Source organism: Stenotrophomonas maltophilia, assembly GCF_003970865.1.
GTDB classification, from domain to species: domain Bacteria; phylum Pseudomonadota; class Gammaproteobacteria; order Xanthomonadales; family Xanthomonadaceae; genus Stenotrophomonas; species Stenotrophomonas maltophilia_AR.
The window spans coordinates 55,395-138,781 of the sequence record NZ_RXLZ01000002.1 but is presented as its reverse complement, the minus strand read 5'-3'; the positions used below and the strand labels follow the sequence as shown (position 1 = coordinate 138,781).

At 66.4% G+C, this 83,387-nt stretch carries 72 protein-coding genes and 1 pseudogene (1 of these 73 only partly in view); 37 read left to right on the top strand and 36 right to left on the bottom strand.

Features of this window, described 5'->3' with window-relative positions:
- A partial coding sequence (locus EKL94_RS22510; protein ID WP_126927672.1) for a hypothetical protein occupies positions 1-246 on the bottom strand: 246 nt, incomplete at its 3' end.
- Between the two features lie 368 nt (positions 247-614).
- On the opposite strand from EKL94_RS22510, the gene EKL94_RS01310 reads away from it, so the two are divergent.
- The 5 genes from EKL94_RS01310 (at position 615) to EKL94_RS01290 (ending at position 4,578) form a co-directional block, all read left to right on the top strand.
- On the top strand, positions 615-1,202 hold the full coding sequence (locus tag EKL94_RS01310; protein WP_126927671.1) for a glutathione peroxidase: 588 nt from the start codon (positions 615-617) through the stop codon (positions 1,200-1,202).
- Positions 1,203-1,298: 96 nt separating this feature from the next.
- Positions 1,299-2,276 (top strand): FKBP-type peptidyl-prolyl cis-trans isomerase, encoded by a 978-nt coding sequence (locus tag EKL94_RS01305; protein ID WP_126927670.1) that lies wholly within the window; start codon positions 1,299-1,301, stop codon positions 2,274-2,276.
- Positions 2,277-2,299: 23 nt separating this feature from the next.
- Complete coding sequence (locus EKL94_RS01300) at positions 2,300-3,649, top strand: UDP-glucose dehydrogenase family protein (protein ID WP_126927669.1); 1,350 nt, start codon at positions 2,300-2,302, stop codon at positions 3,647-3,649.
- Entirely contained in the window at positions 3,642-3,881 is a 240-nt protein-coding gene (locus EKL94_RS01295; RefSeq protein ID WP_019660397.1) for a SlyX family protein, read from the top strand. Before EKL94_RS01300 ends, EKL94_RS01295 begins: the two co-directional genes overlap by 8 nt.
- Before the next feature lie 10 nt (positions 3,882-3,891).
- Positions 3,892-4,578 carry a DUF2058 domain-containing protein gene (locus EKL94_RS01290; RefSeq protein ID WP_126927668.1) on the top strand — a complete coding sequence of 229 codons (687 nt, stop codon included), beginning with the start codon at positions 3,892-3,894 and terminating at the stop codon, positions 4,576-4,578.
- A gap of 115 nt (positions 4,579-4,693) precedes the next feature.
- Here EKL94_RS01290 and EKL94_RS22795 read toward each other — a convergent pair.
- The 4 genes and pseudogenes from EKL94_RS22795 to EKL94_RS01275 form a co-directional block, all read right to left on the bottom strand.
- Positions 4,694-4,783: pseudogene (locus EKL94_RS22795) on the bottom strand (hypothetical protein); the annotation flags it as partial.
- A gap of 86 nt (positions 4,784-4,869) precedes the next feature.
- Positions 4,870-7,554: a methionine synthase gene (gene metH / locus EKL94_RS01285; RefSeq protein ID WP_126927667.1), complete on the bottom strand. Its 2,685-nt coding sequence runs from the start codon at positions 7,552-7,554 to the stop codon at positions 4,870-4,872.
- On the bottom strand, positions 7,551-8,645 hold the full coding sequence (locus tag EKL94_RS01280) for a homocysteine S-methyltransferase family protein (RefSeq protein WP_126927666.1): 1,095 nt from the start codon (positions 8,643-8,645) through the stop codon (positions 7,551-7,553). The genes metH and EKL94_RS01280 overlap by 4 nt, the downstream gene beginning before the upstream one ends.
- Before the next feature lie 13 nt (positions 8,646-8,658).
- Positions 8,659-9,588 (bottom strand): ArsR/SmtB family transcription factor, encoded by a 930-nt coding sequence (locus EKL94_RS01275; protein WP_014037755.1) that lies wholly within the window; start codon positions 9,586-9,588, stop codon positions 8,659-8,661.
- Between the two features lie 154 nt (positions 9,589-9,742).
- Between EKL94_RS01275 and EKL94_RS01270 the strand changes: the two genes are divergently transcribed.
- Positions 9,743-10,891, top strand: coding sequence for an acyl-CoA dehydrogenase family protein (locus EKL94_RS01270; protein WP_099605148.1), 1,149 nt, complete (start codon positions 9,743-9,745; stop codon positions 10,889-10,891).
- 131 nt (positions 10,892-11,022) lie between these two features.
- Positions 11,023-11,310 (top strand): hypothetical protein, encoded by a 288-nt coding sequence (locus tag EKL94_RS01265; RefSeq protein WP_185829972.1) that lies wholly within the window; start codon positions 11,023-11,025, stop codon positions 11,308-11,310.
- A 186-nt stretch (positions 11,311-11,496) separates the two neighbouring features.
- Here the strand turns inward: EKL94_RS01265 and EKL94_RS01260 are convergent, their stop codons facing one another.
- From EKL94_RS01260 to EKL94_RS01250, 3 genes are read right to left on the bottom strand one after another with little or no spacing between them, the layout of a single operon-like run.
- The gene (locus tag EKL94_RS01260) at positions 11,497-14,670 is read right to left on the bottom strand and encodes a multidrug efflux RND transporter permease subunit (RefSeq protein ID WP_126927665.1); all 3,174 of its coding nucleotides are present in this window, start codon (positions 14,668-14,670) and stop codon (positions 11,497-11,499) included.
- Positions 14,671-14,685: 15 nt separating this feature from the next.
- Positions 14,686-15,954: an efflux RND transporter periplasmic adaptor subunit gene (locus tag EKL94_RS01255; RefSeq protein WP_126927664.1), complete on the bottom strand. Its 1,269-nt coding sequence runs from the start codon at positions 15,952-15,954 to the stop codon at positions 14,686-14,688.
- A complete protein-coding gene (locus tag EKL94_RS01250; protein WP_126927675.1) occupies positions 15,954-16,610 on the bottom strand; it encodes a TetR/AcrR family transcriptional regulator in 657 nt (218 codons plus the stop codon). The genes EKL94_RS01255 and EKL94_RS01250 overlap by 1 nt, the downstream gene beginning before the upstream one ends.
- 250 nt (positions 16,611-16,860) lie before the next feature.
- Here EKL94_RS01250 and EKL94_RS01245 point away from each other — a divergent pair, with 250 nt between their 5' ends.
- From EKL94_RS01245 to EKL94_RS01235, 3 genes are all read left to right on the top strand, one after another.
- On the top strand, positions 16,861-21,837 hold the full coding sequence (locus EKL94_RS01245; RefSeq protein WP_126927663.1) for an NAD-glutamate dehydrogenase: 4,977 nt from the start codon (positions 16,861-16,863) through the stop codon (positions 21,835-21,837).
- 190 nt (positions 21,838-22,027) lie between these two features.
- Positions 22,028-22,801, top strand: coding sequence for an NAD kinase (locus tag EKL94_RS01240; protein WP_126927662.1), 774 nt, complete (start codon positions 22,028-22,030; stop codon positions 22,799-22,801).
- 47 nt (positions 22,802-22,848) lie between these two features.
- Positions 22,849-23,793, top strand: coding sequence for a 5'-nucleotidase (locus EKL94_RS01235; RefSeq protein WP_005410242.1), 945 nt, complete (start codon positions 22,849-22,851; stop codon positions 23,791-23,793).
- A 52-nt stretch (positions 23,794-23,845) separates the two neighbouring features.
- Here the strand turns inward: EKL94_RS01235 and EKL94_RS01230 are convergent, their stop codons facing one another.
- From EKL94_RS01230 to asnS, 12 genes are all read right to left on the bottom strand, one after another.
- Positions 23,846-24,397: a DUF2939 domain-containing protein gene (locus EKL94_RS01230; RefSeq protein WP_126927661.1), complete on the bottom strand. Its 552-nt coding sequence runs from the start codon at positions 24,395-24,397 to the stop codon at positions 23,846-23,848.
- 42 nt (positions 24,398-24,439) lie between these two features.
- Entirely contained in the window at positions 24,440-25,420 is a 981-nt protein-coding gene (locus EKL94_RS01225) for an aldo/keto reductase (protein WP_126927660.1), read from the bottom strand.
- On the bottom strand, positions 25,420-26,106 hold the full coding sequence (locus tag EKL94_RS01220) for a DUF2461 domain-containing protein (protein WP_008265662.1): 687 nt from the start codon (positions 26,104-26,106) through the stop codon (positions 25,420-25,422). Before EKL94_RS01220 ends, EKL94_RS01225 begins: the two co-directional genes overlap by 1 nt.
- A complete protein-coding gene (sbcB, locus tag EKL94_RS01215; protein WP_126927659.1) occupies positions 26,103-27,542 on the bottom strand; it encodes an exodeoxyribonuclease I in 1,440 nt (479 codons plus the stop codon). Before sbcB ends, EKL94_RS01220 begins: the two co-directional genes overlap by 4 nt.
- Positions 27,542-28,909, bottom strand: a complete 1,368-nt coding sequence (locus EKL94_RS01210) for an FAD-dependent oxidoreductase (RefSeq protein ID WP_126927658.1) — start codon at positions 28,907-28,909, stop codon at positions 27,542-27,544. Before EKL94_RS01210 ends, sbcB begins: the two co-directional genes overlap by 1 nt.
- 31 nt (positions 28,910-28,940) lie before the next feature.
- Positions 28,941-30,215: a kynureninase gene (kynU, locus tag EKL94_RS01205; protein WP_126927657.1), complete on the bottom strand. Its 1,275-nt coding sequence runs from the start codon at positions 30,213-30,215 to the stop codon at positions 28,941-28,943.
- Positions 30,216-30,419: 204 nt separating this feature from the next.
- A complete protein-coding gene (locus EKL94_RS01200) occupies positions 30,420-30,941 on the bottom strand; it encodes a 3-hydroxyanthranilate 3,4-dioxygenase (RefSeq protein WP_126927656.1) in 522 nt (173 codons plus the stop codon).
- A 19-nt stretch (positions 30,942-30,960) separates the two neighbouring features.
- Complete coding sequence (can, locus tag EKL94_RS01195; RefSeq protein ID WP_126927655.1) at positions 30,961-31,623, bottom strand: carbonate dehydratase; 663 nt, start codon at positions 31,621-31,623, stop codon at positions 30,961-30,963.
- 72 nt (positions 31,624-31,695) lie between these two features.
- The gene (locus EKL94_RS01190; protein ID WP_126927654.1) at positions 31,696-32,334 is read right to left on the bottom strand and encodes an FMN-binding negative transcriptional regulator; all 639 of its coding nucleotides are present in this window, start codon (positions 32,332-32,334) and stop codon (positions 31,696-31,698) included.
- Between the two features lie 7 nt (positions 32,335-32,341).
- Entirely contained in the window at positions 32,342-32,656 is a 315-nt protein-coding gene (locus EKL94_RS01185; protein ID WP_006453002.1) for a hypothetical protein, read from the bottom strand.
- A gap of 5 nt (positions 32,657-32,661) precedes the next feature.
- Positions 32,662-32,961, bottom strand: coding sequence for a hypothetical protein (locus EKL94_RS01180; RefSeq protein WP_005417403.1), 300 nt, complete (start codon positions 32,959-32,961; stop codon positions 32,662-32,664).
- A 29-nt stretch (positions 32,962-32,990) separates the two neighbouring features.
- Positions 32,991-34,385, bottom strand: a complete 1,395-nt coding sequence (asnS, locus tag EKL94_RS01175) for an asparagine--tRNA ligase (protein ID WP_057500623.1) — start codon at positions 34,383-34,385, stop codon at positions 32,991-32,993.
- A gap of 128 nt (positions 34,386-34,513) precedes the next feature.
- Between asnS and EKL94_RS01170 the strand changes: the two genes are divergently transcribed.
- From EKL94_RS01170 to zipA, 7 genes are all read left to right on the top strand, one after another.
- A complete protein-coding gene (locus EKL94_RS01170) occupies positions 34,514-34,852 on the top strand; it encodes a HesB/IscA family protein (RefSeq protein ID WP_006376495.1) in 339 nt (112 codons plus the stop codon).
- A 93-nt stretch (positions 34,853-34,945) separates the two neighbouring features.
- Positions 34,946-35,488: a CbrC family protein gene (locus tag EKL94_RS01165; RefSeq protein WP_126927653.1), complete on the top strand. Its 543-nt coding sequence runs from the start codon at positions 34,946-34,948 to the stop codon at positions 35,486-35,488.
- A 226-nt stretch (positions 35,489-35,714) separates the two neighbouring features.
- The gene (gene rpsF / locus EKL94_RS01160) at positions 35,715-36,152 is read left to right on the top strand and encodes a 30S ribosomal protein S6 (protein WP_006452997.1); all 438 of its coding nucleotides are present in this window, start codon (positions 35,715-35,717) and stop codon (positions 36,150-36,152) included.
- Positions 36,153-36,163: 11 nt separating this feature from the next.
- A complete protein-coding gene (gene rpsR, locus EKL94_RS01155; protein WP_002804494.1) occupies positions 36,164-36,394 on the top strand; it encodes a 30S ribosomal protein S18 in 231 nt (76 codons plus the stop codon).
- A gap of 105 nt (positions 36,395-36,499) precedes the next feature.
- Positions 36,500-36,949, top strand: coding sequence for a 50S ribosomal protein L9 (gene rplI, locus EKL94_RS01150; protein WP_006452981.1), 450 nt, complete (start codon positions 36,500-36,502; stop codon positions 36,947-36,949).
- Positions 36,950-37,208: 259 nt separating this feature from the next.
- Positions 37,209-40,712 (top strand): chromosome segregation protein SMC, encoded by a 3,504-nt coding sequence (gene smc / locus EKL94_RS01145; protein WP_126927652.1) that lies wholly within the window; start codon positions 37,209-37,211, stop codon positions 40,710-40,712.
- A 46-nt stretch (positions 40,713-40,758) separates the two neighbouring features.
- The gene (gene zipA / locus EKL94_RS01140; RefSeq protein ID WP_126927651.1) at positions 40,759-41,496 is read left to right on the top strand and encodes a cell division protein ZipA; all 738 of its coding nucleotides are present in this window, start codon (positions 40,759-40,761) and stop codon (positions 41,494-41,496) included.
- A 95-nt stretch (positions 41,497-41,591) separates the two neighbouring features.
- On the opposite strand, the gene EKL94_RS01135 is transcribed toward zipA, so the two are convergent.
- Entirely contained in the window at positions 41,592-42,716 is a 1,125-nt protein-coding gene (locus tag EKL94_RS01135) for a pyridoxal phosphate-dependent aminotransferase (RefSeq protein ID WP_126927650.1), read from the bottom strand.
- Between the two features lie 334 nt (positions 42,717-43,050).
- Between EKL94_RS01135 and ligA the strand changes: the two genes are divergently transcribed.
- The 7 genes from ligA to EKL94_RS01100 all read left to right on the top strand — a co-directional run bounded on the left by ligA (position 43,051) and on the right by EKL94_RS01100 (position 54,580).
- Positions 43,051-45,516: an NAD-dependent DNA ligase LigA gene (gene ligA / locus EKL94_RS01130; RefSeq protein WP_126927649.1), complete on the top strand. Its 2,466-nt coding sequence runs from the start codon at positions 43,051-43,053 to the stop codon at positions 45,514-45,516.
- A gap of 49 nt (positions 45,517-45,565) precedes the next feature.
- The gene (locus tag EKL94_RS01125; protein ID WP_126927648.1) at positions 45,566-46,051 is read left to right on the top strand and encodes a GNAT family N-acetyltransferase; all 486 of its coding nucleotides are present in this window, start codon (positions 45,566-45,568) and stop codon (positions 46,049-46,051) included.
- Entirely contained in the window at positions 46,048-47,004 is a 957-nt protein-coding gene (gene epmA / locus EKL94_RS01120; protein ID WP_126927647.1) for an EF-P lysine aminoacylase EpmA, read from the top strand. Before EKL94_RS01125 ends, epmA begins: the two co-directional genes overlap by 4 nt.
- A 142-nt stretch (positions 47,005-47,146) precedes the next feature.
- Positions 47,147-47,875: a DUF3011 domain-containing protein gene (locus EKL94_RS01115; protein ID WP_126927646.1), complete on the top strand. Its 729-nt coding sequence runs from the start codon at positions 47,147-47,149 to the stop codon at positions 47,873-47,875.
- 47 nt (positions 47,876-47,922) lie between these two features.
- The gene (gene mtnA, locus EKL94_RS01110) at positions 47,923-48,987 is read left to right on the top strand and encodes an S-methyl-5-thioribose-1-phosphate isomerase (RefSeq protein ID WP_126927645.1); all 1,065 of its coding nucleotides are present in this window, start codon (positions 47,923-47,925) and stop codon (positions 48,985-48,987) included.
- A 218-nt stretch (positions 48,988-49,205) separates the two neighbouring features.
- Complete coding sequence (gene gyrA / locus EKL94_RS01105; RefSeq protein WP_126927644.1) at positions 49,206-51,920, top strand: DNA gyrase subunit A; 2,715 nt, start codon at positions 49,206-49,208, stop codon at positions 51,918-51,920.
- Positions 51,921-52,051: 131 nt separating this feature from the next.
- Entirely contained in the window at positions 52,052-54,580 is a 2,529-nt protein-coding gene (locus EKL94_RS01100) for a membrane-bound PQQ-dependent dehydrogenase, glucose/quinate/shikimate family (protein ID WP_126927643.1), read from the top strand.
- Between the two features lie 43 nt (positions 54,581-54,623).
- Here EKL94_RS01100 and EKL94_RS01095 read toward each other — a convergent pair whose 3' ends face one another.
- Complete coding sequence (locus tag EKL94_RS01095; protein ID WP_126927642.1) at positions 54,624-55,613, bottom strand: zinc-dependent alcohol dehydrogenase family protein; 990 nt, start codon at positions 55,611-55,613, stop codon at positions 54,624-54,626.
- A gap of 119 nt (positions 55,614-55,732) precedes the next feature.
- Between EKL94_RS01095 and EKL94_RS01090 the strand changes: the two genes are divergently transcribed.
- From EKL94_RS01090 to EKL94_RS01080, 3 genes are all read left to right on the top strand, one after another.
- A complete protein-coding gene (locus tag EKL94_RS01090) occupies positions 55,733-56,638 on the top strand; it encodes a LysR family transcriptional regulator (protein ID WP_126927641.1) in 906 nt (301 codons plus the stop codon).
- Positions 56,639-56,701: 63 nt separating this feature from the next.
- Positions 56,702-57,190 carry a DUF4952 domain-containing protein gene (locus EKL94_RS01085; RefSeq protein WP_260473347.1) on the top strand — a complete coding sequence of 163 codons (489 nt, stop codon included), beginning with the start codon at positions 56,702-56,704 and terminating at the stop codon, positions 57,188-57,190.
- A gap of 64 nt (positions 57,191-57,254) precedes the next feature.
- Positions 57,255-58,685, top strand: coding sequence for a serine hydrolase domain-containing protein (locus EKL94_RS01080; protein ID WP_126927640.1), 1,431 nt, complete (start codon positions 57,255-57,257; stop codon positions 58,683-58,685).
- A 114-nt stretch (positions 58,686-58,799) separates the two neighbouring features.
- Here the strand turns inward: EKL94_RS01080 and EKL94_RS01075 are convergent, their stop codons facing one another.
- From EKL94_RS01075 to EKL94_RS22325, 5 genes are all read right to left on the bottom strand, one after another.
- Positions 58,800-59,201, bottom strand: coding sequence for a DUF3037 domain-containing protein (locus tag EKL94_RS01075; RefSeq protein WP_126927639.1), 402 nt, complete (start codon positions 59,199-59,201; stop codon positions 58,800-58,802).
- Entirely contained in the window at positions 59,179-59,955 is a 777-nt protein-coding gene (locus tag EKL94_RS01070) for a HipA family kinase (RefSeq protein WP_126927638.1), read from the bottom strand. The genes EKL94_RS01075 and EKL94_RS01070 overlap by 23 nt, the downstream gene beginning before the upstream one ends.
- A gap of 70 nt (positions 59,956-60,025) precedes the next feature.
- Positions 60,026-61,453: an XVIPCD domain-containing protein gene (locus EKL94_RS01065; protein ID WP_126927637.1), complete on the bottom strand. Its 1,428-nt coding sequence runs from the start codon at positions 61,451-61,453 to the stop codon at positions 60,026-60,028.
- A 12-nt stretch (positions 61,454-61,465) separates the two neighbouring features.
- Positions 61,466-61,972 carry a hypothetical protein gene (locus EKL94_RS01060; RefSeq protein WP_260473346.1) on the bottom strand — a complete coding sequence of 169 codons (507 nt, stop codon included), beginning with the start codon at positions 61,970-61,972 and terminating at the stop codon, positions 61,466-61,468.
- Positions 61,973-62,265: 293 nt separating this feature from the next.
- Positions 62,266-62,418 (bottom strand): hypothetical protein, encoded by a 153-nt coding sequence (locus EKL94_RS22325; RefSeq protein WP_185829968.1) that lies wholly within the window; start codon positions 62,416-62,418, stop codon positions 62,266-62,268.
- A 95-nt stretch (positions 62,419-62,513) separates the two neighbouring features.
- Between EKL94_RS22325 and EKL94_RS01055 the strand changes: the two genes are divergently transcribed.
- From EKL94_RS01055 to EKL94_RS01045, 3 genes are all read left to right on the top strand, one after another.
- Complete coding sequence (locus EKL94_RS01055) at positions 62,514-62,843, top strand: hypothetical protein (RefSeq protein WP_088026476.1); 330 nt, start codon at positions 62,514-62,516, stop codon at positions 62,841-62,843.
- A 167-nt stretch (positions 62,844-63,010) separates the two neighbouring features.
- The gene (locus EKL94_RS01050) at positions 63,011-65,473 is read left to right on the top strand and encodes a S9 family peptidase (protein WP_126927635.1); all 2,463 of its coding nucleotides are present in this window, start codon (positions 63,011-63,013) and stop codon (positions 65,471-65,473) included.
- 216 nt (positions 65,474-65,689) lie between these two features.
- Positions 65,690-66,010 carry a hypothetical protein gene (locus tag EKL94_RS01045; RefSeq protein ID WP_126927634.1) on the top strand — a complete coding sequence of 107 codons (321 nt, stop codon included), beginning with the start codon at positions 65,690-65,692 and terminating at the stop codon, positions 66,008-66,010.
- 10 nt (positions 66,011-66,020) lie between these two features.
- Here EKL94_RS01045 and EKL94_RS01040 read toward each other — a convergent pair whose 3' ends face one another.
- Complete coding sequence (locus tag EKL94_RS01040; protein WP_126927633.1) at positions 66,021-67,004, bottom strand: hypothetical protein; 984 nt, start codon at positions 67,002-67,004, stop codon at positions 66,021-66,023.
- Between the two features lie 138 nt (positions 67,005-67,142).
- Between EKL94_RS01040 and EKL94_RS01035 the strand changes: the two genes are divergently transcribed.
- Together EKL94_RS01035 and EKL94_RS01030 are read left to right on the top strand one after the other, a co-directional pair.
- Complete coding sequence (locus tag EKL94_RS01035) at positions 67,143-68,108, top strand: DUF2268 domain-containing putative Zn-dependent protease (RefSeq protein ID WP_126927632.1); 966 nt, start codon at positions 67,143-67,145, stop codon at positions 68,106-68,108.
- A gap of 49 nt (positions 68,109-68,157) precedes the next feature.
- Complete coding sequence (locus tag EKL94_RS01030; protein ID WP_126927631.1) at positions 68,158-68,988, top strand: SGNH/GDSL hydrolase family protein; 831 nt, start codon at positions 68,158-68,160, stop codon at positions 68,986-68,988.
- Here the strand turns inward: EKL94_RS01030 and EKL94_RS01025 are convergent.
- A complete protein-coding gene (locus EKL94_RS01025; RefSeq protein WP_126927630.1) occupies positions 68,921-69,805 on the bottom strand; it encodes a LysR family transcriptional regulator in 885 nt (294 codons plus the stop codon). The two genes, EKL94_RS01030 and EKL94_RS01025, sit on opposite strands and share 68 nt — an antisense overlap.
- Positions 69,806-69,910: 105 nt before the next feature.
- On the opposite strand from EKL94_RS01025, the gene EKL94_RS01020 reads away from it, so the two are divergent.
- On the top strand, positions 69,911-71,044 hold the full coding sequence (locus tag EKL94_RS01020; RefSeq protein WP_126927629.1) for an agmatine deiminase family protein: 1,134 nt from the start codon (positions 69,911-69,913) through the stop codon (positions 71,042-71,044).
- Between the two features lie 6 nt (positions 71,045-71,050).
- Here the strand turns inward: EKL94_RS01020 and EKL94_RS01015 are convergent, their stop codons facing one another.
- The gene (locus EKL94_RS01015; protein ID WP_049397600.1) at positions 71,051-71,596 is read right to left on the bottom strand and encodes a thioesterase family protein; all 546 of its coding nucleotides are present in this window, start codon (positions 71,594-71,596) and stop codon (positions 71,051-71,053) included.
- 69 nt (positions 71,597-71,665) lie between these two features.
- Between EKL94_RS01015 and EKL94_RS01010 the strand changes: the two genes are divergently transcribed.
- From EKL94_RS01010 to EKL94_RS01000, 3 genes are all read left to right on the top strand, one after another.
- On the top strand, positions 71,666-72,241 hold the full coding sequence (locus tag EKL94_RS01010) for a TetR/AcrR family transcriptional regulator (protein ID WP_126927628.1): 576 nt from the start codon (positions 71,666-71,668) through the stop codon (positions 72,239-72,241).
- Between the two features lie 52 nt (positions 72,242-72,293).
- Positions 72,294-72,677, top strand: a complete 384-nt coding sequence (locus EKL94_RS01005) for a nuclear transport factor 2 family protein (protein WP_012480737.1) — start codon at positions 72,294-72,296, stop codon at positions 72,675-72,677.
- 254 nt (positions 72,678-72,931) lie between these two features.
- Positions 72,932-73,441, top strand: coding sequence for a hypothetical protein (locus EKL94_RS01000; protein WP_126927627.1), 510 nt, complete (start codon positions 72,932-72,934; stop codon positions 73,439-73,441).
- A 46-nt stretch (positions 73,442-73,487) separates the two neighbouring features.
- Here EKL94_RS01000 and EKL94_RS00995 read toward each other — a convergent pair whose 3' ends face one another.
- The 6 genes from EKL94_RS00995 to hutI form a co-directional block, all read right to left on the bottom strand.
- Entirely contained in the window at positions 73,488-75,599 is a 2,112-nt protein-coding gene (locus EKL94_RS00995) for a TonB-dependent receptor family protein (protein ID WP_126927626.1), read from the bottom strand.
- A 167-nt stretch (positions 75,600-75,766) separates the two neighbouring features.
- Positions 75,767-77,197 carry a serine hydrolase domain-containing protein gene (locus EKL94_RS00990; RefSeq protein WP_126927625.1) on the bottom strand — a complete coding sequence of 477 codons (1,431 nt, stop codon included), beginning with the start codon at positions 77,195-77,197 and terminating at the stop codon, positions 75,767-75,769.
- Between the two features lie 149 nt (positions 77,198-77,346).
- Entirely contained in the window at positions 77,347-79,014 is a 1,668-nt protein-coding gene (gene hutU, locus EKL94_RS00985) for a urocanate hydratase (protein WP_126927624.1), read from the bottom strand.
- Complete coding sequence (hutG, locus tag EKL94_RS00980) at positions 79,011-79,865, bottom strand: N-formylglutamate deformylase (RefSeq protein ID WP_126927623.1); 855 nt, start codon at positions 79,863-79,865, stop codon at positions 79,011-79,013. The genes hutU and hutG overlap by 4 nt, the downstream gene beginning before the upstream one ends.
- Positions 79,862-81,403: a histidine ammonia-lyase gene (gene hutH / locus EKL94_RS00975; RefSeq protein WP_126927622.1), complete on the bottom strand. Its 1,542-nt coding sequence runs from the start codon at positions 81,401-81,403 to the stop codon at positions 79,862-79,864. The genes hutG and hutH overlap by 4 nt, the downstream gene beginning before the upstream one ends.
- A complete protein-coding gene (gene hutI, locus EKL94_RS00970) occupies positions 81,400-82,623 on the bottom strand; it encodes an imidazolonepropionase (protein WP_126927621.1) in 1,224 nt (407 codons plus the stop codon). The genes hutH and hutI overlap by 4 nt, the downstream gene beginning before the upstream one ends.
- A gap of 67 nt (positions 82,624-82,690) precedes the next feature.
- On the opposite strand from hutI, the gene EKL94_RS00965 reads away from it, so the two are divergent.
- A protein-coding gene (locus EKL94_RS00965) for a formimidoylglutamate deiminase (RefSeq protein WP_126927620.1) crosses the window boundary here: on the top strand, positions 82,691-83,387 show its 5' portion. Its footprint extends 674 nt past the window's final position; the window shows 697 of its 1,371 coding nt (coding positions 1-697); its start codon is at positions 82,691-82,693; the stop codon falls past the right edge of the window.

Here is an 83,387-nt window from a genome sequence, read left to right as displayed (position 1 = left end):
TATATTTTTTTTTTTTTCAAACAAGAGAGGGTATAAAGAATAGAGGTCCTGCTCGTGGGGTCGGAGATGGTGAAACGAGAACGGGGGGGAGGAGGCGTTCATTGCCGGGGAGAGCGTTGCGTCCTGCGCACCTTCAGCAGCGGCAGAAGCAGGGGCGGTGGGCGTGGCCCACCAGGCCAGCACGAGCAGGGTCGAAACAGCGACGGCCGCGGGTGCGGTGAGGTTGCGACGGATCCGGACGTTCATGGCTTCCCCCTGTCTCAGGTGACTGGTGTTGTATGCAACTATAACACCGGCACGCCTACGTGCAACCCCTTGCCCTCCCCAACTGATGGCAGGGGTGGTCAGATTGCTGAAATATCCCTTTATTCGATTGATTTCAAAGGGAAATAAAACTGCCGCAGGGATCTTCCCGGGGCCGCCATCCATTCAGTGATGTCCATGCTATGGCATCACTGCGCCTTCGATGGCGCCCGGGCGGCACATTCGCCACGCCGCGCAAAGCCCGCGGTGGGCCCGTGCCATCAGGGGCTCCGGAGCCCGGTGCTATAGTTCGGCCGATTCCCGGCCAGCACTGGCCGGGCCTTGTGAATGGCTACCGCGGACCGCCTCTGATGCCCCTGCCGACCGTTTCCCCGTGCCGCCTGCGCGGCCTGTCCCTGCTGGCCCTGATGGTGGCCGGCGCCGCCGGTTCCGCCAGTTCGCTGGCGGCCGACCTGCTCGATCTGGAATACCGGCCGTTGGCCAGCAAACAGCAGGTGAATCTGCAGCAGCGCTATCACGGGCAGGTGCTGCTGGTGGTCAACACCGCCAGCAAGTGTGGCTACACGCCGCAGTACGAAGGGCTGGAGGCGCTGCAGAAGCGTTATGCAGGCCGCGGTTTTGCGGTGCTGGGCTTCCCTTCCAATGACTTCAAGGGCCAGGAACCGGGAGACGAGAAGCAGATCCAGGACTTCTGCACCCTGACCTACGGCGTCAAGTTCCCGATGTTCGAGAAGGTGCATGTGGTCGGTACGCAGGCCACGCCGCTGTACCAGCGGCTGACCGCAGCGACCGGCGTTGCGCCGGCCTGGAACTTCCACAAGTACCTCGTGGGCCGCGATGGCAAGGTCATCGCCCAGTTCGCCAGCAAGGTGACGCCGGACGATCCGCAGCTGACCGCAGCCATCGACAAGGCGCTGGCGGCAGCCGCCACGCATTGATATCCGGCACGCATGCCTCGACATCGACGGCATGCGTGCGACAATGCTTCTTTTCGCGCCGACGTCGGCGCCCAGACACTTCCAGGAATGCAGCGAATGAAGATGGGAATGCGCGGCGCCGCGGCGTCGGTTCTGATTCTGGCGATGGGCACTTCGGGTGTCGCTCTGTCGCAACAACCGGCTGCCCCCGCAGCCGCCAAGGAGACCGCAACCTTGAATTCCCCCAAGCAGAAGCTCGGCTACGCCATCGGCCTTGATGTCGCCAAGTCGTTCACCCCGATCGCCGAAGAGATCGATGTGGCCGCCCTGCGCACCGCCGTCGAGCGTTCGTTCGAGGGCCTGCAGCCGCAGATCACCCAGGAACAGGCCAAGGCCACCGATGCCGCGCTGCGCCAGGTCGTGATGGCCCGCAGCGGCCAGCAGGTGCCGGGCGTGGCACCGGGTTCGCAGCCGCCGAAGGTCGACCGCGTCAAGGTGTCGCAGATGATCGGCTCCTACTCGGTGGGCCCGTCGCTGGCGCAGCTGAAGGACGATATCGATGTCGCCTCGCTGTTTGACGCAATCAGCACCGGCCTGACCAAGGGCCAGCCGAAGATGACGGAAGCTGACGCGACCGCCACCATCCAGGCCTTCATGGGCACCAAGCAGGCTGAAATGCAGGCCAAGGCCGCTCAGGCTGCGCAGACCAACCGCACGGAAGGCAACGCGTTCCTGGCCAAGAACAAGACCCAGCCGGGCGTGGTGACCACCTCGTCGGGGCTGCAGTACCAGGTGATCCGCCCGGGTAGCGGCGAGCGCCCGCTGCCGAGCAGCAAGGTGCGCGTGAACTACGAAGGCAAGCTGCTCAACGGCACCGTGTTCGACAGTTCCTATGGCCGCCAGCCGGCCGAGTTCGGTCTGGACCAGGTGATCAAGGGCTGGACCGAAGGCGTCGCGCTGATGCCGGTCGGTTCGAAGTACCGCTTCTGGATCCCGGGCGAACTCGCCTACGGTGAGAACGGCACCCCGGGCGGCCCGATCGGCCCGAACGCAACTCTGACGTTCGACGTCGAGCTGCTGGGCGTTCTGCCGTAAGTCATTCAGGAGCGAATACGGATATGCGCGTTGCGATTTTTGGTACCGGCTACGTTGGACTGGTGACCGGTACCTGCCTGGCCGATGTTGGTCATCAGGTGGTCTGTGTCGATATCGACCAGGCCAAGGTGGATGGCCTCAACCAGGGCATCATCCCGATCTATGAACCCGGCCTGGAGCCGATGGTGAAGGCCAACCATGCCGCAGCGCGGCTGGCGTTCACCACGGATGCCGCGGCCGCCATCGATCATGGCCAGGTGGTGTTCATCGCCGTTGGTACGCCGCCGGACGAGGATGGCAGTGCCGATCTTCAATACGTGCTTGCCGTAGCCCGAACCATTGGTCGGCACATGAGTGTGCCGACCGTGGTGGTCAACAAGTCGACGGTGCCGGTCGGCACCGCTGACAAGGTGCGTGCGGCCATTGCCGAAGAGCTGGCCGCGCGTGGCGCGGATATCGCCTTCGACGTGGTTTCCAACCCGGAATTCCTGAAGGAAGGCGATGCGGTTGCGGACTGCATGCGCCCGGACCGCATCATCATCGGTGCGGCGAACGAAGAGTCGGTGGCGGTGATGCGTCGCCTGTACGCGCCGTTCAACCGCAACCACGACCGCGTGGTGGAAATGGACGTGCGTTCGGCCGAACTGACCAAGTACGCCGCCAATGCGATGCTGGCAACCAAGATTTCGTTCATGAATGAAATCGCCAACATCGCAGAACGCGTCGGTGCCGATGTCGAGCAGGTCCGCCAGGGCATCGGCTCGGACCCGCGCATCGGCTGGCACTTCATCTACCCGGGCGCCGGCTACGGTGGCTCGTGCTTCCCGAAGGACGTGCAGGCACTGGCCCGTACCGCCCAGCAGTATGGCCTGGAGCCGAAGCTGCTCAATGCCGTTGAAGCGGTCAACGATGCACAGAAGGGCCATCTGTTCGCTCTCATCCAGCGTCATTACGACAAGGGCGAGGACGAAGGCGTGCGCGGAAAGACCTTCGCCGTATGGGGCCTGGCCTTCAAGCCGAACACCGACGACATGCGTGAGGCCTCCAGCCGTCGCCTGCTGGCCCAGCTCTGGGAAGGCGGTGCCACGGTGCGTGCCTACGACCCGGAAGCGATGCATGAATCGCAGCGCATCTTCGGTGAGCGCGACGACCTCACGTTCTGCAGCACGGCAGGCGAAGCGCTGCAGGGTGCCGACGCGCTGGTGGTGGTCACCGAGTGGAAGCAGTTCCGCAGCCCCGACTTCCAGAAGCTGCGCGAGCAGTTGAAGGACGCAGTGGTGTTCGACGGTCGCAACCTGTATGAGCCGAGCGACGTGGAAGCCGCTGGTCTTGCGTACTACGGCATTGGCCGGGGGCGCTCGCTGCATGTCTGATCTGCCCACCGAACGCGAGCAGGCGCTGGAAGCGCGCCTGGTCGAGCTGGAAATGCGCGTGTCCTTCCAGGAACAGGCGCTGGCCGAGCTGAGCGATGCGCTGGCTGATGCCCGCATGCAGGGCATGCGCAACGCCGATGTGCTGCGCGTGCTGCTGGAAGACCTGGGCAAGGTCCGCAACGCACTGAATTCTTCCGATCCGGCGAGCGAACCGCCGCCGCCGCACTACTGATCCGAATCCTATGAGCGATACCCTCCGCGACCAGCTGATGGGCCTGGGCTTCAAGCCCGCGCCCAAGCCCGAGCGCAAGAATGATGGCCCCCGCCGTGATGGCCGCCCGCAGGGCAAGGGTGGCAACGGCAATGGAAAGCCGCAGGGCGCAGGCAAGGGCGAGCACAAGCCCGGTGAGCGTCGCGGGCATGGCCATGGTGGTGCGGGCAAGCCCGGCGGGCATGCGCGTGGTGGCCAGGGGCAGCAGGGCCCGCGCAAGCCGCGCAGCGCCGAAGAGATGGACCTGGCCAAGGCCTATGCCATCCGTGCGCAGCGGGAGAAGGAAGAGCGCATCGAGACCGAGCGCCTGAAGCAGGAAGAAGCACGCGTACGCCGCGAGGCGAAGGCCAAGCTGGAAGAACTGCTGAAGGACAAGAGCCTCAATGCCGAGGCAGCGGACATCGCCCGCCACTTCCCGTATGGCGGCAAGATCAAGCGCATCTACGTGACCGCCGAACAGCTGACCGCGCTCAATGCCGGTGAGCTGGGCGTGGTCCAGCTCAATGGCCGCTACCTGCTGGTGACCGCCGATGTGCTGGCGCAGTCCGAAGCGGTGTTCGCCGCCTCGGTGGCGCTGAAGGTCGATCCAAATGCGCCGGCCGAGGAAGATCCGTACGCGGACCCGCAGTACCAGGTGCCGGACGACCTGGTCTGGTAAAGGGAACTGTTGGTTGGTGAGAGCGCCGGGCTATGCCCGGCGTTTTCATTGCGCGTTGCGGCTGCCACTATACCGTGCGCGGATCAGTGGCAGGCTCAGTGCGAAGATGTATTGCAAGGGACAGGCTCCAGTACGGGGTGAACGCACCGAGCGCCGCGTAATAGAACAGGTAGAAGCTGGAGAGGCAGGCAACGGGGACAGCCATCGCGCAATGATGAAGCGAAAAGGGGACGGAGGGGATTAAGTCGTTTGTGCCCAAAACGACTTAATCCCCTCCGTCCCCTTTCTGTGTCATTCGGGATCGTAGTCGAGGTTGGAGGCCAGCCAGCGCTCGGCCTGGGCGCGGTCCACGCCTTTGCGGCGGGCGTAGTCGCTGACCTGTTCGCGGCTGAGGCGGCCGACCACGAAGTACTGGCTCTGCGGGTGGCTGAAGTAGTAGCCCGAGACGGCGGCCGTAGGCAGCATCGCGAAGCTCTCGGTCAGTTCCATGCCGGCATTCGCTTCGGCCTGCAGCAGGTCGAACAGGCGGCGCTTCTCGCTGTGCTCGGGGCAGGCCGGGTACCCGGGGGCCGGTCGGATGCCGCGGTACTGCTCGTCGATCAGGGCTTCGTTGTCCAGCGTCTCGGTGCGCTCATGGCCCCAGAAGTCGGTACGCACGCGCTGGTGCAGGCGCTCGGCCAGCGCTTCGGCGAAGCGGTCGGCCAGTGCCTTCAGCAGGATCGCGTTGTAGTCGTCATGGTCGGCTTCGAAGCGCGCCACATGCGCGTCGATGCCGATACCGGCAGTGACGGCGAAGGCGCCGATCCAGTCCTGCTTGCCGCTGTCGGCCGGCGCGATGAAATCGGCCAGGCAGAAGTCCGGGCGCTCGGCCGGCTTGTCCACCTGCTGGCGCAGGAAGTGCAGGGTGGTCTCGCCCTGCGGGTGCTGCACGCGCACGTCGTCGCCGACGCTGTTGGCCGGCCACAGGCCGAACACGGCCTTGGCGGTCAGCCACTTTTCGCCGACGATGCGCTCGAGCATCGCGCGGGCATCCTTGTACAGATCGCTGGCCTGGGGGCCGACGATCTCATCGGTGAGGATGGCCGGGAACTTGCCGGCCAGCTCCCAGGCCTGGAAGAACGGCGTCCAGTCGATGTAGTCGACCAGTTCGGCCAGCGGGTAGTCGTCGAATACGTGCAGGCCGGGCTGGTTCGGAGCCGGCGGCGTGTAGCTGTCCCATCCCCCCTGGAATTTCTGCCCGCGTGCATGTTCCAGCGTGACCAGGCGCTTGGCATCGCCACGATTTCGGTGGCGGGCACGGATCTCGGCATAGTCGGCCTCGTTGGCGGCAACGAAGGCCTCGCGCAGGTCGCGCGAGATCAGCGACTGGGCCACGCCGACCGCGCGCGAGGCATCCTTCACCCACACCGTGGGCGCCTTGTAATGCGGGTCGATCTTCAGCGCGGTATGCGCACGCGACGTAGTGGCGCCACCGATCAGCAGCGGCAGCTCGAAGCCCTGGCGCTGCATCTCGCGGGCGACGTGGCTCATCTCCTCCAGCGACGGAGTGATCAGTCCGGACAGGCCGATCAGGTCGGCGTTGTGTTCGCGGGCGGCATCGAGGATCTTCTGCGCCGGCACCATCACGCCAAGGTCGACCACTTCGAAATTGTTGCAGGCCAGGACCACGCCGACGATGTTCTTGCCGATGTCATGCACATCGCCCTTCACCGTGGCCATGATGATCTTGCCGTTGCTCTTGGCGGTGTCGCCACTGCGCGCCTTTTCCGCTTCGATGTACGGCAGCAGGTAGGCCACCGCCTTCTTCATCACGCGCGCGGATTTCACCACCTGCGGCAGGAACATCTTGCCGGCGCCGAACAGGTCGCCGACCACGTTCATGCCATCCATCAACGGGCCTTCGATCACGTCCAGCGGGCGGCTGGAGGCCTGTCGGGCCAGTTCGGTGTCTTCTTCCACGAAGGCATCCATGCCGTGTACCAGCGCATGTGCCAGGCGCTGTGCCACCGGCTTTTCGCGCCAGGCCAGGTCTTCGGTCTTCGCCGCGCCCTTCTTGCCCTTGTAGCGCTCGGCGATTTCCAGCAGGCGCTCGGTGGCATCACTGCGGCGGTTGAGGATCACATCCTCCACGCGCTCACGCAGCTCCGGTTCCAGTTCGTCGTAGATCGGCATCGCGCCGGCGTTGACGATACCCATGTCCATGCCGGCGGCGATGGCGTGGTACAGGAACACCGAGTGGATGGCCTGGCGAACCGTTTCGTTGCCACGGAACGAGAACGAGACGTTGGAGACGCCGCCGGAGACATGGCAGTGCGGCAGGGTCTGCTTGATGGTGCGGGTGGCTTCGATGAAGTCGACCGCATAGTTGTCGTGTTCTTCGATACCGGTGGCGACGGCAAAGATATTCGGGTCGAAGATGATGTCCTGCGGCGGGAAGCCGATCTCGTCGACGAGGATGCGGTAGGCGCGGGTGCAGATCTCGACCTTGCGCGCGCAGGTATCGGCCTGCCCGCTTTCGTCGAAGGCCATCACCACCGCAGCGGCACCATAGCGCAGGACCTTGCGTGCGTGTTCGCGGAACAGCGCCTCGCCTTCCTTCAGCGAGATCGAGTTGACCACGCTCTTGCCCTGCAGGCACTTCAGGCCGGCCTCGATCACGCTCCACCTGGAGGAGTCGACCATCACCGGGATGCGGGCGATATCCGGTTCGGACATGATCAGGTTGAGATAGCGGGTCATCGCCGCCTCCGAATCGATCAGGCCCTCGTCCATGTTGACGTCGAGGATCTGCGCGCCGCTGGCCACCTGCTGATGGGCCACGTCCACCGCTTCTTCGTAGCGGCCTTCCTTGATGAGCTTGCGGAACTGCGCACTGCCGGTGACGTTGGTGCGTTCGCCGACGTTGATGAACAGCAGGTCCGGGGTGATGACCAGCGGCTCCAGGCCGGACAGGCGGGTGTAGGGCGAGGTGCTCATGCGGCCTGCTGCTCCTGGGCGGCGGGCAGGGCGCGCGGCGGCAGCCCGGCCACCGCCTGGGCGATGGCGCGGATGTGCTCGGGGGTGGAGCCGCAGCAGCCGCCGACCAGGTTCAACAGGCCATCCTCGGCGAAGCCGCGCAGGGTGACGGCCATCTCTTCGGGGGTCTCGTCGTACTCGCCAAAGGCATTGGGCAGGCCCGCGTTGGGGTGGGCGCTGACGTAACAGCCGGCGACCTGTGCAAGGGTTTCCACATGCGGGCGCATCGCTTCCGCCCCCAGCGCGCAGTTCAGCCCGATCGACAGCGGCCGCGCATGCGCCAGCGAGGCGTGGAACGCTTCGGCGGTCTGCCCGGACAGGGTGCGCCCCGAGGCATCGGTGATGGTGCCGGAGATCATCACCGGCAGGCGTGCGCCACGCGCGTCGAACGCTTCTTCCAGCGCATACAGCGCGGCCTTGGCATTGAGCGTATCGAAGATGGTCTCGACCATGAGGGTGTCGGCGCCGCCGTCGATCAGGCCTTCGATGGCTTCGCGATACGTGTCGCGCAGTTCGTCGAAGCTGGTGTTGCGGAAGCCTGGATCGTTGACATCGGGGCTGATCGAGGCGGTGCGGCTGGTGGGACCGATCACCCCGATCACGAAGCGCGGTTTGCCCGGCGTGGTTGCGGCCACCGCATCGCAGCAGGCGCGTGCAACGGCTGCGCCAGCCTTGTTCAGCTCGTACACCAGGTGCTCGAGGTGGTAGTCGGCCTGGCTGACCGAGGTGGCGTTGAAGGTGTTGGTCTCGACCAGATCCGCGCCCGCTTCCAGGTAGGCGGTATGGATGTCGGCGACGATCTGCGGCCGGGTCAGCAGCAGCAGATCATTGTTGCCCTTCAGGTCATGGCCCTCCGGCGTGCCGTGGTCGCAGCCGGGGCCATGGCTGTGATCGTAGCCACCGGCGAAGCGTTCGCCACGGTAATCGTCTTCCTGCAGGCCATGGCGCTGGATCATCGTACCCATCGCGCCGTCGATGATCAGGATCCGCTCGCGCAGGGCGTCGAGCAGGGCGTTGGCACGATCAGGATGCAACCAGGGCATGGCAGGCATGGCGGTCTCGGGCTCAGGGCTTGTTGGCGATCAGCGAAATCACTTCGAAGTGTGGCGGACGCTTCTCGCGGGTGACCGTCTCCAGGCTGGACACCTGCAGGCCGGCCTTGTCGACGAACTTGCGCAGCTCCTTGTCACTGAAACCAAGGTTGACGTGGCCGTATGCCTCCACCGCTGCCTTGTGCTCGTGGCGAGCCAGGCTGCACAGCAGCAGGCGGCCACCGGGGCGCAGCACGCGTGCGGCTTCGGTCACCGCCTGCGCCGGTTTGCTGGCATAGGTCAGCGCGTGCATCAGCACCACCAGGTCGAAGCTGCCGTCCTTGAATGGCAGTGCATGCATGTCGCCCTCGCGCACTTCCACATTGGGCAGGCGGCGCAGGCGCTCGCTGGCGGCGGCAACCACGCGCGCGCTGGTGTCGATGCAGATGTAGCGCTTGGCATGCGGGGCGACCAGTTCGGCCAGCACGCCGTCACCGGAGGCGATATCGAGCACGTCGCCGGTCTCCAGCAGCGGCAGCGCGGTACGCGCCAGCGCCTCCCAGGTGCGGCCAGGCGAGTAGTGGCGTTCCATGTCACCGGCCACGCTGTCGGCCCAGTTCTGGTCCGAGGCGCGGTGGGCCAGCACGGCGGCGACACGTTCAGCGTCCTGTCGCAGCAGCGGGTCGTCGCTTCCGTTGCTCAAGGCATGCCACAATGCACGCTGCGCCGGGTCCAGCTGGGCCTCGTCGAAGCGGTAATAGGCCGACACGCCCGCACGGCGGTCGCGGACCAGGCCGGCTTCCTTCAGGCGCGCCAGGTGGGTGGACACGCGCGGCTGTGCCAGCCGGGTGATCGCCGACAGTTCGGCCACGGTCAGTTCCTCCTGCTCCAGCAGCGCCAGCAGGCGCACGCGGGTCGCATCGGCGAACACCTTCAGGCGGGTCGACCAGTCTTCAAGATCCATAAATATCTACCTATCGCGATATAGAGATATATTCGCTGAGACGGCCCGCCGCGGTCAAGTCGCCAGCGTACGGAAGCAGCCGGGCCCCGGTACAATCGGGGCACCTGGGCGCACCGTAATGTGGCCCATAACTTCATGTACCCGGGAGGGTGTTGTGGATTTCAGCTTTACCGAAGAGCAGTTGATGCTGCAGGACGTTGCGCGGCGCATCGCGCAGGAGAAGATCGCCCCGAGCGCGGAGCACCATGACCGTACCGGCGAGTTCCCGCTGGACAACATCCGCCTGCTTGGTGAGAACGGGCTGATGGGCATCGAAGTGCCGACCGAGTACGGTGGCGCGGGCATGGACCCGGTTGCGTACGTGCTGGCGATGGTGGAGGTCGCCGCCGCCGACGCAGCCCACTCGACCATCATGTCGGTCAACAACTCGCTGTTCTGCAACGGCATCCTCACCCACGGTACCGAGCAGCAGAAGCAGACCTACGTGCGTGCCATCGCCGAAGGCACGGCCATCGGCGCGTTCGCGCTGACCGAGCCGCAGTCCGGTTCGGACGCCACGGCCATGCGCTGCCGCGCGGTGAAGCAGGCCGACGGCACCTTCGTCATCAACGGCAAGAAGAGCTGGATCACCTCCGGCCCGGTGGCCAGGTACATCGTGCTGTTCGCGATGAGCGAGCCGGACAAGGGCGCGCGCGGCATCACCGCCTTCATCATCGATACCGACAAGGCTGGCTTCGGTCGCGGCAAGACCGAGCCGAAGCTGGGCATCCGCGCTTCGGCCACCTGCGAGATCGAGTTCAACGATTACGTGGCGCAGGCCGAAGACGTGCTGGGCCAGGAAGGCGAAGGCTTCAAGATCGCCATGAGCGTGCTCGATGCTGGCCGCATCGGTATCGCCTCGCAGGCCATCGGTATCGCCCGTGCCGCCTATGAGGCGACCCTGGAATACGTGAAGGAGCGCAAGGCGTTCGGCGCGGCCATCGGCACCTTCCAGATGACCCAGGCCAAGATCGCCGACATGAAGTGCAAGCTGGACGCAGCGCTGCTGCTGACCCTGCGCGCCGCATGGGTGAAGGGCCAGGGCAAGCGCTTCAGCACTGAAGCGGCGGTGGCCAAGCTGACCGCCTCGGAAGCGGCGATGTGGATCACCCACCAGGCCGTGCAGATCCACGGCGGCATGGGATACTCCAAGGAAATGCCGCTGGAACGCTACTTCCGTGATGCCAAGATCACCGAGATCTACGAGGGCACCTCGGAAATCCAGCGCCTGGTGATCGCACGCAACGAGACCGGGCTGCGTTGAGTTCGATCGGCCGCGCCGCTGCAACGGCGGCGCGGCCAGTAGATCCACGCCATGCGTGGATACACGGGCTTCTTGGCCGAGCGATACCCGGTCTGGTCCAATGCAGGCCGGTTTTTACGCGGTCTGCAAGAATGATCTTTCGTGGCTGGGGATTCATGACGCTGGTGACGCCGATTGCAGCCATCCTGCTGCTGGCGTACTTCTTTCCGCATGAAGGCCCCGGGGGCAACACTCCGCTGCCGCAGGTTCTGTTGGGTGCAGGCATCGGTGCAGCGGTGAACGTATTGCTGGGCCTGTGGCTCAACCGTGCGCCCCGGCAGAAGGGCGAGGCCGCACCCCATCATTTCTTTTTTGTGCCGATGCAATGGGCTGCACTGGCTTTCGTGGTGGTATGCGTGATGGTTGCGCTGCTGCGCTGAGAGGTTGCCCGAACAGCGCCAACCAAGGTTGGCGGCTACCGGGCATGCCGTTGCTCTGGTGGATGCCAACCTTCGGGCATGCAGTTGCCCTGGTAGATGCCAACCTTGGTTGGCATGGATTCAAGAGCGGCAAGAAAAAAGGCCCCGGATCACTCCGGGGCCTGTTCGTTTCAGCTCACCGCCGGATCAACGATCCGGACGATGCGCGGCTTCCGCGTCGCGCTGGCGCTCCATGAATTCCTTGGAGGATTCATCCAGCTTGTCGCCCAGCATGCGGCGCACGACCACGAAGAACACCGGGATCATCAGCAGGCCGAGCAGGGTGGCGAACAGCATGCCGCCGATCACGCCGGTACCGATGGCGTGACGGGAATTGGCGCCGGCGCCGGTGGAGATCGCCATCGGGATCACGCCCATGATGAACGCGAACGAGGTCATCAGGATCGGTCGGAAACGCAGGCGTGCCGCCTCGATGGTGGCATCACGCAGGGTCCTGCCTGCTGCGCGCTGCTCCACCGCGAACTCGACGATCAGGATCGCGTTCTTCGCGGCCAGGCCGATCACGGTGATCAGGCCGATCTTGAAGAACAGATCGTTGGGCAGGCCGCGCATCATCGACAGGGCGAGCGCGCCGAGGACGCCCAGCGGCACCACCAGCAGCACCGCCACCGGGATCGACCAGCTTTCATACAGCGCGGCCAGGCACAGGAACACCACCACGATCGACAGCACCAGCAGCAGCGTCGCGGCATTGCCGGCCAGGATTTCCTGGTAGGACATGCCCGACCAGTCGTAGCCGAAGCCGGCCGGCAGATCGTCGTTGACGATGCCTTCCATGGTCTGCATCGCCTCACCCGAGCTGGTGCCCGGTGCCTGCGAGCCGACGATGTTGATCGCCGAGTAGCCGTTGTAGCGGCTCAGCGACGGCGACGCCGACACCCATTCGGACTTGACCACCGTGTTCAGCGGGATCATCGAATTGGTGCCATCGGCGTTCTTGGTCAGGCTGGACGGGCTGTAGAAGCTCTTCAGCGACTCCTGGCCGGTGCGGTACGGACCATCGGCCTGCATGGTCACGCGCTTGATGCGGCCTTCGTAGAAGAAGTCGTTCACGTACACCGGGGCCAGCATCAGCTGGATGGTGCTGTACACGTCCGACACCGACATGCCCATCGACTGCGCCTGCACGCGATCGACATGCAGCTGCAGCTGCGGGGCGTTCTCCAGGCCGTTCGGGCGTACGCCCACCAGATGGTCCGGCTTCTGCGCGGCCTGGCCGAGCAGGATGTTGCGCGCCTGGGTCAGCTGTTCGTAGCCGGCACCGCTGCGGTCCTGCAGCCACATGTCGAAGCCGCCGAACTGGCCGAGGCCCTGCACGGTGGGCAGGTTAACCACGAAGATCTGCGCTTCCTTGATGCCGTAGAACGCGCCGTTCATGTTCTGGATGAACTCGGGCGCGGTGAACTTGCGTTCCTCCCACGGCTTCAGGCGGATGAAGCCCATGCCCACGTTCTCGCCGGAACCGACGAAGCTGAAACCGGCCACCTGCAGCATGCCTTCATAGCCATCCTGCTTTTCCAGGATGCCACGCATCTGCGCGAACACCTCGTTGGTCTGGCCCTTGGTCGAGCCCGGCGGCAGCTGCACGATCGCCAGCGCATAGCCCTGGTCTTCTTCCGGCAGGAAGCTGCCCGGCATGCGGGTGAACAGGAAGCCACACAGTGCGGTAAGCACCACGAACAGAATCATCCAGCGCGGCGCATGGCGCACCGCGGAGGTGATGTGGCCCACATAGGTGTGGCTGATCTTGTCGTAGTACTTGTTGAAGGTGCGGTAGACGATGTTCGGGTTGTCGTTGTGCGTCGGCTTGAGGAAGGTCGCGCACAGCGCCGGCGTGAAGCCCAGGGCCAGGAACGCCGAGAACGCCATCGAGATGGCGATGGTCAGCGCGAACTGCTTGTAGATCTCACCGGCGGCGCCGCCCTGCAGGGCGGACGGGATGAACACCGCAGCCAGCACGACGGTGATCGCCACCACCGCGCCGGTGATCTGGGTCATCGCCTTCTGCGTGGCCGGTTTCGGCGCCAGGCCCTCCTCGGTCATGATACGTTCGACGTTCTCGATCACCACGATCGCGTCATCGACCACGATGCCGATCGCCAGCACCATCGCGAACAGGGTCAGCTGGTTGATCGTGAAGCCGATCATCCACATGCCCAGGAAGGTACCGAGCAGGGCCACCGGGATGACCAGGGTCGGGATCAGGGTGGCGCGGAAGTTCTGCAGGAAGATCAGCATCACCAGGAACACCAGGAACACTGCCTCGAACAGTGTCTTGACCACTTCCTGGATCGAGATCTTGACGAAGGTGGTGCTGTCGTACGGCGAGAACCAGGTCACGCCGGACGGGAAGCTGGGCTGCAGCTCGTCCATCTTGGCGCGCACCGCATCGGCCACGTTCAGGGCGTTGGCGCCCGGCAGCAGCTGGATGGCGAAGGCGCCGGTCGGCTTGCCGTTGTACTGGGTGTCGAAGCCGTAGTTGTTGGCGCCGAATGCGACGCGGGCGATGTCCTTCATCAGCACCCGCGAGCCGTCAGGATTCGCGCGCAGGATGATGTTCTCGAACTCCTGCGGCGAACTGAAGCGGCCTTCAGCCGAGACCGTGGCGGTGAAGTGCTGGCCTTCCGGCGATGGGTCCGAACCCAGCGCACCGGCGGCGAACTGCACGTTCTGCGCGCGCACTGCCGCCAGCACCTGGCTGGCCGACAGGCCGTAACCCTGCATCTTTTCCGGGTTGAGCCAGATGTTCATGGCGTACTCGGAACCGAACTGCTGGGTGCTGCCGACGCCGGGGATACGCGAGACCTGGTCGAGCACGCGCGAACCGACGATGTCGTTCAGGGCATCACGGTTGATGGCCGGCGTATCGGACTGCAGCGCGATCACCATCAGGAAGCCGGCGTTGGCCTTGGCCACCACCACGCCCTGCTGGGTCACTTCCGAAGGCAGTCGTGGCGTGGCCAGCGAGACCTTGTTCTGCACCTGCACCTGGGCGATGTCCGGATCGGTACCGGTCTCGAAGGTCAGGGTGATCTGCGCACGGCCGTTGGACGCGGACGAGGAGCTGAAGTACAGCAGATGATCGATACCGGTCAGCTGCTGCTCGATCACCTGGGTGACCGATTTTTCCGTGGTGTCGGCGCTGGCGCCCGGGTAGGTCGCCGAGACGGTGACCTGTGGTGGGGCGATGTTGGGATAGGACTCCACGCCCAGGTTGAGGATCGCGATCACGCCGCTGAGCGAGATCAGGATCGCAACCACCCAGGCGAAGACTGGATGTTCGATGAAAAATTTAGGCATGACGGAAGGTTCCCGTTACTGCTTGTTCGAATCGGTGGCGGCCGGCTTGGCCGCATCGGCCTGCTCGGGCTTGGCCGCGTCGGCCGGTGCCTTGCCTGCGGCTGGTGCCGCGCCCGCCGGAGCGGCGCCGCCCGCGGCAGGCTTGCCGTTGGCGTCCTGCCCCGGGGTCCACGGCTTGGCCACCGCCGGTGCACCTTCCTTGACCTTCTGCACGCCGGCCACGATCACCTTGTCACCGGCGGCCAGGCCATCGCTGACCAGCCAGTTGCCGTTCTGTGCACCATCGGTCTTCACGTTCTTGCGGACGACCTTGCCGTCGGCACCGACCACCATCACGTAGCCGCCGGTGGTGTCACGCAGCAGCGCCTGCTGCGGCACCAGGTAGGCGTTGTTGCGCTCGCCCAGGTTGGCCTGGAAGCTGACGAAGGCACCCGGCAGCAGGATCTGCTGCGGGTTCGGCAGCAGCGCACGCAGCGACACCGCGCCGGTGGCCGGGTCGACCGTGGTCGAAGAGAAGTCCAGCGTGCCCGGCTCGCTGTAGGTGGTGCCGTCGGCCAGCTTGACGTTGACCGTGGCCTTGCCGTCACCCGACAGCGCCAGCGCGCCCTTGGCCTGCTGCGCGCGCAGCTGGGTCAGTTCGTCCACGCTCAGCGAGAAGTTCACGTACAGCGGGTCGAGCTGGTCGACGGTGGTCAACAGGGTCACATCGCCCTGGCCGACCAGTGCGCCCTCGGTGACCTGCTGCTTGTTGGCCACGCCGCTGATCGGTGCGGTCACTTCGGTATAGCCCAGGCTGATGCGCGAGGATGTCACCGCCGCTTCGGCCTGCTTGACCGCGGCCAGCGCGGTGCGCTCGGCCGATTCGGCGTTGTCCAGGTCGGACTTGGAGACGAACTGCTGCGGTGCCAGCGAACGTGCGCGGTCTGCCGCCACCTTGGCATTGGCGTAGGTGGCGCGGGCCGAGGCCAGTTGGGCCTCGGAGGCATTGAGCGAGGCACGCAGCGGCGCCGGGTCGATCAGGAACAGGGGCTGGCCCTGCTTGACCTGCGAGCCTTCCTGGTAGACGCGCTTGAGCAGTACGCCCGGCACGCGCGCACGCACGTCGGCGCTGCGGAACGGCGACAGGCGGCCGACCAGCTCACGCTGCAGCGGCAGGGTCTGCGGCTTGGCGTCGATCACGCCCACCTCCGGCGGCGGGGGCGTCTGCTGTTCCGGCTTCTTGCAGGCAGCCAGCGCGACAGCAACGGCGCACGTCAAGGCAAAGGTGCGGAGTGGGGCGGTCATCAGGAGGAACTCCGGGGTTGGTTTGAAGACGGGGCCGCCGACGGCTGAGGCGCGAAGGCGCGCAGGAAGCTGTCGACGGAGAACTCTGCCCAGCGCCGACGCAGCTGCGCGTCATCACGATGGGGGGTATGGAAACGTTGTTTGTCGAAATCCTGACCGGCAATCATGCTCAGCAGCAGTTCGGCCATGAAGTGCGGGTCGTCATGCCGGAGCTGGCCACGCCTGCAAACGGTTTCAATCCATTCAGCAAGATAAAGCGTCAGCGCGCCGGCCCCATGCCGGTACAGCGTACGCGCCTCTTCGGGAAACTGGGCCGCGTCGGCGGCGATCAGCCGGCAGGCCTGGCCTACGTGCGGTTGGTTGAAGTGCTCCAGGAAGTCGATGGCGAACTGGAGCAGGCTGGCACGCAGGTCGTCAGTGCGGAGTGCACGAACCATGGCCCCGGTGGCGTGGCCGACGTGGTGCTGCATCACCCGGCGCAGCAGTTCCTGCTTGTTGCCGTAGCGCGAGTACAGGGTCTGCTTGGAGCAGCCGGCATGCTGGGCCACCGCATCCATGCTCATCTGCATGCCCTGCTGGGCCAGCAGCTCGCGCACGGCATCGAACACGCGCTCATCGCGTGCGTCGAGGGCAACGGGGAGGTAGGCCGGATTCACGCGGTGGACTATACCGTCCAGTTCAGGATTGTGGAATCGAATCGGCGTCGCCGCGTGTGTCTTCCGGTAACACGCTTTGCCGATCCTGTCGGCAGTGCTGAAGCGGGCGCCAGCACCATACCGGTGCGAACTGAATAGGCGTCTAAACCGCAGCAAACCCGAATCTGGTTATTCCGTCCTGCAGCAAGGCCTTTTCGTGCGGTAGGGCTACAATTTCATTTTCCCAACTGAGCAAGCGCATCGCTCTGCCATGAAACCGCAAAAAACCGCAGCCAAGACCGTGAAAAACAAGACCAAACCAGCAGAGTCGGAGGTCGCAGTGACCGCTGGTTTCTCCCTGGAGCCGGTGTACACGGCATTGCGCAAGCGTTACCCCGCGGCCGCACAGGCCGAAGCGGTGGCCTTCGCCACTGACTTCTACAAGCGCATGGAGTCGGACGAGTTCCCGCACCACAGCGCTGAAGAGTGGGCCGCTCTCGCGGCTGAGACGCTGGAATTCGCCCGTGCCCGCAAGGCCGGCAAGGCCAACGTCCGCGTGTTCAATCCGACCGCGAAGGCCAACGGTTGGGAATCGCCCCACACTGTGCTGCAGATCGTCAACGACGACATGCCGTTCCTGGTCGACACCGTCACCATGTCGCTGGCCGAACAGGGCGTGGGTGTCCACGTGCTGGGCCACCCGGTGCTGCGCTTCACCCGCGACAAGGCCGGCAAGCTGGTCAAGGTCGGCGAGGGTGATGCCGAGTCGGTGATGCTGCTGGAAATCGACCGCCAGCCGGCCGAAGCCATGGCGGCCATCGAGCAGGCCATCAACAAGGCGCTGGATGAAGTGCGCGCGATCGTGCGTGACTGGCAGCCGATGAAGGACAAGGCGCTGGCACTGGCCGACGACCTGGGCAGCCGCCAGCTGCCGGTCGACGCAGCCTCGCGCAAGGAAGCACAGGAATTCCTGCGCTGGGCCGCCGACAACCACTTCACCTTCTTCGGCTACCGCGAGTACCGCGTCGAGAAGCAGGGCAAGGAAGAAGTGCTGGCGCCGCTGAACGACACCGGCCTGGGCCTGATGCGCGGCAAGGACAAGTCCGCCGCCCGTCCGGTCAAGACGCTGGCCGCGCAGGGCCTGAACACCACGTCCGGCCTGAAGGACGCGCTGATCCTGACCAAGACCAACGCCCGTTCGCGCGTGCACCGCGCCGGCTACATGGACTACATCGGCGTGCTGGAATTCGACGCCAAGGGCAAGATCATCGGCGAGCAGCGCTTCCTCGGCCTGTTCACCTCCAGCGCCTACAACCGTCGCCCGTGGGAAATCCCGCTGGTGCGCCAGCGCCACGAGCACGTGATGAAGCAGTCGGGCCTGGCCCCGGCCAGCCACAGCGGCAAGGCCCTGCGCCACATCCTGGAAACCCTGCCGCGCGAAGAACTGTTCCAGTCCAGCGAGGACGAACTGTTCCGCACCGCCATGGGCGTGCTGGGCCTGCAGGAGCGCGTGCGCAGCCGCCTGTTCCTGCGCCGCGACAAGTACAGCCGTTTCATCTCCGCGCTGGTCTACCTGCCGCGCGAGCGCTTCAACACCGACGTGCGCCTGCGCATCGAGGCCATGCTGAAGGACGCGCTGCACGGCGAGTACGTGGACAGCTCGGTGGTGCTGGGCGAATCGCCGCTGGCCCAGGTGCACCTGATCGTGCGCCCGAAGCCGGGTGAAATGCTCGACGTCGATACCGCCGAACTGGAGCAGAAGCTGGCCCAGGTGCTGCGCAACTGGCAGGACGACCTGCGTGAAGCGCTGGTGACCCGCCATGGCGAAACTGAAGGCCTGCGCATCGCTGCCCGCATCGGCAAGGCACTGCCGGCCGGCTACATCGAAGACAACAGCACCGCTGTTGCCGCCAACGATGTCAGCCAGCTTGATGCCCTGACCGGTCCGGACGACCTGCGCCTGAGCCTGCAGGCCGTGCCGCGCGAAAGCGGCGATGGCCTGCGCCTGAAGCTGTACCGCCAGCTGGACGACATTCCGCTGTCGGACGCGCTGCCGATGATGGAAAACATGGGCCTGCGCGTGATCGCCGAGCGTCCGTACCGCCTGTCGGTCGACAACGCCCCGGTGTATGTGCAGGACTTCGAGGTCGAATCGACCGCCGGCGCGATCGATGCCGCCAGCGTCGACGAAGCCTTCGGCGAGACCTTCGCCCGCGTCTGGCACGGCGATGCCGAGAACGATGGCTTCAACCGCCTGGTGCTGGCTGCCGGCCTGCACTGGCGCCAGGTCGCCATGCTGCGTGGTTACTGCAAGTACCTGCTGCAGACCGGCGTGCCGTTCTCGCAGGCGTACGTGGAAGGCACCTTCACCCGCTATCCGCTGCTGGCGCGCCTGCTGGTCGAACTGTTCGAAGCCCGCTTCGATCCGGCCACCGGCCACGAAAGCAAGGAAGACATCGTCGCTGGCCAGGCCCAGCTGAAGGCGCACCTCGATGTGCTGGCCGCCGGTGACGAGGCCACCCTGAAGGTGCTCAAGACCGTGGTCGACGCCCGCAAGGGGGATCGCGATGCGCAGATGCAGGCCGCGCGCGATGCGCTGCTGAAGCTGATGGACCGCGTGTCCAGCCTGGACGAGGACCGCATCCTGCGCTCGTTCATGGGCGTGATCGATGCGACCCTGCGTACCAGCTACTACCAGACCGATGCCAACGGCCAGCACGGCCATGTCATCAGCTTCAAGTTCGATTCGGCACTGGTGCCGGACCTGCCGAAGCCGCGCCCGTACCGCGAAATCTTCGTCTACGGCCCGCGCGTGGAAGGTACCCACCTGCGCTTCGGCGCGGTCGCCCGTGGTGGCCTGCGCTGGTCGGATCGTCGCGAAGACTTCCGTACCGAAGTGCTGGGCCTGGTCAAGGCGCAGATGGTCAAGAACACCGTCATCGTGCCGGTCGGCGCGAAGGGCGGCTTCTTCGCCAAGACCCCGCCGGTGAACGGCGATCGCGATGCGATCTTCGCCAACGGCGTGGCCTGCTACAAGCTGTTCATCCAGGGCCTGCTGGACATCACCGACAACATCGTCAACAACAAGATCGTGCCGCCGGTGGATGTCGTGCGTCACGACATGGACGATCCGTACCTGGTGGTGGCCGCCGACAAGGGCACCGCGACCTTCTCCGACATCGCCAACGGCCTGGCCATCGCGCACGGCTTCTGGATGGGCGATGCATTCGCCTCCGGTGGTTCGGTCGGTTACGACCACAAGGGCATGGGCATCACCGCACGCGGTGCGTGGGAGTCGGTCAAGCGCCACTTCCGTGCGCTGGGCCGTGACAGCCAGAGCCAGGACTTCACCGCCGTCGGCGTCGGCGACATGTCCGGCGACGTGTTCGGCAACGGCATGCTGCTGTCGCGCCACATCCGCCTGGTCGCTGCATTCGACCACCGCCACATCTTCCTGGACCCGAACCCGGATGCGGCCACCACGTTCGTCGAACGTGAGCGCCTGTTCACCGTGCCGCGTTCGAGCTGGGCGGACTACGATGCCAAGCTGATCAGCAAGGGCGGCGGCGTGTACCCGCGCAGCCTGAAGTCGATCGAGATCACCCCGCAGGTGCGTGAAGTGCTGGGCCTGGACGAGAGCGTCAAGGCGCTGTCGCCGAATGATCTGATGAGCGCGATCCTGAAGGCACCGGTCGACCTGCTGTGGAACGGCGGCATCGGTACCTACGTCAAGGCCGCCAGCGAGCAGCACAGCGATGTCGGCGACCGCGCCAACAACGCGCTGCGCGTGAATGGTGGCGAGCTGCGCTGCAAGGTGGTGGGCGAGGGCGGCAACCTGGGCATGACCCAGCTGGGCCGCATCGAAGCCGCCCAGGCCGGCGTGCTGCTCAACACCGACTTCATCGACAACTCGGCAGGTGTCGACACCTCCGACCATGAAGTCAACATCAAGATCCTGCTCAACGATGTGGTGCGGGCCAAGAAGCTGACCGTCGAGCAGCGCAACAAGCTGCTGGCGTCGATGACCGACGAAGTCGCCGCGCTGGTGCTCAACGACAACTACCGCCAGAACCAGGCCCTGAGCCTGATGGAGCGGATGGCGGTCAAGCGCCTGGGTTCCAAGCAGCACTTCATCCGTACCCTGGAACAGCAGGGCCTGCTCGATCGCCAGATCGAATTCCTGCCGTCCGACGCCGAGCTGTCCCAGCGCAAGGCGCGCGGCCAGGGCCTGACCCGTCCGGAACTGTCGGTGCTGCTGTCCTATTCCAAGCTGGTGGCGTTCGCCCAGCTGCTGGATTCGGACATCCCGGAAGATCCGTACCTGTCCAAGGAACTGCAGCGCTACTTCCCGACCCCGCTGCAGAAGAAGTACGCCGACGCGATGGAGCGTCACCGCCTGAAGCGCGAAATCATCGCCACGGCCGTGACCAACCAGACCATCAACCGCATGGGCGCCACCTTCCTGATGCGCATGCAGGAAGACACCGGCCGTTCCATCGCCGAGGTCGCCAAGGCGTACACCATCAGCCGCGAAACGCTGGATGCACGCGCGCTGTGGGCACAGATCGACGCCCTCGACGGCACCTTGCCGGAGTCGGTGCAGATCGACGCGCTGGAAGTGATCTGGAAGCTGCAGCGCTCGTTCGTGCGCTGGCTGCTGTCGCGCCCGGGCCCGATGCCGGGCATCACCGAGGCGGTCAACCGCTATCAGGGTCCGTTCAACGACATCCGTGTTGCTTCGGGTGTGCTGCCGGATTCGCAGCGTCCGACCTACGAAGCCCTGGTGGCCGAGTGGAAGGAAAAGGGCCTGCCGTCGGCACTGGCACAGCAGCTGGCCGAACTGCACTTCCTGGAGCCGGCGTTCGACATCATCGAACTGGCCCGTACCCGCAAGCTGAAGCCGGTGGACGTGTCCAAGATCCACTTCCGCCTGGGCGACGCGTTGCAGCTGCCGTGGCTGTTCGAGCAGATCGACGCGCTGGAGGTCAACGGCCGTTGGCACGCGGTGGCACGTGGCGTGCTGCGCGACGAACTGGCGGCGCACCACCGCAGCCTGGCCGGCCAGGCACTGGGCACCAAGGGCAGCACCGCTGAAGCCAAGGTGGCCGCGTGGATCGGTCGTGACGACAGCAGCCTGCGCTTCACCCTGGCGATGCTGGCTGAGCTGGCCGAGCAGAAGACGTTGGACTACCCGACCGTCTCGGTGGCAGTCCAGCGCCTGGGCCAGCTGGCTGCCCACGGCGCGTAAGTGATGCAGTGCCGGGCGCTGCCCGGCATGCGTGAACCGGAACGGCCCCGCGAAAGCGGGGCCGTTCTGCATTGCATGGTAGTGCCGGCCGCTGGCCGGCAGCCGCATGAACTGCAACCGGGTGCAGCTGCCGGCCAGCGGCCGGCACTACCGGGTATGCTCTTGCTGGTACACCCACCCGGATCCACCGATGAGCGACACCCCCCGCATCGCTTTCCTGGCAAGCACCACCGAGCCCGCGCAGATGGCCCGCGCGGCCATGGTGTTGCGCTATGGCGACTACACGCCCGAGCAGGCCGATGTACTGTGCCCACTGGGCGGCGATGGCTTCATGCTGCAGACCCTGCACCGGCATGGGCACCTGGGCAAGCCGGTGTTCGGCATGAAACTGGGCACGGTCGGCTTCCTGATGAACCAGTACCGCGGCGACGATGACGTGCAGGCGCGCATCGCCCGTGCCGAACCGGCCAACCTGCGACCGCTGGAGATGGTGGCGCTGACCGAATCGGGCACCAGCACCGGCTCGCTGGCCTACAACGACGTCTCGCTGCTGCGCCAGACCCGCCAGGCCGCGCATATCGGCATCGACCTCAACGGCCAGGAACGCGTGGCCGAACTGATCGGTGACGGCGTGCTGGTGGCGACCCCGGCTGGTAGTACCGCCTACAACTATTCCGCGCACGGCCCGGTGCTGCCACTGGGCTCGCATACCATCGCCCTGACGCCGCTGGCCCCGTATCGGCCGCGACGCTGGCGCGGGGCGATCCTCAAGGCCGACACCGAAGTGCGTTTCCGCGTGCTCGATCCGTACAAGCGCCCGATCAGCGTGACCGCTGATTCGCACGAGACCCGCGACGTGGTCGAGGTGACCATCCGCGAGTCGAAGGACCGCCGCGTGACCCTGCTGTTCGACCCGGAACACAACCTGGAAGACCGGATCCTGAGCGAACAGTTCGTTTTTTGAGGACAATAGGCGGCCGGCCACGCCGACCGCTTGAAGGACCCCCACCGATGGGCGACAACTCCCCCCGTTTGCTGACCGTTGCGGTGACCTCGCGCGCATTGTTCGACCTCGAGGAAAGCCACGCGCTGTTCGAGAGCGATGGCGTGGCGGCCTATGCCGAGTTCCAGCGCCAGCATGAGGACGACATCCTCGGCCCCGGCGTGGCCTTCCCGGTGGTGCGCAAGCTGCTGGCGCTGAACCAGGGCGCCAGCCCGGAGAATCCGCGGGTCGAGGTGATCCTGCTGTCGCGCAACTCGGCAGATACGGGCCTGCGCATCTTCAACTCGATCCAGCACTACGGCCTGGGCATCATCCGCGCGACCTTCACCGCCGGCGAGCCGACCTGGCCGTACGTGAAGCCGTTCGGCACCGACCTGTTCCTGTCGGCCAACCCCGAATCGGTGCGCAGCGCGCTGCGCCATGGCATCGCAGCGGCCACCATCCTGCCCAAGCCGCCCGGCGAAACCGCCGCTGCGGCTGCTGACCAGATCGATACCGGCCGCCCGGCCGGCCAGCTCCGCATTGCTTTTGATGGTGACGCGGTGATCTTCGGCGACGAGAGCGAGCGCATTTCGCGCGAGCAGGGCGTGGAAGCGTTTGGCCGTCACGAGCGTGAAAGGGCCCGCGAACCGCTCAGCGGGGGCCCGTTCCGCGGCTTCCTGTCGGCCCTGCACACGCTGCAGGAAGTGTTCCCGGCCGGCGAGAGTGCGCCGATCCGTACCGCACTGGTGACCGCACGTTCTGCGCCGGCGCATGAGCGGGTGATCCGCACCCTGCGCGAGTGGGGCGTGCGCCTGGATGAGGCGCTGTTCCTCGGCGGCCGGCACAAGGGCCCGTTCCTGCAGGCGTTCGGCGCCGACATCTTCTTCGATGATTCGCAGCACAACATCGACAGTGCCCGCGAGCATGTGGCCGCCGGCCACGTACCGCACGGCGTCGCCAACGAGGGGTAGGGTCTGGTAGTTGCCAACCTTGGTTGGCATTGCCGTCAGGCCACGGGTCCGATCAAGGGCTGCCGGACATCCCCAGCTGCAGGTCCACCACCTTCCAGCGCAGGCCCTGCGGCTCCAGCACCACCTTCATCGGTGGCTGGCCGGGACCGCGATCCACATCAATCACGAAACGGTCCAGCGCTTCAAAATGATGTTCGGCATGCTTCAGCGGTCGCGCCGGTTCGGTCGGGCCGAAGGCATCGCCGCCCTGCAGTTCATTGCGGCCGCGCTTCCACAGCACGTGGCCCTGCAGCATCGCGCCGATACCGGTCGGGGTCACCATGGTGTCCACCGCCGCGCCGCCGAGCTGGTCGCCCAGCCCGTACAGCAGGGCACCGAAGGGACTGACTGCCACGTCCGGGCCGGCCTGGCGCACCAGGTAGTCGTTGAGCTGGGCGCGCAGGCTGCTGCGCACGCGCGGGAAATCCACGTAGCGCTCCAGGCGCGCGGTGTCGCGCTGTTCAATGGCCTGGGACAGCCCGCGCACGGTCATGTAGGGACCACCGAACCACCAGGCCGCCAAGGCCAGGACCAGCAGCGCAACGAGTGCAGTGAGTTTCTTCATGCCGCCCAGACTGCCGCAACCGCAGCGGCATGGGGTGAAGACTCAATGACTGGGTGATCCGCGGCCATCACCGAAGGCGGCCACCAGCTGTTGGCGTTCGGCTGCGGTCAGTGCCTCAAGCTGCGTCGCCAGCACGTCGTCCAGGCTGCCGGTGCGGGTAGTGCCGAGGATGCCGCTGGCCACGCCGGGATGGCCCAGGGCATAGGCAAACGCGGTCTGTGCGGGGCGTTGGCTGCGGATGGCGGCGATGGCGTGGCGCATCCGGCGTGCGCTGTGCATCAGTGCGCGGCTGCTCGGCTTGAGCCAGGCTCTGGCCAGGTACCAGGCGTCGGCCGGGCGCGGCAGGCGGGCGCGTGACGGCAGCAGATGGCCCTGCGCCAGCACGGTACCGGCCAGCACGCCGATACCCGCCGCGTGCAGCTGGTCGATGAGGGGTTCACGGTCCTGCTGCAGGGCGTTGTAGTCCAGAAGCACCACGTCGAACAGCGTGGGATGGTCGATCATCCAGCGCAGGGTCGACGCCGTGTGCGTATTGATGCCGGTGTGCCGGATCAGCCCGCGTTCGCGCAGTCGCTGCAGTGCGGCCAGCAGGTCATCGTTGATGTCGTGCTGGCTGGCACCGTGCAGCTGGTAGATGTCGAGGTAATCCAGGCCGAGGTTGCGCAGCGAGGCTTCGCAGCTGGCGGTGATGGCTGCGGGCGAGAAATTGCGCTGCTCGGCGCCGCTGATGCCGGCCTGGCCGGTGAGCGTGCCGCCCTTGCTGGAGATCACCAGCGACTCGCGCGGGTATCGCTTCAGCAGCGGGCGCAGGATGCGGCCCAGCCGCGGCTCGGCGTGGAAACCGGAGTAGTTGTGGCCGGTGTCCAACAGGTTCATGCCCTGTGCCAGTGCATGCTCGACCACGTGCGCGGCAGACTGTTCCGGGAAGCGGCGATGCCCCCAGAATCCGGAACAGCCCAGGCCCACCGGCGAAACCGCCAGGCCGGTGCGGCCCAGCGTGCGGCGTTGGTGCGCCAACGGCATCAGAATTCCAGGTCCAGCGCGGCGCACAGGTAGTCGACGAACGGACCGAGCGCGGCCAGGTCCTTGCCCAGTGTGGACAGCAGGCGCGGGCCGGTCATGGTGGCGTCGTCCAGCGAGCGCCACATCACCCAGTTGCGGTGCTTGAGGTCGTCGATGAATTCGAAGTCGGCCGGAAAGCCGCGCGGCGGTCGCACCAGCTTTTCGCTTTCCTCGAAGTCGAAGCGCTTGCGCAGGGCCGGTGCATGCGCGGCGGCCTTCCAGCTGCCGGGGTTGTCGAGGATGAAATGGCGCACGCGGCGCTGGGTCTCCGGTTCCGGATGCCACAGCCCGGCACCGACGAAGCTCTCGCCCGGCTGCAGGTGCACGTAGAACGAGGGCGCGGCCACCTCGCGACGACGCTCATGGAACAGGCGCGCACCCTGCCAGGTCTTGTACGGGGATTTATCGTTGGAGAAGCGCGCGTCGCGATGGATGCGGAACAGCGAGCCGCCGACGCCGCGGGTATCGGCGCGGAAGTGGTCGCTGACCTCGGCCAGCGCCGGCTGCAGGTCACCCAGCAGGCGCAGGAACGGCTGCCGCACGTGGTCTTCATACTGCTGGCGGTGGTCGTTGAACCACGCCTTTTCGTTATGCCGCGCCAGGCTGCGCAGGAACTTGAAGCTGGCGTCCGAGAAATAGGTACTCACAGGGTCTCCTGCAGCTGCTGGCCCCAGTCGCGCAGCGATTGCAGCAGGGCCTGGCGCCGCGCATCGTCGGGCGCTTCGGCGGCCAGCGCATCGAGCTGCTGCTGGTACTGGGGCAGATTGAGTTCGCCCAGACCACCGTCTCCCAGCAGGCGCTGGCGACGGTAATCCTGCCAGCGCTGGCGTTCAGGCGGCGCGAGGCTGTCGGGATGATTGCGCGCGCGGTAGCGGAACAGCAGCTCGGGCAGGCGCGGGTCGCGGAAGCGGCCTTCCAGTGCGGCCAACTGCTCCGGCGCGCTGGTGCGTGCCAGCGCAAGCAGCGGTTTGTCGCCGTTGCCGAGGAAGCCGTCGTACAGCGAGGCATCGACGTCGGCCACGGTGGCGGCGCGGGGCTGGTTGTAGACCTGGCGCGCCTTCTCGGCCAGCTGCGGAGCGAACGCGCGCAGCCGTTCCACCTTGGCCTCGATCGCGGCCACGTCCAGGCCAAGGCGCGCGTGGTCATCGGCGCGCAGGTGGTTCCAGGCGATCAGTGCCGGCACCTTGTTCAGATGCACTTCCTTCAGCGGTACCCGCGCGGCGCCTTCGGGCAGCTCGCTGGCGCGCATGTACAGGCGCTGTGCGATCACCTCGGCCGGCAGTTCCAGCAGATCGTCGATCTCGCCTTCCAGGTCGAACACGATCACCCGGTTGTTGATGGTCGGGTGCATGGCCAGCGGCAGTACTGGCGCCGCGCACAGGCGGCTGGCCGGGTAGCGCATGGAGATGTGCAGCACCGGCTTCATCGCGGCCACGTCCAGCAGGCCGCCGACAAAGCGCTTGTCACGCAGCTTCAGCGCGTACTCCCACAGGCGCGGCTGCGACTGCTTGAACAGGCGTGCCATGCCGATGGTGGCGCGTACGTCGGACAGTGCTTCGTGCGCATCGCCTTCGCGCACGTTGTTGGCCTCGGCCAGGTGCTCGAGCTTGAACGAGGTGGCGCCGTCCTCGCGCAGTGGCCACTGGATGCCATCCGGGCGCATCGCGCGCATCAGTCGCAGCATGTCCAGCAGGTCCCAGCGCGAATTGCCGTTGCGCCACTCGCGCTCGTACGGGTCGTGGAAATTGCGGAACAGCCCGTAACGGACGAATTCATCGTCGAAGCGCAGCGTGTTGTAACCCAGCGCGCAGGTGCCGGGGCGCGACAGCTGTTCGTTGATGCGGTCGAAAGCCTCGGCCTCGCTGATGCCTTCGGCCAGTGCCTGCTGCGGGGTGATGCCGGTTACCAGGGTGGCCATCGGCGAGGGCAGCAAATCATCGGCCGGGCGCACGAAGAAGCTGACCGGGGTATCGATCTCGTTGAGGTCGGCATCGGTGCGGATGGCGGCGTACTGCGAGATGCGCGTGCGCCGCGGATCCTGGCCGAAGGTTTCCAGGTCGTAGAACAGGAAGCTGTCAGTCATCAGTGCGCGCCCTCCAGGACCGGCAGCAGCGCGTGGACCTGCGCTTCCAGTGCGGCCCAGTCGATGTTGTCCAGTGAATCGTGACCTGCGGTGGCTGCAACCAGCAGGTCGCGTTGCAGTTCGGTGCGGCGCAGCGCCTCGGCGTAGGGCGTGTGCAGGAAAGTGACCATCGTGTAGTGCGGTACGAAGCGGGTCGGCCAGCGCCGCTGCAGCTCCTGTTCCAGTTCGCGCTGCAGCAGGAATGCAGGGTCGGCCACGCGGTCGCGCATTTCCAGGTAGTTCTCCAGCGCCATCTGCTGGATGGCACGTGCATTCGGCTTGCGCTCGGCTTCGAACGCGGCGAACGCACCTTCCAGATCATCGGCCTCCATCAGGTGACGGGCCAGCGCAACGCAGTCCTCGAACGCGCAGTTCATGCCCTGGCCGTGGAACGGCACCATCGCATGCGCGGCGTCGCCGATCAGCACCGCGTTGCCCTGCTGATGCCAGCGCTCCAGGGTGAGCGTGCCAAGCAGGCCCGGTGGGTGCTGCTCCCAGTCCGCGCGCAGGTTCGGGATCAACGGCAGGGTGTCGGCGAACTCGCGCGCGAACAGCGCCTCGGCCTGTGCGCCGGTGTTGACCGTGGCGAAGCTGGGGTCGCCCTGGTTGGGCAGGAACAGGGTGACGGTGAAGGTGCCTTCGTGGTTGGGCAGGGCGATGCACATGTAGTGGCCACGCGGCCAGATGTGCAGTGCGTTGCGCTCGATGCGGAAGCTGCCGTCGGCGGCTGGTGGAATCTCCAGCTCCTTGTAGGAGTGGTCGAGGAAGGCGATGTCCTCGCCCAGCGGCGCACGGCGGTTCATCGCCGCCCGCAGTGCCGAACCGGCGCCGTCGGCACCGATCAGGGTGTCGAAGCGGATGTCGTGCGGGCTGTCGTCGCGGTCATCGATGAAGCGCGCGTAGCCGGCATCGAAATCGACGGTGTGCAGGCGGCGATGGAAGTGCACGGTGGCGCCGGCCTGTTCGGCCAGCTCCAGCAGCGTGGTGTTCAGGTCGCTGCGATGGATCGACCAGATCACTTCGCTGTCATCACGGCCATAGCGCTGCAGCTGCGGCTCGCCCTCGCGCGGGTGCACCATGCGTCCGCGCATCATCACCGCGCGCGCCATCACCTCATCTTCCACGCCGGCCTGGCGCAGTGCGTTGCGCCCACGCTCTGCCAGTGCCAGGTTGATCGAGCGGCCGCTCTCGTAGTCGGCCACGCGCGGATCGCCGCGGCGTTCGTACAGGGTGATGCGCCAGCCCTGGCGTGACAGCAGGATGGCCAGCAGGGACCCGGCAAGGCCGGCACCGATAATGCTCAACGAGCGGGAAGCGTGTGCGATCAACGAACTGTCCAGCAGTAGGGGAGGAGCCGGCTCAGAGGCCGGCCCAGGCTTCCACTTCCTCGACGAAGTGGTGCACGTCCAGGTAGCGGTTGTAGAGCGGGGTGGGCGAGATGCGGATCACGTCGGGCTCGCGCCAGTCGCCGAGCACACCGATGCCGCGCAGATGCTCGAACAGCGCACGGCCGCGCTCGCGGCCACCGATCACGCGCAATGACAGCTGGCAGCCACGGCGCTGCGGCTCGGCCGGGGTGACGATGTCCAGCACGCCGGACAGGCGCGCACGGACCAGTGCTTCTAGCATGCCGGTCAGTGCCAGCGATTTGCTGCGCAGCGCCTCCATGCCGGTGCGCTCGAACAGGTCCAGTGAGGCGCGCAGCGGCGCCAGGCCGAGGATTGGCGGATTGCTCAGCTGCCAGCCTTCGGCGCCGATGGCCGGGGTGAACTGCGGCGCCATCTGGAAGCGGGTGGACTCTTCATGGCCCCACCAGCCGGCAAAGCGCGGCAGGGTGGCATCGCGGTGGTGGCGCTCATGCACGAAGGCACCGGCCACGGCGCCCGGGCCGCTGTTGAGGTACTTGTAATGGCACCACACGGCGAAGTCGGGTGCGACGTCATGCAGGCGCAGCGGCAGGTTGCCGACCGAGTGGGCCAGGTCGAAGCCGATACGCGCGCCCTGCAGGCGGGCGGCGCGGGTGATCGCATCCAGGTCGAAGGCCTGGCCGGTGCGGTACTGCACGCCGGGCCACAGCACCAGCGCCAGGCGTGAACCGTGCTCGGCGATGGCATGCTCGATCGCGGTCAGTGAAATCGTGCCGTTGGCCTCGTCCGGCTGCACTTCCACCAGGCACTCGGCCGGGTCGAAGCCATGGAAGCGGATCTGTGCTTCCACTGCGTGGCGGTCGGTCGGGAATGCGCCGGCTTCCATCAGGATCACCGGACGCTCGGCCGTGGGCCGGTAGAAGCTGACCATCATCAGGTGCAGGTTCACGCTCAGCGTGTTCATCGCCACCACTTCGCTGGGCAGCGCACCGACCACGCGGGCCAGCTGCGCGCTCACCAGGCGGTGGTAGGACAGCCATTGCGTGGGGCCGGTGAAGTGGCCTTCCACCGCCAGCTCGCCCCACTGCTTCATCACTTCCTGCACGGCCGCCTGCGCGCCACGCGGCTGCAGGCCCAGCGAGTTGCCGACGAAGTAGGTCTGCTCGCCGCCACCGTGGCGCGGAATCAGGAATTCATTGCGCAGCGGGCGCAGCGGATCGGCGGCGTCCAGGGCAATGGCGTGGGTGCGGCTGAGCAGGTCGGACATGGTCGGGCAACAGGCTGCAACGGGACCGCCAGTGTAGCGCCTGGGGCCTGGCCGGGGCGCTGCCAACCTTACGCCAGCGCCACATGACCCGGTAGTCGCCAACCTTGGTTGGCACACGTACAAGCAAGCGCCCACCAAGGTGGGCATCTACCAGGGCGGGAGCGAGCAAGCGCCCACCAAGGTGGGCAACGACCGTTCGCTGGCTCAGCCCGCCGCTGGCGCCGGCAGCGGATCCACGTGCCCGCACTGGCTGCAGGTACGCAGTTCCAGGCTGGCGTGGTAGCGCGCAAACACCTTGGGCAGGTCGGTTTCGATGTTCTGCAGCGGGAAGTACTCTTCGTGCAGCTTGTGGTTGCAGCGCTCGCAGTGCCAGATCACGCCGTCCATCTCATGCGGCAGGCGCTTGCGCTCCACCACCAGGCCGATACCACCGGGCGGGCGGCGCGGTGAGTGCGGCACCTTCGCCGGCAGCAGGAAGATCTCGCCGGCGCGGATCGGAATGTCGCGCACTGCGCCGTCTTCCTGCACCTTCAGCACCATCTCGCCTTCGAGCTGGTAGAACCACTCCGGGCCTTCGTCGTAGTGGAAGTCGGTGCGCGAGTTCGGCCCGCCCACCACCATCACGATGAAGTCGCCGTTGTCGATCATCTTGTTGCCCACCGGCGGCTTCAGCAGGTGGCGGTTTTCTTCGATCCAGGCGTGCAGGTTGATCGGCGAAGCGAGCATGGTGGTCATCCGTAAGGGATCAGTCGCGCTTGCCCTTGCGCGGGACGTAGGACAGGGCCTTTTCGTACGCTGGCTGCAGCTCTTCCATCGCGCCGACATCGATGCCCATCTCGCGCACGCGGCCATCCTTCAGGCTGTAGACCCAGCCGTGCACCATCAGCTTCTGACCCCGCGCCCAGGCGTCCTGCACGATGGTCGAGCGGCACAGGTTGGCGACCTGCTCGATCACGTTCAGTTCGCACAGGCGAGCATGCTTGAGTTCATCGGTCTCGATCGCGTCGATGATCGCACTGTGCTTCTGCATCACATCGCCGACGTGGCGCAGCCAGTTGTCGGCCAGGCCGACGCGGGTGTTGTGCAGGCAGGCGTGCACACCGCCGCAGCCGTAGTGGCCGACGATCAGAATGTGCTTCACCTTCAGCTGGTCCACCGCGTACTGCACCACGCTCAGGCAGTTCAGGTCGGTGTGGGCGACCACGTTGGCGACGTTGCGGTGCACGAACACTTCACCCGGGGCCATGCCGATGATCTGGTTGGCCGGCACGCGCGAATCGGAACAGCCGATCCACAGGTACTCGGGGTGCTGCTGCTTGGCGAGCTGGTGGAAGAACTCGGGGTCTTCCTTTTCGATACGGTCGGCCCAGTCGCGGTTGTTCTGCAGCAGCTTGTGGATGTCTTTCATGTATGGGTCCCTGGCGTCGGGTGGGGGCGCGCCGCAGCCATCTGGCTGCGTCGTCGCGGGAATCTGGGGCGTTCAGTCGCTGCGGGCGGCCTGTTCGCGATGCCAGCGCATCCACTGCGCCAACTCGGTGGAAGAGGGGGTGCCCAGCTGTTCCAGTTCGGCGATCACGGCGCGCTGGTTGGCGTCGGGATGGTTCTGGCTCAGCTTGAGCTTCAGCTGCACCTGCTCGACCTGGAAGCGGAAGCCGACGATGGCGCGCAGCTCCGGGCCGTGTTCGGCGCGCGTGGCATCGAACTGCCAGGCCTGGCCGACGCTGGCCTCGAAGCGGTCGCTGATCGCGCCGACCAGTTCGGCCAGCGCCTCGGCGTCGTCGAAGGTCTGCAGCTGGCCACGCAGCTCGGCAGCGGCGTAGTTCCAGGTGGGTACCCGCGCGGCGGGCTCCTTGTCCGGATACCAGCTGGCCGACACGTAGCCGTGTGGGCCATCGACCAGTACCTTGGCCGCGCCGCGCTGGCGCGACTGCGGGTTGGCGCGGGCCCAGTGGCCGCGCAGTTCGATCTGCTCGCCGTCACGCCGGTACAGCACCGGCATCCGGGTCAGCTCCGGCAGGCCATCGCTGCCGGGGGTGAGCACAGTAACGAACGGATCGCGCGCCAGCAGGCGGTCCAGCCAGAGCAGGTCGGTCTCGGCGAAGGCGCGCGGGGTGAACATGCTGGGGTCAGGCGCGCCCGCCCAGCGACTGGATCATGCGGCCACGCAGGCCCTCATCGCTGTCGGCCTGCGGCGGCTGCACTTCGTGCAGGCTGAAGCCGCGCACCAGTGCGTCTTCTTCATCCAGGCCGTCATATTCGACGAACTCGGCGTCGAACAGCTGCGAACGGGCGGTGTCTTCGCTGTCATAGCTCAGCGTGTTGCCGTCGCTGTCGAGCACTTCGGCGGTGCCGGCCGGGCGCACGCGCAGGCGGGCCCAGATCAGGGTGTTGCCGAGGCTGGCCAGCCACCAGCTGTCGCGCGAGGCAGTAATGTCATTCATGGGGGTTACCAGAGCGAGGCCAGCCAGAGCAGGGCGGCCATGCCCAGTCCGGCCAGCAGGGTCAGCAGCGATACCCAGGCCGGCGTTGCCAGCCCGGACAGCGAGCGGTCCGGCTGCTGGCGATAGTCGCGGCGCAGCAGCCAGGCCAGGGCATCGGGCTTGAGGAAGGCGCCGCTGCCGAAGCGCTCGGCGAGCGCCGGATGGCGGTCGCGCACATGCACCAGGGTCAGCGGCCAGAAGATCACGAAGGCACTGAACCCGGCCACTGCAACGCCGACGAAACAGAGGGCGAAGAACAGGGTCATGGGGCAGTACCTCCGTGGTCGTGTGGGGCTTAGAAGTCCGCGCTGCCCGGGGCGCGCGGGTAGGGGATCGCATCGCGGATGTTGGACAGGCCGCAGACGTAGACCACCAGGCGCTCGAAGCCCAGGCCGAAGCCGGCGTGCGGCACCGAGCCATAGCGGCGGAAATCGCGGTACCAGCTGTAGTGCTCACGATCCAGGCCGAACTGGGCCATGCGCGCGTCCAGCACGTCCAGGCGCTCTTCGCGCTGGCTGCCGCCGATGATCTCGCCGATGCCCGGGGCCAGCACGTCCATCGCGGCAACGGTCTTGCCGTCGTCGTTCAGGCGCATGTAGAAGGCCTTGATGTGCTCCGGATAGTTGGTCACCACCACCGGGCGGCCGACGTGTTCCTCGGTCAGCCAGCGCTCGTGCTCGGTCTGCAGGTCCAGGCCCCATTCGACCGGGAAGTCGAACTTCTTGCCGGACTTCTGCAGCAGGCTGACCGCATCGGTGTAGTCGATGCGCTCGAATGGTGCGTTGATGAAGTCTTCCAGCTTGGTGATCGCGTTCTTGTCCACGCGCTCGGCGATGAAGGCCAGGTCGTCGCTGCGCTCGTTCAGCACCGCGCGGAACAGGTACTTCAGGAACTCTTCGGCCAGGCGCGCGTCTTCGGCCAGGTCGGCGAAGGCGATTTCCGGCTCGATCATCCAGAACTCCGCCAGATGGCGGGTGGTGTGGCTGTTTTCGGCGCGGAAGGTCGGGCCGAAGGTGTAGACCTTGCTCAGCGCCAGGCAGTAGGCCTCGACGTTCAGCTGGCCGGACACGGTCAGGAAGGTTTCCTTGCCGAAGAAGTCGCGGCTGAAATCGATCGCGCCCTTCTCATCACGCGGCAGGTTCACCATGTCCAGGGTGGACACACGGAACATCTGGCCGGCGCCTTCGGCGTCGGAGGTGGTGATGATCGGGGTGCTGATCCAGTTGAAGCCGTTCTCGTGGAAGAAACGGTGCACGGCCTGGGCCAGGCAGTTGCGGATGCGGGTGACCGCGCCGAACAGGTTGGTGCGCGGGCGCAGGTGCGCCACTTCGCGCAGGAACTCCGGCGACATCGGCTTGGGCTGGATCGGGTAGGTGAGCGGGTCTTCGACCCAGCCGACCACTTCCAGTGCGCTGGCCTGGATCTCGAACGACTGGCCCTTGCCCTGCGACTTCACCAGGGTGCCGGTGGCGATGACCGAGCAGCCGCTGGTCAGGCGCTTGATCTCGTCGAAGTTGGCCAGGCTGTCGCCGGCCACGACCTGGATCGGGGCGAAGCAGGAGCCGTCGCTCACATTCACGAAGGCCAGATTCGCTGAACCGCGCACCGTGCGCACCCATCCGCGTACCGTGACTTCGCCGCCTTCCGGGATCTTCCCGGCAAGCGCATGTTCAACGCTGACCACCGTCATGACTTGAATCCTCTGCTGATCGACTCGATCTGTGAACACGGGAGTTTACCGGTTGCAGCGTTCTGCTTGCGAGGCATTTTTCGCGGCAACGGCTCCTTATAATGTCCCCGTACCTCTGGAGTAGCCCCATGGCCGTCAGCCTGACCCCCATTGCCTTCGAGCGCGTGCAGCGCTTTGTCGCCCAGACCCCCGGCGCGCTGGGCCTGCGTTTCGGCGTGACCAAGACCGGTTGCTCGGGCTGGGGTCACATCACCGACCTGGCCCGCGACGAGCGCGAGGGCGATACCGTGTTCGACCAGGATGGCGTGAAGATCTACGTCGATGCCAAGAGCCTGGCGCTGGTGGACGGCACCGTGATCGACTTCGGCAAGCACGGCCTGAGCGAGACGTTCACGTTCAGCAACCCCAACGCCACCGCCGAGTGTGGCTGCGGCGAAAGCTTCACCACCGACGCCGACAAGGCCTGAGGCCCGGTTCTGGCGTCCGCCGGGCGTGGTCCGGCGCTACCGGAACCTGCTCTGGTAGATGCCGACCTTGGTCGGCAGGGAAGGGATCCAAGGATGGAACGACCGGCTTTTACCTATCACCCCAACGCCTACGCCCTCTCATTCGAAGAGGTCGACGGAATCTGTGACTGCTGCGGTCAGGCGCGGACGCTTCGTTACCGGGGGCCGTTCTACACGCACCTGCGGCCGGAATATCTGTGCCCGTGGTGTGTTGCCGATGGCAGGGCGGCAGCCAGTTACGAGGGTGAATTCACCGGCTGGAGCGATATTGAAGGGGTATCCCCGGATCCAGCCGACCCGCCGCCGACCATCGCCCGTGAGCTGCTGCTGGAGATCTGCGAGCGCACCCCGGGTTACTCGTCCTGGCAGCAATCGGTCTGGCTGAGCCACTGTGAACGGCCCTGCGCCTTCCTCGGCTTCGCTGGCAGCGAAGACCTGCTGCCCATCCTCGACCAGGTCCGGCCCGATGTGGCGGCGGTCAATCCACGCGACGCCGACTGGGTGCTGGCGCACCTGAGCCGGGACGGGATGATGGTCGGCTGCCTGTTCCAGTGCCTGGAATGCGGCCAGCATCGCCTTCACGTCGACCTGGGATAGCTCCCGGCGGAGTCATGGATCGCCCGGGGCCCGGTAGCAGCCAACCTTGGTCGGCAGGGAGGCCCCCCCGGTTCAGGTTGCCCCGTGGCCCGCTGGTTGCCCGGCCACCCCATCTGCGCCATAATGCGCGGCTTCCTGCCTCCCTGGCGGGAATCCTTGCCCCACCGCGGTATCAACGGCGGGGGGCTGTCCGGCCGCAAGGCCACATCCGAAAGGTAGAAAAAACATGAGTCGTCATTACGAAATCGTGTTCATGGTCCACCCGGACCAGAGCGAGCAGGTCCCGGCCATGATCGAGCGCTACAAGTCGCTGGTCGAGAACGGCAACGGCACCATCCACCGTCTGGAAGACTGGGGCCGCCGCCAGCTGGCGTACCCGATCCAGAACCTGGTGAAGGCCCACTACGTGCTGATGAACATCGAAGCCGACCAGGCCGTTCTGAACGAACTGACCGAAAGCTTCCGCTTCAACGACGCCGTGCTGCGCAACCTGGTCATCAAGCGTGACGAGGCTGACACCGAGCAGTCGCTGATCATGAAGAGCAAGGACGAGAAGGGTGACAAGCCGGAGCGCGGTGAGCGCCGTCGTCGTGACGACGAAGAAGGCGAGTCCACCACCACCGCTGACAACGAAGCCGGCGACGACGCCGCTTCCGCCGCCTAAGGAGCCTTCCCATGTCCAAGTTCTTCCGTCGCCGCAAGTTCTGCAAGTTCACGGCTGAAGGTGTGAAGGAGATCGACTACAAGGATCTCAACACCCTGCGCCAGTACCTGACCGAGAACGGCAAGATCGTGCCGAGCCGCGTCACCGGTACCAAGTCGAAGTACCAGCGTCAGCTGGCGACCGCCGTCAAGCGCGCTCGCTTCCTGGCCCTGATCCCGTACACCGACAACCACGACGTCTGATGCCCGGCGGGGCGGCCCGGCGCCGCCCCCGCTGTGCCAGCTATTCGGACAGCCTTTGTTGCGGGGCATCGCCTCGCTAACGAATAACTCATCTGGAGCAATACCATGCAGCTGATCCTCCTGCAGAAAGTCACCAACCTCGGCAACCTGGGCGACCTGGTCGACGTGAAGCCGGGCTACGGCCGTAACTTCCTCGTGCCGCAGGGCAAGGCCGTGCCGGCCACCGAGAGCAACAAGGCCGAGTTCGAAGCCAAGCGCGCCGAGTACGAAGCCAAGGCCCAGGCCATCCACGCCGATGCTGACGCCCGCAAGGCCAAGCTGGAAGGCGCGAGCGTGACCATCGCCGCCAACGCTTCGACCGAAGGCAAGCTGTACGGCTCGGTCGGCGCCCGCGAAATCGCCGATGCCTTCACCGCTGCCGGCCTGCCGGTCAGCAAGAGCGAAGTCATCCTGGGCGAAGGCGCCTTCCGCAACATCGGCGAATACGACGTGCTGGTCCACCTGCACGCCGACGTCGAGACCACCGTCAAGGTCGTCGTCGTCGCCGAAGCCTGATCCCACGCCGCAAGGCCTGGAATCACCGCAGAACGGGCGCCCGCAAGGGTGCCCGTTTTGTTTTATGGCGCCGTTTCACGGCGTCGGGCCACGTCCGGCCGACGGGGTGAGGTTGGACAATGTTCCACGCCCATTCGTAGAACACGGCCACATCGGTATACTCAGGGCGTCACACCCGTTCCACGGGCATTGATTTCAATGGGATCAATGACTTGGAGGGTAAACGCAGGCCGCTTGCCGGCCCCAGTCCGGAACCCCTATGCGTCTTTCCACGATCAAGCTGTCCGGCTTCAAGTCGTTCGTCGATCCGACCACCCTGCACCTGCCGACCAACATGACCGGCGTGGTGGGGCCCAATGGCTGCGGCAAGTCGAACATCATCGACGCCGTGCGCTGGGTCATGGGCGAGAGCTCGGCCAGCCGCCTGCGCGGCGACTCGCTGACCGACGTGATCTTCTCCGGTTCCAATGCCCGCAAGCCGGTGTCGCAGGCCACGGTTGAGCTGATCTTCGACAACTCCGATCACACGATCTCGGGCGAGTACGCCTCGTTCAACGAAATCTCGGTCAAGCGCACGGTCAGCCGCGACGGCACCAGCAACTACTACCTCAACGGCACCAAGTGCCGCCGCCGCGACATCACCGACCTGTTCCTCGGCACTGGCCTGGGCCCGCGCAGCTACTCGATCATCGAGCAGGGCATGATCAGCCAGATCATCGAGGCGCGCCCGGAAGACCTGCGCGTGTACCTGGAAGAGGCGGCCGGCATCTCCAAGTACAAGGAGCGCCGCAAGGAAACCGAGACCCGCATCCGCCACACCCGCGAGAACCTGGACCGGCTGGGCGACCTGCGCGACGAGATCAGCAAGCAGCTCGAACACCTCAAGCGCCAGGCCAAGCAGGCCGAGCAGTACCAGGCGCTGCAGGAAGAGCGACGGGTCAAGGATGCCGAGTGGAAGACGCTGGAATTCCGTGGACTCGACGGGCGCCTGTCCAAGCTGCGCGAAGGCCTGTCGCAGGAAGAGACCAAGCTGCAGCAGCTGATCGCTGACCAGCGTGATGCCGAGGCCCGCATCGAGACCTCGCGCGTGCGTCGCGAAGAAGCCGCCGATGCGCTCAACACTGCGCAGGCCGCGGTCTACCAGGTCGGCAGCACGCTGGCGCGCCTGGAGCAGCAGATCCAGCACCAGCGCGAGCTGTCGCAGCGCCTGCACAAGGCGCGCGACGAAACCCGCCAGGCGTTGGCCGAACTGGGCCAGCACATCAGCGGCGACGAGGCCAAGCTGATGGTGCTGCGCGAGGCGGTGGAGGCCGCCACCCCGCAGCTGGAAGAGCTGCAGGAAGAGAACGAGATCAAGCAGGAAAGCCTGCGCGAGGCCGAAGACCGGCTGGCCAGCTGGCAGCAGCGCTGGGAACAGCACACCTCGCAGAGTTCGGAGGCCTCGCGCGCCGGCGATGTCGAGCGCACGCGCGTGGACTACCTGGACAAGCAGATCCTCGACGCCGACCGGCGTCGCGAAGCGCTGGCCGCCGAACGCGCCGGCCTGGACGTGGATGCGCTGGAAGAAGCCTTCGAGCAGCTGCACCTGCAGCACGACACGCAGAAGACCGCGCTGGATGAATTGAGCGAAGACGTCGAGCTGCGCAAGCAGGGCGTGGTGGGGGTGCAGGAACAGCAGCGCAATGGCCAGAACGAACTGGCCGAACTGCGCAAGCAGGCCAATGGCCTGCGCGGTCGTCTGGCCTCGCTGGAAACCCTGCAGCAGGCCGCGCTGGGCCAGGAGCAGGGTGCGGCAGTCGCGTGGCTGAAGGCGCGCGGGCTGGATTCGGCGGCGCGTGTCGGCGAACGCCTGGACGTTGATGCCGGCTGGGAAAATGCGGTGGAAAGCGCGCTCGGCCAGTTGATCGAAGGCGTGCTGGTCGATGATCCGGCCAGCCTGGTCGACGCCCTCGGCGAACTTGGCGAGGGCCACATTGCGCTGGTCGCCAACGCGGGTGCCGACGTCAAGGTTGCGCCGACTTCCCTGGCTGCCCGCGTGCGTGGCCCGGCAGCGATCCGTCGCCTGCTGGCACACCTGCACGCAGCCAAGGATCTTTCCGAAGCGAAGGCGTTGCAGGGCAGCCTTCCGGAAGGCGATTCGATCATCACCCAGAGCGGCGAGCGCCTGGGCCAGGGCTGGCTGCGCGTATCGCGCTCCGGTGCGGCCCAGCAGGGCGCGCTGCTGCGCGAACGTGAGATCAACGAGCTGCGTGAGCAGATCGAGCAGCTGCAGGACCGCGAGGCCGAGCTGGAAGAACAGCTGAGTGGCTTCCGTGAGCAGCTGCACGCCGCTGAGCAGCAGCGCGAAGACGCGCAGCGTGCGCTGTACCAGGCCCATCGTGCGGTCTCCGAGCTGGCGGGCCAGCTGCAGGGCCAGCAGGGCAAGGTGGAGGCGGCGCGTACCCGCATCGACCGCATCGAAGGCGAACTGAAGCAGTTGCAGGAAACGCTGGAAGCCAACAACGAGCAGGCGCGTGAAGCGCGCTCACGGTTGGAGAACGCGGTCAGCAGCATGGGCGACCTGGAATCGACCCGGCAGCGACTGGAGGGTGAGCGCCGCCAGCTGACCGAGGCCCGCGACCTGGCACGCGATGCTGCACGCGCGGTGCGTGAGCGCTCGCATTCGCTGGCGCTGACCCTGGAATCGCAGCGTGCGCAGCTGGCCTCGTTGAGCCAAGCGTTGGAACGCATGGGCACCCAGCGCGGGCAGCTGGATTCGCGACTGGGCGAACTGCATTCGCAGCTGGATGAAGGTGATTCGCCGGTCGAGTCGCTGCAGGCCGAGCACCAGAACGCACTGGAAGAGCGTGTGCGGGCCGATCGCGTGCTGACCGAGGCGCGCACGCTGCTGGACGGCATCGACGCCGAGCTGCGCAATTACGAACAGACCCGCCACCAGCGCGACGAACAGGCGCTGGCCCAGCGCGAGCGTATTTCGCAGCGCAAGCTGGATCAGCAGGCGCTGGTGCTCAGCGCGGACACCCTGCAGAGCGCGGTGGAGAAGGCCGGCTTCGTGCTGCAGGACGTGCTCAACGTACTGCCCGAGGACGCGCGCCTGGGCGACTGGGAGCAGGCCGTGCACCAGATCGACGGCCGCATGCGCCGGCTGGAGCCGGTCAACCTGGCCGCCATCCACGAGTACGGCGAGGCTTCGCAGCGCTCGGACTACCTGGATTCGCAGCACACCGACCTGACCACCGCGCTGGAAACCCTGGAAGACGCGATCCGCAAGATCGACCGCGAGACCCGCGGCCGCTTCAAGGACACCTTCGATCGTGTCAACGCTGGCGTGCAGGCGCTCTACCCGCGCCTGTTCGGCGGCGGCCACGCCTATCTGGAACTGACCGGTGAAGACCTGCTCGACACCGGTGTGACCATCATGGCGCGTCCGCCGGGCAAGCGCGTGTCCAGCATCTCGCTGCTGTCCGGCGGCGAGAAGGCGATGACCGCGGTGGCGCTGGTGTTCGCCATCTTCCAGCTGAATCCCGCGCCGTTCTGCCTGCTGGACGAGGTGGACGCGCCGCTGGACGAAGCCAACGTCGGCCGCCTGGCCAACATGGTCAAGGAAATGAGCGAAAAGGTGCAGTTCCTGTTCGTCAGCCATAACAAGGCGACGATGGAGGCCGCGCACCAGCTGTCGGGTGTGACCATGCGCGAGCCGGGCGTCAGCCGCCTGGTCAGCGTGGACCTGGAAGAAGCCGCGCGATTGGCGGGCGCGGCCTGACGTGCCATCCTAGTTACCTGAATGAACTAGCCGGAGAACCTATCGAATGTCCGACACGGCACTGTTGCGCATCGGCATCCTGGCCGCCGGCCTGCTGTTGATCGCCGCGATCTTCCTGTTTGGCCGTCCGAAGAAGAAGCCCCAGGGCCGCCGCGTGGAAGGCACGGAACCGACCAGCGGCGAGCGCCGCGAGCCGGTGCTGGGCGAAGACGGCGTCACCGTGGCCGATGGCCGCGTCGAACCGGGCATGGGCACGGAGGGCGAGCAGGCCGAACTCGGTCTGGGCGAAACCGACCCGGGCGCCAGCGATCTCGGCAAGCGCGCCACCCAGGATTTCGACAAGATCGTCTCGCTGTTCGTGGCCGCCCGCGCCGGCGAGCAGCTGCGTGGTGAGGACATCGTGGTGGCGGCCGAGAAGACCGGCCTGGTGTTCGGCCACATGAACGTGTTCCACCGCCTGGTCGAAGGCCACCCCGAGCGCGGCCCGATCTTCTCGATGGCCAGCATCATGAAGCCGGGCAGCTTCGACATGGCCAACATCCGCGCCATGGAGACCCCGGCCATCGCCTTCTTCCTGACCCTGCCGGCGCCGCTGACCGCGCTGGACGCCTGGGAGAAGATGCTGCCGACCGTGCAGCGCATGGCCGAACTGCTGGATGGCGTGGTGCTGGATGACAGCCGTAACGCCCTGGGTCGCCAGCGCATCGCGCACATCCGTGACGAGCTGCGTGCCTACGACCGCCAGCACCAGGCCCCGCCGCTGACCAAGACCCCGCGCTGGTAAGCGCCATGGCGTGCCGACCGACGGTCGGCACCCACAACAGTAGATCCACGCCATGCGTGGATGGGGCGAACCAAGGTTCGCCCCCACCAACAGGGTCAGGCCGGTACGCCGGCCACCTTCGCGAACGCATGGCGGAACGCGGCCATCTCGTCCTCGGTGCCGACGGTCACGCGCACGCGCTGTGGCCAGATCGGCCAGCTTCGCCCGATCACCACGCCGTTGTCGGCCATTGCCTTGGCGAACGCGCTGCCATCGCGCTGGACGTCGACCACGAAGCAGTTCGCTTCCGACGGCACGCAGCTGAAACCACGCTTGCCCAGCCACGCGATGGTGGCCTGCCGCACCTTGGCATTCTGCAGGTGGCGCTGTGGAATCAACTGCGGATCGCGCAGGCTGGCCAGTGCCGCCGCCAGCGCCGGCACCGGCAGCGGGTTGTCGCCCAGGTTGGCCAGTTCGCGCAGGCGGTCCGGATGTGCGGCCGCCACGCCCAGGCGCAGGCCGGCCATGCCATACAGCTTGGAGAACGTACGCAGCACGATCAGGTCAGCGCGCTGCGTTACCTGCGCGATCAGGCTCGGCTGCTCGCTGTACTGCAGGTAGGCTTCGTCCAACAGCACGCGGGTGGAGGCAGGCTTGTGGGCCAGCAGCCAGGCCAGCTCATCCGGTGGGCTGATCGAGCCGGTCGGGTTGTTCGGATTGCACACATACAGCAGCCCGGTCGGGTGCGCGTGTGCGGCGGCGACCATCGCGCGCAGGTCATGTGCGCCGTCGTCGCGCAATGGCACTTTCTGCACGTGCGCACCGTGTGCGGCAGCGACCTCGCCCAGCGTCTCGAAGGTCGGGTCGGCGACTACCAGTCCCGCCTGCGGGCCGGTCCATAGCACGGCGGCACGGTTCAGCGGTTCGCTGGAACCCGGATAGAGCCGCACGTGATCAGCCGGAATGCGTGCCTGTTCGATGAAGGCGTCGCGCACCTGACCGGCCAGCGCGAAACGGTAGCGGCCGCAACCGGCGATGCTGTCGCGTGCCGCCTGCTGGGCTGCGGGCGAGGGGCCGTAGGGGCATTCGTTGAAATTCAGCAGCACCGCACCTTCGGCGGGGGCGGGAGCGGCGGCCGTCGCGGGTTGGGCATGGCCAAGCTGCGGCAGCCCGCTGCCGGCGACGGCGAGGCCGGCACCGGCCAGTTGCAGGAAGCGTCGACGGGAAGCTGGCAGGGTCACGGGCAGGATTCCGAAGGGCAGACCGTCGCACGCTAGCGCCGGTGAGGGTGGGCGGCAAGCTGCTTTTTGTAGCGTCGAGCCATGCTCGACTACAGACATGCCAACCAAGGTTGGCACCTACCGGAGCGGGGGGAGAAGGTTGGCACCGGAGCGGGGGAGAAGGTTGGCACCGGAGCGGGGGAGAAGGTTGGCACCAGCGGGAGGGAAGGTTGGCACCTACCGGAGCGGGGGAGCGCCCGTCGAGCAAGCTCGACGTTACAAGGGCGGGGGCGTTACAGGGCCTGACGGCCGGGCGCGGTAGAATCCCCGGCCATCCCAGAGCCACCGGATCCCGATGAGCCCCAGCCCCGCCGAACGTGCCGAAGACCTTCGCCGGCAGATCGCCCAGGCCAACCGCGCCTACCACGAGCTGGACGCGCCGGAGATCCCCGACGTCGACTACGACCGGATGGTGCGCGAGCTGGAAGCGCTGGAGCGCGAGCACCCGGAACTGGCCCGTGCCGACAGCCCGACCCAGCAGGTCGGTGCGCGCCCGTCCGGCCGCTTCCCGGAAGTGCGCCACGCGGTACCGATGTTGTCGCTGTCCAATGCCTTCAGCGACGAGGAAGTGGCCGATTTCGTGCGTCGCATCGATGAGCGCCTGGGCCGTCGCAGCCTGCAGTTCTCGGCCGAGCCGAAGATGGACGGCCTGGCGATCAGCCTGCGCTACGAGGATGGTCATTTCGTGCTCGGCGCGACCCGTGGCGATGGCAGTACCGGCGAGGACGTGACCGCCAACCTGCGCGAGATCGGTGACATTCCCAAGCGCCTGCACGGCAGGGACTGGCCGGATGTGCTGGAGGTGCGCGGCGAGGTCTACATGGCCCGTGCCGACTTCGAGGCCTATAACGAACGTGCGCGCCAGCAGGGCGGCAAGGTGCTGGCGAACCCGCGCAACGCGGCGGCCGGTTCGCTGCGCCAGCTCGACCCGAAGATCAGTGCGCAGCGCAGGCTGAGTTTCTTCGCCTACGGCACCGGCGAAGTGCAGGGCGGCGAGCTGCCGGACACCCATTCGGGCACCCTGGCCCAGCTCGGTGCCTGGGGCTTCCCGGTCAGTGAGCTGTGCAAGGTGGTGGAAGGCACCGACGGCCTGCTCGGTTACTACCGCACTATTGGTGAGCGCCGTGATGGCCTGCCGTTTGATATCGACGGCGTGGTCTACAAGCTCGATGACCGTGCGGGTCAGCAGGCGATGGGCTTCGTCTCGCGTGCGCCGCGCTGGGCCATCGCGCACAAGTTCCCTGCACAGGAACAGAGCACCACGGTGGAGGCGATCGAGATCCAGATCGGCCGCACCGGTGCTGCCACACCGGTCGCGCGCCTGGCGCCGGTGGCCGTGGCCGGCGTGATCGTGTCCAACGCCACGCTGCACAACGCCGACCAGATCGCACGCCTGGATGTGCGCGTCGGCGACAGCGTGATCGTGCGCCGTGCTGGCGATGTCATTCCCGAAGTGGTCAGCGTCATCCTCGACCGCCGCCCGCAGGGCACCACGCCGTGGCAGATGCCGACGCGCTGCCCGGTATGTGGCTCGGAGATCGTGCGCGAGGAAGGTGCTGCGGCGTGGCGCTGCTCCGGTGAGCTGTCCTGCCCGGCGCAGCGCAAGGAAGCCATCGCGCATTTCGCCTCGCGTCGCGCGATGGACATCGACGGCCTCGGCGACAAGTACATCGAAACCCTGGTCGACGCCGGCATCGTCAAGAGCGTGGCCGATCTGTACCGCCTCAGCCGTGACCAGCTGCTGCACCTGAAGCTGGTGCTGGACGCCGAGGATCCGTCGGCACTGGCCGCTGCGCTGAAGTTGCACCTGCCTGCCGAGGGCAGTGGTGCGGTGCTCAGTGCGGTGCTGAAGCTGGACGGTAACGATCCGGGCTGGCGCGCGCAGGCGCTGGTGCAGCCGGCCCGCTTCGAATGGAACACGAAGAAGATCGCCACCAAGTGGGCCGACAACCTGATCGCGGCGATCGACGCCAGTCGTGCTGCCACGCTGGAGCGCCTGCTGTTCGCGCTCGGCATCGAGCATGTGGGCGAAAGCACCGCCAAGGCGCTGGCGCAGTGGTTCGGTGACCTGGAGCTGATCCGACACCTGCCGTGGCCACTGTTCAAGCGTGTGCCGGACATCGGTGGCGAAGTGGCGCGTTCGCTCGGCCATTTCTTCGAGCAGCAGGGCAACCAGCAGGCCATCGATGACCTGCTGCAGGTCGGCCAGGTGCGCATCAGCGATGTGCATGCGCCCAGTGCCAAGCTGCGCGAAGGGCTGGATCTGGCACAGCTGCTGGTCGAGTCGGAGATCCCAGGCATCACCCGCCTGCGCGCCGAAAAGGTGGTCGCTGCGCTTCCCGGTGCGCAGGCGGTGCTCGACGCCGAGCATGGACAGTTCGTCAACGCCGGATTGCCGGATGACACGGCGCGCGGTCTGGCCGAGTGGCTGGACGCCGATGGCCATGGCGCGATGCTGCTGGCGGCCGAGAAGGCGATGCAGCAGATCCTGGCCAGGGCGCCGGCGCTGGCCGAGATCGTGGCCGGCCCATTGGACGGGCAGACCGTGGTGCTGACCGGCACCCTGGCCCAGCTCACCCGCGATGCCGCCAAGGAGCGCCTGGAGGCCCTGGGTGCCAAGGTCTCCGGCAGCGTGTCGAAGAAGACCAGCTTCGTGGTCGCCGGCACCGAAGCCGGCTCCAAGCTGGACAAGGCGCAATCGCTGGGTGTGCCGGTGTGGGACGAAGACCGCCTGCTGGCCTACCTTGCCGAACACGAATGATGACCCCGCCGGGTGCCTCGCGCCCGGCATGAAAGACAAAGGAACACCGATGCAGACCGCTCCGCTGGATTTCCGCCTGGCCACCCGTGCCGACGAAGAACTGTTGATCGCGTTGATGCGCGAGTTCTACGCCGAAGACATGATCGATTTCGACGACGCGCGCGTGCGTCGTGGTGTGGATGCGCTGCTGGCCGACCCGCGCAATGGCGAGGTGCTGCTGTGGCTGGACGAGGCGGCCGAGGTGGTCGGCTACGCAGTGATCGCGATGGGCTTCAGCCTGGAGCAGGGCGGCCACTTCATGCTGCTGGACGAGCTGTACCTGAGCCATCGTGCGCGTGGTCGTGGCCGCGGCAAGCAGGCGCTGGCCATCTGCGAACAGCGGGCACGCGGCCGTGGCGTCAGCCGCCTGCGCCTGGAAGTGAACCACCACAACGAACTGGCACGGCGCCTGTACCTGGCCAGCGGTTATATCGACGACACCCGTGACCTGCTGACCCTGCCGCTGGACCATCCGCGCCCGGAGGGCATCCTGTGAGCGAGGCTCTGCTGCGCACGCTGCAGCAGCGTGCCGCGCTCAATGCGCTGGTGCGCCGCTTCTTCGCCGAGCGCGATGTGCTGGAGGTGGAGACGCCGATCCTGTCGGTGGCCGGCAACACCGAGCCGAACATCGACAGCTTCCATACCGATTTCACCGGCCATGTCGATGCCGGCGGACGCCGCCGCTGGCTGCGCACCTCGCCGGAATATCCGCTCAAGCGCCTGCTGGCGGCGGGCGTGGGCGACTGTTACGAACTGGGCCGGGTGTTCCGCAATGGCGAGGCCGGCGGCCGCCATAACCCGGAATTCACCATGCTGGAGTGGTACCGGGTCGGTTGGGACCACCACCGCCTGGTGCAGGAAACCGCCGAGTTGGTAGGCATGGCGCTGGCGCTGGTCGGGCGCAGTGCGACGCTGCGTGTGCTCAGCTACCGCGAGCTGTTCCAGCAGTACGTGGGCGTGGATCCGTTCGATGCCGATGAGGCCGCGCTGCGTGCCGCGCTGGGCGAGGTGCATATCGACCCGGTCGGGCTGACCCGCGATGACTGGCTGGACCTGTTGATGACCCATCATATCCAGCCGCATTTCGATGACGCGGTGATGACCGTGGTCCACGACTGGCCCGCCAGCCAGGCCGCATTGGCACGTATCCGTGCCGGCACGCCGCCGCTGGCCGAGCGTTTCGAGCTGTACCTGGGCGCGGTGGAACTGGCCAACGGCTATCACGAACTGAACGACGCGCACGAACAGCGTGTGCGATTCCAGCGCGATTTGCAGCGCCGCCATGAGCGTGGGCAGGTGCAACCGGCCGTGGATGAGGCGCTGCTGTCGGCGTTGCCGTCGATGCCTGCCTGCGCCGGCGTGGCGGTGGGGGTCGATCGGTTGTTGATGGCGATGAACCGCACGCCGCGTATCGCTGATGTGCTGGCCTACGACTTCGCCCACGCGTGAGCGCGGTGCGCACGTTCCTGAACATCGAAGACTGAACGGAATTCCGCGTTTTTGCGCTTGCTTCGGTAAGCAGGATGATGCTCTTATCACGGCAGATGCCGGACACTGGCACGCAGTTCATCCATTCCTGCTGGGGAAGGCTTTGGTCAAGTGGTTTGCGGTTGTCGCTGCACCGGTGTACTCCATCGCGCTATGGGGTGCCTGGCTGCCGTCATCGGCGTCGGCCCAGCAGGCGGGCTATGACGGCGAAGTGGTGACCTGCGAATCGCGCGACATGGGCTGGGTGCATTGCGATATCGACGTCAGCAATGGCATCGACCTTGTGCGCCAGCTGTCCAGCAACAGCTGCATCCGTGGCAGTGAGTGGGGCACCGACCGCAGTGGCGTGTGGGTCACCCTGGGCTGCCGCGCCGAGTTCCGTGCGCGTCCTGCGGAGGGTGCAGCGCCTGCGGCAACGGAAGGCAAGCGACTGGTCCGCCGTGTGGTGCGCTGCGAATCCAATGGCCGCCCGCAGAGTTGCCCGGTGCGTCTGGACGGGGCGCCGGTGCGCCTGCTGCGCCAGCTGTCGGTGCTGCCGTGCCGCGAAGGGCAGGGCTGGGGCTACAAGCGCAATGAAGTCTGGACCAGCCGTGGTTGCCAGGGCGATTTCGAAGTGGCTGACGAGGACGGGCGTTTTGTCGACGTGCCGCGCCGCCTGACCTGCGAGTCGAAGTCGAAGAAGCGCCGCTTCTGTGGCGCGAGTATTTCGGTCGGCGCGGTCGTCACCGAACAGCTGTCCAGCACCCCGTGCGAGGAAGGCAACACCTGGGGCTGGAGCCGCAACGGGATCTGGGTGGACGGCGGCTGCCGCGCCGAATTCTCGGTGAATTGAGCCCGGGCAGGCTCCAACCACGCGGGGCGTGGCCCTACAATGGGCCCATGAACACTGCCTCCGACATCGACTACGCCCGTTACGACCACATCCGCCCGATCCTCTGGACCGGTGATGCCCTGCAACTGCTCGACCAGCGCAAGCTGCCGTTCGTGGTCGAGCACGTGGTCTGCCATGACAGTGACGACGTTGCCAGCGCCATCCACGCACTGACCGTGCGTGGCGCGCCGGCCATCGGCATTGCCGCAGCCTGGGGTGTGGTGCTGGCGGCACGGGACGTGCAGGCCGCTGATGGCGCGCATGCGCTTCAGCAGTTGGAGCCGGCGCTGCAGCGCCTGAACGCATCGCGCCCGACCGCCGTCAACCTGGCCTGGGCGCTGGCGCGCATGCGTCGTTGCCTGAACGCCGCTGGTGCAGACTGGAAGGCGTTGCTGGAGGCGGAGGCGCAGGCCATCGCCGAGGAAGACCTGGCTGCCAATCGCCACATGGGTGCGCTGGGTGCGGGCCTGATCGAGGCCGGCAGCGGCGTGCTGACCCACTGCAACACCGGCTCACTGGCCACCGCTGGCTTCGGCACGGCGCTGGGCGTGATCCGCGCCGGCATGGCCCAGCACCGCATCGCCCGGGTCTTCGCCGGCGAGACCCGGCCGTGGCTGCAGGGCGCACGGCTGACCGTGTGGGAGCTGCAGCAGGATGGCATCGATGCCACCCTGATCGCCGATTCGGCAGCCTCGCACCTGATGAAGACCGGCGCTGTGCAGTGGGTGATCGTCGGTGCGGACCGCATCTGTGCCAATGGCGATACCGCCAACAAGATCGGCACCTATCAGCTGGCCATCGCCGCCCGCCACCACGGGGTCAAGTTCATGGTGGTGGCGCCGTCCTCGACCGTGGACATGGACACCGTGGACGGCAGCCAGATCGAGATCGAGCAGCGCGACCCGGGCGAGCTGTATGGCGTGGGCGGGACCCGCACCGTGGCCGAAGGCATTGCCGCCTGGAACCCGGTGTTCGACGTCACTCCGGGTGAACTGATCGATGCCATCGTGACCGAGCGCGGGGTGATCCTGAACCCGACCGCCGGGAACATGCGCGCCGCCTTCGGCGGTTGAGGCGCAGGGGAGGGGGCAACGTGACCTCCGCCCCCGGCAGTGCCGGCCGCTGGCCGGCAACCCCCTAAGTTCCTGATTTGTGCCGGTAAAATCCCTGTAAAGGGAGGCGGAAAACGGCCTGTTGTGGTAGTATCCACAGGTTGAATCGAGGTTCCGGCGCGACCCCCTCCCGCAGAGGGCTGCGCCGGACTGGACCGCTACCAGACAACGGAACCCGAATGGCAGAAACCGCCAAGGAAATCATCCAGGTCAACCTGGAAGACGAGATGCGCAAGAGTTACCTCGATTACGCCATGAGCGTGATCGTGGGCCGCGCGCTCCCGGATGCGCGCGACGGCCTCAAGCCGGTGCATCGCCGCGTGCTGTTCGCGATGAACGAGTTGAACGCGCACAGCAACAAGCCCTACTTCAAGTCGGCGCGTATCGTCGGTGACGTCATCGGTAAGTACCACCCGCATGGCGATCAGTCGGTGTACGACACGCTGGTGCGTCTGGCACAGCCGTTCTCGCTGCGCTACATGCTGGTCGATGGCCAGGGTAACTTCGGTTCGGTCGACGGTGACTCCGCTGCGGCGATGCGATACACCGAGGCGCGCATGTCGCGCCTGGCGCATGAGCTGATGGCGGACATCGACAAGGAAACCGTCGATTTCCAGCCCAACTACGACGAAAAGGAACTGGAGCCGACGGTCATGCCGACCCGGTTCCCGAACCTGCTGGTCAATGGTTCGGCCGGTATCGCGGTGGGCATGGCGACCAACATCCCGCCGCACAACCTGACCGAATCGATCAACGCCTGCATCGCGCTGATCGACAATCCGGAAATCGATGTCGACGGCCTGATGGAGTACATCCCGGGCCCGGATTTCCCGACTGCCGGCATCATCAATGGCACCGCCGGCATCGTCGCCGGCTATCGCACCGGCCGCGGCCGCGTGCGCATCCGTGCCAAGGCCGATATCGAAGTGGCCGACAACGGCCGCGAATCGATCATCGTCACCGAAATTCCTTACCAGGTGAACAAGGCGCGTCTGATCGAGAAGATCGCCGAGCTGGTCAAGGAAAAGAAGATCGAAGGCATCAGCGAGCTGCGCGATGAGTCCGACAAGGACGGCATGCGCATCTACATCGAGGTCAAGCGCGGTGAATCTGCCGAGGTTGTGCTGAACAACCTGTACCAGCAGACGCAGATGGAATCGGTGTTCGGCATCAACATGGTGGCGCTGGTCGATGGCCGCCCGCAGTTGATGAACCTCAAGCAGATGCTGGAGGCGTTCGTCCGCCACCGCCGCGAAGTGGTCACCCGCCGCACCGTGTTCGAGCTGCGCAAGGCGCGTGCCCGTGCCCACGTGCTGGAAGGCCTGACCGTCGCGCTGGCCAACATCGACGAGATGATCGAGCTGATCAAGACCTCGCCGAACCCCGCCGAAGCCCGCGAGCGCATGCTCGCGCGCCTGTGGGAGCCGGGCCTGGTCGGTTCGATGCTGGGCGCTGCCGGTGCCGAAGCCTCGCGTCCGGATGACCTGCCCAAGGGCGTGGGCCTGATCGAAGGCGGCTACCAGCTGACCGAGATCCAGGCCACCCAGATCCTGGAAATGCGCCTGCACCGCCTGACCGGGCTGGAGCAGGACCGCCTGACCGAGGAATACAAGCAGCTGCTGGAAGTGATCGCCGGGCTGATCCACATCCTGGAAGATCCCGATCGCCTGCTGCAGGTGATCCGTGAAGAGCTGATCAGTGTCAGGGCCGAGTTCGGCGACGAACGTCGTACCGAAATCCGCCACAGCGAAGAAGACCTGGACATCCTCGACCTGATCGCGCCGGAAGATGTGGTGGTCACCGTGTCGCATGCCGGCTACGTGAAGCGCCAGCCGGTGAGCGTGTACCGCGCCCAGCGCCGTGGTGGCCGTGGCCGCAGTGCAGCGTCCACCAAGGAAGAGGATTTCATCGAACAGCTGTGGCTGGTCAACACGCACGACACGCTGCTGACCTTCACCAGTTCGGGCAAGGTGTTCTGGCTGCCGGTCTACCAGCTGCCAGAAGCCGGCTCCAACGCCCGCGGCCGTCCGATCATCAACTGGATTCCGCTGGAACCGGGCGAACGCGTGCAGGCCGTGCTGCCGGTGCGCGAGTATGCCGATGGCCAGTTCGTGTTCTTCGCCACCAAGAACGGCACGGTCAAGAAGACCCCGCTGGGCGAATTCGCCTTCCGTCTGGCGCGCGGCAAGATCGCGATCAACCTGGACGAGGGCGATGCCCTGGTCGGCGTCGGCCTGACCGACGGCGAGCGCGACATCCTGCTGTTCGCCTCCAACGGCAAGACCGTGCGCTTCGGTGAGGACAAGGTCCGCTCGATGGGCCGTACCGCAACCGGCGTGCGTGGCATCAAGATGCCGGCCGGCGAGGAAGTGGTCAGCCTGATCGTGGCCGAGAGTGCCGGTGGCATCGAGGACGAGAACGAGGACGACAACGGTGTCGAGGAAGCCGCCGCCACGGGCGATGCGGTGATCGACGGCGCCGACGACGCCAGCGTGCAGTACATCCTCACCGCCACCGAGAACGGTTACGGCAAGCGCACCCCGCTGCCGGACTACCCGCGCAAGGGCCGTGGCACGCAGGGTGTGATCGGCATCCAGACCACCGAGCGCAACGGCAAGCTGGTCGCCGCGGTGCTGATGGGCTCCAGCGACGAAGTCCTGCTGATCTCCGACGGTGGCACCCTGGTACGTACGCGTGGCTCGGAAATCAGCCGTGTCGGCCGCAACACCCAGGGCGTGACCCTGATCCGCCTGTCCAAGGACGAGAAGCTGCAGGCGGTGGAGCGCATGGATGCCTCGATCGACGAGGACGAGGACGAGGTGGCTGCTGCCGCCCCGGCCACGACCGACGGCGCACCGGCTGCTGCCAGCAGCGAGGACGCCGCGCAGGAGTGATCCTGCCGCGAGCCTGAGGTACCCGACGACGCCGGCCCTGTGCCGGCGTCGTCGTATCCGGATGCCACACATGCGCGCGCGCTTCACGCAGGCGGTGGGATAACAGCGCATGCTGCCCCCGGAGATCGACGATGTCCGCCACGCCGCAGTCCGCTCCTGCTCCCGTCCGCGCCTCCCGGCATCCCCTTGTCACCGTGCTGTCGCTGCTGCTGGTCGTGCTCGGCCTGGTCATCGGCGGGCTCGGTGCGTGGCTGCTCAGCCTTGGCGGCTCGGCGTACTACGCCGTCGCCGGGCTCGGCCTGCTGGCCAGCGGCATCCTGTTGCTCGGCAACCGCCGCAGCGGTGCATTGCTGTATGCGCTGGTATTCACCGGTACGCTGCTGTGGACCTGGTGGGAGTCGGGCAGCGACTACTGGCGCTGGGTGCCGCGGCTGGGCCTGGTGACCGCGCTGGGCATCGTGCTGGCCTTGCTGGCGCCCACCCTGCACGAGCCGGTCTCCAAGCGCTTGTCGCGCAGCGTGGCGGGCGTGCTGATGCTGGTGTTCGTGGCCGCCTTCGGCCTGGCCTTTGCGCCGCATGGTGAAGTGGATGGGCATCAGCCGTTCCCGGAAGGCGCGGTCAGCGCCGGACTGGAACCTACGCGCGATACCACGGGCCTGCAGCCGGCTGACCAGCCCGCCGAGGGCGACTGGCCGGCGTGGGGCCGCAGCAATGCGGCCACCCGCTATTCGCCGCTGCAGCGGATCACCCCGGCCAATGTGGCCACGTTGCAGCCGGCCTGGCAGTTCCGTACCGGCGATATGCCGAAGAAGCGCTGGGGCGCGGAAACTACCCCGCTGAAGATCGGCGATCGACTGTACCTGTGCACCGCGCGCAATCGCCTGATCGCGCTTGATGCTGCCAGCGGCAAGGAACTGTGGCGGTTCGATCCAAAGGTAAAGGATGCTTCGATTCCCTATACCGCTGCCTGTCGTGGTGTGAGCTATTACGAGCAGCCCAGCACGCCGACCATTGCCGATGCGGCATTGGCCGATGTCGCCGCTGATCTGGCGCTGCCGGAGCCGCCGCCCAGCGTCACCCGCAGTGCTGCACCGGGCAGTCGACCGGCGTGCTGGGCGCGCATCATCGAAGGCACGCTGGACGGTCGCATCATCGCGGTGGACGCGGACAGCGGCCGCCCCTGCGCGAATTTCGGCAACAACGGCCAGGTCGACATCACCCTGGGCATGGGCGAGGTGCCACCGGGTTACGTGTCGATCAACTCGCCGCCGGCCATTGTGCGCGGCGTGATCGTGACCGGTCATCAGGTGCTGGATGGGCAGCGCCGCGATGCGCCCTCGGGCGTGATCCAGGCCTACGACGCCATCACCGGCAAGCTGCGCTGGGCGTGGGACATGGACCAGCCCGAGCGCAGCGGCTTGCCGCCGCGCGAGCAGACCTACACGCGCGGCACGCCCAACATGTGGACCACCGCCACCGGTGATGAAGCACTGGGGCTGGTCTACCTGCCGCTGGGCAATGCCGCGGGCGACTACTGGAGTGGCTCGCGCACGGAGAACCAGAACCGCTATGCAACCTCGCTGGTGGCGATCGACGTGGCCACCGGCAAGCCGGTCTGGCATTTCCAGGCCGTGCGCAAGGATGTGTGGGACTACGACCTGGGTTCGCAGGCCAGCCTGATCGACTACCCGACGGCGGCGGGCAAGGTGCCGGCGATCCTGCTGCCGACCAAGCAGGGCGACCTCTATATCCTCGATCGCCGCAACGGCCAGCTTCTGACCGCGGCCGAAGAGCGCAAGGTACCGGTGGGCGGCGTCGAACCCGAGCAGCGTTCACCCACCCAGCTGTTTTCGCTGTACCACACGCTGCGTCGCGAACATGACCTGACCGAGCGTGACATGTGGGGCATCACCCCGATCGACCAGCTGGTCTGCCGCATCCAGTTCCGCAAGGCGTACTACGAAGGTTTCTATACGCCGCCGAGCAGCGAGCGCCATTCCATCGAGTACCCCGGCTACAACGGCGGCTCGGACTGGGGCAGCGTGTCCATCGACACGCGCCGCGGCGTGATCGTGGCCAACTACAACGACATGCCCAACTACAACCGGTTGGTGCCACGTGCCGAGGCCGACCGGTTGGGCTGGCTGCCACGCGAGAAGATCCGGTTCGACAAAGGCGGTGCAGAAGGCGCGGGCGACCCGCAGGTGGGCACGCCGTATGGCATCCAGGTCAACGCCGGCTGGCGGTTGCCTTTCACCGGCCTGCTGTGCAAGCAGCCGCCCTACGGCGGCATCCGTGCCATCGACCTGCGCACCGGTAAGTTGCTGTGGGACCGTCCGTTCGGCAGTGCGCGCGGCAACGGACCATTCGGCATCCGCTCCGGCCTGCCGATCGAGATCGGCACGCCGAACAATGGCGGTTCGGTGGTGACCGCCAGCGGCCTGATCTTCATCGCTGCCGCCACCGATGACCTGCTGCGTGCCATCGACCTGAAGACCGGCAAGGAACTGTGGCACGCCAAGCTGCCCGCGGGCGGCCAGGCCAACCCGATGGTGTACGAGCAGGGCGGGCGCCAGTACGTGGTGATCATGGCCGGCGGCCACCATTTCATGGAAACCCCGAACGGCGATTACGTGATGGCGTTTGCGTTGCCCAGGTGACCGCAACGGGGGCGGTGATCCACCCCCATTGCATGACGCTGGATCACACCGTCACCACCACCTTGCCGATCTGCTCGTTCGATTCCAGGTAACGGTGTGCCTCCTGGATCTGCGCGAACGGGAACACCTTGGCGATCTTTGGTGCCAGCGCGCCCTTGTCCAGGCCATCGACGATGAACGCCTTGGCGCGGGCCAGTGCGGCATCGTCAGAAACGATTTCCGAATACAGATAGCCCTTCAGCGTCAGCGACTTGCCCAGCACGTTGAACAACGGGAACGGTGTGGGCTCGCTGCTCAGTGCGCCGTATTCCAGCAGGATGCCGCCACGGGCCATCGCTTCGGTCAGTGGCACGAACTGCGGGCCCCCGATCGGATCGAACACCACGCGGGCACCTGCGCCGCCGGTGATGCGCGCCACTTCGGTCACCAGATCCTGCTCCTGGGTGGCGATGACGTGGGCGGCACCGGCTTCGAGCAGGGCCTGGCGCTTGCCCGGGCCGCGGGTGATCGCGATCGGCGTGGCGCCCACCGCATTGGCGATCTGGATCGCGGCCAGGCCGACGCTGCTGCTGGCAGCGGTGATGATGACGAAATCCCCGGTGGACAGATGCGCCTGCTCCAGCAGCGCGCCCCAGGCGGTGACGTACTGCATCCACACCGCGGCCGCCGTTTCGAAGCCCAGCCCCTGCGGGTGCTTGACCACCAGTCGTGCCGGCACATTGGCCAGCTCGCCGTAGGTGCCCCAGCGCGCGATGTCAAGCGGCGGTATCACGCTGACCGCATCGCCTGCAGCGAAGCCGCTCACCGCACTGCCGATGGCTTCGACCACGCCGGCCGCTTCGTAGCCCAGCCGGCTGGGGAACTGCGCTTCCTGCAGATAGGCGCCGTTGCGGAACATCACCTCGGCGCGGTTCAGGCCGATCGCCTTGACCCGGATCTGGACTTCGTCGGCGGAGGGGGCGGGAACGTCGATATCGTCGATGCGCAGCACGTCGGCGGTGCCATATTCGTGGATGCGGACAACCTGGCTCATGGGGGACTCCGAGGAAGGGCCGACGAGGGCGCCGGCGAAAGGGTGAGCGCTACTGTGCGCGTAGTCTGCAACCAGAATAAGGGGTAATCTGGCGTTTCATTGAAAAACAATTGTTTGCAATGGACCTGATCGTTCCCCTGCGGACCTTCGCCAAGGTGGCCGAGGTCGGCTCCTTCGCCGCCGCTGCCGAGGCATTGGACCTGTCGCCGCAGCTGGTCGGCAAGCACATCCAGGCGCTGGAGCATCACCTGGGCGTGCGCCTGCTCAACCGCACCACGCGCAAGCAGAGCCTGACCGACTTCGGCCAGGCCTACCTGGCACGGGCAAGGGTGATCCTGGAGGAAGTGGAGGGCGCCGAGCAATTGGCGGAAGTGGCGCGTGGGCGGCCGATGGGACGCCTGCGCATCAGCGCACCGGTCACCTTCGGCGTGCACGCACTGGGCCCGGCGGTGGTGGCCTACATGCAGCAGTACCCGGACGTGCAGGTCGATCTGAATCTGTCCAACAGCCTGGTGGACATCGTCGAGGACGGCTACGACCTGGTATTCCGCACTGGCGATCTGGCCGACAGCGGGCTGGTGGCGCGGCGGTTGGGGCCGTATCCATTGGTCCTGTGCGCCTCGCCGGACTATCTGGCTTCGCGCCCGGCCATCACCCATCCCGATGACCTGAGCCGGCACGAGTGCCTGGGCTTTGCGCATTCGATCATCCGCACGCGCTGGAGTTTCCGCGATGCCGATGGCAGCGTGCTGACCGTGCCGGTGTCCAGTCGCTTCATGGTCAACCAGGCCGAGCCGCTGCTGACAGCGGCCGTGGGTGGTCTGGGATTGATCCTGCAACCCTACGAAATGCTTGCCGCCGCGCTGGCGCGTGGTGAGCTGGTGGAAGTGCTCCCGGACCATGTGCCGGTATCCACCTGGATCAACCTGGTGTACCCACGCGATCGCCAGCTGACACCCAAGCTGCGCAGCTTCCTGGACTTCTGCGTGGCACGATTTACTGAGCAGACGATGGCAAGGCGATAGCGTGGCATCGATCAGCATTCCCGTGTTCCCATGCGAAGGACTCGCCCCGTGATGTCTCTTCCGTTGCCGCAGCATGCCGCCCGCGTCCTGCTGCTGGCGTCCTTTTCCAGCGCCAGCGTGCTTGCGCAACAGACGCCTGCGCAGGCCTTGGCCGAGTGGGAGGTGCAAGGGCGCGCGGATGGCCTGGCGCGACCTGATATCGAATGCCAGGATTTCCTGCAGGCGATGGGCCGGAAGCCTCCGGGACTGCAGTATGTAGGCTGCAGCCAGGATGACGCGTCCTACATCAAACCCATGGAAGCCCACTACCGCGTTTCAGGCGCGCAAGCGGTGCAGGTCGAAGCCTATCTGCACACCACATTCGGCCTGCCTGCGTTGCGGTATGTCTGCTGTGGTTGGAGCAACGGTGCACCCTACTATTGGCGCGAAGGTCCGGATGCGGTGCGGTATCAGATCGGCATGGGGGGGGAATCGCTGCCGTACGAACGGGGCGAATGGCATCGCATCGAGGCATTCAACGTCACCGTCGAGGTGTTGCGGCAGCGTCCCTAGCGTGGATGCGGCGGGCGGACCCATCGTCTAGGATGCGTCCAGGGATACCCGCAAAGGAGCTGCCATGAGGGCTGTTGGACGCCTGTTTCTCTGCAATGCGCTGGCCTGTCTGGTCCTTGTGGCCACATCGGCGTTTCCGGCAGCTGGCGCAGCATCTTCCGAGCGCGAACATCCACGTGCGCAGGATGCCATCGATGACTGGCTTGCGGCGTTCAATGCAGGCAGCCTCGAGGCGTTGCAGGCATTCGCCGACAGATATGCGAAGCAGGAAGGCAGCACTCCCAAGGACTATCTCGAGTTCCGCGAGAGCACAGGCCCGCTGAGTGTGCTGGAAATACTCGAGAGCGGGCCGAGCCAGGCGAAGCTGCTGGTGAGGGGCCAGCTGAGCGAACGTGCGATGTGGGTGACGGCGGTCATGGACCCGGCCAATCCGTCGCACGTGAAGCAGTTCCAGATCGAGGGCACTGAAACGCCGGACAAGTACAAGCCGGCACGGGTTGCATTGCCTGCGCTGATGGCGGACGCCACAGCAAAGCTGGAGGCGCTGCGGGCGCAGGACGCGCTGTCGGGCGCGTTGCAGGTTACACAGAACGGCAAGGTGCTACTGGACTGGCGCGGTGGCGAGGCCGATCGCATCGCTGGAATTGCAGTGGGCATGGATACGCAGTTCCGCCTGGCGTCCTCCAACAAGATGTTCACCGCAGTGGCCATCCTGCAGCTGGTGCAGGAGGGCAAACTCAGTCTTGATGACACGATCGGCAAGCACCTGCCGGACTATCCGAACAAGGCCGTTGCCAACAGCGTGATCGTTCGCCAGCTGCTGTCACATACCAGTGGCTTGGGCGATTTCTTCGGCGACGATTTCGAGCAGTATTCCGCGTCGTTGAAGACGCTGGATGACTATGTGCAGCGCTTTGCCAAGGATGCACCGCAATTCACGCCGGGCAGCCAGGACAGCTATTCGAACTATGGCTTCATCGTATTGGGGCGCATCATCGAAGCGGTTTCGGGGCAGTCGTACTACGCGTATGTGGATGAGCACATCCTGCGCCCGGCCGGTATGACCGGCACCGGCTTCGAGCCGGAAACAACGAGCGTCCCGCAGCGTGCCGTCGCCTACACGAAGAAGGATGGGCAATGGGTTCGTGAAACGAAGTCGCTGCCCTGGCGCGGCATGTCAGCCGGCGGTGGCTACAGCACGGTGAGCGACATGGTGACGTTTGCCGAGGCATTGCGCAGTGGGAAGCTGGTCTCACCTGCGTTGCTGCAGCAGGCCACCACGGCGCAGAACCACAAGGGCTGGTACGGATTCGGCTTCGTGGTGCAGGGCGAGGGCAGGGAACACCAGTACGGTCACGAAGGCGGTGCGCCCGGATCGAACAGTGCCATCGTGGTGCTGCCCGCGCAGGGTTATGTGATTGTCGGCCTGGCCAATGTCGATCCGGATGCGATCGGCAACGTGGTCAACTACATCGCGCGAAGAGTGCCGCTGTAGCGAAGGCATGAGGCTCGGGGGCGGCTTGGTAGAGTCGACTATCGCGCGGAGCGTGAGCTCTTCGATCTTCCCGCGAACGGCAGTCGACCAGCGGTCGACTCTACCCAGTCGGTGTTACCCGGTTGCTGCCGGCACCCGCACCATCTTCGTCATCAGGTGTTCCACCACACCCGCCGGGTCGGCCGTGCGGCCGACATGCGTGCTCGACATCTGCACGACCGAGCTGCGCTTGGCGGTGAGGAAATGAAAGCGCGCACGTGCGGGCAGCTGCGCGATGGGGCCGGCGCTGGCGTCGCCGCGGCAGATGGCCACGATCGCATCCAGCCACGGCTGCAGCGCCTCCTGGTCCAGCGCCGGCGCGAAGGCCTGCAGGCGCGCAGGATCGATCTCGATGGCCGCCTCCAGATGACGCGCGCCAGGACAGGAGACGATCACCCCGACGTTGATGAACTCCTCGCGTTCCACCCGCGGTACCACGCGGATGACCGCATAGTCATACGTGTGCAGCGTGGGCACGGATGGCCTCCTGCACGAACACCGCACGCACCTTCAGGCGGTGCTTGAGGTAGTTGATATAGCCCTGCCGGTAGGCCTGCGGGCTGTCGAACGCCGGTTCGTCCACCAGCCAGCTGTCCGGCACCAGGCCGACGATGCGCTCGATCTCGGCATCGGTCAGGCGCGCGGCCAGTTCGGCATCCACCTCGGCGATGCGGCTGGCGAATGACAGCAGCACATGGTCGCGGATCAGCACGAACGGCTTTTCGCAGGCATCGCCGGCGTTGGCCCAGTCGTGATGGAAGTACATGGCCGCACCGTGGTCGATCAGATACAGCCTGCGGTGCCACACCATCAGGTTGGGATTGCGCGTGGTGCGATCGACATTGCTGGTGAACGCATCGAACCAGACGATGCGCGAGGCCAGGTCGGCATCCACCGGCATCGCTGCCGGGTCGTAGTTGATCGCGCCGGGCAGGTAGTCCAGGCCCAGGTTCAGGCCCTCGCTGGCGCGGATCAGCTCCTGGATTTCCGGGTCCGGTTCGGTGCGGGCGAACTCGCGGTCCAGCTCCACGAACAGGATCTCCGGAATCGGCAGGCCCAGCGTGCGCGCCATCTCGCCGGCGATCAGCTCGGCGATCAACGCCTTCGGGCCCTGGCCGGCGCCACGGAATTTCAGCACGGCCATGCCGTCGTCGTCAGTCTCGACCACGGCCGGCAGGGAGCCACCTTCCCGCAAGGGCGTGATGTAGCGGAGGGCATGTACGGTGCGCATGCGCGCATTCTAGCGTGGGTGCCGCCAAGGGAGCGCCGGGAGCGCCCCGGCGGCTCCATGTCGTTCACCGTCAGTGAGCCAGCGCACCGCGCTGCTGTTCCAGCACCTGCGTGCGGGTCTGCTCCTGCAAGGCCTGATCGGCCTGTCGCTGGTTGACCACGGCAAGCGTATCCAGGCTGTCCTGCACCGGGCGTTGCGCGGCCTCGGCGGTGGGCGATGACGCGCGCAGCGAGGCCGGATCATCCAGCGGCCCCTTCACCACGAAGATGCTCTGCGCCGCGCCTGCGCCATCGGTCTGGCGGCTGAGCACCACATGGTCGACCCGGTCCAACCCGTTTTCGCGGGCCAGCACCAGCAGGCTGGCGCTCAGGCGCTCGCTGGACGCATCGAAGCTGCGTCCGTTGGCAGCATCCAGCGCCGCTACCTTGCCGCGGATCTGCTCGTGCAGCGAACGGTCACGGCCTTCCGCAAGCGGCAACGCCATTGCATCACCTGTGGAGGCCTGCTTTGCGGTGATGGGGACATGTGCATGCGTGCCTTCGGTGTGGTCGAAGTAATGCAGCGTCGACGGCGAGGTGCTGGTGTCGAAGTAGGGCTGGCGCGGGGGCGAGCCCTCGCCGAGGTTGAGCCCGTTCTGCTCCAGCAGGCGCTCGTCCAGGCCCAGCTTCTTCATGTTCACTTCCATCCGGCTGACGCCGTCGGGCGCTGGATTCGCGGCCTCGTATCCGCTGGCCAGTTCGATCGCCTGGGCGCCGTAGAAATTCTGGTAGTCCGAATTCCCATGATGGCCCAGGCCGGTGCTGACGCCCTGATCGTAATAGTGCCTGGCCATTCCCTCGATGTTGGCTGCAGTGGGGGAGATGGTCAGGTCCGCATTGAGGGTCAGCTCCGGGTGCGGTGCATAGGTGATCGGCGGGCCGGGTCGCGACTGGATGACGTCTGTCGAGCGGGTGCTGGCTTCATACAGGTCGCGCAGGGTAGCGTCCGGATTGTTGGCACGTACCTGGCTGACCAGCGCATTCCAGCCTGCGATGTTCGAGGAGGCCTCATCGCGGCGGTTGGCGGCGAGCAGGGTGCCGATGGCCTCGGTGTAATCATGGCTGGTGGCACGGCCTGCGATCTGCTCCACGTCGGCATCGAACTGCACGTAGGCTCGCTCGACATCAGCATCGTTGAAGCCGTGCTGGATCTCGTGACCGAGCACAAAGGCAACCTCGGCCGCGTCGAACCTGTCCGGTGCCGCCGGGGTCGACAAGCTGCTGGCGGGCAGGTTGATGGATTTCGTGCCGGTCTCGTAGGTGCCACCCGCATTGCTTGTGGCGGGCAACAGTTCGAAGCGTTCCAGGTAGCCGGCCGCGATGGCGGCGTCCACCTGCTTTGCCAGCACCGGCGAGCCCGCGATGACGCTGCGCAGGTTGTCGACCTGGTCGCTGGTGACGTCGGTCCTGCCGGCGAATTCGCCCAGCAGACGTTCCGTTTCTGCGGAAAGGATCGTCATTGATGGCTCCCCTTACTGCACGGTGACAAGACGCACGCAGGCATGCGTGGCGTCGCCGAGGGCCTGGGGGTTCTCAGGCATGGTGTCGACCTTGATGCTCAGCTGCGCTCGATCGAAGCGGTCGTAGATCACCCGTCCGTGTTCGCCGCGCACCGTCTCGCGCTTGAAGCCGGCGGCATCCAGTGCCGAGGCGAAGTGCTTGAAGTCGACCTGGCAGATCGCCGCAGCCGAGGCCTTGCGATCGCTGCTGGTGTCCATGAAGTTCAGGTCCAGCCGCGCGTCGGCGGTGCCGGCCCGCCGCACTTCCAGGCCATAGCCCCATTCCGCCGTCAGCGTGCCGCCATAGCCGAAGTGGCCGGGGCCGAAGGTCTGCGCCGGCGCCTGCATTGCCGCGGACAGGCGTTCGGCGGTGAGCTCGCGGGTGGAGGTCGTTGCCTTGATCAGGTCCAGCAGGCGCGACAACAGTTGCTCGGCATTGAGCGGGGAGGGCGAAGTGGTCTCGGGGACGGCGGGGGCCATGGTGTCGGTTCCTTGAGAAGTCGGCGTGCGGTCGGCGGCATGTGCGCAGGCGCAGAGCGTGGCCGCTGAAAGTGCGAGCGTCCACGGTCGTATGAATGCGTACCGGGGCATATGCGTTCCTTGCAGATTGAAGGCTGACCCTAGGGCCAGCCGGATGAAGCAGAGGTTAAGCGCACTTGAGGCGTGGTCTTCACTCCGCCCTTCCCGTCGCGGTGGCAGCATCGGTTCCCAAGCAGCATCCACCCTGGGTGTGACCTTCAACAGGAGGCTGTCATGCCGCTACTGCGCAGCTGTCACGTTTCATCCTGCATGCTCTGCTCCGCGTGGTGTTGAATCCGGTCTGATACGGCCACCTTGCCGGCACGGATGGCCGCCACCCGCAATACCTGCCACCTTTCACGCATCGCAGCTCCGGCGCGGTCCTGCCGGTGCTGCGATCCAGGCATGTGCGCCTCCAGATTCCCCCTGTCTTGCCGCTGGCATTCCAGGTGCGGGAGAGCGCCATCTCCATGATGTTCCTGCAGGCTTTGGAGGTGTACCAATGAGCGACGAATACGATGGAACGCTGCCGCCCCTGGACGATGCCAAGGTTGAGGAAATGATCGGCAAGCTGGTGCTGGTCGGTGTGACCCGCTATGGCGGCGACGGACAGGTAAAGGGGCTGGAGCAGTACGCCGGCACGGTGTTGCGCATCAGCGCCGACGAGGGCGTGGTGCTGGCCGACGAGAATGATGGCCACGAGCGCTATCTGCCGCCGATGCTGGACCAGTACCAGCCAGCCGAGCCCGGGGAGTACCGCATGCGCACCAGTGGCATGATCGTGGTCGACCCCGACTACCTGGCCACCTGGGACCTGCACGCGCAGCAGTAGTGCCAGGCCAAGCCTGGCAGGTGCCGGCAGTTCCCCGGCACCTCCCGGAGCTGTACTTTGCCCCATCCGGCCACTAGCCCTTCCGGCCCATTCACGACAACCCCTGCGGTGCTAGATTCGGGTCCATGCCCGATTCCGGGTACCCATTCACACCCCAGGGGATAAGGATGCTGATCCGTCGAACCTCTCTGGCAGCGGCGGTTGCCGTTGCCACAGTCGGCCTGCTGGCCGCTGGCCCGGCGCTTGCCGATTACGCCAAGCCGCCGGAACACCTGCTCAAGGTGCTGAAGGCACCGCCGCCGCCGGCGCCGAACGTGGCCCCGGGCGGCCAGCGCCTGCTGCTGACCACCGCGCAGACCTACCCGTCAATCAGCCGCGTCGCCCAGCCCTACCTGAAGCTGGCCGGCGTGCGCCTGGAGCCGAAGAACCGCAGCCGCCATGACACCCCCGGTGGCTATGGCATTCCGGCCTGCGTGGCCGACTTCACCCTGGTCGACATCGGCAGCGGCAAGGAGACCAAGGTCAACCTGCCGCAGGGCTGCGCCACCGGCGCGCTGTGGTCGGCCGATGGCAGCCACTTCGTCTTCCAGAATGCGGTCGATACCAGCGTGCAGCTGTGGGTGGGCGATGCCGCCACCGGTCAGGTGAAGCAGGTGCCGAACGTGCAGCTGAACCCGATCTTCGGCTACACCGTGCAGTGGCTGGGCGGCAGCCAGAACCTGCTGGTGAAGCTGGTGCCGGCCAATCAGGGCCCGGCGCCGTCCAACGGTGGCGTGCCGACCGGTCCGGATGCGCAGGAGTCGCTTGGCAGCAGTGGCGAGAGCAGTACCTACGAAGCCCGCGACACGCTGACCAGCGTGCATGACGAGAAGTTGTTCGCCTACTACGGCGCTTCGCAGCTGGCCGTGGTCGATACCGCCGCCAACAGCGTGCGTCCGGTCGGGCAGCCGGCGCTGTTCAACGAAGTCAGCGCCGCGCCCGATGGCGTGCACGTGCTGACCGAATCGATCAAGGCGCCGTACTCGCATGCGGTGACCTACCAGCGCTTCGCCAACGACGTGGCCGTGCTGGACGTGAGCAATGGCCGCAGCACGCCGATCGCCAGCCTGCCGCTGGCGGACCGCGTGCCGGTGCACGGCGTACCGGAAGGTCCGCGCGGTTTCGACTGGCGTGCCACCGATCCGGCGACCCTGGTCTATGCCGAAGCACTGGACAAGGGTGACTGGAAGGTGAGCGTGCCGCATCGCGACCGCGTGCTGATGCTGAAGGCACCGTTCAACGGCAAGCCGACCGAAATCACCCGCACCACGCAGCGCTTTGAAGGTTTTGCGTGGTCCGCCGATCCGTCCGTGGCGTTCCAGTACGAGAACGACGAGAACCGCCACTGGATGCAGACCCGCATCGTCGATGTGGACCAGCCGAAGAAGGAAGGCCGCCTGCTGTGGGACATGTCCAGCGATGAGCTGTACGGCAACCCCGGCAACCTGGTCTTCACCCGCCTGCCGAATGGCGCGCAGGTCGTGCGCCGTGAGGGCAACCATGTGTTCCTCAGCGGCCGTGGCGCGTCGCCGCAGGGCGACCGTCCGTTCCTGGACCGCCTGGACCTGGGCACGCTGAAAAGCGAGCGCCTGTTCCGCAGCAGTGCCGACGCCTACGAACAGTTCCTCGGTTTCAGCAGCACGCCGGGGCGCTACCTGACCTGGCACCAGTCGGTGATCGATCCGCCGAATGCCTTCATTCGCCAGCAGGGTGAGGCAGTGGCCGATGCGAAGGCTGGCGAGGCACAGTTCGCCTCCACCACGACCGCGTTGACCAAGCTGGTCGACCCGACCCCGGAGGTGCGCCAGATCAAGAAGCAGCTGGTGACCTACAAGCGTGCCGACGGCGTGGACCTGTCGTTCACCCTGTACACGCCGCCGGGCTACAAGGAAGGCCAGCGCGTGCCGGCGATCCTGTACGCGTACCCGGCCGACTTCGCCAACGCCGCTCAGGCCGGCCAGGTGTCCGGTTCGCAGCAGACCTTCACCCGTCTGCAGCCGTACCGCCTGATGCTGCTGGCCGGCTACGCGATCATCGACAACGCGTCGTTCCCGATCGTGGGTGACCCGAAGAACGCCTACGACACCTACCTGGAGCAGCTGGAAGCCGACGCCAAGGCGGCGGTGGACAAGGCCGTGGACATGGGCGTGGTCGACCGCAACCGCATTGGCGTGACCGGCCACAGCCACGGCGGCCTGATGACCGCCAACCTGATCGCGCACACCAAGCTGTTCAAGGCCGGCGTGGCGACCAGTGGTTCGTACAACAAGACCTTCACCCCGTTCGGCTTCCAGAACGAACGCCGTTCGGTCTGGCAGGCGCAGGACGTCTACCTGAAGGCCTCGCCGTTCTTCTATGCCGACAAGATCAAGCTGCCGCTGCTGCTGGTCCACGGCGAGGACGACGCCAACCCTGGTACCGAGCCGTTCCAGTCGCGCAAGCTGTACCAGGCGATCCGCGGCAACGGCGGTACCACCCGCCTCGTGATGCTGCCGAACGAGCCACACTGGTACACCGCATTGGAATCGAACGAGCAGCTGGTGTCGGAAATGCTGAACTGGTTCGACACCTACGTGAAGAACGCCAAGTAGCGTCGAGCTTGCTCGACTGCATTGCAGAAAGGCCGCCTTCGGGCGGCCTTGCTGCATCCTGTGGAGCCGAGCCATGCTCGGCTGCTGTTCGCATGTAAACAGAGGTACGTGCTCTGCAATCAACTGTGGAGACTCGGTAACGACGTGTTACCGGCACATTCGCACGCCACGCAAATGGTCTAGGCTGAACCTGATAGCTCGTTCCAGGTCGGTGCAATGAAAGCCATTCTCCTTGCTGCAACGTTGTCGTTGGCCCTGGTTTCAACGGCATATGCTCAGTCGTTTCCTGCTGAGCTGACGCAATTGGGCATTATCGCCGGCATGCCCTACGCCAAGGCCAAGCGCCTGCTGGATGCCGCAGGCTGGCAGGCAAAACCTGCGCCGGGCGCGCCGGAATCGCTGGACGGCTTTCCGGAAGTCGGATGCCAGAAGGACGGAAAGCAGTGTGTGACGACCTTCGAAAAGGACGGTCAACAGATCGCGGTGCGGCTGGGCACTACCCTGGCAGGGCAGCCGTTCGTGCAGAGCGCTGACTGAGCACCCGCCCTCACGCCAGCGGTAGGCGGTCCTGCGCGTGCGACAGCCGGTCATGCAGGTCGCGCACGTGCTCGGCCTTGGCATGCACCCGGGTGGTATCGCCGAAACTGCGTAGATAAGCGCAGGCCGCGAAGCCGGCGCTCTTCTTTTCGTACTCGGCAATCCAGGCCAGTCGATCCGGATTGCTGGCCTGTTCGGCTGACCACGCGGCCACCGGCGGGCGGATGCGGTACTTCAGGCCGACACGCCACGGTTTGGGGGTCAGCCGGGCACGGAAGCAGTGCTGCAGCCGGCACATGCGCGCGTACAGGGTATCGGTGCCGAGTGCCTTGAAGAATGCCTGGAGCTGCTCGTCCTCCGGGGAGAACGTGGCATGCATCGCCAGCACGCGCAGTCCCGCAGGCGTGCGGTAAGCGCGCAGATGCCAGTCGGGGTGTTGTTCGCTGAAGGCTTCCACGCGCCGCAGCGCAAGCCCTTCGGCGCCCCCTGCGGCGGCCAGCCGTTGCCGGCGGCGCATCAGCAATGCGGCATTGACCAGAACCACCGCGGCCACGCCCAGCACCAACCCCACCAACCAGTGCCACAGCAGCGTGCCGGTGACGGCGCCGGCAAGCAGCACGACCGCCGCAACGATGGCCGGCATCACGCAGCCGGCAGGCGGCTGCGCATGGTCGATGTCAGCGAACAGTACGTCGGGGCTGTTGAGGCACAGTGCGCCATAGCTGTTGCGGGTGATGACGATGTCGCCGTCGCGCTGCACGATCTGCTCGCGGATCGGCACGCCCTCCACGCCGTAGTTGCTGCGCACTTCGCGGCGCGGCAGCGCCTGCCCGGCGAGGATGGCATTGAGGGCTTCGTTGGCGCGGCGGTCGGCGTGCACCTGCGCCTCGGCAGGGCCTCCGTCGGACCAGCCGAAGCGGCGCACCACCACCGGCCGGCCACGGAAGCGGGCCTGCAGGCGGGCTTCAGCCCAGTACGCGGGAACGATCATCATCGCAGGGTGCTCCATCTTCCGTGGCAGGTGCCGAATCGAGTCTGGCACAGCGCCGGGGTGCCCGCATCTGCTTGCTGCGGCGGCCGGGCCGGGGTGATAGATTGCGCGCTTCGCCTGCACTCCACCAAGGACGGAGCGATGCCCATGATCCTGCGCGGCCTGTTGGCCCTGGCCTGTGCCGGGGCGGTTGGCATGGCCACGGCGGCGGTACCGGCCGGGCCGCAGATTGTCACCGACGATGTCAGTCGCTTCTACGCGCTGTATGACGACGCCGGTGGCAAACCCAGCGTTGTGCAGTTGCGTGGATACATGGCCGAGGGTTCGGCGGGTCTGGCCGAGCTGGCGAAGGCGCGCCGGGTCACCCCCGAGCGCATTGCCGAGTCCATCGCCAATCAGCCGGAACTGTATGCGCAGGGACGAAGCTGCCTGGCTGAGCTGCCGGAGGTGAAACAACGCCTGACGCAGGTGTTTTCCAACCTGCAGGCCATCTACCCGCAGGCCGCGTTTCCGCCGGTGACCATCGCGGTCGGCCGCGGCCGTCCGGTCGGGCTGACCTCGAAAAGCGGCGTGATCATCGGCCTGGAAGCGCTGTGTGCAGCCGATTTCATGAATCCCAATGTGCAGGACCGCTTCGTGCACGTGATCGCGCACGAATACGTGCACATCCAGCAGACCGGCCTGGCCGATTTCGAGCCGGGTGACCCGCATGCGACCGTGCTGCGTGTTTCGCTGGGCGAAGGCATCGCCGAATTCATCGCCGAGCTGATTTCCGGCAACGTCGGCAACGGGCGCCACGCCGCCTGGACCCGTGGCCGGGAAGTACATATCGAAAGTGCATTCGCACTGGATCTGGACAGCACCGACCTGTCGCCGTGGCTGTACAACTACAAGCCGGGCTCGCAGGAGCCCTATGACCTCGGCTACTGGGTGGGCTACCGCATCGCCAAGGCCTATTACCTGCAGGCCAAGGACAAGCGTGATGCGGTGCGTGCGCTGATCCAGCAGGACAATCCGAAGACCATCCTGGCGGCCAGCGGCTGGACGCCGGGCATGTGGATGCCGGCGAAAGTCACGGGTGTGGCGGCGCGTACGGCTGCACGTTGAGCACGGGGCAGGGCGTTAGACTGCTGAAGATGATTTCAGGAGTACCCGCATGCGTGGACCTGTTGAGCTTGCCACTGCCACTATCGTGACGTTGGGCCTCGCGTTGGCTTCTCCGCTCGGCGCCGCCGAAGCCGTCGCAGTCAATCCGCTGCTGCAGACGCCCATCGACCAGTTGCGCCCCGACGAGGTTCGTTTCATGCAGCAGCGCCTGGCTGATTGGCCGGAGCTGCAACGCTATCGTGATGCCAACACGCGACTGCCTGCGGCGGTGCCGGGCCAGCCGCGCGTGGTGTTCTTCGGCGATTCGATAACCGAGGGCTGGGGTGCGGAAGCCAGCGCCGGATTCTTCCCCGGCAAAGGCTGGCTCAATCGCGGCATCAGCGGCCAGACCACAGCGCAGATGCTGGTGCGTTTCCCGCAGGACGTGCTGGCACTCAAGCCACAGGTGGTGGTGATCCTGGCCGGTACCAACGATCTTGCCGGCAACACCGGCCCGTCAACGCAGACGATGATCGAAGACAACCTGCACGCGATGGCGGACCTGGCCCGTGCACATGGCATCGCCGTGGTGCTGGCATCGGTGCTGCCGGTCAGCGATTACCCGTGGTTGCCGGGCACGGCACCTGCGCCAAAGGTGCGTGCATTGAACACGGCGTTGAAGCGCTATGCCGATGCACAGCATCTGGTCTATCTGGACTACTACACGCCGATGGCCAATGCCGCCGGAGGACTCGATCCGCAGCTGGCCGAGGATGGCGTGCACCCCACCGCGAAGGGCTATGCGGTGATGGCGCCGTTGGCCGAGGCGGCGGTCAAGCGCGCGCTGCAGCAGAAGTCGCTTCTGCGGGCAGACTCGCCAGCAACCACTCACAGAAACTGATCACCAGCGGATCGGCGGCGCTGTCCTCATGCACCAGCCAGCTCCAGCGCGGGCCGCGCACGCGTGCCTCATCCAGCGGCTGCAGCAGCCCCTGATCGCAGGCGCGTGCCGCCAGCAGCTCGCTGACCAGGGCGATACCCAGCCCTTGGCAGGCAGCATCCAGCAGCTGCCCGGGTTCGGAGAAGTTCATGCCTTCGCGGCGCTGTCCGACATCGGCACCGCCCTGGACCTGCCACTGGCTCCAGTCCATTTCGCGCTCGCCATGCAGGGTGAGGCGTTCGTGCACCGGTGTGGCGAGCAGGGCCGGATGGCAGGCCGGAAAGAGGCGATCCTGCAGCAGCACCCGATGCTGGCACTGCGCCTGTGAGTCGAGGTCATCGCGCACCGCCAGGTCCAGCGTCTGCGTGGTCATATCCGGTGCCTCCTCGCTGGTCAGCAGCCACAGGTCGGCGCCGGGATGCAGGCGATGGAAGCTGGCCAGGCGCGGCACCAGCCAATGGCGGGCAAAGGCTGGGCTGGTGTTGACGATCAGTTGATTCGGCTTGCGGTACTGATCGAGCCGGCGGATTCCGCTCGCCAGCTGCCGCAGCAGGGACTGGGTGGTTTCCAGCAGGTCGATGCCGGCGTCGGTGAGGGTGACGCTGCGGCCCTGCCGGAAAAACAACGGCTGCTGCAGCGACGCCTCCAGGCCCCGGATCTGCTGGCTGATGGCGGACTGGGTCAGGTGCAGTTCCTCGGCCGCCCGGTGGAAGCTGCCAAGGCGGGCGGCGGCCTCGAAACCACGCAGCGCGTTCAGCGGGGGCCAGTGCTTCAGCATTTCAGATAAGTAAAACTGTTCAATTGATGGCTGAATCTATCGTTTGTTCTTATCAATACGCAAGCGCAGCATAGCGTCCATCCCACATCGGCCCTGGAGCCCGTCATGAGCAGCCGTCGTCATTTCCTCACCCAACTGGCGGGCGCCGCTGGCCTTGGCGGCTTGGCCGCCCTCGGCCTGGCGGGGCTGCCGGCGCGCGTATCCGCAGCGGGGCCGGGTGCGGGTATCTGGCGCATGCCGGACGAGCACGGGCCGCAGGAACGCGTTTTCCTGGCCTTCGCCGCGCAGCCTCGGGTGTGGGGCGCGCAGGCCGATGCGGTGAACACCGCCGTGGCACGGCTGGCCCGCACCATCGCCCGCCACCAGCCGGTCAGCGTGCTGTGCCGCCCGGCGCAGCGGAAGCAGGCGCAGGACCGCTGCGGCCGCGACAACATCGAGTTCCTCGAGGTGCCGCTGGATGACATCTGGGTGCGCGATTACGGCGGGTGCTTCGTCACCAATGACCGGGGCGGGCTGGGGCTGGTCGACTTCAACTTCAACGGCTGGGGCGGCAAGCAGAGCGCACGCAACGATGGCGCGGTGGCGCCCTGGCTGGCGCAGGTGACCGGCGCGACGCTTCTGGAAAGCGATCTGGTGGGCGAGGGCGGCGGCATCGAAGTCGATGGCCATGGCACCGCGATCCTCACCGAGAGCTGCTGGGTGAACCGCAACCGCAATCCAGACTGGTCGCGCGCGGATATCGAGGCGGAGCTGAAGCACCACCTCGGCCTGCGCAAGGTGATCTGGCTGCCCGGTATCGCCGGCGAAGACATCACCGATGCGCATGTGGATTTCTATGCGCGCTTCGTGCGCCCGGGCGTGGTGATCGCCAACCTGGACAACGATCCGGAGTCCTATGACTACGATCTGACCCGCGAGCACCTGGACATCCTGCGCGGGGCCACCGATGCCGATGGCCGCCGCCTGCAGGTGCACACGCTGCCGCCGCCGCTGGACGGGCGCGACAACGTGCATACCCGCGACAACGACGATCTAGCGATGGGCTACATCAACTATCTGCCGATCAACGGCGCGGTGGTCGCGCCGCAGTTCGGTGACGACGCAGCCGATGGCTACTGCCGTGAACTGCTGGAAGACATGTATCCCGGCCGCGTGATCGAACAGGTGGATATCGATGCGATCGCCGGTGGCGGTGGCGGCATCCATTGCGTGACCAAGAACATGCCGAAGGTAGGCTGAGTTGCCTCAGGCGTCGTCCTGCTTCAACGCCGCATCGGCCGCCAGCAGCGCCTCGGCGGCTGCACTGAGCGGCGGCGACGGCGGGGCGACCACGCCGATCGCTTCCATCATCTTCGGCATGCCCAGGAACTGGCGCGCGCGACGGTCGTAGATGCCGGTGACCAGCAGCGCACGGGTGGCGATCTTCTGCTCGGGCCCGATCAGCACGCGCTGCTCCATGATGCCGCGCGAGCCGACCCAGCCCACCAGGCGCGTTTCCAGGGTGAAGCGCTGGAACGGCTTCAGTTCGCGGCGGAACTGGATGGTGCCGGCGCCGACGATCGGTGCCCACTTCTCGCGCAGCGCCACCCGGCCCAGGCCCATGCGCAGGATCAGGTCCAGCCGGCCCAGATCGAAGATGTTCCAGTAGCGACCGTTGGTCATGTGCAGGTTGCTGTCCAGATCATTGGGCAGTACACGGAACTGCAGGCGCGAGACCCCAAATGGGGCCTCCAGCTTCGGCCGGAACAGACTGCACAGCAGCAAGTGGAGCAGGCGGAACCAGAGATTCATGGTTATGACGACTGTTATAGAATCGTCGATACGCTAATCTATGACGACTGTCCTGGCAAGGAGCCTGCCATGAGCCCGCGCCCCTCTGATGCGCCACAACGCGTGATTGATGCTGCGGCACAGATGCTGGCACGCGTGGGTCTCAATGCCACCAGCATCCGTGAGGTGACCAAGTTGGCCGAAGCGCCGCTGGGCTCCACCTATCACCATTTTCCCGGTGGCAAGCAGGAGTTGCTGGCGCGTGCCACTTACATGGCTGGCGACAAGGTGGAAGCGCTGCTGGTGGAGCTGCTGAAGGGCGGCGCAGTGCAGGGCCTGCAGCAGTTCCTGGCAATGTGGCGCGAGCGCTTGCTGCGCTCCGAATTCCGCGCCGGCTGCCCGGTGTTGGCCGCGGCCGTGGAGGAACCGGTGGAGGCGGTGCCGAGCCAGCCCCGTGCCGCCGCCGCCGAGGTGTTCGCACGCTGGCAGGGCCATCTGGCCGCGGCGTTCATCGCCGACGGCCACGATCCGGCCGCCGCGGGTGGGCTGGCCAGTCTGGTGATTGCCAGCGTTGAAGGTGCGGTGGCGATGTGCCGCGCACTGCAGGACATCGCCCCGTTCGATCAGGTGGCCGCGCAGTTGCTGAAGGCCGCCGCGCGGCCTTGATCCGGCCGCACGGTCGCGGGAGACTCGGCGCAGGCCCTGACTGGACGCCGCCATGGACGAATCGCACTGCCGCCACCTGATCGAGCACTACCTGCAGGCCTACAACCGCTTCGACATCGACGCCATGCTGGCGGTGCTGGCGCATAACGTGCGTTTCGAGAACCACAGCGGTAACCAGCTGACGATGGTCACCGAAGGCATCGATGCCTTCGGCGAACTGGCACGGCAATCGGCGCCGTTGTTCCGTGAGCGCGAGCAGCGGTTGCTCGAGCTGACCTTCAAGGATGATGTGGCGCTGGCCAGCATCGGCTGGCGTGGCGTGTTCGCGCAGGACATTCCCGATGGTCCCAGCGCGGGCACGGAACTGGCACTGCAGGGACACAGCGAGTTCGCTTTTGAGGACGGTCGCATCGTGCGGATCGTCGACCGCAGCTGATGATCGATGGCCTCGGCCCGTCGTCTGGACAGCGGCTCCGACCGCGGTAGCATCCGCGCAATACCGCCTACGCGTGCCCGGCAAGGATGTCCGCATGCTGTATCAGGTTCTCGAGCTTCCATGCTCCACGGGCTGTAGCGGCGCATGTGGATGGCCGAGATCGGTTTTTCGTTCCTGGCCTACCCTGCGCTATGATCCGCGCCAAGGCCAAGGTATGTGGCCGGCTGTCAACCACCACGAATGAGGAAGAGCGCATGGACGTCGCTACACACCGCAACAGGATGTTGTTTCGTTGGATCATGGTGACGCTGCTGGCAGTACTGATGCCGTTTGCGGCTCTGGCGCAGCCCGCAGCCGGGCAGGCCGAAGCCGCCACTGCCGCGGAAGAGGCGCAATGCCGCGCCTGCAGCTATGAGCGTATCGGGCACAAGGTCGATATCGGGCTGGTTGCACTGGTGTCGCTGCTGGTGGTGGGCCTGCTGGTAGCGGTATCCCGCGAATGGGGCACCACCTCGCAACGATGGACCTGCCGCACGCTGGCCCTGCTGCTGGTGGGCATCGGCCTGGCGTTGCTGTGGTGGGCTGGCAGCGTCGTCTACCTGGGCTACAACCCGTGGCAGGAAATGGCCGCCCCCGTCGATGGCTCGCTTACCTCGACACTGCTCAACACGTCACCGAAGTGGTTGGCTGCGCTGGTGCTGATCGGCTTGGCGCCTTCCATCTGGAAACGCAGCGAGCGCCTGCCGGCCTGGCGTATCGGCTGACCCTGGAGCGACGGCGCCGGGCCACACCCGGCGCCGCCTGCGGCAATCAGTCAAAGCGCCAGCGCACGCCCGCATAGACGCCACGGCCTTCGCCTGGCGTCGAGCGCGCGACATCCTTGCCGGCGTCGTCGTAGCCTGGCGTGACCGTGGTGGCGTAGTGGCGGTTGCCGATGTTGCGCATCTCGGCCCAGGCCTGCCAGCGGACACCGGGTGCGTCGTAGCCGATGCGGCTGCCGAAGATCACATGGCTGTCAGCCCAGTAGCTGTTGGCGTAGTCGACGGCGATGCGCGAGGCGTATTCGGTATTGAGCGCAGCGTACAGGCCGGATGCATGATCGAAGCGCAGCTCGGCCTGGTAGGCGTGGCGCGGCAGGCCGGGCAGGCGGTTGCTGCCGAAACGCGCGTCGTGGCGGTAGCGGAAATCGCTGAAGGTATACGCCTGACGCAGCGACAGGCGGCCCGGTGCAGCCTGCCACAGCGTGCTGTCCAACCCGGCTTCGATGCCGCGGTGAACGGTGGGGCTGGCGTTGTTCTCGGCGATGAACAGGTTCGGCACCGGTTGCAGTTCGACACTGAGCAGTTCGTGGTTTACGTGGGCGTAGTAGCCGGTCAGTTCCCAGCGACCCAGCGCCGCGTCACCGCGTGCGCCCAGTTCCAGCGTGGTGGCCGTCTGGTTCTGCATCGGCACCGGCGCGCGCTGGCGGCCGGTGGACGGGCCATTGCCCGGCCCGAAGTACTGGTTCGATCCCCAGATCATCGACCACGGATGCGGCGCTTCCACCGAGCGGCTGAGGTTGCCGAACCACTGCGTCTGCGCGCTGTGCTGCCAGGTGAAGCCCAGTCGCGGCGCATAGTCCCAGTCGCGGTCGCGCAGACGGCCGCCGCTGCTCGGCCAGGTCACCTGCACATCGCGACGGGTGTTGATCAGTGCCAGCCCGGTCTGCATGCGCAGGCGGTCATTGAAGGTGAGGGTATTGCCGACGTGCAGCGTGCTGTCGGTGCCGTGGTGGCGGAAGTCACGCGTGCGCGTGCCAGCGGCATAGCCGTTGCTGGCAAAGCGCAACGACTCGCGCACATCCGCATCCAGATCATGGGTGACGCGCAGACCGACCGTGGTTTCGCTGTCCATGCCGAACAGCTGGTGGCGGCGGCGGTAGTCCAGCGTGGCGTTGAGGTTGGCGTAGTCCAGCTGCTGCCGGTACAGGCTCTCGTTCAAGTCCATCGGGTACGTGTGATAGACCAGTCCGGCCTGCAGCGAGGAGTCCTCATCGATCTGCAGCGTGGTGACGTTGCCCACCCAGGTGCTGCCCGGCTGCGGGCGACGCGCATCGATGGCCAGGTTGGCCGCATTCGCGGCACGCGGATCGTTACGGATCTGATCGCGGGTCAGGCGACCGGGCGTTTCATGATTGGTTTCGCGGTAACGCACGAAGAAGCGCGTCTGCAGGTCGGGCGTGATCTGCCAGCCGATGTTGGCCATTGCGCCCTTGCCGTCGCCGCGCGCGTGGCGCTGATAGCCATCGAATTCGGTATCGGTGTAGGCCAGGAAGTAGTCGACATCACCACTGACGCCGCCCCAGCTGATGCCGTGCTTCTGGTAGCCACGGCTGCCGGCTTCGTAGTGCAGCTGCACGCCCGCCGAATCACGACCGCTGCGGCTGACATAGTCGATGGCACCACCCAGCGCCAACGCACCGCGCTCGAAGCCGTTGGCGCCGCGCAGGACTTCGACGCGCGACAGCCACAGCGGTTCCAGCAGCTCGTAGGGCGTGCCGCCCGGACCGGTCAGTGGCAGACCGTCGATCGACACCGCAATGCCTGAGGCATGCGCGCCCGGGCCCCGGTTGATGCCCGAGCCCCGGATCGAGATCTTGGTGCCTTCGTTGCCCGGCGACTGCGCGCTGATACCCGGTTGGTAGGCCAGCACATCGGCGCTGCTGGACAGGCGGCTGTCGGCCTTGGCCACGTCGATGACGTTGCTGGCACCGGGTACGCGCTTCAGTGCCTCGCGCGCCTGGGCGCTGGCATCGGCGGCAGCGGTGACCTGCACAGCATCCAGCGTGGTGGCCTGTGGGGCCGCAGCGGCGGTGGAAGAGAGGTCGAGGGAAACGGCCAGGAACAGCAGCGAAGGGGTGGGGCGGTACGACGAGAGCGACATGCGGGAATGCTGTAAACCAAGAAAGTGGCGCGCAAGTTAACAGGCCGGCGGCGTCACGTCACCCACCGGCGGCGTATGGCCGCCCGCGCTCCTTGTAGAGTCGAGCTTGCTCGACTGCTTGTCTGCATCGGTGTCGAGCATGGCTCGACTCCACAGAAGGTTTACCGTCAGGGCTTCGCCAGCGCCTTGGCCTTTGCGTACAACGCCTTGGCAGTCTCCGCATCACCCAATGCCGCATGGCACTCGGCCAGGCTGTCCCACGCGTTGGCCGAATCCGGATACAGCTCGGTGTTGAGCGTGAATACCTTCAACGCCCTATGCGCACCGAGGTTTTCGCGGATGGCGTAGCCACCAGCATTGATCGCACGTTCCAGTTCGCCGGTGGGAACGCCATTGCTGTCGCGCAGCCAGCTACGCATCTGCGGTTTCGCATCGGTGCTGTCATCCAGCGCATAGCCGATCAATCGCTCGGACAACACCGCATGCGGAAACTCCTGCGGCGCGGCCACCGCCATCGTGCTCTCCACCAGCGTGCTGGACCAGACATTGCGGGCGCTGCCGTTGGTCAGGTACACGAACACCCAGTAACCGCTGGCCAGCGTGCCCTTGTAAGCCAACCGCGCACGAACGCGGGTGCCGCCATCGTGGCCAACCTGGGTGTAGCCGTCGCTGCGGGTGGTGTCCCATCCCGTGGAGAAGAAATTGTTGCCGCCACCGGCCAGTTTCTGCGGCTGCCAGAGTTTTTCCAGGGTCGCCGTGCGCAGCAGCTTGCCGGTCGCCAGCGCCTGCAGGAATCGGTTCATGTCGCCCACGGTGGTCTGCAGGTCGGCATGGCCCCAGCCGTAGTCCGGCCAGGCATCTTCATTGGCCGGCTGCAGTTGGCCATCCTTGCCGATGTAAGGCACCGCCGCGCGCGTGGCTGGCACGCGGGTAACGCCCCACGAGGTGCTGGCCATCTTCAGTGGCTGCAGGATGCGTTCGTGCGCGATGGCTGGGTAAGGCTTGCGGTAATGTGCTTCCAGCAAGGCGGTCAGCACCAGGTAGTTGCCCTGGGTGTACTGCACGCGGCTGCCGGTGGCGAACTGCATCGGTGTCGCGCCGGCCACCTTCAGTGCAGCGCCAAGGTCAGGGGCTACACCAGGGTAGCCCTTGCTGACCCAACGGTTGTCGACACGATCGTAGTACTCGCCGATACCCGAGCTGTGGTTGAGGAAATCGCGCACGTGGATTGCCTGCCATGCTTCAGGCAGGTCCGGCACATAGCGACTGGCTGGCGCATCCAGATCCACCTTGCCCTGGTCGACCAATTGCATCACCAGCGTGCTGGTCAGCAGCTTGGCCATCGACTGCGCGGCGAAGATGGTCTCGACGGTGGCGGGCGCATGGGTAGCGGGATCACGTTCACCGCTGGCGCCCTGGTACAGCACCTGGCCGTTGTGGGCGACCAGTACCGCCTGGCCGGCGATGCCGTAGCGTTCGCGGTTGGCCTGCAGCTGGGTGCTGAGCTGCTTGGAAAGATCGCCGGCAGTTTCAAGCGCCGAAACGGGTGGGATCGCAAACAGCGTGCAGAGCAATGCAACGGCCAGGGTGCGGTACATCGCGGTGATCCGTCAGCGGTGATGGCGCATGTTGGTCACGTCGGAAGAGCGGGTCAAGGGCACCGATTCCCGCATCGGGGAGAGCCGGCCAGCGGCCGGCACTACCACACGTTTCCGGTAGTGCCGGCCGCTGGCCGGCACCCCCGCGATCAGCCGAGGATTCCCGGCAGATCCAGTCCCTTTTCCTTCGCGCAGTCGATCGCGATCTCATAGCCCGCATCGGCATGGCGCATCACGCCGGTCGCCGGGTCGTTCCACAGCACGCGGCCAATCCGCTTGGCCGCTGCCTCGGTGCCGTCGCAGACGATCACCATGCCGGCGTGCTGCGAGAAGCCCATGCCGACGCCGCCACCGTGGTGCAGCGACACCCAGGTCGCGCCGCTGGCGGTGTTGAGCAGGGCGTTCAGCAGCGGCCAGTCGGACACCGCATCGGAGCCGTCGGCCATCGCTTCGGTTTCGCGGTTCGGCGAAGCGACGCTGCCGCTGTCCAGATGGTCACGACCGATCACGACCGGCGCCTTCAGTTCGCCACTGGCCACCATCTCGTTGAAGGCCAGGCCGAGTCGATCACGATCACCCAGACCCACCCAGCAGATGCGTGCCGGCAGGCCCTGGAACTTGATCTTCTCGGCGGCCATGTCCAGCCAGCGGTGCAGGTGCGGGTTGTCCGGAATCAGTTCCTTCACCTTGGCATCGGTCTTGGCGATGTCTTCCGGGTCGCCGCTCAGTGCGGCCCAGCGGAACGGGCCGATGCCACGGCAGAACAGCGGGCGGATGTAGGCCGGCACGAAACCCGGGAAATCGAAGGCATTGGCCACGCCTTCCTCCAGCGCCATCTGCCGCAGGTTGTTGCCGTAGTCCACGGTCGGTACGCCCAGCGCGTGGAAGCCGAGCATGGCGCGGATGTGGTTGGCCATCGATGCGCGCGCTGCCTTTTCCACGTCCTTCGGTGCACTCACACGCTTCTCATCCCACTGTTCGACCGTCCAGCCCTGCGGCAGGTAGCCATTCACCGGGTCGTGCGCGGAGGTCTGGTCGGTCAGCAGGTCCGGCTTCACGCCGCGCTTGAGCAGTTCGGCCAGCACGTCGGCAACGTTGCCGAGCAGGCCCACCGACGTCGGCGTACCGGCCTTACAGGCGTCGTCGATCAGGCGCAGCGCTTCGTCCAGATTGTCGGTCCAGGTATCCAGGTAACCGGTGCGCAGACGCATGTCGATGCTGCTCTTGCGGCATTCCACCGCCAAGCACGAGGCGCCGGCCATTACTGCAGCCAGCGGCTGTGCGCCACCCATGCCGCCCAGGCCACCGGTGAACAGCCACTTGCCGGTCAGGTCGCCATCGAAATGCTGGCGGCCCATTTCCACGAAGGTCTCGTAGGTGCCCTGCACGATGCCCTGCGCGCCGATGTAGATCCAGCTGCCGGCGGTCATCTGGCCGTACATGGCCAGGCCCTTCTTATCCAGCTCGTTGAAGTGATCCCAGTTGGACCAGCGCGGCACCAGGTTGGAATTGGCGATCAGCACGCGCGGCGCATCGGCGTGGGTGCGGAATACGCCCACCGGCTTGCCCGACTGCACCAGCAGGGTCTGGTCGTCGTCCAGGCGCTTGAGCGTTTCGACGATGGCATCGAAGCTTTCCCAGTCGCGTGCGGCGCGGCCGATGCCGCCATACACCACCAGTTCCTGCGGGCGCTCGGCCACGTCCGGGTGCAGGTTGTTCATCAGCATGCGCAGCGGCGCTTCGGTCAGCCAGCTCTTGGCGTTCAGCGTGGTGCCGGTCGGCGCGGCGATGGTGCGGGACGGGTCGTTGCGGGTCATGCGGCGCTCCGGTTCGTAGCGAATTCAAGGCAGGCGTTGAGCACCTGCGCCAGGGTGTGGCGCAGCGGTGCGGCGTGGTCGGGGTCGAGCGGGGTGGGCCAGCTGTGTTCGTCCACCTGGTCCGGAAGGGGTTCGTGCATGTAGCCACGGCAGGCCAGCTCCATCTGCAGGCTGTGCACGCCGCCGGCGATGTTGCTGTAGTGGCGGGTGATCCAGCCGCCCTTGAAGCGGCCGTTGCGGACCTGGCTCATGCCACTGATCTTCAACAGGTTCTCCACCACGTCGCTCAGGACGTTGTCGCAGGACGTGTCCGGCGCACCGGACGGGCCGGCGGTGCCCAGGTTGAACTGCGGCAGCTCACCGTCGAACAGATGCGGGATATGCGAGCGGATCGAGTGTGCGTCGTACACCACCACGGTGCCGTGGCGTGCACGCAGGCGCGTGATCTGCGAAGCCAGTGCATCGTGGTAAGGCAGGAAATACGTGTCGCGGCGACGGGCGATTTCTGCTTCGTCCGGTTCGCGCCCCGCGTGGTACAGCGGCTGGTTGTCGAAGGTCGTCAGCGGACACAAGCCGGTAGTGTTCTGGCCCGGGTACAGCGACACGCCGCTGGGATCGCGGTTGAGGTCGATCACCGAACGCGAGATCGCTGAGCGCACCGTGGTCGCGCCCATGCCGCGCACGAAGTCATACAGCTCGTGCACCCACCAGTCGGCATCGCGGCGTGCCAGCCAGGGCGAGTGGTAGTCGCCGATCAGGTCGTGCGGCAGCTCGCTGCCGGTATGCGGGAAGCTGACGATCAACGGGGCATCGCCCTCATGGACCGTCAGCCATTCGGGATGGGTCGTCATGCCTGCGGTTCCACGGTCGGCAGCAGATCGGCCAGGCCCTGCGCCAGCGCACCACTGCGCACCAGGTTGGTGGCGGTCACCATGTCCGGATGGAAGTAGCGGTCTTCTTCCAGCGTCGGTACCTGCGCGCGCAGGGTGGCGCGCACGGTTTCCAGTGCGGCGCTGGAGCGCAGCGGCGCGTGGAAGTCGCAGCCCTGCGCGGCAGCCAGCAGCTCGATGCCGATCACGTTGGCGGCGTTCTCTGCCATCTGCATCAGGCGGCGCGCACCGTGCGCGGCCATCGACACATGGTCTTCCTGGTTGGCCGAGGTGGGAATGGAATCCACGCTGGCCGGGTAGGCGCGCTGCTTGTTTTCAGAGACCAGCGCGGCGGCGGTCACCTGCGGAATCATGAAGCCGGAATTCAAGCCCGGGCGCGGGGTCAGGAACGCGGGCAGGCCGGACAGCGCCGGGTCCACCAGCATCGCCAGGCGGCGCTCGCTGATCGAGCCGATCTCGCACACCGCCATGGCCAGCATGTCGGCGGCAAAGGCGACTGGCTCGGCGTGGAAGTTGCCACCGGACAACGCCTCACCGGTGTCGGTGAACACCAGCGGATTGTCGGACACGCCGTTGGCTTCAATTTCCAGCGTGGTCGCGGCCTGGCGCAGGATGTCCAGCGCCGCGCCCATCACCTGCGGTTGGCAGCGCAGACAGTACGGGTCCTGCACGCGCACGTCGTTGTCACGGTGCGATTCGCGGATGTCCGAGCCTTGCATCAGCGTGCGCAGGGTGGCGGCGGTGGCGATCTGCCCGCGCTGGCCGCGGATGGCATGGATGCGCGGGTCGAACGGCGTGTCGGAACCCTTGGCTGCTTCCACCGACAGCGCGCCGGTCACCAGTGCGGCCTGGAACACGGTCTCGATCTCGAACAGGCCCGCCAGCGCATAGGCGGTGGAGAACTGGGTGCCGTTGAGCAGCGCCAGACCTTCCTTCGCGCCCAGCTCGATCGGCTGCAGGCCGGCACGCGCCAGTGCATCGACCGCTGGCAGGCGCTCGTCACCAATGAAGGCTTCGCCCACGCCCAGCATGACGCTGGCCAGGTGCGAGAGCGGTGCCAGGTCACCCGAGGCACCCACCGAGCCCTGCGCGGGTACCACCGGCAGCACGCCCTTGACCAGCATCGCTTCCAGCAGCAGCAGGGTTTCCTCGCGGATGCCCGAGGCTCCCTGCGCCAGGCTGACCAGCTTCAGCGCCATCATCAGGCGCACCACGCTGGCCGGCATCGGCTCGCCCACGCCGGCGGCATGCGAGAGCACGATGTTCCGCTGCAGGGTAGCCAGATCTTCGCGCTCGATGCGCACGCTGGCCAGCTTGCCGAAGCCGGTGTTGATGCCATACACCGGCGCGCCCTTGGCGACGATGGCGGCCACCGCCGCAGCACTGGCGCGCACCACCGGCAGCGCGGCCGGGTCCAGTGCAAGCGGCGCACCGCGATAGACCTGCCGCCACTGGGCGAGAGTGACATGGCCGGGGCGAAGAACCAGGGTGTTGCTCATGTGTTGCTCCAGGAGGCAGGCAGGTCGGGCTGTCCGCGCACTACGCGCGCGTGCAGCGGGTTGAATCCAATGCGATAGACCAGGTCCGCGGGCGCATCGATGTCCCAGATCGCCAGGTCGCAGTCCAGGCCCACGGCGAGGCGGCCGACGCGATCGCTGCGTCCGAGCGCGCGCGCCGCTTCACGGGTGAAGCCGGCGATGCACTCATCCACCGTCAGGCGGAACAGGGTGGCGCCCATGTTCATCGCCAGCAGCGGGCTGGTCAGCGGCGAAGTGCCCGGATTGCTGTCGGTGGCCAGCGCCAGCGGCACGCCGGCCGCACGCAGCGCCGCGATCGGCGGCAGGGTGGTATCGCGGGTGAAATAGAAGGCACCGGGCAACAGCACGGCGACGGTGCCGGCGGCGGCCATCGCGGCGATGCCGGCGTCATCCAGATGCTCGATATGGTCGGCCGAGAGTGCACCGAAGCTGGCGGCCAGTTCGGCGCCATGCTGGTTGCTCAGCTGCTCGGCGTGGATCTTCACTGCCAGCCCGTTGGCGCGTGCCGCTTCGAAGACCTGCCGCGCCTGCGCCGGCGAGAAGGCGATGTTCTCGCAGAACACGTCCACTGCTTCGGCCAGGCCTTCGGCGGCGATGGCCGGAATCATCACGTTGCACACCTCGTCGGTGTACTCCTGTGCTTCGCGGCCCGGCGGAATCGCGTGCGCGCCGAGGAAGGTAGTCACCACGTTGACCCGGCATTCCTCGCCCAGCGCACGTGCGACCTGCAGCTGCTTGCGCTCGTCTGGCAGGGTCAGGCCGTAGCCGGACTTGATCTCGAGGGTGGTCACGCCCTCGGCGCGCATCGCCAGCAGGCGCGGCCGGCTTTCGCTGGCCAGCTGTTCCGGCGTCGCAGCACGGGTGGCGCGCACGGTGGAGACGATGCCACCGCCGGCACGGGCGATGTCGGCATAGCTGACGCCCTGCAGGCGCTGCTCGAATTCGTTGGCGCGGTTGCCGGCGTAGACCAGGTGGGTATGGCAGTCGATCAGACCGGGCGAAATCCAGCGGCCTTCGCCATCGATGCGGGTGGTCGGCTTCAGGTGGGCGTCGCTGCCGGCCGGACCGACATGGACGATGCGGCCGTCAGCGCAGGCCAGTACGCCATCGCGGATGACACCCAGCCCTTCGCCATCGAGGGTGATCAGGTGAACGTTGGACCAGAGGGTATCGACGTGCATGGCATCCACAACGCGGCTGTGCTTATATGTCTATACAATATAGGTGTCCATTTCGGGTTGTCCAGCCATGTCCGATTCGCGTTCCCCGCACTGTTTCCATGCCGCCCACGCCCTGCTGGCCGACGGCTGGGCCCGCGATGTCCGCCTGCAGGTGCAGGACGGCCGCATCACGGCGATCCACACGGGGCAGGGCGCCCAGCACGGCGACACCTGCGTCGGCATCCTGGTGCCGGGCCTGCCCAACCTGCACAGCCATGCCTTCCAGCGCGGCATGGCCGGGCTGACCGAGATCGGCGGCGGTGACGGTGACAGCTTCTGGAGCTGGCGCGAGCTGATGTACCGCTTCCTGGCCCATCTGCGCCCGGACGCGGTGCAGGCCATCGCCGCCCAGGCCTACATGGAAATGCTGGAAAGCGGCTTCACCCGCGTCGGCGAATTCCATTACCTGCACCACGACGCCGATGGCCATGCCTATGCCAACCGCGCCGAAATGAGTGCGCGCATTGCCGCTGCGGCCGATCAGACCGGCATCGGGCTGACCCTGCTGCCGGTGTTCTATGCACATGCCGATTTCGGTGGCGCGCCGCCGAATCCGGCGCAGCGCCGCCTGATCCACGATGTGGAGGGCTTCGCGCAGTTGCTGGACGCCGTGAAGCCGTCGTTGGCCGCACTGCCCGACGCGGTACTCGGCATTGCCCCGCACAGCCTGCGTGCAGTCACCGGCGAGGAATTGAGTGCATTGCTGCCGCTGACCGACGGCCCGG

Coding starts and splice junctions, on each gene's coding strand:
- EKL94_RS01310 (WP_126927671.1), top strand. CDS start 615: ATGCCCCTGCCGACCGTTTCCCCGTGCCGCCTGCGCGGCCTGTCCCTG.
- EKL94_RS01305 (WP_126927670.1), top strand. CDS start 1,299: ATGAAGATGGGAATGCGCGGCGCCGCGGCGTCGGTTCTGATTCTGGCG.
- EKL94_RS01300 (WP_126927669.1), top strand. CDS start 2,300: ATGCGCGTTGCGATTTTTGGTACCGGCTACGTTGGACTGGTGACCGGT.
- EKL94_RS01295 (WP_019660397.1), top strand. CDS start 3,642: ATGTCTGATCTGCCCACCGAACGCGAGCAGGCGCTGGAAGCGCGCCTG.
- EKL94_RS01290 (WP_126927668.1), top strand. CDS start 3,892: ATGAGCGATACCCTCCGCGACCAGCTGATGGGCCTGGGCTTCAAGCCC.
- metH (WP_126927667.1), bottom strand. CDS start 7,554: ATGAGCACCTCGCCCTACACCCGCCTGTCCGGCCTGGAGCCGCTGGTC.
- EKL94_RS01280 (WP_126927666.1), bottom strand. CDS start 8,645: ATGCCTGCCATGCCCTGGTTGCATCCTGATCGTGCCAACGCCCTGCTC.
- EKL94_RS01275 (WP_014037755.1), bottom strand. CDS start 9,588: ATGGATCTTGAAGACTGGTCGACCCGCCTGAAGGTGTTCGCCGATGCG.
- EKL94_RS01265 (WP_185829972.1), top strand. CDS start 11,023: ATGATCTTTCGTGGCTGGGGATTCATGACGCTGGTGACGCCGATTGCA.
- EKL94_RS01260 (WP_126927665.1), bottom strand. CDS start 14,670: ATGCCTAAATTTTTCATCGAACATCCAGTCTTCGCCTGGGTGGTTGCG.
- EKL94_RS01255 (WP_126927664.1), bottom strand. CDS start 15,954: ATGACCGCCCCACTCCGCACCTTTGCCTTGACGTGCGCCGTTGCTGTC.
- EKL94_RS01245 (WP_126927663.1), top strand. CDS start 16,861: ATGAAACCGCAAAAAACCGCAGCCAAGACCGTGAAAAACAAGACCAAA.
- EKL94_RS01240 (WP_126927662.1), top strand. CDS start 22,028: ATGAGCGACACCCCCCGCATCGCTTTCCTGGCAAGCACCACCGAGCCC.
- EKL94_RS01235 (WP_005410242.1), top strand. CDS start 22,849: ATGGGCGACAACTCCCCCCGTTTGCTGACCGTTGCGGTGACCTCGCGC.
- EKL94_RS01230 (WP_126927661.1), bottom strand. CDS start 24,397: ATGAAGAAACTCACTGCACTCGTTGCGCTGCTGGTCCTGGCCTTGGCG.
- EKL94_RS01225 (WP_126927660.1), bottom strand. CDS start 25,420: ATGCCGTTGGCGCACCAACGCCGCACGCTGGGCCGCACCGGCCTGGCG.
- sbcB (WP_126927659.1), bottom strand. CDS start 27,542: ATGACTGACAGCTTCCTGTTCTACGACCTGGAAACCTTCGGCCAGGAT.
- kynU (WP_126927657.1), bottom strand. CDS start 30,215: ATGTCCGACCTGCTCAGCCGCACCCACGCCATTGCCCTGGACGCCGCC.
- EKL94_RS01200 (WP_126927656.1), bottom strand. CDS start 30,941: ATGCTCGCTTCGCCGATCAACCTGCACGCCTGGATCGAAGAAAACCGC.
- can (WP_126927655.1), bottom strand. CDS start 31,623: ATGAAAGACATCCACAAGCTGCTGCAGAACAACCGCGACTGGGCCGAC.
- EKL94_RS01190 (WP_126927654.1), bottom strand. CDS start 32,334: ATGTTCACCCCGCGCGCCTTCGCCGAGACCGACCTGCTCTGGCTGGAC.
- EKL94_RS01185 (WP_006453002.1), bottom strand. CDS start 32,656: ATGAATGACATTACTGCCTCGCGCGACAGCTGGTGGCTGGCCAGCCTC.
- EKL94_RS01180 (WP_005417403.1), bottom strand. CDS start 32,961: ATGACCCTGTTCTTCGCCCTCTGTTTCGTCGGCGTTGCAGTGGCCGGG.
- asnS (WP_057500623.1), bottom strand. CDS start 34,385: ATGACGGTGGTCAGCGTTGAACATGCGCTTGCCGGGAAGATCCCGGAA.
- EKL94_RS01170 (WP_006376495.1), top strand. CDS start 34,514: ATGGCCGTCAGCCTGACCCCCATTGCCTTCGAGCGCGTGCAGCGCTTT.
- EKL94_RS01165 (WP_126927653.1), top strand. CDS start 34,946: ATGGAACGACCGGCTTTTACCTATCACCCCAACGCCTACGCCCTCTCA.
- rpsF (WP_006452997.1), top strand. CDS start 35,715: ATGAGTCGTCATTACGAAATCGTGTTCATGGTCCACCCGGACCAGAGC.
- rpsR (WP_002804494.1), top strand. CDS start 36,164: ATGTCCAAGTTCTTCCGTCGCCGCAAGTTCTGCAAGTTCACGGCTGAA.
- rplI (WP_006452981.1), top strand. CDS start 36,500: ATGCAGCTGATCCTCCTGCAGAAAGTCACCAACCTCGGCAACCTGGGC.
- smc (WP_126927652.1), top strand. CDS start 37,209: ATGCGTCTTTCCACGATCAAGCTGTCCGGCTTCAAGTCGTTCGTCGAT.
- zipA (WP_126927651.1), top strand. CDS start 40,759: ATGTCCGACACGGCACTGTTGCGCATCGGCATCCTGGCCGCCGGCCTG.
- ligA (WP_126927649.1), top strand. CDS start 43,051: ATGAGCCCCAGCCCCGCCGAACGTGCCGAAGACCTTCGCCGGCAGATC.
- EKL94_RS01125 (WP_126927648.1), top strand. CDS start 45,566: ATGCAGACCGCTCCGCTGGATTTCCGCCTGGCCACCCGTGCCGACGAA.
- mtnA (WP_126927645.1), top strand. CDS start 47,923: ATGAACACTGCCTCCGACATCGACTACGCCCGTTACGACCACATCCGC.
- gyrA (WP_126927644.1), top strand. CDS start 49,206: ATGGCAGAAACCGCCAAGGAAATCATCCAGGTCAACCTGGAAGACGAG.
- EKL94_RS01100 (WP_126927643.1), top strand. CDS start 52,052: ATGTCCGCCACGCCGCAGTCCGCTCCTGCTCCCGTCCGCGCCTCCCGG.
- EKL94_RS01095 (WP_126927642.1), bottom strand. CDS start 55,613: ATGAGCCAGGTTGTCCGCATCCACGAATATGGCACCGCCGACGTGCTG.
- EKL94_RS01090 (WP_126927641.1), top strand. CDS start 55,733: ATGGACCTGATCGTTCCCCTGCGGACCTTCGCCAAGGTGGCCGAGGTC.
- EKL94_RS01080 (WP_126927640.1), top strand. CDS start 57,255: ATGAGGGCTGTTGGACGCCTGTTTCTCTGCAATGCGCTGGCCTGTCTG.
- EKL94_RS01070 (WP_126927638.1), bottom strand. CDS start 59,955: ATGCGCACCGTACATGCCCTCCGCTACATCACGCCCTTGCGGGAAGGT.
- EKL94_RS01065 (WP_126927637.1), bottom strand. CDS start 61,453: ATGACGATCCTTTCCGCAGAAACGGAACGTCTGCTGGGCGAATTCGCC.
- EKL94_RS01060 (WP_260473346.1), bottom strand. CDS start 61,972: ATGGCCCCCGCCGTCCCCGAGACCACTTCGCCCTCCCCGCTCAATGCC.
- EKL94_RS22325 (WP_185829968.1), bottom strand. CDS start 62,418: ATGCCTGGATCGCAGCACCGGCAGGACCGCGCCGGAGCTGCGATGCGT.
- EKL94_RS01055 (WP_088026476.1), top strand. CDS start 62,514: ATGAGCGACGAATACGATGGAACGCTGCCGCCCCTGGACGATGCCAAG.
- EKL94_RS01050 (WP_126927635.1), top strand. CDS start 63,011: ATGCTGATCCGTCGAACCTCTCTGGCAGCGGCGGTTGCCGTTGCCACA.
- EKL94_RS01045 (WP_126927634.1), top strand. CDS start 65,690: ATGAAAGCCATTCTCCTTGCTGCAACGTTGTCGTTGGCCCTGGTTTCA.
- EKL94_RS01040 (WP_126927633.1), bottom strand. CDS start 67,004: ATGATGATCGTTCCCGCGTACTGGGCTGAAGCCCGCCTGCAGGCCCGC.
- EKL94_RS01035 (WP_126927632.1), top strand. CDS start 67,143: ATGCCCATGATCCTGCGCGGCCTGTTGGCCCTGGCCTGTGCCGGGGCG.
- EKL94_RS01030 (WP_126927631.1), top strand. CDS start 68,158: ATGCGTGGACCTGTTGAGCTTGCCACTGCCACTATCGTGACGTTGGGC.
- EKL94_RS01025 (WP_126927630.1), bottom strand. CDS start 69,805: ATGCTGAAGCACTGGCCCCCGCTGAACGCGCTGCGTGGTTTCGAGGCC.
- EKL94_RS01020 (WP_126927629.1), top strand. CDS start 69,911: ATGAGCAGCCGTCGTCATTTCCTCACCCAACTGGCGGGCGCCGCTGGC.
- EKL94_RS01015 (WP_049397600.1), bottom strand. CDS start 71,596: ATGAATCTCTGGTTCCGCCTGCTCCACTTGCTGCTGTGCAGTCTGTTC.
- EKL94_RS01010 (WP_126927628.1), top strand. CDS start 71,666: ATGAGCCCGCGCCCCTCTGATGCGCCACAACGCGTGATTGATGCTGCG.
- EKL94_RS01005 (WP_012480737.1), top strand. CDS start 72,294: ATGGACGAATCGCACTGCCGCCACCTGATCGAGCACTACCTGCAGGCC.
- EKL94_RS01000 (WP_126927627.1), top strand. CDS start 72,932: ATGGACGTCGCTACACACCGCAACAGGATGTTGTTTCGTTGGATCATG.
- EKL94_RS00995 (WP_126927626.1), bottom strand. CDS start 75,599: ATGTCGCTCTCGTCGTACCGCCCCACCCCTTCGCTGCTGTTCCTGGCC.
- EKL94_RS00990 (WP_126927625.1), bottom strand. CDS start 77,197: ATGTACCGCACCCTGGCCGTTGCATTGCTCTGCACGCTGTTTGCGATC.
- hutU (WP_126927624.1), bottom strand. CDS start 79,014: ATGACCCGCAACGACCCGTCCCGCACCATCGCCGCGCCGACCGGCACC.
- hutG (WP_126927623.1), bottom strand. CDS start 79,865: ATGACGACCCATCCCGAATGGCTGACGGTCCATGAGGGCGATGCCCCG.
- hutH (WP_126927622.1), bottom strand. CDS start 81,403: ATGAGCAACACCCTGGTTCTTCGCCCCGGCCATGTCACTCTCGCCCAG.
- hutI (WP_126927621.1), bottom strand. CDS start 82,623: ATGCACGTCGATACCCTCTGGTCCAACGTTCACCTGATCACCCTCGAT.